This window comes from Methyloterricola oryzae (genome assembly GCF_000934725.1).
Taxonomy (GTDB): domain Bacteria; phylum Pseudomonadota; class Gammaproteobacteria; order Methylococcales; family Methylococcaceae; genus Methyloterricola; species Methyloterricola oryzae.
The window spans coordinates 802,386-886,072 of sequence record NZ_JYNS01000001.1 but is presented as its reverse complement, the minus strand read 5'-3'; the positions used below and the strand labels follow the sequence as shown (position 1 = coordinate 886,072).

General features: G+C 63.3%; 68 protein-coding genes, 1 tRNA gene and 1 riboswitch (1 of these 70 only partly in view). Of the genes, 32 read left to right on the top strand and 37 right to left on the bottom strand.

What is annotated here, in order from left to right; translation table 11 throughout:
* Window positions 1–408, top strand: a 408-nt coding sequence (gene hxlB / locus EK23_RS03875) for a 6-phospho-3-hexuloisomerase (protein WP_045224021.1), incomplete at its 5' end; no start/stop codon positions are given.
* A 91-nt stretch (window positions 409–499) separates the two neighbouring features.
* On the opposite strand, the gene gmk is transcribed toward hxlB, so the two are convergent.
* The 4 genes from gmk to EK23_RS03855 all read right to left on the bottom strand — a co-directional run bounded on the left by gmk (window position 500) and on the right by EK23_RS03855 (window position 9,583).
* Entirely contained in the window at window positions 500–1,117 is a 618-nt protein-coding gene (gene gmk / locus EK23_RS03870; RefSeq protein WP_045223859.1) for a guanylate kinase, read from the bottom strand.
* 415 nt (window positions 1,118–1,532) lie between these two features.
* Window positions 1,533–1,970 carry a cell wall hydrolase gene (locus EK23_RS21475; RefSeq protein WP_052807895.1) on the bottom strand — a complete coding sequence of 146 codons (438 nt, stop codon included), beginning with the start codon at window positions 1,968–1,970 and terminating at the stop codon, window positions 1,533–1,535.
* 695 nt (window positions 1,971–2,665) lie between these two features.
* Window positions 2,666–4,333, bottom strand: a complete 1,668-nt coding sequence (locus EK23_RS03860) for a hypothetical protein (protein WP_045223858.1) — start codon at window positions 4,331–4,333, stop codon at window positions 2,666–2,668.
* Window positions 4,334–4,471: 138 nt separating this feature from the next.
* Window positions 4,472–9,583, bottom strand: a complete 5,112-nt coding sequence (locus EK23_RS03855; RefSeq protein ID WP_082053900.1) for a fibronectin type III domain-containing protein — start codon at window positions 9,581–9,583, stop codon at window positions 4,472–4,474.
* Between the two features lie 1,244 nt (window positions 9,584–10,827).
* Between EK23_RS03855 and EK23_RS03850 the strand changes: the two genes are divergently transcribed.
* Window positions 10,828–11,610 (top strand): hypothetical protein, encoded by a 783-nt coding sequence (locus tag EK23_RS03850; protein ID WP_045223857.1) that lies wholly within the window; start codon window positions 10,828–10,830, stop codon window positions 11,608–11,610.
* A 121-nt stretch (window positions 11,611–11,731) separates the two neighbouring features.
* Here EK23_RS03850 and EK23_RS03845 read toward each other — a convergent pair whose 3' ends face one another.
* Complete coding sequence (locus EK23_RS03845; RefSeq protein WP_045223856.1) at window positions 11,732–12,073, bottom strand: zinc ribbon domain-containing protein YjdM; 342 nt, start codon at window positions 12,071–12,073, stop codon at window positions 11,732–11,734.
* A gap of 354 nt (window positions 12,074–12,427) precedes the next feature.
* Complete coding sequence (locus EK23_RS03840; protein WP_045223855.1) at window positions 12,428–12,769, bottom strand: hypothetical protein; 342 nt, start codon at window positions 12,767–12,769, stop codon at window positions 12,428–12,430.
* A gap of 351 nt (window positions 12,770–13,120) precedes the next feature.
* On the opposite strand from EK23_RS03840, the gene EK23_RS03835 reads away from it, so the two are divergent.
* The 5 genes from EK23_RS03835 (at window position 13,121) to EK23_RS03815 (ending at window position 17,291) form a co-directional block, all read left to right on the top strand.
* The gene (locus EK23_RS03835; RefSeq protein ID WP_045223854.1) at window positions 13,121–14,443 is read left to right on the top strand and encodes a PepSY-associated TM helix domain-containing protein; all 1,323 of its coding nucleotides are present in this window, start codon (window positions 13,121–13,123) and stop codon (window positions 14,441–14,443) included.
* A gap of 126 nt (window positions 14,444–14,569) precedes the next feature.
* The gene (locus tag EK23_RS03830) at window positions 14,570–15,292 is read left to right on the top strand and encodes an energy transducer TonB (RefSeq protein ID WP_045223853.1); all 723 of its coding nucleotides are present in this window, start codon (window positions 14,570–14,572) and stop codon (window positions 15,290–15,292) included.
* A 13-nt stretch (window positions 15,293–15,305) separates the two neighbouring features.
* On the top strand, window positions 15,306–15,968 hold the full coding sequence (locus EK23_RS03825) for a MotA/TolQ/ExbB proton channel family protein (protein WP_045223852.1): 663 nt from the start codon (window positions 15,306–15,308) through the stop codon (window positions 15,966–15,968).
* A 1-nt stretch (window position 15,969) separates the two neighbouring features.
* Window positions 15,970–16,374: an ExbD/TolR family protein gene (locus EK23_RS03820; RefSeq protein WP_045223851.1), complete on the top strand. Its 405-nt coding sequence runs from the start codon at window positions 15,970–15,972 to the stop codon at window positions 16,372–16,374.
* Window positions 16,371–17,291 carry a DMT family transporter gene (locus tag EK23_RS03815; RefSeq protein ID WP_235281895.1) on the top strand — a complete coding sequence of 307 codons (921 nt, stop codon included), beginning with the start codon at window positions 16,371–16,373 and terminating at the stop codon, window positions 17,289–17,291. The genes EK23_RS03820 and EK23_RS03815 overlap by 4 nt, the downstream gene beginning before the upstream one ends.
* Before the next feature lie 244 nt (window positions 17,292–17,535).
* Here EK23_RS03815 and EK23_RS03810 read toward each other — a convergent pair whose 3' ends face one another.
* The 6 genes from EK23_RS03810 to EK23_RS03785 form a co-directional block, all read right to left on the bottom strand.
* On the bottom strand, window positions 17,536–18,801 hold the full coding sequence (locus tag EK23_RS03810) for a hybrid sensor histidine kinase/response regulator (protein WP_082053899.1): 1,266 nt from the start codon (window positions 18,799–18,801) through the stop codon (window positions 17,536–17,538).
* An 845-nt stretch (window positions 18,802–19,646) separates the two neighbouring features.
* Window positions 19,647–21,629, bottom strand: coding sequence for an amylosucrase (locus tag EK23_RS03805; protein ID WP_082053898.1), 1,983 nt, complete (start codon window positions 21,627–21,629; stop codon window positions 19,647–19,649).
* A gap of 774 nt (window positions 21,630–22,403) precedes the next feature.
* Window positions 22,404–22,479, bottom strand: a tRNA-Thr gene (locus EK23_RS03800).
* Window positions 22,480–22,528: 49 nt separating this feature from the next.
* Window positions 22,529–23,638, bottom strand: coding sequence for a glycine oxidase ThiO (gene thiO / locus EK23_RS03795; RefSeq protein ID WP_045223850.1), 1,110 nt, complete (start codon window positions 23,636–23,638; stop codon window positions 22,529–22,531).
* Window positions 23,639–23,756: 118 nt separating this feature from the next.
* Window positions 23,757–26,438, bottom strand: a complete 2,682-nt coding sequence (locus EK23_RS03790; protein WP_097990831.1) for a UPF0182 family protein — start codon at window positions 26,436–26,438, stop codon at window positions 23,757–23,759.
* Between the two features lie 150 nt (window positions 26,439–26,588).
* Window positions 26,589–27,824, bottom strand: coding sequence for a multifunctional CCA addition/repair protein (locus tag EK23_RS03785; RefSeq protein ID WP_045224014.1), 1,236 nt, complete (start codon window positions 27,822–27,824; stop codon window positions 26,589–26,591).
* Between the two features lie 77 nt (window positions 27,825–27,901).
* Between EK23_RS03785 and EK23_RS03780 the strand changes: the two genes are divergently transcribed.
* Entirely contained in the window at window positions 27,902–28,708 is an 807-nt protein-coding gene (locus tag EK23_RS03780) for a sulfite exporter TauE/SafE family protein (protein ID WP_045223849.1), read from the top strand.
* Between the two features lie 30 nt (window positions 28,709–28,738).
* Window positions 28,739–29,020 (top strand): Rdx family protein, encoded by a 282-nt coding sequence (locus EK23_RS03775; protein WP_045223848.1) that lies wholly within the window; start codon window positions 28,739–28,741, stop codon window positions 29,018–29,020.
* Window positions 29,021–29,025: 5 nt separating this feature from the next.
* On the opposite strand, the gene EK23_RS03770 is transcribed toward EK23_RS03775, so the two are convergent.
* Window positions 29,026–29,271, bottom strand: coding sequence for a hypothetical protein (locus tag EK23_RS03770; RefSeq protein WP_045223847.1), 246 nt, complete (start codon window positions 29,269–29,271; stop codon window positions 29,026–29,028).
* A gap of 282 nt (window positions 29,272–29,553) precedes the next feature.
* Here EK23_RS03770 and EK23_RS03765 point away from each other — a divergent pair, with 282 nt between their 5' ends.
* The 4 genes from EK23_RS03765 (at window position 29,554) to minE (ending at window position 32,121) form a co-directional block, all read left to right on the top strand.
* The gene (locus EK23_RS03765) at window positions 29,554–30,174 is read left to right on the top strand and encodes a class I SAM-dependent methyltransferase (protein WP_045223846.1); all 621 of its coding nucleotides are present in this window, start codon (window positions 29,554–29,556) and stop codon (window positions 30,172–30,174) included.
* A gap of 91 nt (window positions 30,175–30,265) precedes the next feature.
* The gene (minC, locus tag EK23_RS03760) at window positions 30,266–31,003 is read left to right on the top strand and encodes a septum site-determining protein MinC (protein WP_045223845.1); all 738 of its coding nucleotides are present in this window, start codon (window positions 30,266–30,268) and stop codon (window positions 31,001–31,003) included.
* A gap of 25 nt (window positions 31,004–31,028) precedes the next feature.
* Window positions 31,029–31,838, top strand: a complete 810-nt coding sequence (gene minD, locus EK23_RS03755; RefSeq protein WP_045224013.1) for a septum site-determining protein MinD — start codon at window positions 31,029–31,031, stop codon at window positions 31,836–31,838.
* A 1-nt stretch (window position 31,839) separates the two neighbouring features.
* Entirely contained in the window at window positions 31,840–32,121 is a 282-nt protein-coding gene (minE, locus tag EK23_RS03750) for a cell division topological specificity factor MinE (protein ID WP_045223844.1), read from the top strand.
* Window positions 32,122–32,267: 146 nt separating this feature from the next.
* Here minE and EK23_RS03745 read toward each other — a convergent pair whose 3' ends face one another.
* Window positions 32,268–32,774, bottom strand: coding sequence for a SixA phosphatase family protein (locus EK23_RS03745; protein ID WP_045223843.1), 507 nt, complete (start codon window positions 32,772–32,774; stop codon window positions 32,268–32,270).
* 383 nt (window positions 32,775–33,157) lie between these two features.
* Between EK23_RS03745 and EK23_RS03740 the strand changes: the two genes are divergently transcribed.
* The 8 genes from EK23_RS03740 to EK23_RS03705 all read left to right on the top strand — a co-directional run bounded on the left by EK23_RS03740 (window position 33,158) and on the right by EK23_RS03705 (window position 45,606).
* A complete protein-coding gene (locus tag EK23_RS03740; protein ID WP_235281894.1) occupies window positions 33,158–34,726 on the top strand; it encodes an OpgD/OpgG family glucan biosynthesis protein in 1,569 nt (522 codons plus the stop codon).
* Window positions 34,711–35,214 (top strand): hypothetical protein, encoded by a 504-nt coding sequence (locus EK23_RS03735; protein ID WP_052807893.1) that lies wholly within the window; start codon window positions 34,711–34,713, stop codon window positions 35,212–35,214. The genes EK23_RS03740 and EK23_RS03735 overlap by 16 nt, the downstream gene beginning before the upstream one ends.
* Window positions 35,215–35,231: 17 nt before the next feature.
* Complete coding sequence (mdoH, locus tag EK23_RS03730) at window positions 35,232–37,301, top strand: glucans biosynthesis glucosyltransferase MdoH (RefSeq protein WP_045223842.1); 2,070 nt, start codon at window positions 35,232–35,234, stop codon at window positions 37,299–37,301.
* A 58-nt stretch (window positions 37,302–37,359) separates the two neighbouring features.
* On the top strand, window positions 37,360–38,748 hold the full coding sequence (gene ppnN, locus EK23_RS03725; protein WP_045223841.1) for a nucleotide 5'-monophosphate nucleosidase PpnN: 1,389 nt from the start codon (window positions 37,360–37,362) through the stop codon (window positions 38,746–38,748).
* A gap of 111 nt (window positions 38,749–38,859) precedes the next feature.
* Window positions 38,860–41,985 (top strand): bifunctional proline dehydrogenase/L-glutamate gamma-semialdehyde dehydrogenase PutA, encoded by a 3,126-nt coding sequence (gene putA / locus EK23_RS03720; protein WP_045223840.1) that lies wholly within the window; start codon window positions 38,860–38,862, stop codon window positions 41,983–41,985.
* 123 nt (window positions 41,986–42,108) lie between these two features.
* A complete protein-coding gene (locus EK23_RS03715) occupies window positions 42,109–42,708 on the top strand; it encodes a hypothetical protein (protein ID WP_045223839.1) in 600 nt (199 codons plus the stop codon).
* A gap of 19 nt (window positions 42,709–42,727) precedes the next feature.
* Window positions 42,728–44,434, top strand: a complete 1,707-nt coding sequence (locus EK23_RS03710) for a DUF389 domain-containing protein (RefSeq protein WP_052807892.1) — start codon at window positions 42,728–42,730, stop codon at window positions 44,432–44,434.
* A gap of 14 nt (window positions 44,435–44,448) precedes the next feature.
* Window positions 44,449–45,606 carry a cation:proton antiporter gene (locus tag EK23_RS03705; protein WP_045223838.1) on the top strand — a complete coding sequence of 386 codons (1,158 nt, stop codon included), beginning with the start codon at window positions 44,449–44,451 and terminating at the stop codon, window positions 45,604–45,606.
* A 1-nt stretch (window position 45,607) separates the two neighbouring features.
* On the opposite strand, the gene EK23_RS03700 is transcribed toward EK23_RS03705, so the two are convergent.
* Window positions 45,608–45,988 carry a DUF2784 domain-containing protein gene (locus tag EK23_RS03700; protein WP_045223837.1) on the bottom strand — a complete coding sequence of 127 codons (381 nt, stop codon included), beginning with the start codon at window positions 45,986–45,988 and terminating at the stop codon, window positions 45,608–45,610.
* A 20-nt stretch (window positions 45,989–46,008) separates the two neighbouring features.
* Between EK23_RS03700 and EK23_RS03695 the strand changes: the two genes are divergently transcribed.
* A complete protein-coding gene (locus tag EK23_RS03695) occupies window positions 46,009–48,903 on the top strand; it encodes an AMP-binding protein (RefSeq protein ID WP_200892060.1) in 2,895 nt (964 codons plus the stop codon).
* A gap of 5 nt (window positions 48,904–48,908) precedes the next feature.
* On the opposite strand, the gene EK23_RS03690 is transcribed toward EK23_RS03695, so the two are convergent.
* From EK23_RS03690 to EK23_RS03665, 6 genes are all read right to left on the bottom strand, one after another.
* The gene (locus EK23_RS03690; RefSeq protein WP_052807891.1) at window positions 48,909–49,307 is read right to left on the bottom strand and encodes a nuclear transport factor 2 family protein; all 399 of its coding nucleotides are present in this window, start codon (window positions 49,305–49,307) and stop codon (window positions 48,909–48,911) included.
* 67 nt (window positions 49,308–49,374) lie between these two features.
* Complete coding sequence (locus tag EK23_RS03685) at window positions 49,375–50,472, bottom strand: alkene reductase (protein ID WP_045223835.1); 1,098 nt, start codon at window positions 50,470–50,472, stop codon at window positions 49,375–49,377.
* A 39-nt stretch (window positions 50,473–50,511) separates the two neighbouring features.
* Window positions 50,512–51,555, bottom strand: coding sequence for an NAD(P)-dependent alcohol dehydrogenase (locus tag EK23_RS03680; protein WP_045223834.1), 1,044 nt, complete (start codon window positions 51,553–51,555; stop codon window positions 50,512–50,514).
* A gap of 37 nt (window positions 51,556–51,592) precedes the next feature.
* On the bottom strand, window positions 51,593–52,183 hold the full coding sequence (locus EK23_RS03675; RefSeq protein ID WP_045223833.1) for a DNA-3-methyladenine glycosylase I: 591 nt from the start codon (window positions 52,181–52,183) through the stop codon (window positions 51,593–51,595).
* Window positions 52,176–53,012, bottom strand: coding sequence for a PHP domain-containing protein (locus EK23_RS03670; protein ID WP_045223832.1), 837 nt, complete (start codon window positions 53,010–53,012; stop codon window positions 52,176–52,178). The genes EK23_RS03675 and EK23_RS03670 overlap by 8 nt, the downstream gene beginning before the upstream one ends.
* A 26-nt stretch (window positions 53,013–53,038) precedes the next feature.
* Window positions 53,039–54,844, bottom strand: coding sequence for an ABC transporter ATP-binding protein (locus EK23_RS03665; protein WP_045223831.1), 1,806 nt, complete (start codon window positions 54,842–54,844; stop codon window positions 53,039–53,041).
* 315 nt (window positions 54,845–55,159) lie between these two features.
* Between EK23_RS03665 and fabA the strand changes: the two genes are divergently transcribed.
* From fabA to EK23_RS03635, 6 genes are all read left to right on the top strand, one after another.
* On the top strand, window positions 55,160–55,678 hold the full coding sequence (gene fabA, locus EK23_RS03660) for a 3-hydroxyacyl-[acyl-carrier-protein] dehydratase FabA (RefSeq protein WP_045223830.1): 519 nt from the start codon (window positions 55,160–55,162) through the stop codon (window positions 55,676–55,678).
* An 11-nt stretch (window positions 55,679–55,689) separates the two neighbouring features.
* Window positions 55,690–56,910, top strand: a complete 1,221-nt coding sequence (gene fabB, locus EK23_RS03655; RefSeq protein WP_045223829.1) for a beta-ketoacyl-ACP synthase I — start codon at window positions 55,690–55,692, stop codon at window positions 56,908–56,910.
* A gap of 12 nt (window positions 56,911–56,922) precedes the next feature.
* Window positions 56,923–57,897 (top strand): tRNA 2-thiocytidine(32) synthetase TtcA, encoded by a 975-nt coding sequence (gene ttcA / locus EK23_RS03650; RefSeq protein ID WP_082053896.1) that lies wholly within the window; start codon window positions 56,923–56,925, stop codon window positions 57,895–57,897.
* Window positions 57,898–58,219: 322 nt separating this feature from the next.
* Window positions 58,220–60,061 (top strand): C39 family peptidase, encoded by a 1,842-nt coding sequence (locus EK23_RS03645; protein ID WP_045223828.1) that lies wholly within the window; start codon window positions 58,220–58,222, stop codon window positions 60,059–60,061.
* A 233-nt stretch (window positions 60,062–60,294) separates the two neighbouring features.
* Window positions 60,295–61,173 carry a hypothetical protein gene (locus tag EK23_RS03640; protein WP_045223827.1) on the top strand — a complete coding sequence of 293 codons (879 nt, stop codon included), beginning with the start codon at window positions 60,295–60,297 and terminating at the stop codon, window positions 61,171–61,173.
* Between the two features lie 16 nt (window positions 61,174–61,189).
* Window positions 61,190–61,861 (top strand): hypothetical protein, encoded by a 672-nt coding sequence (locus tag EK23_RS03635; RefSeq protein WP_145998545.1) that lies wholly within the window; start codon window positions 61,190–61,192, stop codon window positions 61,859–61,861.
* Window positions 61,862–61,905: 44 nt separating this feature from the next.
* Here EK23_RS03635 and EK23_RS03630 read toward each other — a convergent pair whose 3' ends face one another.
* From EK23_RS03630 to EK23_RS03570, 13 genes are all read right to left on the bottom strand, one after another.
* The gene (locus tag EK23_RS03630) at window positions 61,906–62,637 is read right to left on the bottom strand and encodes an adenosylcobinamide-GDP ribazoletransferase (protein WP_045223825.1); all 732 of its coding nucleotides are present in this window, start codon (window positions 62,635–62,637) and stop codon (window positions 61,906–61,908) included.
* A gap of 11 nt (window positions 62,638–62,648) precedes the next feature.
* Window positions 62,649–63,839: a hypothetical protein gene (locus EK23_RS21470; protein WP_052807890.1), complete on the bottom strand. Its 1,191-nt coding sequence runs from the start codon at window positions 63,837–63,839 to the stop codon at window positions 62,649–62,651.
* Window positions 63,839–65,371, bottom strand: coding sequence for an MBOAT family O-acyltransferase (locus EK23_RS03620; protein WP_045223824.1), 1,533 nt, complete (start codon window positions 65,369–65,371; stop codon window positions 63,839–63,841). The genes EK23_RS21470 and EK23_RS03620 overlap by 1 nt, the downstream gene beginning before the upstream one ends.
* A gap of 491 nt (window positions 65,372–65,862) precedes the next feature.
* Window positions 65,863–67,038, bottom strand: a complete 1,176-nt coding sequence (locus tag EK23_RS21465; RefSeq protein WP_052807889.1) for a hypothetical protein — start codon at window positions 67,036–67,038, stop codon at window positions 65,863–65,865.
* 209 nt (window positions 67,039–67,247) lie between these two features.
* A complete protein-coding gene (locus EK23_RS03610) occupies window positions 67,248–67,853 on the bottom strand; it encodes a histidine phosphatase family protein (protein WP_045223823.1) in 606 nt (201 codons plus the stop codon).
* A complete protein-coding gene (cobT, locus tag EK23_RS03605; RefSeq protein WP_045223822.1) occupies window positions 67,850–68,908 on the bottom strand; it encodes a nicotinate-nucleotide--dimethylbenzimidazole phosphoribosyltransferase in 1,059 nt (352 codons plus the stop codon). The genes EK23_RS03610 and cobT overlap by 4 nt, the downstream gene beginning before the upstream one ends.
* Window positions 68,905–69,426, bottom strand: coding sequence for a bifunctional adenosylcobinamide kinase/adenosylcobinamide-phosphate guanylyltransferase (gene cobU, locus EK23_RS03600; protein WP_045223821.1), 522 nt, complete (start codon window positions 69,424–69,426; stop codon window positions 68,905–68,907). The genes cobT and cobU overlap by 4 nt, the downstream gene beginning before the upstream one ends.
* Window positions 69,423–70,937, bottom strand: a complete 1,515-nt coding sequence (locus EK23_RS03595) for a cobyric acid synthase (protein WP_235281893.1) — start codon at window positions 70,935–70,937, stop codon at window positions 69,423–69,425. Before EK23_RS03595 ends, cobU begins: the two co-directional genes overlap by 4 nt.
* Window positions 70,938–70,945: 8 nt before the next feature.
* A complete protein-coding gene (locus EK23_RS03590; protein WP_082053893.1) occupies window positions 70,946–71,668 on the bottom strand; it encodes an acid phosphatase in 723 nt (240 codons plus the stop codon).
* A 33-nt stretch (window positions 71,669–71,701) separates the two neighbouring features.
* Window positions 71,702–72,307: a cob(I)yrinic acid a,c-diamide adenosyltransferase gene (gene cobO, locus EK23_RS03585; RefSeq protein WP_045223818.1), complete on the bottom strand. Its 606-nt coding sequence runs from the start codon at window positions 72,305–72,307 to the stop codon at window positions 71,702–71,704.
* 7 nt (window positions 72,308–72,314) lie between these two features.
* Complete coding sequence (locus tag EK23_RS03580; RefSeq protein ID WP_045223817.1) at window positions 72,315–72,884, bottom strand: hypothetical protein; 570 nt, start codon at window positions 72,882–72,884, stop codon at window positions 72,315–72,317.
* Between the two features lie 46 nt (window positions 72,885–72,930).
* A complete protein-coding gene (gene btuB, locus EK23_RS03575) occupies window positions 72,931–74,808 on the bottom strand; it encodes a TonB-dependent vitamin B12 receptor (protein ID WP_045223816.1) in 1,878 nt (625 codons plus the stop codon).
* Window positions 74,809–74,913: 105 nt separating this feature from the next.
* A riboswitch (cobalamin riboswitch) is annotated at window positions 74,914–75,122 on the bottom strand.
* A 61-nt stretch (window positions 75,123–75,183) separates the two neighbouring features.
* The gene (locus EK23_RS03570; protein ID WP_052807888.1) at window positions 75,184–75,891 is read right to left on the bottom strand and encodes an alpha/beta hydrolase family protein; all 708 of its coding nucleotides are present in this window, start codon (window positions 75,889–75,891) and stop codon (window positions 75,184–75,186) included.
* Window positions 75,892–76,030: 139 nt separating this feature from the next.
* Here EK23_RS03570 and EK23_RS03565 point away from each other — a divergent pair, with 139 nt between their 5' ends.
* The gene (locus tag EK23_RS03565; RefSeq protein ID WP_052807887.1) at window positions 76,031–77,617 is read left to right on the top strand and encodes an OpgD/OpgG family glucan biosynthesis protein; all 1,587 of its coding nucleotides are present in this window, start codon (window positions 76,031–76,033) and stop codon (window positions 77,615–77,617) included.
* A 48-nt stretch (window positions 77,618–77,665) separates the two neighbouring features.
* Here the strand turns inward: EK23_RS03565 and EK23_RS03560 are convergent, their stop codons facing one another.
* From EK23_RS03560 to EK23_RS03555, 3 genes are all read right to left on the bottom strand, one after another.
* On the bottom strand, window positions 77,666–80,536 hold the full coding sequence (locus EK23_RS03560; protein WP_045223815.1) for a discoidin domain-containing protein: 2,871 nt from the start codon (window positions 80,534–80,536) through the stop codon (window positions 77,666–77,668).
* A gap of 190 nt (window positions 80,537–80,726) precedes the next feature.
* The gene (locus tag EK23_RS23600) at window positions 80,727–80,867 is read right to left on the bottom strand and encodes a hypothetical protein (RefSeq protein WP_158002437.1); all 141 of its coding nucleotides are present in this window, start codon (window positions 80,865–80,867) and stop codon (window positions 80,727–80,729) included.
* Window positions 80,868–80,884: 17 nt separating this feature from the next.
* On the bottom strand, window positions 80,885–81,196 hold the full coding sequence (locus EK23_RS03555) for a hypothetical protein (protein ID WP_045223814.1): 312 nt from the start codon (window positions 81,194–81,196) through the stop codon (window positions 80,885–80,887).
* Window positions 81,197–81,365: 169 nt separating this feature from the next.
* Between EK23_RS03555 and EK23_RS03550 the strand changes: the two genes are divergently transcribed.
* The 3 genes from EK23_RS03550 to EK23_RS03540 form a co-directional block, all read left to right on the top strand.
* Window positions 81,366–82,250: a LysR substrate-binding domain-containing protein gene (locus EK23_RS03550; RefSeq protein WP_045223813.1), complete on the top strand. Its 885-nt coding sequence runs from the start codon at window positions 81,366–81,368 to the stop codon at window positions 82,248–82,250.
* Between the two features lie 287 nt (window positions 82,251–82,537).
* A complete protein-coding gene (locus EK23_RS03545; RefSeq protein WP_082053892.1) occupies window positions 82,538–83,626 on the top strand; it encodes a GlxA family transcriptional regulator in 1,089 nt (362 codons plus the stop codon).
* A gap of 55 nt (window positions 83,627–83,681) precedes the next feature.
* Window positions 83,682–83,687: the beginning of a hydrogenase maturation protein gene (locus EK23_RS03540; RefSeq protein WP_045223812.1), read on the top strand. 1,845 nt of this gene lie beyond the right edge of the window; 6 of the gene's 1,851 nt are visible here — the first part of the coding sequence; its start codon is at window positions 83,682–83,684; its stop codon lies beyond the right edge, outside the window.

Below are 83,687 nucleotides of genomic sequence, written 5' to 3'. Positions count from 1 at the left end.
TCGGGTCTGATCTCGCGGTTCTTCGCGATGCGTCTGATGCACGGTGGCTACGAGACGTTCGTGGTGGGCGAGATCGTGACGCCGAGCATCCGCGAGGGTGATCTGTTCATCGTGATTTCGGGCTCTGGGGAGACGGAGACGATGCTGGCCTTCACCAAGAAGGCGAAGCAGCAGGGCGCGAAGATTGCGGTGATCTCGACCAAGAAGAGTTCGACCATGGCGGACATGGCGGACGAGGTGTTCCAGATCGGGACGCCGGAGTTGTACGGCAAGGTGGTCGGCATGCCCATGGGCACGACCTTCGAGCTGTCGACGCTGTTCTTCCTGGAGGCGACCATTTCGCACATCATCCACGAGAAGGGAATTCCCGAGGAAGAGATGCGGACCCGCCACGCCAACCTCGAGTAAGCGTTTTTGAACGGGCGCCTCAGGCGCCCGTTCATTCTATTGCCCCTAAATCCACATCCTCACCTTATCTGGCGGTCGCCGCGATCGCGGCTCAGTCAACCAGTAGGCTCCTTAGAAGCGCTCGATTTCGGCTCGCCTGGCGCTGGGTCTGAAGGCGTGTGGAGACAACGATGCTGAGTATTTCTTGCAGCGCCGTTTCGAAGTCATCGTTCACAACCAGATAGTCGTATTCAGCGTAGTGGGACATTTCCGCCACGGCTTCGCGCATGCGCCTGGCGATGGTTGCGGCGTCATCCTGCCCCCGCCCCTGCAGTCGCTGCTGCAAGGCCTCTCTGGATGGCGGCAATACAAAGATGGACTGGCACCGAGGGATCAGTTGCTTGACCTGGCGCGCGCCCTGCCAATCGATTTCCAGCAGGACGTCGGATCCTGACGCCAGTTGGGCATCCACCGTGGCTCGCGCCGTCCCATAACAGTTGTCGAACACGCGGGCATGTTCGAGGAACTCCTGGCGTCCAACCATGGCTTCGAAGGTCTCGCGGGAGACGAAGAAGTAATCGACCCCGTGCTGCTCGCCCGGCCGCTGTGCGCGGGTGGTGTGGGATACCGAAACGCTGAAGCCCTTGGTGCGGCTTCTGAGTTCTCTCACCAAACTGGTCTTGCCTGCGCCGGAGGGGGCGGACAGCACAAAGAGCGTTCCTTCATTCATCAATTCTTTCTCGATCGGTTCCGCCGCGAATTTGGACTGACTAGGTCTGGGCCGGCTTCAGTGCAGAGCCGTGTCCCAGCCTGAATATCAGACCATCATTTTACCGTCTTTTTATGGCCTCAGGGCGGCGGGATAGACGCGTTCCGGTTCCGCAAAAAGCTTGCGGTTGGCGGAGGGGAGCTTTCGGGCAGGACGAATACGCAGGCCACGGTCAAGATTCCGTGGGCTTAGAAAAAGGGACGCAGTGGAAGCCGGGGACGCGGCCAAGCCGACTTAGCAGCCCGCCGGCACCGGCCAGCTGTGCTGGCCGGGACGAAAACCACTTCAATGAACACCAAGCAAAGCGAAATCGTCCAGATGACTAGGCGCTTGGCTTTGAGTGATGAGCTTCTATAGGCAAGACGGATGGATCAAATCAAGCCGCCTCGCGGTCTTGATAGAACCTGAACACCGGGGTCTTCAAAGTCATTTTGAACTTTTTCGACCAACGGGGATGGACGTGGTGCTGATGAAAGTACTCGGCTCCGCTGGTGGGATCAGGAACTTCGTGCATCCTGACTTCCCTTGCGATGTCCAGCGAACGTTGCCAAGCGGCACGCTCCGCGCCGGGAAGGGAATCTGGGCGAAAGCCCATTTGGTACTGGCCGTCGGAGCTACGGTGCACCCGGAATCGATGCGTCAGGTGGTCGAACTGGCCTTTGGCCGATACGACTTTGCAGGGATCCTGGTTGCGGTGCTCGCTTCTATTGTCGACCGCGTAAGCGACCGAATGTTTATCAAGGTCAGAAACATAGTTCGATCCGGCTTCATAGTACACCGCCAGAGCGATACAGGTTATAGCATCAAGAATCATACAGCGATTCTCCTTTTTGGACGTTTTGGCGCACATCAGCAGCAAAGGGGACAAAGCCGATGTGTCCTAGGTTGGCTCAGACCATGGGTCTCTTTTAAGCCGGGCTAAATGGTTACCTCCCTAACGCGTGAGAACCCCAAAAACTGGGGACCGTTCGTGATGAAACTAATCACCACGAATGTAGTTTGTACTGAAAGTATGCAGGTGTCAAATTTCGGCGACAGTTCAAGCGGTGGATCCGGCTCCTGCTAGAGTCCTTATTTAAAAAATTAACTTTATTTCAATAATTTGAAGTTTACATGCCGTATTGACTGGCTCCCGCAGGGCAGGTCGCGGTTCAGCAAGGTAAGAGGATAGCTTATGAGTGGCTGATGTATTGTCCAGTCGCGTGACGCATCAGCATTTTTATATCTTCCAGCTCAAAGGTACTTATGGTGTGAGCAGGCTGACAGCCGCGCGATTCGAGGCGAGACGCGTGCTACGCGGCGGCCAATGCAGGTTCGGCCTCAGCCTGCTGATGCGGGTTCCGGCGGGAATGGGATTGGTCCCATCAAGGCGCTAGCAGGCCCGAGCGCACAGGCTCACCGCCATCGGTTGAGCCTGATCTAATCGGTTTTCGATGGTTCTACCCTCTCTTTAGGCCATTACCAACGGGTTCAGTCAGCGGGTGGTCAAAAATTGCTTCGTGGGAGTCATTAGGGGACTACCCACTCCGGGACGGCCGCAGGTTTGCTCTCAAAGGCGCGCCAGATGTAGGCACCTTTCGAGGCAAAGCGCTGGTGCTGGCCCAGGCTCAGGCGCGGATAAGCCGTGACGTTGGCGCTCTGGCCCAGCATGTCCTCGATCCTTTCCACCAGATAATCTCGGTAATAGTTTTCCAGCATGTGCATCGTGATGTCGCTGAGAAAAACCAGGTTGAAAAACACTTCGGACTGGAACACCTCATCCACCAAGGGATAGCGGAAGGACCGCAGCCACTGGTGCAGGAGGCGGGTGTTGCGCTGCCGCTGAATGCCCGTTTCGTAGGGAGAGACCAAGCGGGCCGGCGGCCGTTGCCATTCCCCGGGAATGCGTTGCGGGTCCCCGCCGGTTAGGCTTGCCGAAAAGTAGTGCGCGGATGACGGAAGTTTGGGCGTGGCTTTTGCCACGCTTTTCAGATCTGCCGCAGACAGCCAGAACACCACGGTATACTGACTGTCGATGCCCTCCAGGGGACTTTGCCTGGGGGCCGTCTGGCCGCCTTCCCACAGACGCTCCTCCACCGGAATCCCAGCTTCCGACATGGCCTGATGCAAGATCCGGGCTGCGCCTTGACTGGCTTCATCGCGGCCATGCAACTGCACCAGGCGCTGCGGCCGCTGGTCTTTCGATTCGATCAGATACCGGGCGAGCGCGGCGGCCTCCAGGGCGACGCCCCCGGAGAAATACAGCGAATAGAAGGCGTCGTCATCGACGGGCAGATCAACGCTGGGAAACAGGCAGGGAATCTTCTCGCGCTGGCAAAATGCGTGGACCGGCGCCCAGGTTCCGGCCGCCAGTCCCGAGATCATCGCGAAGGGCGGCTCCTTTCGGTAACGTTCCTCCAGTTGTTGGCTCCAGGTCTCGGCGGGCCCCTCAAGTTCCCAGACCACCAGTTCCCATTTACGCATGCTGCGCCGATCCTCCTGAACCTGGGCGCGCGTTGTTTTGCCTTTCAGGGAGTGACTGGCATTGCGCTGGCGAAAAGCGGTTTGCATCATCTTCAGCATGACGTCGCGCTTCTGCGGGTCGATGCCTGGCGTGATGACTGTGGCGAAGCGGACCGAGCTATCCGTCACGCCGGGCGAATAGGCGATGGACAACTGGCGTAGATAGGCGGTGAGCGCCTTCATGGACGGCGCATCCAGCGCGTAGCGGGGCATCAGGGCATTCAAAGTCTTTCCCTGGTTATCGATGCCTAGGTTGAGGGTTTTGGCGAGGGCGGCGTCTGTGTACGGCGTGTGCGACTGGATGACGTTCTTCGGCGAGCGTGGGTCGCTAAGCACCACCGATTGACGCGCCTGGCCAAAGAGGAAATTGCCGGTGACGGGCGGTGCGGGGGTATCGCCCTCCTTGCTGCCCATGCCGCTACGCCGGTGGCACTGCACGCAGGCCGCTTCGATTCCCGTCACTTGGGAGCCGTCGAAGCGTTGGCCCTGCAGCGCCGCACCGGAGGGCAGGATGCCTTCCTCGTAAATTCGGCGTCCCAGTTCCACCAGATTGGACGCCGCCCGGTCCCCGGCGGAAACGGCTGCGGGTATGAGGGCGGCAGCGCAGATGAGCCACGCGGCGCCGGCCCGAATTGCCAGGCGGTTCTGAACGCGGCTGATCGTTGATTCAAACATGTCTACTCCAAGTTCAATGGGCTCCCGAGGCGAGCGCCTGTTAAAAAAACCGCCCCAGCAGGAACTGGGACGGTTCTTCAGTCTTCCCTGAGGGCGGTCGGTCGAATCGGGCAGGAAGGTCCGATCCGGCCGTTGCACCTACTTGGCTTGCACCGGGAACGGTGTCGCGTTCACGAAGTTCGTGAAAATGATCGTCCCGTTGTTGGCGCGAATGCGGAAGTAATAGCTCCCGCCTGGCGTCAGGCCCGTGATGTTGCGGGTGCGAACGCCGGTGCCGGCAGTCGCCGCAACATTCACGCTCACCAGGTTGGTCGCGAACGCCGCGTCGTCTGCCCTCTGGATCGTAAACCCGGTCTCGTTGGCCGAATTGTCGCTCCAGGATAGAGCCACGCTACCTGCGGTTGCCCCGGCCGCCGCCGCGAAGGTGCTCGGCGCCGCTGGCAGTGCGGGCACTACCACGCCGACCGGCCCCGCCGCCGCGGAATTGCCGCCCGCATTGTAGGCTGCTACCCGGTAAAGGTAGGTCATATCGGTAGCGCCCCCTTGAATCGCGGTGTCGAAGTACGTCACCGCGCCGGTGAGGTTGCGCGCTGGCGCCGTGCCGATCGGGGTGAAGCTTACGCCGCCGTCGCTCGAGCGCTCGATGATGAACCCGGCCTCGCCCAAGGCATTATCGGTGAACGACACCCTGACCCGAGGCCCGGCCTGCAAGGCAAGCGCGAGGCCACTCGGAGCCGCGGGGGCTGCCGGCACCGGGATGACGATCGGACCGGTTTGCGCATAGTCGGACTTGATCCCTCCGCCGTTGACCGAGGCGACCCGATAAACATAGGTTTTGCCGGGCTCCACGGTCGCGTCCACATAAGGCACCCGCGTCGCGTTGTTCCACGCCGGGAGCGTGCCGATTTGCGCGAAGTTGGCGCCACCGTCTTCGGAACGCTCGACGACGAAGCCGGCCTCATTCGCGGCGTTGTCCTTGAAGGTCACACGTGCGTTGCTGGTGTTGTTGGCGGTGGTCACCAGAGCCACGGTGGCGTTGGAAGGCGCCGCGGGCGGCACTGCAGGCACGGTGGTGGCTGTGGTGTCCGTCGACGAACTGGCGGTCACGCTCGGGAATTCCTTCCCGTATCCCACCTTGTTCTGCGCAACCACCTTATACAGGTAGGTCGCGCCCTGCTGAACCGTGGAGTCGGTGTAGGTCCTGGCGCCCTTGTAGCCGGGGCTCGCCGGGTCGCTCGCCGGCACAGCCGGATCGAACGACATGGGCAGGCTGGTCACGTTGCTCCAGGTGACTCCATTGTCCGCCGATCGCTGCACCACATAGGCCGTATCCGCGATGGAGTTGTCGCTCCAACTCAGGCTGACCGTTCCGCCCGTGTCCGTGGGAGCCGCCTGGGCGGTGAGCCCGGTCGGCTGTTGGGGCGGCACGACCGCCGACACCGGCCGCATCATGTCCATCTCCTCATGACTGAGGATGTGGCAATGAAAGACATACTCCCAGCCGAAGTTGACGTACTCGTTGATGATGTTGGCGGTCGGGTTGCCGGCCGGATCGACGTTGTTGAAGTAGGCCGTGCTGCCCGTGGGCATCATCGGGTTCAGCGGGCGAACCGAGTTGGGCAACTCGAAGGGCAGTTGCGGGATGACCGGACGCAGGGCGACGATGGTGTCTTCCAGCGGGCTCATCCGCACCGTGTCCTTCCAACCGAGTTCATTGGCGTCGGGCGGAATGATGATGTCGTCCCAGGTCACCCGGTTCAACACCTGAACATCGTAGAGGTGGAAATGGATGGGATGCGTGTCCACACCGTTGTGGGTGACGCGCCAGATCTGCGATCCATCGTCCGCGGTCGAGATCGGTTCCACCTTGACTTCGCTGTCGGGCAGGCCGGTCATCGCGTTATAGGCCACCACGGCTTTGGGCAGGTGGGTGCCATCGATGATCTCGGTGGGCGGATTGATGAAGGGGAACAGGGTCACGTTCTGCAAGCCGGGTGTCGGCGGACTCGCCTCCATTCCCAGGGTGGCCTGCATGCGGCCGAACTCGTCGAACATCGTCGAGTTCATCTCATCGTGGATGGCCTTGGGTTGCAGGGGCAAAGTCAATTTGCCCGAGGTCAAGGTGTTGAAGCTGAACTTTGCGGTGTCGCCCACCCGCACCAGGCCATCGCATTGCGGCGACGGATTTTTGGCCACATTGCAGTTTCCGGCGGAAACGAAGTTGGTTCCATACGCCGCGTTGTAAGGCGCCTGGCCCACAATGATCGGGTGCTGACTGGATTCGAACACCCCGCTGCCGTCCGGTTTGTGCGCGAATGCCGCATTCAGCGCCGCCAGGTCATAGGCCGGCGCGCGTGCCACGTCCGCGATTTTTACCTGCATGACCGTGCGGGTATTGGGGCCGAAGCCGGGCACGATGGTCGGCGCGCCGACTGGGCGCAAATCCGGTCCCCCCGTGTAATAGTCGTATGAAGGCACGCGGGCCGGGAACGCGGCGGGCGCATCGTTGTAGAGTATGAGCGTCTTGCCGCGGAACTTCGAGAAGTCGACCAGCACGTCGGCGCGCTCGGCGGGCGCCAGCAGTAGTGAATGCTGATCGACGTTGAGCACGTCAAAACGGGTCGGGTCGGTGATCCAGGTCGTCACCTGCTGACCGTCAACGACGGCCGGTGACGGCAGGAAGCCACCTTCGCTGCCAATTTGAATCCAGTCCGGGCCAGGCGCGCTGATGGCGGTGTCGGGCGTTGGAAAGACGTTTGGATTGCCCTGAGCCGCAGCCAGTTCGCTGGCTTTCAGCGCCACCTCGGTGCCGCCGATCGTCTGGGCGAACTGGTTCAGCTGGGTGCTGGCGGTGTTCGGGTCAGCCACATACCACTGGAAATTGAAGAAGCGATCGTTGGCCGCGTTGAGGACCCGCAGTCGGTAGGTCTTGGGCTGCAGCGTGACCGTCGGGTACGCCACGCCATTGACGATGGGCGTGTCGTTGAACTGCTCCATGCCCACGGAGATGTTCGGCGTGCCCGGAATTTGCGGCGGCTCGCAGAAGGGGTCCACCTTGTACTGCCAGGTGGCCTTGACGTCCAGCTTGCAATTGGGGTCGTAGTAGGGGTTCGCGATGGGGCCATATTTCAGAGCCGAAGCAGGCGGCCAGAACCAGGCGCCATACATCCAGCGGCCGTATGCGCTCATGCCGGAAGGATCGCCGGGATTTTGCGCGGGCATGTAGACATGGTGATACCAGAAGTTCCCCAGGCCGCCCCAGTGAGCCTTGTCCCAGGTGGGATCCTGCCCGTAGCTGGTCACCTTGCCCGCGGCGTTCTTCTGGTTGTACAGGGCGCTGTCCTCGGGCACGAAGGTGCGGTCCTGAACGATGAGCGGAATCGTATCGGCCGCGCCAGGCAGGAGGCCCTGAGCAATCAGGTTCTTCTCGGCATCGTCGCTGATCAGATAGCCTGCGGCCACACCGGCATACACATTCAGACGCGTCGTGCCCCAGGCATGATCGTGATAAAACATCAGTCGGGCCGACTGCTGGTTGGTGTAATAGAAGGTCTGGCAACCGTCGTCGGCGGCACCGCATACATCCATGTCGGGCACGTTCTTCACGCTCACGCCCTGCGGCCACGGCGTGTTCTCGCCGGCCGGGGTGATCCATTGATGTGGCGTGCCGTCGCTGATCCAGGGGCTGATGCCGCCATGCAGGTGCACGGCTGTCCGGTTGTTGGCAAAGCACTTGGTGCGATCCTTATCCGGCTCGTTACACATGGGGTTGCGGACCTCATCCATGACCGATTCGCTGTTGGTGGGCTCGTTCAGCGCGACGGCGCCCGCGCCTGATCCCATGAGGCTGCTGTCGGTCGGCAGGAACAGATCGCCGCCGGCGCCGGTGGGCAACAGGTTATGGAATACCAGGCGTACCGGCTTATTCTTGGTCGCGCTGATGGTGGGGCCCATCCATTGCGGCCGGGTCACGCCGTAGGCCTGCACGCCATTGATCTTCACGGGCTGCAGCGATCCGTCGAGCATTTCATTGACCAGCGGGAAATGCTGGCTGATGGCCGCGTTTGCCGGCGTTTCGATCTGCACATAACCGCGCACCAATGTGTTCGGCAGGCTGGAGGAGAAATTGGTCCGGTACTGGATCAGGCCCACGACGTATTCGTCCGCGGCGACGCCGTTGTAGGTCTTCTCTTCGGGAACCGCCAGCGGGATGTACTTGCCGGAGCTCGGGCAGGCCGCTATGCCCGATAGGGGGTCGCCGCCAGGGTAACAGAGTGCTGGCAGCGCATCGGTGAATTTCCGGATGCCGGGGGTCATGTAGTTGGACCCGCCGTTGGTGAGCCGAATGGACGTGACCGAACCCGCCGTGCTTACCGATGCAGTCGCCGTGGCGCCCCGGCCGATCCCGCCGTTGCTGTCGCTGATGGTGACGGTCGGTGCCGAGGTATAGCCGCTGCCAAAATCGGTGAGGCTGACGTCACTGACCTTCAGGGTGGCGGTAGCGGTCGCGGCGCTCTCGCCGGAATGCTGGATGGGGTCGGCGACCGTGCCGTCGTGGATGGTCACGGTCGGCGCCTTGGTGTAACCGGATCCGGGATAATCCACGACGATGGCCGTAATCACGCCGTTCGATGTCTCGGTATGGCCTCTGGCCTGGTCCTTGGTGCCGCCCGGCAGGGTCTGATCGGGCAAGCCGAATTCCACGGTGGGTGCCGTGTAACCGGTGCCGCTGCGTCCGAGCTGCACGGCGTCTACGCCGCCCGACACCACGCCGGTCGCGGGCGTCGTTGCGCCGCCGCCCGTGAAACTCACCACCGGCGCGCTGTACTTGCTACCGGGTTTTGCAACGACCACGTCGTTCACCGTCCCAGAGGTATCCACCAGCGCCGTCGCCAAGGCGCCTGCGCCGTGATCCGAAAGGATCTTCACGGTGGGAGCCGAGGTATAGCCGCTGCCAGGCTTCTTGACCGTGATCGAAGTGATGGCGCCGCTCTGGGGATCAACCTCTGCTGTCGCGGTGGCACCGGTGCCGCCGCCGCCGTTCAATCTCACAATGACATCCGGCAGACGGAAAGGGCTGTTGGCCCAGTTCGGATTCGGCCCGAAATAGTGCGGCACTTTGCTCTCGTCCGTCGGCCCGACAGGCGTGGACTCGGTTATGGCGACCCCACCCGCCGCTAGCAGCGTGACGGTCGCGATGAGCGCCGTTAGCCGGTACGTTTTCAGTTTTTCATTCTTACGGCCGGTCATTGTCCGTCCTCTTGTGTGGTAGATGCATGGCCGGATACCTGCGATATCGCCTTGCAATCATTCCTGGTGTGCTCCGCCCAATGAGTGAGGCACAAGCCGTCAGTGCTTGTCTTATTCATATCTGTCCAATCCCCAATGAAATATGAAAGGCTTGAAGAAGCTCGCTGCGCATTGGTGACTACCGTCTGATCTGCCGGGGCTCCGTAGTTGCCTTGGCGCGGCTTATTTTGGGTTTATTTACAGCGGGCTTCGTGCCGTGCTGTCGCACTGGGGCGACAGCACGGGACCAGTAAGCAGAGGGCGTGCCAAGTGGCTTTGTGGGGCCGCCGCTGCAGGGGTGGTGATAAGTGATGTACTTATTTTTGAAGGGGTATTAGGCATGGTGGCGCCCCTTGCGTCGGACGCAGAATATAAGTCTAAGGCTTATAAGTGGGTTCGAACTTGTCTCGTGGTTGTTACAGAGATGGCTAAAGAAGCAACGCGGCCTTTATAGGTTGTTGTAATGCATGGTGATTTTTGATTCGGGCATGTAAAAAATACTGACACTCAGAGCGTGGTGAAAGCACATGTCATTAATGGGGGCGCATGGACGATATATTTGGTAGAAAATCATGATTCTCTGATATTTGGGGTGTAAAAATGGCTGCCAGCCGTTTGTCGCCCTTCCTGCACGCCCGTGGTGATGCGCATTGCCAATCCAAGGAACTCGGGGCGGCCTAGTGGGCCCCGGATCACAAAGCAGGGAGGGCGCGCGCTACGGCGGATATCGAGGTTGGAGAAGAAGTTGGGAAGGATGAGGCGACGAACCCGATGGAGGCCTTTCCTGGTCAATCCCCCGGAACCAGCAGCCTGCTCATGAATCGCCAACGCGTTTCTTTGGTATGTGGCGATGTTTCCTGGGGCTGCATAAGTGATGGGCTTAAAATGCGCGGTGAGAGGCCTTGCAGCCACTTAAGACGGTTCCCGCCATGCCTCAAGGGATTTGAAGGGTGGACTTCCTGCTGATATGGATTCAAGTAACTGATACAAAATCAGTTATTGCCTTTCTGTTTGGCGGGAGCCATGGCTGTCAAAAGCTTGCAGGACCGCGCGCCCGTTTTTAGGGAGTCAGGATTTTTTACAGGCGCAGTATGGGTGTTTCATTAACAACTTGATTCTGAATGCCTTAATCTGTCTGGCATTTATTTTGTTTCTGCTTATCTCCGTGTGTGCTTAACGTCCGGTAGACAAGGAGATCAAGGCTTATGCGTAAAACCCTTCTCGCAGCGACCGCACTTTTCGCGGCCTGCACGGCCGCGAGCGCCGCAACGATCAATAATCAGATTGCCAACGGTGGCTTCCAGGCAATCCCGGATGCGACGCCGAGTTTGGCCAATTGGACGGTTGGTCCGGCCAATACCACGGCGGTAAACCTGCGGGCCGCGGATGACAGGATCGATCGCAGGGGCGATGCGGCTCTCGACGAAGCGGACGCGTTTGACAATTTCTTCACGAGTGGCCCTTTCGTCGTGCTGGGTGATGAAGCCGGCGCGATCGGCGGAGGGCCAGACCAGGGTATCTTTTCCCTCTCGCAGCAGTTCAGATTGCCGCGAAGATCGGGAGGCAGCGAAATTCAATCTTTGGACCTTAGCGTGAGCTTCCGTTACGCCTTCGATGGCGTGGTGGCCGAAAATGCTCCGGTGAACGCTGCGGACGATGATTTCAGTGTCGTTCTGAGCCGGATCAATCCGAACTCGCAGGCGGTGCTGAAGACGTATAACCTCTTCGCCGCATCCCTGGGGACGGCGCGAACCGGCCAGTTGAGCGGTGACTTCAGCGCCCAGTTGCTGGATTTGGTGCCCGGAGCCACCTATGTGCTGAGCTTCGTTTTGAATGAGAAAGGCGCGGGCTTCAATTCCGCCGTGGGCATCGACAATGTCAAAGTCGCGGGCACCGCGGTTGTGCCCGTGCCAGGTTCGCTCGTGCTGCTGGGATCCGCGCTGGTGGGGCTGATGCGCTTCGCTCGACGCCGCGCCGTGGCGGCCTGACTCGCGCAAATTGAGCCAGGCAAGATCCGCTATTCGGTATCGAGTTCCAGACTTTCGGGGTCTTGCCCCGAAAATCCGAAGGCTGCGGTCTTGAAAACCCTCGCCGCGTGGGGGCGGGGGCTCAGGCCTTCTTCAGAAAGCAGGCCTTGAGCATGAAACTGCCGGCGTCCATCTTGCAATCCACCTCATGATCGCCCCCCACCAGGCGGATGCTCTTCACCTTGGTGCCCATTTTGAGGGTAATGGATGAGCCTTTGACTTTCAGGTCCTTGATCAATACGACCGAGTCGCCATCCTGCAGAGCATTGCCGTAAGCGTCCCTGACGACCGCTCCGCCTTCCTCGGCGGTTTCGTCCTTCGCCTGGATGGACCATTCATGGCCGCAATCGGCGCAAACATAGTTGTCGCCGTCGGGGTAGGTATTGTCCTGGCCGCACTGTGGGCAAGAGGGGATATCAGTCATGCCGTACTCGCTGAGTTAAACGCGCATTATACGGCAAACTGACCACAGGCTGGCTTCAGCACCAGTAGCGGGTTGGCGGAACGGAACACGATACTGCCAGTCGGTGATGGCGCGTGTCGCCGAATGCGATGTCTTGAAATGATTTGAGTGAAATTGTAGAACCCTTGCTTAAGGCGATCATGTCCAGGGGGAAGAGGCAAGCCTCTCGTCCCCGCCATGCCCCACCACGTCAGTTCTTGAAGCGAGGCATCCGTCCCTCAAGCGTTTTGGTCTTGGCGGTGGAAATGACAACGGGGCCATGTCGGCCCCGTCGCACCGTGCGTGACATAAACCCCTCAGGGCGGCGCTCGGGCGTCAGTGCGGCATCACTGCGAAATACCCCAGCAGTCCGTAGCACGCAACAGCCAGCCCCATGTGCATGACAAGAACGGACTTGGGTACCCGTTTGCCCCTCTTGCTGGCGAGGCCCATGACGACGCCAAGCAGAATGATGACCACGGCCATGCCGATGTTGGCGTAGAGCCGGGTGTCGCCATCCAGGGCGAGGAAAATGACCATGGCCGAGCCGACCAGGGCCGCCACGGCGTGCAGAACCGGGTAGAACGGTTCGATGGCATTGCCCTTCCAAGCATCGCGCAGCATAAAAAGACCCATGACGGCGACCAGAGTGAATGTCGAAAATGAACCCATCAGCATGGCTGTCAATCTCCTGTTGAAAGTAAATGTGCAAGATCCTTCCCCCGCTTGAAGTTGACGGGTAAAGAAGCAAATTTCACGATGAAAAAAGCATGCCGGAGGTTTAAGAGGATCGCCGGTGCACCGGGCATCGTAGCGGGAAGCCTTGCGTGACGCGGCATACAGCCGGGTCGGGGGGCGCCCGGTCTGACCACTTTTGAAGGGTAGTCCGATTTGAGGCTGGGGCAACTCCCCCAATAATCGTGTAATTTGTGCGGCTTTTGCTTGGCAGCAGGCATGTCTGTCTCGCAACAGGCGGGGCATGCGCCAAGTCTGCGATAATGGCCTTTTTGCTCCGCCTTCAACGCGACCATGCGCATTCGCTCGCTACGCCTGCCCTCCCGCAACTTCTGGCTTCAAGCTCACACCGTTCTCGCGCTAGCCGCCGGATTGCTGTATGTCGTGCTGGGGTTGAGCGGCAGCCTGTCTGTGTACCGTGAGGAGTTGGATGGCCTACTCGGTCCAAGCTTCAGTCTGGAGGACGAGCCCAGCCGCCACATGCTGTCCTTGGAGCAGATCATGCGGGCGGTCGAGCAGGCCCATCCCAAGCGCTATGCGCCCTGGACTCTGGAATTGCCGGACCGGCCAGATTGGCCGGTCACCGCGTGGTATGCGAGGCCCGAGGAAACTGCGGATCGCTATTACGCTCCGCTGATGGTCTCGGTGAATCCCTATACGGGCGAGGTGCTGGCCAGCCGCATCTGGGGCGAGACGGTGAGTTCCTGGCTTGCGGACCTGCACACGCAGCTGCTCGCAGGCCGCGGCGGGCGGAGCCTGGTGGGGATGCTGGGGCTGCTGCTGATGCTGTCGGCGGCGAGTGGCCTGTACCTGTGGTGGCCGGGGCTGCGTAGTTTGAAGCAGGCCTTCCGCCTGCGCCGCACGCATGGGCTGATGCGGTTGGCGCTGGACCTGCATCGGGGCATTGGTCTGCTTGCCGCCGCATGGCTGCTGCTCATGGCTGCCACCGGATTCAACCTGGCTTTTCCCGAGTTGGCAGAAGGCGTCATCGGCGACACCGCCATGGCGCATGGCAACGAGGGGCGGGAGGTCCGCAGCACTGCCGTTCCCAACGATCATCCGGTCAGTCTCAGTGAGGCCGTGGTGATCGCCCGCGGGCTGTTTCCTCATGCACAGGTGCGCCGCATCACCCAGCCCGCCGGCGAGACCGGCAGCTATCGCGTGAACCTGCGGCAGCGGGATGAGATCAACCAGCGTCACCCGTTCACGACCGTGTGGGTGGACCGCTGGAGCGGCCAGATTCTGGATGTGCGCAACCCAAACCAGTTCTCGGCCGGGCAGACTTTCCTCGCATGGTTGTGGCCTTTGCACACGGGCGAAGCTTATGGCGGTGGTGGACGGCTTGCCTGGTTCTTCGCCGGCGGCATTCCCCTGCTGCTTTATGTGACCGGGCTGCTGCGCTGGCTGCATAGGTGCGGCTGGATTGCTGACCGTCCGACGAACTGGCCGGAAGCATCCTGGCGAGGGCCAGGGGTTCTCCGGGATATGGCCATCCGGTTGGGGCCAATCGCACAGGCTGCGGCGCTGCGCCTGCGCGCCGGTCTGATTGCCCTGCTGCTGGCTTTGCAGCATCGCCTGGAACGTCTGGCGGCCGGATTGCAGCGCAAAGGGCGGTGAAGGAGGGAGCGTTGTCGCTTCAAATGGTTATAATATAACCCCGCTTGGCAGGGCCCTGTCCGGCGGCGGGCAACCGGGTCCGCGCGAGCGACGACGCCGGTCTGGAACGGATCCTGTTAATTCCCCATGAAGCTTTCGTCGTTCAACGAGCCTCCGCTTACGCAATCACTGCGCGCTCCTGCCATCGGCATTGCCGTTTCAGTGGTGCTGCACGCGTTGTTCTGGACGCTCTGGTCCGCGGAACGGCCGCAGCCTCAGCCGCCCATAACGCCTGCGCAAGTGATCGAGGTGGCCCTGGTGGCCGCGCCTCCGGCCGTTGCGCCAACACCGCCGCAGCCGGTGGTGAAGCCGCCGCCCCCACCTCCGCCAAAACCGGAAAAACCACCGGAGAAGCCGGCCCCCAAGAAGCCGGACAAGCCTAAACCGAAGCCGGTGGAGAAGAAGCAACCTCGGCCGGAGCCTGTCCGCGAGGAAGTCAAAGCGCCTGCGCCGCCAGTTCCCCCGGCTGCGGAGACGGCTCCGGCCTCGGTTGCCGCAAAACCGCAAGCGCCTGCGCCACAGCCCTTTGTCGCGGCCAGCTATAAGGATGCCTCGCTGAAGAATCCGCCGACCCGTTACCCGCCGGTGGCCTTGGAGCGGCGCTGGGAAGGGCGGGTGGTGCTGCGGGTGCAGGTGCTCCCCAGCGGTTCGGCGGGTGAAATCCGCATCGAGAGCAGCAGTGGCCACGAGATCCTCGACAATGCCACCGTCGACCAGGTCAAGGAATGGCATTTCCTGCCTGCGCGCCGCGGTGACCAGGCTGTCGCCAGTTGGGTCATTGTGCCCATCGAATACAAACTCAAGCACTGACAAGGAATCGAACATGATCGAAGTTTCCGCCGGAAATATCGTGCAGATCACCCTTTGGGTCCTCATCGCCTTTTCCGTCATCACCTGGGGCATCATTTTCTTCAAGACCTGGTCCCTTTGGCGTATAGGCCAGGGCAACCGCGGTTACGGGGAAGCTTTCTGGGGCGCGACCGATCTGGAGGCTGCGGCGCACCTGGAGCACCAAGACAGTGCCTGGGGCCGAATCGCCGGGGCGGGCTTTTCCGTGCTCGGCGAGATGCGCAGCAACACCTCGCGCCTGCTGGAACTGAGCGGTGATATTCAGTCCATCCTGGAGCGTTCCCTCCGCCAGCAGATCAGCAAGGAACGCAAGGTGCTGGAGCAGGGCCTTTCCATGCTCGCCAGCATCGGCAGCACCTCGCCATTTGTCGGCTTGTTCGGCACGGTCTGGGGCATCATGCACGCGCTCAAGGACATCAGCCAGGCCAAGTCCGCCAGCCTTGACGTCGTGGCAGGCCCCATCGGCGAAGCGCTGATCGCCACCGCCATCGGCATTGCCGCCGCCATTCCGGCCGTGCTGGCTTACAACTTCTTCCTGCGCCGGATCAAACTGTGCGAGTCCGAGCTGGAGGATTTCGCCACCGATTTCCTCAACCTGGCGGTCAAGACTGGCATTAAGAACACCGGGAGCGACTGAGATGGCCTTCAAGACCGATTCTTCCGACCGCGAGGCCATGAGCGAAATCAATGTGACGCCTTTGGTTGACGTGATGCTGGTGCTGCTGGTGGTCTTCATCGTCACCGCGCCGTTGCTCACCCAGGCTGTGCGGGTGGATCTGCCCAAGACGGAGAAGACCGATCCGACGCCCGACGAACATGTGGCCACCGTCGCCATCGACGCCCAGGGCGCCATTACCCTGAACGACCAGCCGCAGCAGCCACAGACCTTGGAGGCCCAACTCAGAAGCCTGTTGCAGGCAGACCCTGAACTGATCGTGCAGTTCCAGGCGGATGAGGCCGTGTCTTATGGCCGCGTCGCCGAGGCCATGGCCATGACCCACCGCGCTGGCATCACCAAGTTGGCTTTCATCACCCGCGAGTGAGGAAAGCCCGGACGAGGCAGGTCGACGCATCCCCGGCGCGTGGCTCCGACAAGCGGCGCGGCCTGGCCTGCATGCTGGCCGCCTGCCTGCTGTTCTCCATCATGACGGTCTGCGTCTACGCGGCGGCCCTGTGCCAGCCGTCGCTGCCCTCCACCGTGGTCAGCTTCGTGCGGGTCATGGTGAATCTGGCCGTGCTGATGGCGCCAGCGCTGTTGTCCGGGCGGATTCGCGACCTGTTCGGCGACGGCCGGGCGTCGCTCTGGCTACGTGGGCTGTTTGGTGCCTCCGCGCTGATGCTGTCATTTTTCTCCATTCAGCGCATCGGCCCCGGCGAGAGCACGTTTATCGGCGCCAGCAGCGGCGTGTTCGTGGTCCTGCTTAGCCCCTGGACCCTCGGCCAGCGCAATAGCGGCGTGGTGTGGTTCGCCATAGTCGGGGCATTCGCCGGCTTGTTTTTGTTGTTGAAGCCGGAGGAGCGCGACCAGGCCGATCTGGTCGGCAGAGCCCTGGCCCTGGGATCCGGCTTTCTCGCCGCTTTGGCCTACCTGATGGTCGCCCGCGCGGGGCGCAGCAATCCGCCGCAAAGTGTCATCTTCTATTTCTGCATCGTGGCGGTTGCGCTGCACCTGGCCTATTTCGCCTATGCGGGGTTTGTGCTGCCCGACAGTGCGGACGTGTGGCTGATCATGTTGCTGGGAGGCATCTCCGCCAGCGGCGCGCAGCATTACATGACCCGCGCCTACCAATTGGCGCCTGCTGCCTTGGTCAGCGCGGTCGGCTATCTCTCTCCCGTCTTGAGCCTTTTATGGAGCATTCTGCTGTTCTCGCGCACACCAGGGTCGAACGCGTTGGTGGGGTGCGGGCTGGTTTTGCTTTGCGGGGTGGTCCTGCCCTTCCTGACGGCAAGGCGGGTGTGAATTATTGATCAGGCCCAAAAATACCCGCCTGGTATTTCGGGCCGGCGCCAAGATCGGTACTCGCCCAACCCTGGCTGACTTGGCCAGTGGCAGCGCCTGGGCATCTTTGCCCCGCATTAACCCGGCCACTAAGGGGCGGGTTAATGGCACGAAGTGATTAACTTACAGCGCTGGTCTCTTCCCTTGAATCTGGGTTTTGCGCGGTGCGGGGAACAGTCTCAAGCGGCATTGGTTCGGCGCGTCATCACGCCAGACTTTCCAGCAACCCTTTGATTTCCTCCGGATCAACCGGCTTGACCAGATGACGGTCAAAGCCTGCCGCCTTGGATTTCATCTTGTCCGTTGACCGTGCCAACCCGGTAATTGCCACAATCATCGCCTGTTCACCCGAAATCTGTGCGCGCATTCGCCGGCAGGTTTCGTAGCCGTTGAGATCTGGCATGCCAATATTGAGCAAGATGAGATCGGGGTGAAACGATGTGCAATTCTCCAGGGCGTCTAATCCACCGTGAGTGCGGCAAACTTCTTGTCCTAAAAGTTCGAGAATGAGGCCGAGGCTTTCGACGAAATCCTCGTTGTCGTCGGCGATCAGCACACGGTGAGTGCGATGCCTAGCGTCACTGTCATCTGACTCCGAACATGTTTCTGATGGGACGACATGGCCATCGAAGATCGGTAGGCTGACGATAAATTCCATGCCCGCTTTGGTCTTATGGTTATTGGCTTCAATGTGTCCTCCATGCAGTTCCACCAGGCGTCTGGTCAAATTCAGGCCAATTCCCAGACCGCGCCTGCCTAGCGCGTTGGGTGCGTCTCCTTGGAAATACAGGTCAAAGACCTTGTCGAGAATTTCGCATGGAATGCCTACGCCACTATCACTGACGCGGAACACTGCCAGCTCCTCAGCGGGTGTCAGGCAAACTTCGATGAGGCCTGCACGCGGCGTGAATTTTACTGCGTTACTGATGAGATTGGAGATCACCTGTTCAAGGCGAACCGGATCGCCGAAAACGAACACCGGTTCATCCGGAATTTGGGTACTTACTGTGTGGCCCGCCTCTTCGATCAGACAGTGATTGGCGTCCAAGACCTCCTTCACAAGCTTGGACAGATCGATGGCTGTTTTTTGAAGTTTGAGGCTGCCTCGACGGATATGGCTAAGGTCGAGGATATCGTCCAGCAATCTGACCATCTGCCGGTCCTGACGCTCCATGATCGCCAGCGCCCGCTCTATGATTTTCGTGTCGCCATTGGACAGCCGCAAGACCTTGATGCTGTTGTACTGCGGGGCGATGAAGTTTCGAAGTTCATGCGCCAGAGTCGCGAGGAACTCGTCCCTGAATTGGTCCTCCTTCATTAAGGCTTCAATTCGCGCATCGCATTCGATCAGATTTTGATCGCTCGATTCTGTCTCTAACTCCCTGGAGCCTGGCGCTCCTGCGTCTGCGCTGGAGGCATCGGACTCTCTCAAGGTACGTGAGCCAGGTGTTGGGGGTTTATCAGATCCCATGGCGAAAGCGCGTCAAAGTAAGCAATATTGTTATAGTGCGGCCTGTTGCATAAGTTTACTGCGATGGCAGTGATGTGGAAGCCGCAAAAACGGGTACTTTTTCACAGGGAAAATGTGAATATTTACATAAAGCGGAGCCGCTAATGCGAGCGCGTGACATCAAGCCCGCTTTGCCGCCCTGACCGCTGTGGCGAGCGGAGCGCTGGCCGCGATAAAAGTGGCAAATTCGACTTGGCGGAGCGAGGAAGCCCAGACGTAACAGGAAGCGGTCTTGCACTTCCTGAGGGCAATAGAGGTGGGATGATGCAGGTCGAACGCGGCATGCAACCTGCGGTCGGAGCAGGGGGCAAGGTCTCGCGCTTTATAGTCCTTGCTTCAGATCTGGCTGCGACAATGGCGACCAGTCTAAAGGTTTTAGGCGGGGCGCCGAAAGGGTGTGACTGGCTTGGATATTTGCTGGCGCCTTGGGCGGGCAGGCCGGCACAAGCCAATAGCCTGAAAAGACGCCCCGACGCGGGTAGCGGATGCGGGGCGCTCGGTCAACTCTGATGCTGCAATCAGAGTACACAATTATCTCACTAAAGGATCGCGCAGAGCGCCGGCGGGCAGTGGGTGCTGTCCCCGGGGCCTGCGGTTCGCGCCAGGGTTAGGAGCGCGAACCCGTGAAACATTACCACGATCAGGGAATATCTCAATATCGAAGATTGCGTACTCGCTTTCTCCTGTTTTCAGCTACCGCCAGGCCCGCTTTCCCGATTTGCGTCCGCGCTGATGTCACCCGCCGGTAATTTGCTGCTGCATTGGGGCATCCTTGGTTGCGTGACATGGTCTAGCTCTTGTAAAAGTCACGATTGCCGGGTGGAGCGGGCCAGCACCATGAAATCATAGGGCTCCACTTCCAACGCATGGGCGGCGACGATCGTTCGGCCTGCCACCAGATCCACCACGCTTTTCCGCAGGCCCAGCAGGCGCAGGCGCTTTCCCTCGATGCGCTGCAGGGTCTCGCTGAAGTTGGCCAGCACCAGCACACTGTGGTCGCCGCTGGTGCGAAAGTAGGCGAATACATGGTCGTTACCTGAGTCGACGATCTCCGTCTCGGCGCGATCGAAGGCCGGGTATTGCTGGCGAATCTGGATCAGGTGCAAGAGTCCCTGATAGATTCGGCCGGGTATGGACTGCGCATCCCGCCGCTGCTCGGCGCGTTCCCAGTCGAAAGCGGCGCGATGCAGCCAGCGGGTGTCGCCGATCTTGTCAGGATCGCGCTCGTACCCGTAGTCGTTTAGCATGCCGATCTCATCGCCCAGATAGATCAGGGGAATCCCGCCGATGGTGAGGATGACCCCATGAATCAACAGAATGCGCTGAATCGCCAGATCGATTTCGGAGTCATCCTGTTTCTCCAGGCCGCTTTCCAACCCGGCCAGCGAGGTGCAGGTGCCCGAAATGCGGGCATCTCCAGATTCCGGGTTTTCCTGGAATGGCATGCCCTTGGCAAAACTGCCCTTGAATCGCCCGGTATAGAACTCCGTCAGAAAGCGCCGGTGGGCAGCGGCATCCAGGTTCACGGCCTCGACGTCCTCATTGGAAAACGCAAAGCCGATATCATCATGGCAGCGGACATAGTTCACCCAGGCGCAGCCTTGGGGTATCGCAAAGCGGCGCAGCATGGCCTGCTTCAGAATCTTCACCTGGCGCGTCGCCAACGAATCCCACAGTAGCGCCATGAGTTGGGGGTTGTAGGAAAGCTGGCACTCCTCACCGCTTATATACTTGCGCACCTCGTCGGGGTGCACGATAGCCTCCGACTTGAACACCATGGCGGGGGCGGCGATACGCGCCAGCGCGTTATAGGCCTGGATAACGACGTGCGCCTCCGGCAGGTTCTGGCAACTGGTGCCGATCCGTTTCCAGATGAAGGCGACCGCATCCAGGCGCAATATCTCGATGCCCCGATTGGCCAAAAACAGCATTTCCGCCAACATGGCATCGAAAACTAGTGGATTCTCATAGTTGAGATCCCACTGGTAATTGTGAAAGCTGGTCCAGACCCATTTGCGCATCCGGTTGCGGTAGGTAAAGCTGCCCGGATGCTCGTCGGGGAAGATGGGGCTCATGTGCCGTTCATATTCATCGGGCAGGCTGCGATCCGGGAACATCCGATAAAACTGCTGGTAGTCCTCTTCTCCGGCGGACGCGCGCCTGGCCCATTCATGCTCATCGGACGTGTGGTTGAAGACGAAGTCCAGGCAGAGCGAGATGCCATGACGGCGCAGCTCCGATGCCAGTTCGGCCAATTCCTCCATGGTGCCGAGGCGTGGGTCGAGCTGGCGATAATCAGACACCGCGTATCCGCCGTCATTGTCGCCCTCGGGTACCCTGAAGACCGGCATCAGATGGATGTAGTTGACCCCCAACTCCAATAGGTAAGGAATCCGTTCCCGCAATCCCGCCAGATTGCCGGCAAACAGATCGACATAGCACATGGCGCCGAGCAGGCGCTGCGACTGATACCAGTAGGGATCGTTCTCCCTCAGGGCGTCCAGTGTCTTCAATTCCCCGGGGCGGGCCAGCCACAGGGTGGTGGCGGTGCCGAGGATACTTTCCAGGTGATAAAAGAAGTCGTACTGGTCCCCATACAGTTCGTGGAGACACCGGAACAGTCGTGGAAAATGGGACTGGAGCCGGTGTACGTAGCCCTGCCATTCATCTTGATCCACCTCGGCGGCGAATCGGGATTCCAGGCGCGGCAGCAGGCGCTTCAACGATGAGGCAGCGTGCCGGTTCAGCCACGCGATATCCCGGATCGGGAACTGGGGGGCGTTGGACATGGTTTTTCAGCGGGCGAATTAGGAAGTAGAGTGTGACTCTACAGCCCTATCATACTCCCACGAAGCGCACTCCGCGCCGGATGCTGGGATGGGGCTACTTAAGCGTCACTGCATATCTCCCGGCATACCGGGTGAACTATAGGTTTTCCAGTCGGGCGGACCTTTGGGCATAGCTCGTAAAGCCACCGGCACGTATTCCCGCAAGCTGCCCATGCCACCGCAAACCCGCATCCTTTCCCGCCTATCGGTGGTTTCGGTGTTCGCGGACAGCACTTCGACAATGAGATTGTCTTTCGGTGCGTTGGAGGCGGCGGTGTGGTTGGACGAGCAGGTTACGACCACATCGGCTTAGTTATTGGCGAATGCCCGATCCACCTTCACCGTCATGTCGGCGATATAGCTGCGACAAGGCGTGGCTCGGAAGCGGTTGCGAAGGCGAGAAAACAGGTTCTCGGCGATGAAACTGCCGGATTGATCAGCTTGCTGCGCTCGCCCGTGGGAATTTCCTCAAGTTGGTGCCCTCCGGCATCGTCGAAAATCACATTCACTCGGTGCGCCATATTTGTCCCCCAATCCGGAAGCAATGACTACACAGATCCGCCGCGCCAGCATCAACCTAAAGCCGAAGGGCGACCTAGGCATTGAATGGGTCGAAGAACCGACGGACTGCGTTGTCGATCTCTCGTGGCGGCTACCGTAAAGGCTCCGTAGCACGCGCATCCTAACCCCGCCCAAAACAAAAAAGCCCTGCATTGCTGCAAGGCTTTGAATTTGTGGAGCCGGTGAGCGGATTCGAACCGCTGACCCACACATTACGAATGTGTTGCTCTACCGACTGAGCTACACCGGCTTTAGGGCCGCCTATTATAGTCAAGCCATCTCGGAGGCTACAAGAAAAATCAGCGCGCGCCCACGCGGTAGGGCTCGGCGGCCACGCAGGGCTCACGCCCGAGCATGAGGTCGGCCAGGAGTCTGGCGGAGGCTGGAGCCAGGGCGAAGCCATTGCGGAATTGTCCGCAGTTGAAGTACAGGTTGGTTTTTTCCGGGTGCCGGCCGATGCTGGGAATACCTTCGGGGGAACCGGGCCGCAGTCCTGCCCAGTGCTTTTCGACCGGATAGGCGGTCAGTGCCGGCAAGAGCCCATGGGCAAATGCGATCAGGGCGTCGCGGGCTTCATCCGTCGTGCTTTTGTCGAAGCCCGTATGCTCGACGGTGCTGCCCACCAGGATGCGGCCATCCCGGCGCGGAATCAGGTAGCGACCATGGTGGAGGACGATGTGCCGTATCAGGCCCGGTTTGGCGGCGAAAACCAGCATCTGGCCTTTCACGGGTTCGATCGGTGGCAACTGCCCCAATCCCGGCTCCACCAGGGGCGACCAGGCACCCGAGGCAATCAGGTAGTTTTGTGCCGTGAACCGCTGGGTGCGGGTGCGGACAGCCCCGATCCGGTCCGGCAGTTGTACCAGCCCCACCACTTCCTGGTGCTCAATCAGCCGGACGCCGCGCCTGACCAGGTCCTCGCGCAGCGCCGCCAGCAGTCTGGGGTTGCGCACTTGGGCAATGTCAGGCAGGTGTATGCCGCCAAAGTCGCTTGTCGGGCCCAGGCGCGGTTCCAGGCTTTGCAATTCACCCCGGGCGATCCGCTCATGGCGGACAGCCTGTCGTTCGCACCAGGCGACAGCCTCTTCGGCGTCCTCCGGATTGCTGATGACCAGCCCGGATGGAATCCATTCGGGATCGATGCGCGTGGATTCGCTGAGTTCTGCGGTTAGCCCCGGATACGCCCGTTGGCTCCAGCGGCTCAGGGTGGTTATGGCTTCGGGTGCGCGCCAGGGATAGAGGGGGGACAGGATGCCGCCGCCGGCCCAGGACGATTCCTGGCCGATGGCCTGGCGTTCTAGCACCGTGACGCTGGCACCGGTGCCGGCCAGCTCGCGCGCGCACAGGAGCCCAATGACCCCGCCGCCGACGACGAGTACGTCCGAACTCAGAGAGGCGCGTTGATCCATGACGATGATCGATGCATGTGCTTTCGTCGAATGTCGGGCAAAATGCCAACAGGCTGCTTCGCAGCAGAGGCGCTGCGGTGTGTTGCTTGCTGCCGGCTGGCTCTGTGCAGGCGGTGCCCTAGGGCATGGGGCTCAGGGACGGCTGTTTTTCCGGGGCGGGCTGTGGTGCAGGCTTGGCACCTGCGGGTATCGCCGGGATGGGCCCCTGTATGGCCTTGATACGTGCTTCAAGTTTGTTCACGGCTTCTTCCAGCGAGGTTTCCATCACCACGATGTTACCCATGGAGAGGATCACCCGGGTCAATTCGGGAATCTTTATGTTGCCCGTCGACACGAGGTAGATGGGCTGCACGTAGAGCAGGGAGCGCCCGATGGGCAGCAGGATGATGCGGCCGCGCAGCACGTGCGAGCCACGCTGGTCCCATAGGGAGAACAGGCGGGCAATTTCGGGGTCTTGATCGATCAGTGCGCTGACCTGTGAGGGGCCGTCCACCTGAACTTCGCGGCTGAACTTGTAGACGACGATCTCCTCCTTGAAGCCGCTGCCGTCGGCGCCAAACTTCTGATTGCCGGCAACCGCCAGCGCGCTGAGGTTGCTGCGCCCGACAGGGGTCATGGGATTGAGCAGGACGAAATCCTGCAGTTCATCCGCGCCAACCAGCAGGGTGGTCAGATAGTAGGGCTCCACCGGCTTGTCGTTCACCTTGGCGAAGTCCCAGGTTTCCGCCTGCTGGTAGAACAGCGCCGGGTCGGTTTGATGGTATTTGGCGTACACGCCCATCTTGATGCTCAGGATATCGCGCGGGTAGCGCAGTTGCTCCCGCAGCAAGGGCGGCATTTCGCGGATGTCCTTGAACAGGCCCGGATAGGCGTTGCGGTAGCCCTGGATGATGGGATCTTCGGGGTCGGCGATGTAGTAGTCGGTGGAGCCGCCGAAGGCGTCGACCACGATTTTGACCGAGTTGCGGATGTAGTTGAACTCCGTCGGTTTCTCATCGCCGCGGAACTTGAACTTGGTTGACTTGGAGACCGGATACCAGTTGGATGTGGTATAGGCGTCCTGGATCCAGTACATGCGCTTGGGGGTGACCACGATGTACGGGTCGCCGTCCAGGGACAGATACGGCGTCAGCGTCTTGATGCGTTCGGTGATGTTGCGGCGGAACAGCACCTTGCTGTTGCCGTCGATGTTCACCGAGAAGAACAGCTTCTCGTCGCGGAAATAGATCGCCGTGATCAGCTTGCGGAACAGGGATGAAATCTGGACGCCGTCCTTGCCGGTGTAATTCTGGCTGGATTCCATGTCGAAGCTGGAAATATCGACGATCTTCAGCTTGTTGGGCACCACCGCATACTGGAGGTTCTCCGTGCCGAAATAGATGTCCGGCTTCTCGACGGAAAAGCCCACGTCCGACTGCAGGTTGAGGTCCCGCAGGAACCACTGCATGGGCTGGTCGCCGCTTTGCGAAGCGGGCGTGATCACCGCGCCGTAACCGTGGGTATAGCGCAAATGGGTGTTCTCCCAGTTCTGGGCTTCCCGCGGGAGCTTGTCGATGTTGATTTCGCGGGCCGCCAGGTTCACCTGTTCGGTGACGCCCTTGATCTCGTAGCGCGCCACGTCAACGTCCGTGAAGTTGTAGTAAGGCCGGATGCCCTGCAGCTGCTGGTACACATCGTCCAGGAACCCGGGGTCCCAGATGGGAATGTTGTGCAGGTGCTCGCGCACGTGGGGATCGATGGTTTCAGGAGACCACTCCGCCGTGACATTGAGCGTCCGGATCCGATTCAGGTCATAGGCCGACTGGGTTGCCTCGATATTGTTGGCCATGAATTCCCTTTCGACCTTGACCGGGTTGGGCTTGACCACGAAACGGTCGAGAATTTCGGGAATGTGCTCGAAATGGCGCAGGCCCAGCGCGAGGAAGAACAACACCACGCAGGCGATCAGTCCACGCAGGCCGCGCCCGATCTCCACATAGGTGATGCCGCAGACGGCGCCGCCGATCACGGTGAGGGCGGACACCCAGATCAGGGGCAGGAAATAGCGCATCTCCACGAAGCCCGGGCCGAAGAAGATCGGCTCGTGCTTGGACAGATAAAGCAGGTCGTCGCGCTCGAGGATGTAGCCCCAGGCCATGATCAGTGCCGTGATCATGATGAGGCCGCCCAGATGCAGCTTGGCGCCCACCGGCCATTCGCGCCGCTCGGCCGGCACCAGATGGTGTTCGATCCAGTAGAGGATGGTGATGGCGATGATCAGGATGATCGAAGTGACCAGCAACACGGACTGGACGATTTCGAATATGGGCAACCGCATCAGGTAGAAGCTGATGTCGTGTCCGAAATAGGGGTCCAGCACGTTGGAGTCTGGACCGAAGGCGAACAGCAAGGCGTCTTCCCAGTGCTGGTAAAACGGCGCTGCGACCATGATCGCCAAAATCAGCGAGAGCGGCGTGTAGACTTGCAGGGAGCCGGTCTGGAACATGCGCAGCAGGTTCAGGGAGCGGGTCCCCGTGGCGCTGCGGGACATGGCGGCGAAGTCGTCCTGATCAACCCCCAGGTAGCGCGAGGCCGCCCAGAAGTTCAGGAAGAAGATCAGGAAGAAGAAGATGGTGACGCTGCCGGACAGGATGTAGCGGTATAACACCCGCAGCCAGAAATAGCCGCCGTAGTCCAGTGAGCTGAACCACCAGAAGTCCATCAGGAAGTGGGTCAACGAGATGCCCGCGACGACACCGAGTAAGAGCAGGCCGATCAGGACCGCGGCGGTGATCGTCAGCAGGCGTTTCCAGTTTCCCATGGCTTCCTCTTCGGTTTTTCTCGATTATTGGATGATGGGGCGCAGCGCGTACTGGATCGAGTCAACCCAGGCGGGCTGCTGCTTCCGCGCGGGAATGATACCGCGTCTGGGCGCAATCCCATAGCGGGCCCCGGCCAGCCGGATGCGTGTTCAAGGGCCGCTTCCGGCCCTGCAAACCTGGCTGCGCACCGCGTGGATGCGCGCTTCCCGCATCGCCTGACCCAGTGCCGTTCCGCTCAGGCCCTGGCGCAGGAAGGGTTCCGCGTCGACGCTCAGGGCCGCCTCGCGCGCCCGTCGCAGGTGGTCCGCCTGCGGATATTCACGCGCCTCCAGGCCGGTCCGACCGCGAGCGTCGGCCTCGCAGGCACAGAGGAAGGCCTCCAAATCGTGCTGGGGGCGGAGGGCATTGAGGCGCTGCAGCAGGTCCACCAGGGTGGAAGGCCGAAGCTCCAGGGCGCGGTGGCACAGGCCGTGATACTGCATGACCTGGCTGGCCAGTCGCCGGTAGTCCTTGGGTGCCTTGAGGCGCTCGCAGAGGGCATCGAGGGGCGCCAGGCCGCGCTTCTCGTGGCCGTGGTGGCGGGGCCAGGACTCGGGCGGCGTCAGCGCCTTGCCCAGGTCGTGCACCAGGGCGGCGAAACGGACGCGGGGGGAGGGGCTGAGCCGGGTTGCCTGCTCCAGCACCAGCAGGGTGTGGACGCCGGTGTCGATCTCAGGGTGCGGCCCCGGCGGCTGCGGCACGCCGAACAAGGCCTCCAGTTCCGGAAACAAATGCGGCATCGCGCCGGCCTCCCGCAGTACCTCAAAAAAAGCGGTCGGCGTGCGTTCGCCCAGCGCCTTGACCAGTTCAGCCCAAACCCGTTCCGCCACCAGGGCATCGACTTCGCCCGATTCGGCCATGGCGCGCATCAGTTCAAGGGTTTCATGCGCGACGCTGAAACCCAGGTGGGCATAGCGCGCCGCGAAACGCGCCACGCGCAGGACCCGCACCGGGTCTTCGGCGAAGGCGGGCGAGACGTGCCGCAACAGCCGTTGCTCCAGGTCGCGCTGGCCGCCGTAGGGGTCGATGATCGCGTCCTCCGAATCCAGCGCCATGGCGTTGATGGTCAGGTCGCGGCGCATCAGGTCCTGCTCCAGGGTCACCGCCGGCAGGGCATCCACGTCGAAGCCGCGGTAACCCGGGGCGGTCTTGCGCTCGGTGCGCGCCAAGGCATACTCCTCGCGGGTTTCGGGATGGAGGAAAACCGGGAAATCGCGACCCACCGAGCGATACCCCAGTTGCTGCATCTGCTCGGGCGTGGACCCGACCACCACCCAATCGCGCTCCTTGACCGGCAAGCCGAGCAATCGGTCGCGTACCGCCCCGCCCACAAGAAATATCTGCATGGCTTCGTTGAAACGCCCGCTGCTTTCAATTACCGTGAAGGCGCCGTGACGCGCCGCGGTGCCCAAAGTCTTTCGTCATGCTGCAAACCCTCGTGCTCTATCTCGGCTTCGGCTGCCTGGCAGGCCTCTTGTCGGGCCTTTTCGGGATCGGCGGCGGCATCGTGATCGTGCCGTTCCTGATGTGGCAACTGGCGCGCGAAGGGTTTCCGGGCGATCTGATCCCGATCACCGCGATCGCCACGTCGCTGGCCACCATCGTGGTGACCTCGATCTCGTCGGTATACGCTCACCACCGCCGCGGCGCCGTGCGCTGGCCTCTGGCGATGCGCATTGCGCCCGGCATCCTGGCCGGCACGGTGCTCGGTTCGGTGCTGGCCGACCATCTGCCGGTGATCGTGCTCAAACTCAGTTTCGCCCTGTTCCTGCTGGCCGTGGCCACACGCATGCTGGTAACGAACGATGGCGGCGCGGTGCCCCCCTGGCGTCTCGGGGTTTTGCGGATGACGGTCGCGGGGGCGGCGATCGGCATGCTTTCGGCCATTGTAGGCATCGGCGGCGGCACCTTGAGCGTGCCCCTGTTCGCCCGTCTGGGCTTCAACATGCGCGAGGCAGTGGCCACCTCCAGTGCCTGTGGTTTTCCCATCGCCGTGGCGGGCTCGGCGAGCTACATCCTGCTCGGCTGGCAGCAGCCGGCCCTGCCCGCGGGCAGCCTGGGTTACGTGTATCTGCCGGCCCTGGCCGGAATCGTCGTCAGTTCGGTGCTGCTGGCACCGCTGGGTGCGCGCCTGGCCCACCGGCTGCCCACCGGACACCTCAAAAAACTGTTTGCCTTGGCAATCCTCGTCATCGGCGGCAGAATGCTGTGGCTGGCCCTGAGCGCCTAGCAGACCATCTCACCTGCGCCGCGACCCCGCATGACTGACATGCCCCGCATCGAAATCGAATACTGCACCCAATGCCGCTGGCTGCTGCGGGCGGCCTGGCTGGCCCAGGAGCTGCTAACCACTTTTGAGCAGGAATTGGGAGGTGTGGCCCTGGTTCCGGGCACCGGAGGGGTATTTGAAATTCGTTGTGGCAGCCTGTCCCTGTGGTCGCGCAAGCAGGAGGGACGCTTCCCGGAAGCCAAGGAACTCAAGCAGCGCGTCCGGGACGCCATCGCTCCCGACAAGCCCCTCGGCCACAGCGACCGGCCTTGAGCCGCTCAGGCGAAGAAGCTGCGCACCGCCGCTTCGATCATCGTCCACGGCATGATCAAGGGCTTCTTCCGGATGTGGATGGCCAGGGTGTCGCCATCGATGCGGTAGGCTCCCTCGATCCCGCGTCCATTGAAGTGTCCGGTCTCGTGGTCGCCGGTCAAGTGCACGCCGTTGGCTCTGGCCGTTTCCTTGGCTCGGGGAAGGAACACGTCGGGGGTCTGTGACAGCCGGACTTCGAGGAACTTGCTCATACCGCACTCAAATCGTTGTTGCTGAAGGGGCCAGCCGAGCCGGCAACAGCATTTTAATCCAGATTGAAGCATGCGGAACAGAGCTATCCGAGCAGCGCTATCGGGCGACTGTCTTTGACGCGGACCAGCACGGTATAATCCCCTAAGTGTACCAAGGGAGCGACCCGTTCCCGCGCAGGTCGCGAAGCGAACTCCTGCGGCTTGTCTGCCCTCCGGGGCGGTTGCGAAGCCGACAGACGCGGGTCCGCGGCGGCAAGTCTTCCCCAAGAGAGACAGGAATCAATGCAGATCGAAGCTATTTTGAAGTCGTATGCACGTTATGCGCCGGTCTATGACCATACCTTTGGCTGGTTGCTCAGTTTCCGGGGACGCTCCCTGGCCGCCGGGTTGACCAACAAGCAGCCCGGCAAGATCCTCGAGGTGGGGGTCGGCACGGGCATCAGTCTCTCCTTCTACCGCCGTGAACATCAGGTGCACGGCATCGATATTTCGCCGCACATGCTGGAGCGTGCCCACCGGCGCGTGCGCACCAAACGGCTCGGGCACGTGACGCAACTCGAGATCATGGATGCCCGCAAGTTGCACTACCCGGACGAGCATTTCGATGCCGTGGTGGCGGCCTACGTCATGTCCGTGGTGCCGGAGCCCGAGAAGGTCATCAAGGAGATCGAGCGGGTGTGCAAGCCCGGTGGCGACGTCATCATCGTTAACCACTTCGTGGCCGAGCGCGGATTTCGCCGGCGCTTCGAATCCATGCTGGCGCCCCTCTCCAGCAAGCTGGGCTGGCGGCCCGACATGGCGCTGCAGGAGATTCTCGCACACACCTCCCTGCACGAGGTCGAACGCCGCAGCTTGCCGCCGCTGGGACTGTTCACCATGCTGCACCTGCGCAAGGGGCAATGAGCCCGGCGCGTGGCGCCGGCCGGCCGGAGAGGGCTACGCCGCCCCGGCGCGATACGGAAAATCACTGCACCACTGGAAGGAGAATCCCTGAATGAGCGCAGCCCCTCCCGGCCCTGAAGCGTCTGGACCGCTTTTCGAGATCAAGGGCGGTTCCATCAGTCTGCCCGTGCTCAAGCTGTTGAGCTGCGACGTGGCGGCGGTCGCCGTGCAACTCGGCGCCAAGGTGCGCCAGGCACCCGAGTTCTTCCGGCATGCGCCGGTGGCCATCGATCTCCACGAGCTTCCTCCGGAAGGCGAGATCCCGGATTTTCTGCAGCTGGTGCAGGCGCTCAGGACCTGCGGACTGGTTCCGGTGGGCGTGCGCGGGGGCGGTCCGGCGCTTCAGGGGGCGGCCCAGGAGGCGGAGCTGGCGGTGCTGGCGGATACGAAGACCGACCACGCCCATCCCGCGCCCAAGCCAGCGCCAGCGCCCAAGGCGCCTCCCGCGCCGGCACCCGGCAGCCTGCCAGGCAAGCTGATCGAACAGCCGGTGCGCTCGGGGCAGCGAATCTACGCGCCGGGCGGCGACCTGGTGGTGCTGGCGCCGGTCAGCGCCGGTGCCGAAATCATGGCCGACGGCAATATCCACGTCTACAACGCGCTGCGGGGACGGGCCCTGGCCGGTGTCCAGGGCAACCTGGAGGCGCGCATCTTCTGCATGGACCTGGATGCCGAGCTGATCGCCATCGGCGGCCACTACAAGATCAGCGAGCATCTGGACGACTCGGTCCGCAACAAGCCCGTGCAGATCTATTTCCGCGACAATTCCCTGATCATCGAAGATCTCTGATTCATCAACCTTGGAGGGCAAGAATTTGGCACGCATCATCGTAGTAACGTCTGGCAAGGGAGGCGTGGGCAAAACCACCACCAGCGCCGCCATCGCCATGGGGCTGGCACAGTCGGGGCATCGCACGGCGGTGATCGACTTCGACGTGGGCCTGCGCAACCTGGACCTGATCATGGGCTGCGAGCGACGGGTGGTTTACGACTTCGTCAATGTCATCAACGGCGAGGCCACCCTGAACCAGGCGCTGATCAAGGACAAGCGTTCCGAGAATCTGTTCATCCTGCCCGCCTCACAGACCCGCGACAAGGACTCCCTCACCGTGGAGGGCGTGGGCAAGGTACTGGACGAGCTTTCCCAGACCTACGATTACATCGTCTGCGACTCGCCCGCCGGCATCGAGCGCGGCGCCACCCTGGCCATGTATTTCGCCGATGACGCCATCGTCGTGACCAACCCGGAAGTGTCTTCGGTGCGCGACTCCGACCGCATGCTGGGTATTCTGGCCAGCAAGTCGCGGCGGGCCGAGACCGGTGCCGAGCCGATCAAGGAATATCTTTTGCTGACCCGCTACTCGCCGCAACGTGTGAAGCTCGGGGAAATGCTCAGCGTGGACGATGTACAGGAGATCCTGTCGCTGCATCTGCTGGGGGTGATCCCCGAGTCCAAGGCCGTGCTGACAGCCTCCAACTCCGGCGCGCCGGTGATCCTGGACGACAAGAGCGATGCCGGCCAGGCATATCGCGACGTGGTGAAGCGCTACCTGGGCGACGAAGTGCCGCACCGCTTCGTCAATGGAGAGAAGAAGGGTTTCCTCGCCCGCCTGTTCGGAGGTTGACATGGGACTACTCGACTATTTCCGCGGCACCCGCCAGCCGACCGCCGCCATCGCGAAGGAGCGCCTGCAGATTCTGGTGGCGCACGAACGGGCCGAGCGCAGCAAGCCGGATTACCTGCCCATGCTGCAGAAGGAATTGCTGGAGGTCATTCGCAAGTATGTCAACGTGGAGTCCGACGCCATTTCCGTGACCATGGAGCAGGACGAAAACCGCGAGATTCTGGAACTGAATATCGTGCTGCCCGAGGAGGGCGGCGAACCCAAGCGCGCCCGGCGCGTCTGAGCGCAGAGGCTGTGAAAAATCGTAACGAGCGGCCCAAGGGCAAGGGGCCCGGAGCACAGGAACCGCTTTGTACATGGGGTGCATGAGGAAACCGAGCGCCGCGCGACGCAGCAATCGGGACGCGCCCTAGATTTTTTCACAAGCTCTCAGGCCGGCGGGCGGCTCTCGCGTTCCGGCCTGAGCAACAGAGCCAGGCGTCCCTGCGTTGCGGTGCATTCGCGCCAGCTTGCGCAGGGAAACTCCAGCACGGCGATGCCGCAGGTGGGGATGTCGGCCAGGCCTGCGTCGGTCAACCTTATAGCCAGATCGGTGAGATCCGGGTTATGTCCCACCAGGTAGACCCGCGTGGCCTGCTCGTCCAGGCCTTGAATCAGGGCGAGCAGGCTGTCGACGCCGCCCATGTAGACTTCTTCCCGTATCGTGATCCGGTTTCGATCGTGGCCTACGGCCTTCGCGATCTTGCGTGCGGTTTTAATGGCGCGTACGGCGGGACTCGACACGATCAAATCCGGGAGCAGCGCCGCGTCGCTTAACTGTCTCCCCATGACCGGGGCGTCTCGCTTGCCGCGTTTGTTCAGTGGTCGCTCGCGGTCGCGCAGGCTGGTGTCTTTCCAGCTGGATTTGGCGTGGCGTATCAGTATTAGCGTCTTCATGGCGGGCGTTCCCGAACAGGTTCTGCAGCCCGCCCTCCGGCAGGTTGTCGGCTTTGGCCGACAATACAGGAAGTCGGGCGTCCATTGTATACTAAGGTCCAAATCACATTATTTTTACAAGGCAATTGGGCGGGAACGGGTCTGTGTGCCCGGTCGGCGGAAACCGGAACTGAACCTGGCCGGGCGCGGGATGGCCGGTTTCCTGGCAGGGCAGACCTTCGGTGTGTCAAGCATACCGTGACTACCCGATGCGAACCCGGCCCGCCTGGCGTTCCCTGCGGCTGCCACGCCGAAGCGCGCCATCGCCGGCCTTCCCTGAGGGGCTTGTTCTATCGGCTCCCCCAGCAACGTATAATCCAATCCTTTCCAAGGACCGCGTGATTGTGAGCAAACGAATTCGCTTAATCTGGCTGCTGTTACCCCTGCTACTCGGACTGACCGGCGCCGAAGCCCTGGGGGCCAAGGCCACCGAAGTGCCCGCGGCGACGCCGGCCCCTGCCGCCAAGCCCTTCGAGTTCGCCGATGTGGAGCAGCGGGCCAGGGATCTGGCCGCCAAGCCCTACGCGCGCGATGACAGCGGCATGCCGGAGTTTCTTGGCCTGCTCGATTACGATCAATACCGCGACATTCGCTACAAGCCGGACAAGGCTCTGTGGAAGGATGAGGGCTTGCCCTTCCGTCTGCAGTTGTTTCACCGTGGTTTCATGTTCAAGGACCGGGTCCAGATCAACGTGGTCGACCAGGGCGTCGCCACCCGGCTGGCCTATTCGCCGGAACTGTTCGACTTCGGCAAGAACACCTTGCCCAGCACGCCGCCCTCGGACCTCGGTTTCGCCGGTCTGCGCTTTCACTACCCGCTACGCCGGGACGACGTGTTCGACGAGATCACCGTCTTCCTGGGCGCCAGCTATTTCCGCGCCGTCGGCCTGGGCCAGGCCTACGGATTATCGGCCCGCGGCCTGGCGGTGGACACCGGCCTGCCCAAGGCCGAGGAGTTCCCCATCTTCCGCGAGTTCTGGATCGAGAAGCCGGCCAAGGACGCCACGACCCTGGTGGTCCATGCCCTGCTTGACAGCAGCAGCGTCACCGGAGCCTACCGTTTCGTCATCCACCCCGGGCTGGACCTGACCATGGAGGTCAGCAGCCATATCTTCTTCCGCAAGGCGGTGGAGCGCCTCGGCATGGCGCCGCTGACCAGCATGTTCTACCACGGCGAGAATACGGACCGCTTCATGGACGATTTCCGCCCCGAGGTGCACGACTCCGACGGCCTGCTCATGGGACGCAGCAATGGCGAATGGGTCTGGCGTCCGCTGAACAATCCCAAGCACCTGCGCATCAGCGTGTTCAAGGACAACAATCCGGCAGGCTTCGGCCTGATGACCCGCGACCGCCAATACGACCATTACCAGGATTTGGAGGCCCGCTACCACGAGCGGCCCAGCGCCTGGGTGGAAGCCTTGGGCGACTGGGGCCCCGGTTCCATCTATCTGATCGAGATTCCCAGCGACGCCGAGAAATACGACAACATCGTGGCCTTCTGGATGCCCGATATCGCTACCGGCGAGGGCAAGGACTACCAGTTCCAGTACCGCTTGCACTTCTCCCGCGAAGACCCGCGCGCTTCGGGGCTCGGCAAGCCGGTCGCCACCCGGGTGGGCGCCAGCATCGGCGACGCGCTGAACCCGCAGAGCCGCAAGTTCGTGGTGGACTTCGGGAGCCCGGCGCTGAAATTGTACGGTGACCAGGCCAAGATCGAGGCGGACGTCAGCGCATCCTCGGGTCGCATCAGCAACACCGTGGTGCACAAGAACGATATCGATGGCACGTGGCGGCTGAGTTTCGACCTAGCTCCTGAGAAGGACAAGGATCCGGTGGAACTGCGTGCGGTGCTCAAACTGAACGGCGAAATTCTGACCGAAACCTGGGTGTACCAATGGAGCGCGAAGTGACCGAGGCGGTGCTGGCGCCGGAGCACGCGGAGTCGGATTCGGCCGCGCCAACGCCGGGTTTCCCGCCGGTGGTGGAGGCACGGGTGGTTGCTTATCTTGACCGCCTGGGTATCAGGGACCAGGACCTGGTGCGACGCCTCAGCGCCGCCTGTCTACAGCGTGCCAGCCGCCGCGCGGCACCGGGGCAACACGAGGAATTGCTGCGCCGCTCCTTGGAGGAAGCCCAGCGCCGGTTCGACGCCGCCCTGGCGCAATCCCTGAACCTACAGGGCGTCAAACACCTGCACGACCTGGCGGCGGCGCGCGCGGCGCTGCTGCTGGGGGAAGGCGCCATGGCTAGCGACAGTGTCTTGCAGGGGCAAGATGGCGAAGACGCCAAGCTGGCGTCCCTTGCGGCGATCATCCCACAGGCGACGCCCCCGGAAGTGCCCCAGGAAATGCACGAGCAGCCGATTTCCTTCCTTTTCCGCCAGCCGCCGCGCCAGTAAACGGACCCGAGCCGAACATGCCCCCCAGCGCCCCGCCCCTGTCGACGATTCCCCGCACAATTCGGCGGACCCTGTTCTTCACCCTGGTGGTGCTGACCACCCTGGCCGCCATGGTGATGATCACCAGCGCCTTCTTCCAGAACGGACTGTCGCCGCAGGAGGTGGTCCTGCTGGCGCTCTATACCCTGCTGATCCTGTGGGTGAGCACCTCGTTCTGGACTGCCCTCATGGGCTTCTGGGTGATGCTGCGCGGCGGCGACCGCCGCTCCATCAGCCACATGCCGTCGCGGGCGGGTGAAGGCGGCATTGACACGACGCCCCGGCGTACCGCCCTGATCATGCCCATCTACAACGAGGACCCGGTTCGGGTGTTCTCGGGCCTGCGGGCTATCTACCAATCCCTGCTGGACACGGGGCGCGGTGATGAGTTCGAGTTGTTCATCCTCAGCGATACCCGCGACCCGGACACCTGGGTGCAGGAAGAGGTGAACTGGTACCGCATGTGCTGCGACTTCGACGCGCACGGGCGCATCTTCTACCGCAACCGGGAGAAGAACGTCAGTCGCAAGAGCGGCAACATCGAGGACTTCTGCACCCGCTGGGGCGGCCGTTACCGCTACATGATCGTGCTGGACGCCGACAGCCTGATGGGCGGCAACGCCCTGACGCGCATGGTGGACCTGATGGAGTCCCACCCGCGGGTGGCGCTGATCCAGTCACCGCCCCTCCCGGTCAACCACAAGTCGCTGTTCGCGCGGGTGCTGCAGTTCGGCAGCAGCCTCTACAGCGATGTATTCACCGCGGGCAGCGCCTGGTGGCAGATGTCCGACAGCAATTACTGGGGCCACAACGCCATCATCCGCATCCAGCCCTTCATCAAGCACTGCGGCCTGCCCAAGCTGCCGGGCCGCGAGCCTTTCGGGGGCGAGATCCTCAGCCACGACTTCGTGGAAGCCGCACTGCTGCGCAAAGCCGGCTGGGAAGTCTGGCTGGGCTATGACATCAAGGAGAGCTACGAGGAACTGCCGCCCACCCTCATCGACTACGCCAAGCGTGACCGCCGCTGGTGCCAGGGCAATCTGCAGCACCTTGGGCTGATTACGGCGCGCGGCTTTTCCGGCATCAGCCGGCTGCACATGCTGATGGGCATCATGTCCTACGTGTCATCGCCCCTGTGGCTGCTGTTCCTGGTATTCACCGGTTCGGAAGCCTATGTGCAAAGCCAGACAGTGCCGGTCTACTTCTTCGGCGACAACATTTTCCCCGTCTGGCCGGAATCCTACGCGGTGGAGATGACCACCGTTCTTCTGGTCACCCTGGCCATGCTGTTCCTGCCCAAGCTGCTGGGTTTGCTCCTGCTGTTCCTGCGCTGGCGGGATGTGAAGCGCTACGGCGGCTTCTTCCGCGTGATCCTCAGCGTCTTTCTGGAGACCGTGTTCTCCATGTTAACCGCGCCGGTGCTGATGCTCTACCAGAGCAAGTTCGTGGTGTCGATCCTGATGCGCAAGAGCGTCGGCTGGCCGCCGCAGAATCGCGGCGATCACCGCTTGAGCCTCAGGGAAGCGACACTGGCTCATGGCGGCCAGACCCTGGTGGGCATTGCCGCGGGCGTCGCCAGCTACACCTATGTGCCCAGCTTTTTCTGGTGGTTCACCCCCGTGCTGGCCGGCTTGGTTCTGGCTATCCCGGTGTCCATCATGTCCAGCAGCACCAAGCTGGGCGTGCTGACCCGCCGCATGGGCCTGTTCCTCACCCCGGAGGAGTCCAATCCGCCCGAGGTCATCCGCTTGCTGCACGCGAACCTGAAACAACTGGAAGTCGAAAACGAGGCCCGCTTCGGCAGCGACCGGCAGGCCATCGCCGACCCTGGCGTATGCGCCCTGCATTTCGCCCTGTTGCCCAACCGGCCGGTGAAGCGGCGCCATCGCTATGAGCTGAAGGCGCTGATCTACCGCCTGATCGAGGACGGTTACGACAAGCTGTCGCCGGTGGAGATACGCTCCATGGTGGCGGACCCGGAAACCGTCATGCGCCTGCACACCCTGGCCTGGAGCAACGAGCAGGACGCCGGCGGCACGCGCCCGTAAGCGGTCTGCCTGCTTCGCTCGACGCTACAGCCCACTTCAAGTCACCCGCCCAGGATCGATGTCGCACAGGATCAACGCCCATATTCACCCGGAAGGCAGCCTCGAAATCCTTTCCAAGATCGAGATCGCCAAGCTGCTGGACACCAGCGCCAGCGGACTGCACGAGATCTACCGGCTGTGTTCCCTGGCGGTACTCAACTGCGGCAGCGACGTGGACGACGGCCGTGTGGTTCTGGAGCAATACCGCAGCTTCGATGCCCGGGTTCTGCAGCAGGAGCGCGGCATCAAGCTGGAACTGCTGAACGCGCCCAGTTCCGCCTTCGTCGATGGCGAGATGATCCGCGGCATCCGCGAGCACCTGTTCGCCGTGCTGCGGGACATCGTCTATACCAATTCGGAGATCGTCACCAATCCCGCCTTCGATCTGAACCGCTCGGAGGACATCAGCAATGCGGTGTTCCATATCCTGCGCAACGCCGGCTGTCTGATCCCCCAGCGTCCGCCCCGCCTCGTCGTATGCTGGGGCGGACACTCCATCGGCCGCGAGGAATACGAGTACACCAAGGAGGTCGGCCACGAGCTGGGCCTGCGCGGGCTCGACATCTGCACCGGCTGCGGTCCCGGCGCCATGAAGGGGCCGATGAAAGGCGCCACCATCGCCCATGCCAAGCAGCGCATCGGCGACGCCCGCTACATCGGCCTGACCGAGCCCAGCATCATCGCGGCGGAGCCGCCCAATCCCATCGTCAACGAACTGGTGATCCTGCCGGACATCGAAAAGCGGCTGGAAGCCTTCGTGCGGCTGGGGCATGGCATCGTCGTATTCCCGGGGGGCGTGGGCACGGCGGAAGAAATCTTCTACCTGATGGGCTTGCTGCTGCATCCCGAGAACAAATACCTGCCGTTTCCGGTGATCCTCACGGGGCCCGCCAGCTCGGCAGCGTATTTCGGGCTGATCGATACCTTCCTGTGCGAGACCATCGGTCATCAGGTGCGCCAGCACTACCGCATCATCATCGACGATCCCCAAAAAGTGGCCCAGGAGATGGCGGAGGGCATCGAGTCGGTGTGCCAATTCCGCAAGCTCCACCACGACGCCTTTTATTTCAACTGGCTGCTCAAGGTGGAGCGCGCCTTCCAGATGCCCTTCGAGCCTAGTCACGAGAACATGGCCAATCTGGAACTACGCCGTGATCAGCCGCCTCATAGCCTGGCAGCGAACCTGCGGCGCGCCTTCTCCGGCATCGTGGCAGGCAATGTGAAGGCCGAGGGCATACGCGCCATCGAGCAGCACGGTCCCTTCGAGTTGAGGGGCGACAGCGCTATCCTCAAGCGGCTGGACGAATTGCTCGCCGCCTTTGTGGAGCAGGGCCGCATGAAGCTGCCGGGGCACGAATACACGCCGTGCTACCGGTTGAACGGCCAGGCCGCGACAGTCAGCTCCTGAATTCGGGCTCGGCAACCGCCGACGACAAGCGGTCGGGTGGCGCGCGCCGTGTGAATCTCGAACTTCTTCCGCTAGTCCGCGTCTTTATGGTATCGCAGGGCAGGAGGGCGAATGTCGTCACTGGAACAGTTGCGCGCGGAAATCCGTGTCGCCGGTTTGCGCGACGAGGAAAGTGCTTGCGCTGATCTGATTCAGCGAGCGCGGCTGAGCGGCGCGCAGCGCGAAAGGATCGCCACTGTTGCGACCCGCTGGGTCGAGCATATGCGCCGCCAGCACCGCCGCGCCGGGACCCTGGACGCCTTTCTGCACGAATATGCCTTGAGTTCGCCCGAGGGCGTGGCCCTCATGTGCCTGGCCGAGGCGCTTGTGCGCATCCCCGACGACGCAACCGCGGATCGCTTGATCCAGGACCGGCTGGGGACGCCCGATTGGGAAAAGCATCTGGGGCATTCCGACAGCCTGCTGGTCAACGCCTCCACCTGGGCGCTGATGTTCACCGGGCGCTTGCTGGCGCCGGAACAGCAACTGGGGCTGGCGGGAACTCTCACGTCTTTCGCCGCCCGATCCGGCGAGCCGCTGATCCGCGCCGCCCTCAAGCAGGCCATGTACCTGCTGGGGGACGCCTTCATCCTGGGCCGCACGATCGGCGAGGCCCTAAGCCGCGCGGAGCCGGCGGAGGAGCGGGGCTACCGCCATTCCTTCGACATGCTCGGCGAATCCGCCCGCACCGCGGCCGATGCCAGGCGTTACTTCGAAGCCTATCTGTCCGCCGTGCAGGCCATCGGCGCAGTCAGTCGGGGTCGGGACCTGTTCGCGGCGCCAAGCCTGTCCGTCAAGCTCTCGGCCCTGCATCCGCGTTACGAGTTCAGCCAGCGCGAGCGGGTACTGCGCGAACTGCCGCCACGGCTGCTGGATCTGGCGACTTCCGCGCGGGCGTCGGGCATCGGCTTGACCCTGGATGCCGAGGAATCCGACCGGCTGGAATTGTCCTTGGACGTGTTTCAGCGCCTGGCGGCGGCTCTGGAGCTTTCGGGTTGGAACGGCCTGGGGCTGGCGGTACAGGCCTATCAGAAGCGTGCCCTCGCGGTGATCGGCTGGCTGGCCCAACTGGCCCGTGAAACCGGCCGGCGCATTCCCCTGCGCCTGGTGAAAGGCGCCTATTGGGACAGCGAGATCAAGCTGGCCCAGGAACGCGGCCTGGCCGGCTACCCCGTCTTCACCCGCAAGCAGGCGACGGACGCCTCCTATATCGCCTGCGCCAAGCGTCTGCTGGCGGAACCGATGGCCTTCTATCCGGCCTTTGCCACTCACAACGCGCTGACCGCCGCCACCGTGCTGGAGCTGGCGGGCGGCAGCCGGGACTTCGAATTCCAGCGCCTGCACGGCATGGGCGAGGACCTGTACGAGCAGATTGCGCCCCCCGGAACCCTGGGTTTGCCCTGCCGGGTGTACGCCCCGGTGGGCGGGCATGCCGACTTGCTGGCCTACCTCGTGCGGCGGTTGCTGGAAAACGGCGCCAATTCCTCCTTCGTCAATCGGCTCTCCGATGCCCATGTGCCGCTGACGCAACTCCTGGCCGATCCGGTGGAGTCCCTCGCCGCTGCCGAGCCCAAACGGCACCCCCGAATTCCCTTGCCGCGCGATCTATACTCGCCGGACCGCCGCAACAGCGCCGGCCTCGACCTGAACGACGGCCCGACCCTGGCCGCGGTGTCCAAGGCTGCGCGTGGCGGCGTCGTGGTGAACGCCTGTCCCCTGGTGGATGGGTCGGAAAACGCAGGGCAGGGGGCCATCGAGCTCAGGGTGCCGGCGGACCGTGGGCGGGTGCTGGGGAGCGTTGCCGATGCCGGCGTCACCGATATCGAACAGGCCATGTCACGGGCGGCGGCGGCCTTTGCCGGCTGGAGCGCCACGCCGCCTGCGCAGCGCGCCCAAGTGCTGGAGCGGGCCGCCGATGGGCTTGAAGCAAGAACTCCGGAATTCGCCGGGTTGATTGCGCGTGAGGGCGGCAGGACCCTGGCCGATGCGGTGTCCGAGGTTCGCGAGGCGGTGGACTTCCTGCGCTATTACGCCGCCCGTGGCCGGGAACTGTTCGGCGCGCCCTTGACCCTCCCCGGCCCCGCCGGCGAGATCAACACGCTTGCGTGGCACGGGCGCGGCGTCTTCGTCTGCATCAGTCCCTGGAACTTTCCCTTGGCCATCTTCGTTGGCCAGGTCGCCGCGGCCCTCGCGGCGGGCAACACGGTAGCCGCCAAGCCGGCGGAGCAGACGCCGCTGGTGGCCTTCGAAGCCGTCAGGCTGCTGCACGCGGCCGGGGTGCCGGGCGCCGCATTGAACCTGTTGCCGGGCGATGGGACGGTCGGGGCCCAGCTGGTTGCCGATCCGCGCTGCGCTGGCGTGGCTTTCACCGGCTCGGTGGAGGCGGCCCGCCACATTGCCCGCAGCCTGGCGGCCAAGGAGGGGCCCATCGTGCCCCTGATCGCCGAGACCGGGGGAATGAACGCCATGATCGTGGATTCCTCCGCGCTCATCGAACAGGTGGTGCGCGATGTGCTGCGCTCCGCCTTCAACAGCGCCGGCCAGCGCTGTTCGGCCCTGCGCGTGCTGTTCGTGCAGGAGGAGATAGCCGAGGCGCTGATCGCCATGCTGGCGGGTGCCATGCGGGAACTGGCCATCGGTGATCCGGCGGACCCTGCCACGGATATAGGGCCTGTGATCGAGGCGGAGGCATGCCGCGCGCTCGGTGCGCATACGGACTATCTGGATCGCGTGGGCCGCCTGATCCACCGCTGCGCGCTGCCGCCGGCTTGCGCGGCGGGTAGCTACTTCGCGCCTTGTGCTTATGAGATCGACAGGTTGGACCGACTCGACGGGGAGGTGTTCGGCCCGGTGCTGCACCTGATCCGCTGGCGCGGCGAAGACCTGGACGCGGTCATCGACGCGGTGAACGCGACCGGCTACGGACTCACTCTGGGGATACACAGCCGCGTGGGAAGCACCGTGCAGCGCATCCTGAGCCGGGCGCGGGTGGGCAATGCCTACGTTAACCGCAGCATGATCGGCGCCGTGGTCGGGACGCAGCCCTTTGGCGGCGAGGGCCTGTCCGGCACGGGGCCCAAGGCGGGCGGGCCTCATTACTTGCACCGCTTCGCCTTGGAGCGCTGCATCAGCACCGATACCACCGCCGCCGGGGGCAACGCATCCCTGCTTTGCCTGGATGATGGGGCGGCTGCGTGACGTGCTTCCAGGCGGTTTGTCCTGGCCCCTTGACACGTTTCCGGTGCACGTTCATTCTTCCTGTAAGCGCCTGAAAAGGCGGCGAAACATCGATCTCCCCGCTCACCACAAGGACCTTTCCGGATGGCGCTCCCGCGACTGCTTTTCTGTGTGCTGTTGATTCTCGTGGTGGGCGGCTGCAGCAGCGTTCGCCAAACCATGAAATCCTGGCTCCACGAGAGCCCGCCCACGGATTCCGAAGCACCGCAGACATCCGGTGGACAGATCTACTATGCCTCCAGCGCCGGCTTGGCCGTGCATAGCGAAGCCTCCGCGTCGTCCAAGACCATTGGACGCCTGGACCAATACGAGAGAGTGATCCGCACTCGCCTGGAACGCGGTTTTGCCTTTATCAGTTCCCAGAGCGGCGCGGTGCAGGGCTGGGTGGACAATGCCCAGCTCATCTGGCGAGTACCGACGCGCAAGCCGGCGCCGCAACCCGATTCCAAGGCGGCTGCGCCCAGTCCAGGCCCGGAGCCCGTCAAGGCAGAGGAACCCGCCGCGTCCCCACCTCCCGCCCCGGTGGTGACTGAAACCGCACCCCCGCCGGCCGCGACGCCAGCACCAGTCGAGCCAGCCGCCACACCGGAGCCGGCGGCCGTGGTGCCGGTCAGCGAGCCTCCGCCCACTGCGTCCCCAGCCAAGCCGGCCAAGGCGCGGCCGGAAATGTTCAACCCCTTCTGAACGGCCCGGATCGGGGCCGATGGACAAGGACGAAGCCACCTCCAAGACGCCTGACCGGCAGACGCCGCGACTGCGCGAGCGCGACTGGTGGCCGGCCTCCTGGGCGCGCGCCATCGCCGACATCGGCTCGGTGACGCCGGCGCGCCGAGAGGCGGTGCTGCGCGACATCGACGAAGGCTCCAGCCCGACCACCGTCTACTATGTGCTCCTGGGCATCTCCGAGCTGATCGCGGGCTTTGCTCTCATCGTCGACAGCGATGCGACCCTCATCGGAGCCAACGTGGTGGCCCCCTTGATGACGCCCATTTTCGGCGTGTCCCTGGGGCTGATGCGCGGCGATCTGAAACTGCTGCGCAAGGCCCTCATGGCCGAATTCGGCGGCGCGATCCTGGGCGGTGCCCTGTGTTATCTGCTCGGCCTGCTTCCCTTCATCGGCGATCCCTCGCCGGTGCTGCTGGCGCAGACCCGCCCCACCCTCATCGACCTGCTGGTCGCCGCGCTTGCCGGGTTCGCGGGGGTGCTGGCCATGATCGACGAACGGGTCAGTCCCGCCTTGCCGGGCGTCGCCATCGCCACGGCCCTCAATCCGCCCATCGCCGCGATTGGCTTGTGCCTCGCCAGCGGCGCCTATGCCGGGGCCTTCGGCGCCCTGCTGTTGTTCTTTGCCAACGTCCTGGCCATCCTGGCGGTGGCGGCGGTGCTCTTCATCGTTGCCGGCTTTGTGACGCGGGCGGAAATCGGTTCCATTACCGGCCTGGCGCGGCGCTTTGCCGCGGCCGGCATCGGCCTGCTGCTGGTGACGGTGCTGCTCAGCAATCATCTGGCGAACCTGGTGCACAAGCTGCGCACCGAGCGCGCCATCCACACGGTTCTGGATCAGGGCCTCTCGGAGCAGCCCAACACCGCCCTGGTCAGCGTCGATTTCAGCCGCGGCCCCAATGGCGTCGACGTCCTCTCCACCATACGCGCGCCGCGGGTGATGTCGCCGGAAACGGTCAAAGTTATTCAGGACGCCCTGAGCGAACGCCTGGGCGAGCCGGTGCAGTTGTTCATGCGCTGCGTGCTCACCGCCGATGTGTCCGCCACCGGGTCCACCAACGTGCGCCCCTATCTCAGCCTGAACGGGCGGGTCGCCGAGGCGCCCTTGTCGCCCACCATGCGGCTGCTGCAGCAGGCCGAGCAGGTAGCGCGGGAAACGGCCGGCAAGCGCCCGGAACTGGTGCTGAAGGACGTGGACCTGGTGAAACTGCCAGCCGGGCCCGTTATCGTGATCGCCATCGAGAGCCCGCGTACGCCCACCGCCGAAGAGGTGAGGCGCTTCGAGGCGCGCCTTCGGGAACGCCTGCAGGAGCCCAGTCTGCGGCTGGTCCTGCGAAGGACCGCATCCGTGGACATGACCTCCAAGGGCCGCATCCTGTTCGGCGAAGCCCATCTGGTGGACGCCGACGCCGTCGAGGCGCAGGCCCGTGACGCCGCGGAGAAGGCGGTGCGCGATCGAATCGAGGCGCTGCCGCATCTGTTTGCCCCGGCGGTGGACGCGGTGAAACGCGATAACGGCTGGGACGTGCGCGCCGAAGTGGTGGGGCCACGGGTGCTCACGCCTATGGAGGTACGCGACATCGAGCAGCGCAGCGCGAAGGAACTGGGCCAGCCGGTGCGCCTCTCGGTGTGGGCGCGCACCGAGCTGAAGGTGACGGACGAGCGCTACGAACCCCTGGGAGACTGAAGGTCGGGACGGCGATGAGCGAACATCCCTTGCTGGTGATCCTGCTGTGCGCTGCCATCGCGCCGGTATTCAACGAACTGCGGCTGCGCCTGCCCCTGGTGGTGCTGGAACTGCTGCTCGGCATGCTGGTGGGGCCGCACGGCCTGGGCTGGGTGCACATGACCGACGGCATCCGCACCCTGTCCGCCCTGGGGCTCTCCTTCCTGTTCCTGATGGCCGGCATGGAGATCGACTTCGCCCTGTTGCGCGGCCGCGCCCTGAACCTGGCGGGCGTCGGCTGGCTGATTTCAATCCTCCTGGGCGTGGCTTTGACGTTCGCCCTGCAAACTTTGGGTGTGGTGTCCGATCCCCTGCTGGTGGCTGTCGCCCTCAGTACCACCGCCATTGGCACCCTGATTCCCATCATGCGCGATGCGGGCGAGCTGGACAGCGATTTCGGACGCCTGGTGCTGGGCGCGGGGGCGGTCGGTGAGTTCGGCCCCATCGTGCTGTTCACCCTGATTTCCGCCGGCCATGAGGAACTGGCCACGCAATCGGGGCTATTGGCCCTGTTCGTGCTGATCGCCCTGGCCTGCGCCGCCCTGGCCATGAAGCTGCGCCCGCCCCACGTCATCGAAGTGCTGGCCCGCTCGCTGCACGCCACCAGCCAGTTGCCGGTGCGCATCGCCATGTTTCTCCTGGGAAGCATGGTGACCCTGGCCGAGTGGCTGGGCGTCGATCTGCTGCTGGGCGCTTTCGCCGCCGGCAGCCTGGTGGGCTTGGTGGCCCGGGGTCCCGAGGGCGAGCCCTTCCGGCACAAGCTGGACGCGCTCGGCTTCGGCTTCCTGATCCCCATCTTCTTCGTCTGCAGCGGTACCCAGGTGGATATCGACGCCATGACGGCCAGCCCCTCCACGCTGGTGCGCGTGCCTCTGTTCCTGGCGCTTCTGCTGCTGGTGCGAGGGGCTCCGGCCCTGCTTTACCGGAGCGATCTGGATCGCCGGGGACGCCTCAGGCTGGCCTTGTTGTCGTCCACTTCCTTGCCGCTGATCGTCGTCATCACCAGCCTGGGCGTGGCCACCGGGCGCATGCTGCCGGAAAACGCCGCGGCCCTGGTCAGCGCCGGCATCGCCTCGGTGCTGCTGTTTCCCCTCATCGCCCTGGCCTTGCGCGACCGCACGGGCGCGGCCTGATTCAAGGGGGGTGTTCCGAAGGCCGGGACCGCCGGAACAGCACGCGCGCATAGATGGCGAGATTGAGCACGATCACCAGAGCTCCCATCGCCACTTGAATGTGCGTCGTCAGCCAGCCGGGATAGATCAGGTCCAGCAGGTAGTGCTCGATGAAGCCCCCGCTGTAACCCGCATCGCCCGCCAGCCGGCGCAGTGCCTGTTCCCAGGGCGTGAGCGGGCAGGTCCAGCCGCAAAGCTCCACCGCCGCCCCCCAGGCCACGGCGGGCAGATGAGCCAGCGCAAACCAGCGATGGCGGAGGACAAGAAAGCCTCCGAGCAAGACCATCAGGATGAAGGCGAAATGCAGCAGGACCAGCAGGTCCGCGGCGATGCGGTAGGCCATCGAGACTTCCGGAGAGGGCAATGTTCTGCCCGGTGGCCCTATGGCATCATGTGCAGGCCCCCTCTGCAATCACCCCGACCATGGAATCCGCCAACCCTACGAACCAACAGGAAGCTGCTGCCGTCCTCCTCGAAACGCTGGGCGGGCTGCTGGCCGAAGTCCGGCCCGGTGCTTCCGCCGTGCCTATCGATTCCCTGGACGTGTCCCTGGAGAAAGACCTGGGGCTGGACAGCCTTTCTCGGGTCGAACTGCTGAGCCGCCTGGAGCGGCGCTTCCAGCTCGCCTTGCCGGAGCATCTGTATGCCGAGGCGGAAACCCCGCGCGATCTGCTGCGGGCCATTCAGCAGGCCAGCCCCGCCGCTGACGCCCTCGATTTGGCCGGATCGGCGGCCTTGCCGCTGGCGGACGCCGCCGTCGGGGTCGCGCCGGCCCGTAGTGCGAGCAATCTGGTGGAAGCCCTGCGCTGGCATGCCGAGCGCTGGCCGGATCGGGTCCATGTGCGCTTTTATGCCGATGAAGGCGAGGGCGAGAGCCTCACCTACGGCGAGTTGGAAATGCAGGCCCGTTCCACGGCCACGGCGCTGCAGGGCCGCGGGCTGGCAAGCGGCGAGCCGGTGGTCATCATGCTGCCCACGGGCAAGGAGTACTTCTTCAGCTTCTTCGGCGTGCTCATGGCCGGCGGCATTCCGCTGCCCATCTATCCGCCGGGACGCCCGTCGCAGCTGCGCGCCTATCTGGAACGCTATGCGCCGGTCTTCGTGAGCAGCCGCGCGCCCTGGATGATTGCGGTCCCGGAGGCCAAGGACGCCGTGCCAGGTCTGCCAGGACTGTCCGGCCAGCGCTTCTGCCTCCTGTCCATGGAGGAACTCGCGGGTGCGGGCGGCGGCCTGCTGGAGCCGGCCCTGTCCACGCGCGACCTGGCGCTATTGCAATACACCTCGGGCAGCACGGGCCAGCCCAAGGGCGTGATGCTCAGCCATGCCAACCTGCTGGCCAATATCCGCGCCATGGGAGAGGCGGTGGGCGCCACGGCCGAGGACGTGTTCGTCTCCTGGCTGCCCCTCTACCACGACATGGGCCTGATCGGCGCCTGGCTGGGCAGTCTGTACCACGGCTTTCCCCTGGTCCTGATGCCTTCCACCAGCTTTCTGTCCCGCCCCCGGCGCTGGCTGTGGGCCATCCACCGCTACCGGGGCACCCTGTCGTCCTCGCCCAATTTCGGCTATGAGATCTGCAGCCGTCTGGACGATGCGGACATCGCGGGCCTGGACCTCTCGTCCTGGCGCTGGGCCTTCAATGGCGCGGAAGCCGTCAGCCCCGATACCCTGGACAAGTTCGCCCGCCGTTTTGCCGCCCATGGATTCGCTGCCCAGGCTTTCGCGCCGGTCTATGGACTCGCCGAGTCGTCGGTGGGTCTGGCCTTTCCGCCGCCCGCGCGCGGCGGGCTGGTGGACCGCATCGCCCGCGAACCCTTCAGCACCCGCGGCGAGGCGCTGCCGGCCGCAGAGGACGAGCCCAAGCCCCTGCGCTTCGTGGCCTGCGGCCTGCCCTTGCCCGGCCATCAGATCCGCGTGGTGGACGAGGCGGGCCGCGAACTGCCGGAGCGTCGTCAGGGGCGCATCCAGTTCCAGGGGCCCTCGGCCACCGCCGGGTACTATCGGGACAGCGCGCACACCCGCGAGCTGTTCCGCGGCGACTGGCTGGAATCGGGCGACCTGGGCTACATGGCGGCCGGGGAGGTCTACGTCACCGGGCGCAGCAAGGACATCGTCATCCGGGGCGGGCGCAACCTTTATCCCCCGGAGATCGAGCAGGCCGTGTCCGGTGTCGACGGCATTCGCAAGGAGGGTGTCGCGGCCTTCGGCGTCGCCAGCGAAACCACGGGCAGCGAGCGCCTCATCGTGCTGGCGGAGACCCGGCTGCGCCCGGGGCCCGAGCAGGAGCACGCCCGCGCCGCCATCAATGCCGTGGTGGCGGACCTGATCGGAGCGCCTCCGGATGAAGTGCTCCTGGCGCCACCGGGCGCGGTGCTCAAGACCTCCAGCGGCAAGGTGCGCCGGGCGGTGATTCGCGGATTATACGAAAAGGGCCATTTGGGGCGGCCGGCGCGGCGCCTGCTGCCCGCCATCGCGCGGGCCTCGGCGGGGCGCTTCGCGGAAAGGCTGCGCCGGCTCCGGCTGCGTCTGGGCGAATGGGGCTTTGCCGCCTGGGGCTGGAGCAGTTTCGCCGTGCTGGCGCCGCTGCTGCTGGCGTCGGTGTTGGCCTTGCCCGGTCTGGAGCAGCGCTGGCGCGCCATGCGCAGAGCTGTTCAGGCGTTGCGGCGGGCGACCGGCACCCGTCTGACGGTGCATGGCCTTGAGCACCTACCGGCGGCGGGCGAGCCCTTCATCCTGGTGTGCAATCATGCCAGCTACCTGGACGTCTATGCCCTGGTCGCCGCCATGCCGCAGCCGGTAGGCTTCGTCGCCAAGGCGGAACTTGCCCGCGGCCGGCTGTTGGGCCAGGCGCTGCGGCGGATCGGGACGGAATTCGTGGAGCGCTACGAGGCGGAGAAGAGCCTGAGCGACGCCAGGCGTCTGATGGAGATCCTCAAGGCGGGCAAGCCCCTGGTTTATTTCGCCGAGGGCACTTTCACCCGCATTCCGGGGCTACGGCCGTTCCGCATGGGGGCTTTCACCGCGGCGGTGGAGGCCGGCGCCTGGGTGGTGCCGGTGGCCCTGCGCGGAACGCGGTCCATGTTGCGCGGCGACGACCGTTTTCCTCACCGCGGTGCCATCGCCGTCACCATCGGCCTGCCCCTGGACAGCCGTGCCATCCGCGCCGAAAGCGCCGATGACTGGCAGGCGGCCCTGCGTCTGCGCGACCTTTCCCGCGCCCACATCCTGCGCTACTGCGGGGAACCGGAGCTGGGCTGAGCGGGCTACTGCATGGAAGGTTCCGGCTCTTCGTCTTCCAGGGGCAGCTGGCCGCAGGGCGAGGCCTGGTGGAACACCATGCGCAACTGGCCGTCCTCGAACAGGAAGCTGTTGCTGGCGGCGAGGATGTCGCCCTGGATTTCCTCGTAGCAGACCACCGTGGCGAAGCTGCCCCAAACGAAGGCGCGTGCCTGGCGCGGCGTCACCTGAGGGGTGGCGGGATTTTGCAGGATCGATTTCCAGCTGTTGATGACGGACGCCCGGTCGGCCAGCGCCGGCCAGCCCGGGTGGATACAGGCCACTGGGGCCTCCCGCGCCCAGAGCTGCTCCATGGCTTCGAAATCGCGGGTGGAAAAAGCCAGATAAAAGGCTTCGTTGGCGAACAGGGCGATAGCCGGGTCCATTGGCATTCCTTAGGGGTGGGCGTTGTCGCAGATCATGGCACAGGTGACCGGGATTTCCCAGGCGGCGTCACGCCCCGGCCAGGCTTGGGTAATCGGTGTAGCCGTGCTCGTCGCCGCCGTAGAAGCTCGCCGGGTCGGCCGAATTGAGCGGCGCGTCCAGCCGAAAGCGTTCCACCAGATCCGGGTTGGCGATGTAGGGAATGCCGAAGGCGACGCAGTCGGCCAACCCGGAGGCGATGGCCTGGTTGGCGCGGGCCTTGTCGTAGCCCGAGTTGGCCATGTACACGCCTTTGTATTTCCGGCGCAGGGCGGCGTAGTCGAAGGGCGGCGGCGCCTCGCCGATGCCGCCTTCCATCACATGCAGGTAGGCTAGGCCAAAGGGATTGAGCGCCTCCGCCACCTGCTCGAACAAGGCCTGCGGGTCGCTGTCGCGCATGTCGTTGAAGGGGTTCACCGGCGAGATGCGCAGCCCGACCCGGCCCGCGCCTGCCGCGTCGCACACCGCCTCGGTCACCTCCAACAGCAGGCGGCAGCGGTTTTGCAACGAGCCGCCATAGCCGTCGCTGCGCTGGTTGGAACCGTCGCGCAGGAACTGGTCCAGCAGATAGCCGTTGGCGCCGTGGATCTCCACCCCGTCGAACCCCGCTTCAAGCGCATTGAGCGCGGCCCGGCGATAGTCCGCGACGATGCCGGGCAGTTCCTCCCCTTCCAGGGCCCTGGGCGTGACGAAATCCTGCAGCCCCTCGTAGGTGAAGGCCTGGCCGGCGGGCCGAAGGGCCGAAGGTGCCACCGGCAGGGCGCCGTCCGGCAGCAGGCTGGGATGGGAAATGCGGCCCACATGCCAGAGTTGCAGGAAAATCCGTCCGCCCCTGTCATGCACCGTCTGGGTCACGCGCTTCCAGCCGGCGATCTGCTCCGCGCTGTGGATGCCGGGCGTGGCGGGGTAGCCGTGGCCCATGGCGGAGATGGGCGTGGCCTCGCTGATGATGAGGCCGGCGCTGGCCCGTTGCCCGTAGTACAAGGCATTCAGGTCGTTGGGCACATTGCCCGGCATGCTGGCGCGGTTGCGCGTCAAGGGCGCCATGACGATGCGATTGGGCAGGGTCAGGCGGCCCAGGGCCAGGGGCGTGAACAGGTCGGTATCGGTGGAAGGGGCGGATGACATGATTTCGTCCTTTCTGCGGTCGAGGATTGCGGGCAGGGCTCAGGCCAGGCTGGCTATATCGATCACGAAGCGGTAGCGCACATCGCTTTTCAGCATGCGCTCGAAGGCTTCGTTGATCTGCTGGATGGGGATGAGCTCCACGTCCGCGGCGACCCCATGCTCGGCGCAGAAATCCAGCATCTCCTGGGTCTCGCGGATGCCGCCGATGAGCGAGCCGGTCAGTTTCCGGCGTCGGAAGACCAGCGGGGCCGCCGCCAGGGGCGTCGGGTCGGGCAGGCCCACCAGTACCATGGTGCCGTCTCGCTTAAGCAGGTTGAGGTAGGCGTTGTAATCGTGCTGGGCGGAAACCGTATCAAGCAGGAAGTCGAAGCGGTTGGCGTTGTCACTGAAGGCTGCCGCGTCATGGGTGGCGATGAAGTCGTCGGCGCCCAGGGCCAGGGCATCGCCGCGCTTGCCCGGCGAGTGGCTGAGCACCGTGACCCGTGCGCCCATGGCCTTGGCCAACTTCACCCCCATGTGGCCGAGCCCGCCCAGGCCCACCACGCCCACCGCATCGCCCGCCTTCACCCCGAAATAGCGCAGGGGCGAATAGGTGGTGATGCCGGCGCAGAGCAAGGGCGCGGCGCGGTCCAGTGGGATGCCTGCTGGGATGCGCAGCACGAAATCCTGATCCACCGTGATGCGGGTGGCGTAGCCGCCGTAGGTCGGCGTCACGCCGTCCTGCTCGCGGCTGTTGTAGGTGAAGCTGGCGCCGCCCTCGCAGAATTGCTCCTCGCCCGCCTCGCAGGCCTCGCAACGGCGGCAGGAATCGACCATGCAGCCCACGCCCACCGTGTCGCCCGGACGCCAGCGAGTGACCTCCGAGCCCACTTGCGCCACCGTGCCGATGATCTCGTGGCCCGGCACCATGGGGAAGATGGAACCGCCCCATTCGTCGCGAGCCTGGTGGATGTCCGAATGGCAGACGCCGCAGTAGCGGATGTCGATGAGGACATCGCGCGGCCCGGGGTCCCGCCGCTCGATGGAATAGGGCGCGAGGGCGGATGTGGGGGTGGCGGCGGCGTAGGCGGGTGTGCTCAGCATGCGGGTTTCCTCCTGGATCGTTGAATCTTGGCAATCATCACACGGCGGGGCCGGGCGGCGACAACTCCTGCCATCGGAAACAGTCCGTGGAGTGGTCGTTGACCATGCCCACCGCTTGCATCAGGGCGTAGCAGATGGTGCTGCCGACGAATTTGAAGCCGCGCCGCTGCAGGTCCTTGCTGAGGGCGTCGGACTCGGCGCTGCGGGTGGGCGCTTCCCGGTAATCGGCCCAGGCGTTCTGGATGGGCTGGCCGTCCACGAAGCGCCAGAGATAGGCGTCCAGGCTGCCGAATTCATCGCGCAGCGTGAGGCAGGCGCGGGCATTGATCACCGCCGCCTGGACCTTAAGTCGGTTGCGCACGATGCCGGGGTCTTGCAGCAGGGATTCCACCTTGGCTTCGTCGTAGCCGGCTATGCGCTCGGCGTCGAAACCGTCGAACACCGCGCGGTAATGCGCGCGCTTGCGCAGGATGGTCAGCCAGGAAAGGCCCGCCTGGGCTCCTTCCAGGATGAGGAATTCGAACAGGCGGGTGTCGTCATGCTCGGGGCAGCCCCATTCCGCATCGTGATAGGCCCGCTCCTCGGCGGTTCGCACCGCCCAGGCGCAGCGCCGCAGGCCGTCACTCATGCCAAGGGCTCCACACCGGCGTCAGGTCGGAGGGCAGGGGCGGCAGGCGGCCCAGGCGCAGCCAGGGCTGTTCCGGACCGTGATAATCAGAGCCGGCGGAAGCCAGCAGGCCGAAGCGGCGCGCATGGCTGGCCGCGGCCTGAATGTCCTGCGGGTAACCTGCTCCGGCCACCACTTCCAGGGCGCCGCCGCCCATCTCCTTGAACTCGCCCAGGAGTCTTCGCATCCAGCTGGCGGTGAGTTTGTAGCGCTGAGGGTGGGCAACCACCGCCGTGCCGCCGGCTGAGTGGATCCAGGCGACCACCTGCTCCAGTTCGGCCCAGCGGGTCGACACATAGCCCGGTTTGCCCTGGGCCAGATAGCGATTGAACACATCGCTCACGGAGGCCGCCAGGCCCTGGGCGGCAATGACGCGGGCGAAATGGGTGCGGGTGACCATGCCCGAGGGAGTCAACGCCGCAGCGGCCTCGAAGGCGCCGGGTATGCCGTGCTTGTCCAACCTGCGCCCCATTTCCTCGGCGCGCTCATGGCGTAACGTGCGCAAGCCGGCGAGGCCCTGTTGCAGTAACGCGCCGGCCGGGTCGATGGCCAGTCCCACCACATGCACGGACTTTTCCATCCAGGTCGCGGAGATCTCCACCGCTGGGATCAGGCGGATGCCTGCCGCGTCCGCTGCGGCTTTGGCGTCCTCCAGACCCTCCGTGGTGTCGTGGTCGCTCAGGGCAATGTGGGTAACGCCGGCCGCAGCCGCCTCATGGACCAACTCGGAGGGGGTGAGCGAACCGTCTGATGCGGTGGAATGGGTGTGCAGGTCGTAGCTGGGTTCCATGGGGCTTGGCCGAATTGAACGGCGTCTCAGATTTGACCGCCGTAAAGGCGGGCATAGAGTCCGCCGCGTGCCATCAGCATATCATGATGGCCCTGCTCGCAGATGCGGCCGTCCTCGAACACGAAGGTGCGGTCCGCCTGGCGGATGGCGCTGAGCCGGTGGGCGACGATGAGGGTGGTGCGTTCGGCGAGGAACGAGGCCAGGGCTCGGTGCAGGCGCGCCTCGGTTTCGCTGTCCAGGGCCGAGGTGGACTCGTCCAGTATGACCACGCTGGGATTGGCCAGCACCATGCGCGCTATGGCCAGGCGCTGGCGCTGCCCCCCGGAGAGCCGCATGCCGGAGCGCCCCACCAGGGTGTCCAGGCCATCGGGAAATTTTTCCACGATATCCTTGAGTTGGGCGATGGCCAGGGCCTGCCACAGGGCGCTGTCGGGGAATTCGCGGCCCATTGCCAGGTTGGCGCGAATGCTGTCGTTGAACAGGGCCGGGTGCTGCAGCACCGTCACCACATGTTCGCGCACCACGTCCATGCCTGTTTCCGACAAGGGAACACCGTCGAAATAGATCATGCCGGCCGTGGGTGGATAGAGGCCGATGAGCGCTTGCACCAGGGTGGATTTGCCGCCGCCGCTGGCGCCGATCAGGGCCACCTTCTCCCCGGGACGGATGTCCATGGTGATGCCCTTCAGCACTTCATTGCCGTTGGGGTAGCTGAAATACAGATTGTCGATGAAGATGCCGACGGTGCGCTTGTGGGCGAAAGGATTGAAGGTGTGGGGAAAGCGCGGCTCCAGCTTGAGGTCGAGCAATTGGTTGATACGCTCCAGAGCGGCCCGCGCGCCGAAGTAGGCATACTGGATGCCCAGCACCTCCTGCACCGGCGCCATCATGAACCAGAGGTAGCCGAACACCGCCATCATCTGGCCAATGCTGAGGTTCGAATAAATGACCATGAACATGGCCAGAGCTCGGAACACATCGAAGCCGAAGAGGAACACCAGGCCGCTCAGGCGGCCGGCTGCATCGCTTTTCCAGGCATAGTCGATGGCGCTGCCGCGCACCGACTGGGCCGCCTCCATCAGGCGCCCCAGATAGTGTTTCTCGCGGTTGCTGGCACGGATCTGGTGTATGGCGTCCAGGGTTTCCGTAAGCGCCGCCTGGAACGCGCCAATGGCGTTGTTTTCCCTCTTTTTCAGGTGCTTGACCTGCTTGCCCAGCACCCCGGTGAAATAGATCACCACCGGATTGAGCAGCAGGATGAACAGGCCCAGTTGCCAGTGCATCCACAGCAGGATGGCCGCCGTACCGACGATGGAGAGGACGGCCACCAATAGGCGCGAGACGGTGCTGCCGATGAACGCATCCAGGGTGTCCAGGTCCGTCACCAGGTGGGACACCACCTTGCCGCTGCCCAGGGTTTCGTATTCCGCCATGGAAATGGACTGCAGGCGGTTCACCAGGGTGGCGCGGATGCGATAGATCAGGTCCTTGGAAATGACGGTGAACTGGCGCGTCTGCCAGACGTTGAGCACAAGAGCAGCGGTGCGCAGCAGCAGGGTGAGCAGCAGCACCACACCAATGTACACGGCCGGATCATGGGAGTGGGGGCCGGGGGGGATGACGCGGTCCACGCTGCGCACCACGACGCCGGGTTTGGCCAGCAGCACCTCGTCCACCAGCAGGGGCATCAACAGCGGTACCGGCACGCTGGCCAGGGCCGCGGCGATGGCGATGCAGTGGGAGCGGATCAGGCGGCGACGGTGCTCGAGCGCCACCCGGACGACAAACGCCCAGCCAAAGCGCACGCAAGGCCCTTCTCGTGCGGATAACATCCGGCCTGCTAGCGCATCGTGCAACGGGCTCGACAAGGCTCGCCTATGAGGGGGTTGAAAATCCGACAGCAGTCTGGATGCACACTCGGAAAAGCATGGCTTCCTTTTTGGGGTGAATGCAGGGCGCACAATTTAGCAAGCGATCGGCGCCCTGAAAACCGTTCTCGTCTGTCTTGGTGGCGTTTTGCCGGGAATTTCCGAATAGGGCCCGTAGGCTGGCATTCGGAGGGGTAACAAAATTCACTACTGAATTTATTTTTTTCCTGAGCGATAATACCGGCCTTTGTAAAATCGGTTCGGGATCAAAAAATAATAATGAAGCAGAAGCAGCACAGCTTTACCCGGGAGGAACTGCTCCAGTGCGGTCGCGGAGAAATGTTCGGGCCGGGCAACGCCGAATTGCCGCTCCCCCCCATGCTGATGTTTGACCGGATCACGCATATTGATTCCGAGGGCGGCGCTCACGACAAGGGCCAGATCACGGCGGAACTCGATATCCATCCAGGGCTGTGGTTCTTTGACTGCCACTTCCAGAACGATCCGGTGATGCCCGGCTGCCTCGGCCTCGATGCCATGTGGCAGATGGTCGGATTTTACCTGGGCTGGATGGGCGGGCCGGGGCGCGGCCGGGCGCTGGGCGTGGGCGAGGTCAAGTTTCGCGGGCAGGTGCTGCCCCACCACAAACTGGTAACTTACCGCATCCATCTCAAGCGCGTGATCCTGCGCAAGCTGGTCATGGGCATCGCCGATGCCGAGATGGAATGCGATGGTAAGGTGATATACGAGGCTACCGACCTGCGGGTTGGCCTTTTCACTTCCACAGACGATTTCTGAGGGAGTTCGAGATGACAAAACGTGTTGTTGTAACTGGCATCGGGGTCGTTTCCAGCATCGGTAACAACCGGGCCGAGGTGACTGCCGCGCTGCGCGATGGCAAGTCGGGACTCGCCTTGAGCGAGGAATACCGCGACCTCAACTTCCGCAGCCATGTGTACGGACCTCTGCGCCTGGACCCGGATGAACTGATCGACCGCAAGGTGCGCCGCTTCATGGGCGATGGTGCGGCCTATAACTACCTGGCCATGCAGGAAGCCATCGCTGACGCGGGGCTGGAGGCGGGCGAGGTGTCCAACCCGCGCAGCGGCCTGATAATGGGCTCGGGAGGTCCCTCGACCTCCAACATGCTGCTGGCCTGGGACAGCTTCCGCGAGAAAGGCGTGAAGAAGGTGGGGCCCTATATGGTGCCGCGTTCCATGTCCAATACCAATTCGGCCTGCCTGGCGACGCCCTTCAAGATCCAGGGGGTGAACTACTCCATCAGTTCCGCCTGCGCCACCAGCGCGCACTGCGTGGGCAACGCCGCGGAGCTGATCCAGTTGGGCAAGCAGGACATCATTTTCGCCGGCGGCGGCGAGGAACTGCACTGGACCCTGAGCGTGCTGTTCGACGCCATGGGTGCCTTGTCGTCCAAGTACAACGATACCCCCGAGACGGCCTCCAGGCCCTACGACGTTACCCGTGACGGTTTCGTCATCTCCGGTGGCGGCGGCGTGCTGGTGATGGAAGAGTTGGAGCATGCGAAAGCGCGCGGCGCCAAGATCTACGGCGAGCTGGTGGGCTACGGCGCCACCTCCGACGGCTACGACATGGTGCAGCCCTCCGGCGAGGGCGCGGTGCGCTGCATGCAGCAGGCCATGGCGGGGTTGAATGCTCCCATCGACTACATCAATGCCCATGGCACCAGCACCCCGGTGGGCGACATCCGGGAGTTGGAGGCGGTGAAGGCCGTTTTCGGCGACAAGGTGCCGCCCATCGCGTCCACCAAGTCTCTGTCCGGCCACGCCCTGGGCGCGGCGGGCGTGCACGAGGCAATCTACTCGTTGATCATGATGGAGGATGACTTCATCAGTGCCTCCGCCAACATCACCGAACTCGATCCCGGCGCCGAAGGGGTGCCCGTGGTGCGCCAGCGCATCGACAACGCCGGTCTGCAGACGGTGATGTCCAACAGCTTCGGCTTCGGCGGCACCAACGCGACCCTGATCTTCAGCCGCTACCGCGCTTGAATCTGGGCGTTCATGAGTTCGACTCCGCGCGCCGCGCCTGAGGCGGTTCAGGAACCAGCGCCGGAGTTTCCCGTCACGATTGCCCGGCGCGCCCCGCGGTCCGGCGGCGAACCGGGACGGCCGCAAGGCGCGGGCGCGCAGCTGTCGGAAAAGCAGCGCTACGAATTCAACAAATGCCACAAGCGCCTGCGGCGTCTGGTTGGAGAGGCTATCGCCGACTACCGGATGATCGAGGACGGCGACAAGGTGATGGTCTGCCTGTCCGGGGGGAAGGATTCCTACACTTTGCTGGACATCCTGCTCAGCCTTCGGCTCAACGCACCCATCCACTTCGATATCGTCGCCGTCAACCTGGACCAGAAGCAACCCGGATTCCCGGCCCAGGTCCTGCCAGAATATCTTGAAGGCCTGGGCATTCCCTACCACGTCATCGAGCAGGACACCTACAGTATCGTCAAGCGGGTGGTCCCGGAAGGCAAGACCACCTGCGGGCTTTGCTCGCGCCTGCGCCGGGGGCTCCTGTACCGCTACGCGGGGGAGAACGGGGTCACCAAGATCGCCCTGGGCCATCACCGGGACGACATCCTGGAGACGTTCTTTCTCAACCTGTTCTACGGCGGAACCCTCAAGGCCATGCCTCCCAAGCTGCTGAGCGACGACCGCCGCCACATCGTCATCCGGCCTCTCGCTTATTGCAAGGAGAAGGACATCGAAGCCTACGCGCGGGTGCGCGACTTTCCCATCATTCCCTGCAATCTGTGCGGCTCTCAGGCGAACCTGCAGCGCCAGGCCATGAAGGAGATGATGAAGGGCTGGCAAAAGCAGCATCCGGGGCGGCTGGAAACCATCTTCACCGCTCTGCAGAACGTGGCGCCGTCTCAACTGGCGGACACTAAACTATTCGACTTCTCCGACCTGGAGGCTCTGCGGGACGCTTCCGAACGAGCTGCCTCGTCCCCGGACGGTCTGGATATTCTGACGCTCTGAGCCGGGAGCCAGCTTAACTTGCAAGCACCTGATCCGACGCATGTCGGGGTTGTTTCTGCCCGACACTTCTTCAAACTCCGACTATACTTCGTGCGTTGATATGGCGAGGCGGACTCAGCTCCGCTTCCCGAACCAATCGCTCAGCCAGGCGCGGCCCTGCAGGGCGGCTCCACGGCTGCACAACAGTGTGTCCGGCTCCTCGACAAACCTCCATCTACAGGCCTTAGCTGGATCTGCCCAAGCGTTTTCCAGGCTTCGCGCAGCGGCATCGGCCCCAGGCGGCGCGACAGGCGCGGACCTTAAACATTATGAGAGGTGGGTTATGTACTGGCATTCATTCTTCGGGCGCGCCCGGCTTATGGGTCTGGCTGCGCTGCTACTGGTTTCGGCTTCCAGCCATGCCACGGTCTTGACCGTCCCCTATCATGCCCAGGAAAACGATCAATGGTGTTGGGCCGGCGTCAGCCAGATGTCGCTGGAATATTTCGGCAAGAGCGCGACGCAGCCGGACCTGGCGAACTTCGGCACCGGCGGCGTCAACACCTGGAACTACCTGACCGGGTCGTATGCGGCTTCGGGTGGCGAACCGGCCAAGAAAGGCATCGACCTCATCCTCAAGAATTTCGGGGATGTCGGTTCCACACTGTTCAACCGTGCCTTGACCACCGCTGAACTCAAGACTGAAATCGAGGGTTCACGCCCGGCGATCGCCCGACTGGGCTGGTACAGCGCGGCGGGTGCGGCTCTGGGAGGGCATTTCATCGTGCTCAGGGGCTACGACGAGGCAACCAGCAGCGTTTCCATCAACGATCCCTGGCCCGATACCGGGCAGATCCTGAAAGACTATACCAGCCTGGCGGGAGGGGCGGCGGGAACCTATTCGGATGGCGCGGCCCATAAGTGGACCCACACCCTCACCCTGTCGGCCTCTTTGGACGTGGTATTTCTCATCGATTCCACCGGCAGCATGGGCGGCGAGATCGATGACGTGAAAGTCAATGCCACGGCCCTGATGGATAATCTGACCACGAAGTTCAAGGATTACCGAATCGCCGTGGGCGATTACCGGGACAACCCGGACGACGACCATGGCGAACTGTCGGACTGGATTTTGACGGTGCGGTCCGGTTTCACCACCGATGTGGCGGCCGCCAAGTCGGCATTGAGCGAGATATTCGCCGGTGGTGGCATGGATACGGAGGAAGCGGTCTACTCCGCCCTTTACCGTACCGTGGCCGGCACCGAATATGGGGGCTGGCGTGACTCGCCGACGCAACGCCTGATCATCATCATGGGTGATGCGCCCGGCCACTACCCGGCGGAGCCCTGGTCCGGCGGCCACTCCCAGGGGGAGGTCATCGCCCAGGCCGTTGCCTCGAAGGTGACGATTCAGGCCCTGCTCTCCGGGTTCGATTCCAGCGCCGAGACGGATTTCACCAGCCTTGCGGCTGGCTCCGGGGGCGCCTTGTGGAAAATCGAGGACGCGTCCCAGACCGCCGATGTGATGAGGCAGGTGATCGATACGGTTGCGGCGGATACCCGATTCCCGCGTGACAGCGTCGCCGATTTCAAGCCGACCTTCGTCTTCAAGCCGCTGGGCGAGGGCATGGCCAACTCCCCCAAGAAGATCTACCTGGAACTGCAACTGCAGAAAAAGGGCAAATTCAAGACCGTCAAGCGTGTCACGTTGCCGCCGACGGCGGAGCAATGGACCCCACCGGCGGAACTCGCAAAGGGTGTGTACCAATGGCGGCTGGGCTTCCTGAGCAGTGCGTCGAAAGTGCTCGCGCCGGATGGATCGGTACTCAAGACGGTGAAAGGAGGTACGCGCTTTGAGGACACCTTCCAGCAGTTCGAAAGGACCGATGTGGAACCGGGATTTGCTGAACAGATCGATCCGTCCAGCAGCTTCACGCCGTCGGCTTCCCAGGTGACCTACCAATGGAGCAAGGCTTCCAATGCCAGCAAATATGCCCTGGCCATCTACCAGACCAAGAATGGAAAGAGCAAGCTCTGGCGCAAGCTGATCGTCAAGGCGCCTAAGGGCGATCCCGCGATCATCACCAAAACCATCAAGGGACACAGTACCGCGGCCAGTTACTTCTGGAGCGTGGAGGCTCTTAATTTCGACCATCCGAAGCCGTCCACACTGACATTCCCTTGATCACTTGAGGTAGGCATCGGCGCCCGGGCTGGCCCGTTGTGGCGGTCGCGGGCGCCTGACGGGAAGCGCTGAATTCATCCATACTGGATTGCTCAGCAGCACGCTGCCGGAAGACGCGGCCTCCCCGGCCGTTTGCAAAAGGATCAGCTAAAGGCTCTGGTTATATTGCTACATCCTTGTATCACGGAAAGCGCCTACGCTATCGGCGCTTCCTCAAGCACAGGAGAAGTTTGATGCACCCAGATAACGAGAATCCGAGAGCGGGCATCGTGCTCGGACTTGTCATGATCGCCGGTCTCGTTTTGATGGCGACACAGTTGTGGGATGCCAGGGATTTCGGCTTGCCACCGCGTCTACAAGGCGGCAATGCGTCGGATCAAACCTTCGGAGCCGGCGTGCCCAATCCATTGCAGTCGAGCGCCGCGCTGCGGACGAGTCTGCCTGAAACCGCCGCCAGGCCCGGCGATGGCAAATACTCCGAGACCACCGCCACGGAGGCTGAAGGCTGGGCGGAAGCTGCGGAAGAGGGTGGCGCTCGGGTGCCGGATCGGGCTTCCGAGGCAAGCGCCAGCTACAAAGGCGCACGGACGGGGGCAATGGAGCCATTTTTGGAAGAGGAGCCTGCTTACAATCGGAACGCCGGCCAGCAGGGTGCGGTCAAGATTCCCCTGCGCGCCGATCCGGGTATCCAATTCCTGAGACGAGGCGAAGGCGAGCCTGACATGAACCTTACTGCGATGCCCGGCGACGCCTTGGAAGAGGCTTACCGGAAGCTGGGCTCCGCGGAGGAAAGGGAGGCCTTCCTGGCCGAACTGACCGCGACCGAAAGGCAGCAACTGCCAAAGATCCTGGAGTCCTTGTTCCGAGCCGAGCGCGACCCCGTGCTCAAGGAATCCATTCTGTCTGCAGCGACGGCGGCCAGCGCGACAGATCAGGTGCGAGGACTGCTGGTGGCGGCCCTGGATACGCAGCAGGCGGTCGACGTGCGTCTCGCCGCGCTTTACTATGCCAGCGACCTGGCGCCTGATCTGGTAAGGCGCTATGTGAACGATGCGAATCTGGATGTTCGCGAGGAGGCGAGAAACCTCGCGGAAACTGAAGGCAAACCGTGAGGGTCCGGGGATGAATATGTCGCGATGCTTGGCGCTGGCGATAGGCTTGGGTTGCTTCGGCGTGCTGCAGGAGGCTGTGTCCGCGCCCGCCCCGGAAGTCCGGTTGGTTGCGGAGAAGCAGTCAGTGGTCAAGGCAGCACAGGATCTCCTTCACAAATTTTGGCCCAGTCTGCAGAAGGACCGGGCCAGCTACGGTCTGACGGCGGCTGACGGGCTGGACACCCTGAGCTTTGGCGATCCGGTGGAATTGCGGGGCGTCCGTGATGACAGCCTGCGCGCCTATATTCCGGGCGGTGCGGCGTCCGTGGCCAAGCTCAGCGAACCAACCCATCAGTGGTATGTGCCTCTGGTGGCCCAAGGCGCCTACCGCGCCTTTATCGAAGTTCAGGATCTCGGGCAGGGCCAGTGGCAGGGCTCGGGAATCGGCTGGGTACCTCTAGCGCAGAAGTGGCAGGCCATAGCCCGTCGTTGGCCCGCGGTTGAAGGGTCGGGGCCGGTGCTGCTGATCTTTTTCTCCCAGCCCGGCTATTACGTGGCCGTTCCTTCTGTGCGGCCGGAAAACTTGACTCCCTTGTCATCCCTCAAGTTGAATCCGGACGGAACCTTGCCGCCCAGCTTCAAACTGGAGCCTGCGGCGGGAATCATCGAGCGACTGAAGGCGGCCGCAGCAGCGCAGCCGCCAATGTGAGGTTTCGCCGCTGGCGCGTCAGCCGCCTTTGGCAGGCTGCGGCACTAAACCAGCAGCATCCCGGACAGGGCGGCGCACTCCGTCAGTTCCACCAAGGCCCCCGCGGTGTCGCCAGTGGTGCCGCCGATACGCCGTATCAGCATCCACCGCAGCCCGGCGAAAGTCACCGTTGCCACGAGCAAGCCAGCTAGCGCAGGCCAGCCCGCCAACAGAGCCGCGGCGGTGGCCACCGCCCCCAGCACCCACAAGGCTAGACGCCGCGGAAGTTCGCGCGCCAAGGCCTCGCCCAAACCGCCCGGACGGACGTAGGGCGTGCTCAGCAATAGCAGGACCACCGCGCTTCGGCCCAGTACTGGCGCGAGGATGACCGGCGCGAGAGATCCGCGTCCGACGGCCAGGTCCAGTGCCGCGAACTTGAGCAGCAGCACCAACATCAGCGCCACAGCGCCTACGGGACCGCAGCGCGGATCTTTCATGATGGCCAGGCTGCGTTCCGGATCGCCCGCCCCGCCGGCCCAGGCATCGGCGCTGTCCGCCAGGCCATCCAGGTGGAATGCGCCAGTGAGCGAGATCCAGGCGACGAGCAGCAGCGCCGCCGGCAAGGCGCCGGTGTTCGACGGCAAGGCCAGCGCCAGACCGGCCAGGAGCAGGCCGAGCAGGAGACCGACCAACGGATAGTACAGCAGCGAGCGCCCCCACTCCTGTGCCGAGGGCGGCTGGCGCAACGGCACGGGCAGGCGGGTCAGGAACTGCAGCGCGATCAGAAAAGGACGCAATTCCCATCCACTTAATGAGCTTCCCGAGCCAATTTTTCGAGTTCTTCCGCCTCTTCCTTGTGATCGCGCAGCCAAAGCCTGCGCTGTTCACGGATGGTGGTCAGGTGTGACTCAAGATTAGTAACGTCCAATGACACGCCAAAATCAGCAGGAACTGGAGTCGATGAAAACCTGGTTCCAAAAATTCGGTCAAGGACCATATCACCCACCGCCTTAGTGTAGTGGCTGGTTTCCCAATATCCGAACACCGGTGTAGTACTGTCACCGGCTGGAGGAAACTTTTCTGTGGTTATCGAGTTATAACCTGAAAAATCCCAGATGGGGAATGGGGGGCTCCCGGAAGCCTCAGCGGTGTCCCGATTCAGTTCAACGATCCGGCGTTTCCATTCCTCCCATTGATCCCATAATTTTGAGTAATAGATGGCCTCCCACTGCCAGGCGTGCGAGGGCGAAATCAACAGGCGTAGATCCACACCGCGCTCGTGTGCGCGTTCGAGCAAGGCCCGAATGGCCTTCATGGGATCTCTGGTCGGGTTCGCGAAACTGAATTCACGTGACGGCTTTGGCCTATAGAGGCTATTCAGGTGCAACAGGAACGAATTCCGAGCATCTGCCCGAAGGTTTTCCTTGATTGATGACGCGCAGCGAAATCCATCCTCGCGCCATGCTTTGTCGGAATTGCATGGATCGCTAACGGGATGGCGGCGGTTCTCGATGATGGTTTCGAAGGAAGCGCGTAAAACGTTCATACTGATCAATCGGCTCCAACTGGCTGGTCTGGGGACGTTCATCGAATCGGGGGGAGTTCTCAGGACCACATTCGCGGCAACGAAATCGAGCCCAATCACTGCTTTGCGTGCACCTCGCCGCGTAGTTACGTCGAATAGGTTGAAGCTCTCTTCCGGTGGTTGCCCATCGATCGCCAGATTGGCAGTCCTAAGTCCGCGGAATGCGGGATGCTGCGGATCCAAACCGCGGTCACTACGCGACGTACCAAGTATGATTGCATCCCATGCTTTTATTACCGCCAGGTTGTGCTCGAACTCTCGCTCGTGATTGCCAATACTGGGCTTCAAGACCGACAGGCCGGGGTACCGGTGCGTTCCCCAAAGCGCCCATGGATCGATTAGGCTGTTGATCGCCGCGACACACATAAGAATGGCCGCTGCCACGCAAGCAACTGTCAGTAGATACCGTTTCATCAGAATTGGAAGTACAAAAACTCGGAGACTCTGGATAGATTCGTCAACGACAATGCGAAGAGAACGCCCATAGCAACAGCCACCGTGCGTGTCGGGTTTGGCAAGAGGACCATCACGCTAGAAGCCTGCAAACCGACGAGTTGCTGGCTATTGGGCATAAACCAGACGATACACGCTGAAAGTCCAATCATGCCGAATGTCCAAGCTGAATCAAAATGCGCTTCCGGCAATTCAGAAAACAACCCCGAGAAGTGTATTTGCGGCCCAAGGTTGGAAGCAAAACCGGCATAAGCCGATAGCCACTTTGGCAGGGATAGGCCGTTGAATCCAAACATTCCGGCAATCATGCGATGAGCTGTCGAGAAATCCGCCGAGCGAAAATAGACCCAGCCGATGACCACGAGTATAAACGTTAAGGCCAGCGTCCATATCTGGTGAAGTCGATTTCTAGGCGATTTCGCTTCTCCCGTTCCTTGCCACCGCCACCATGCGTGATTGATCACCAGGAGTGCTCCGTGAAACCCACCCCATGCGACAAATGTCCAATTTGCACCATGCCATAAGCCACCCAGAAGCATAGTCACAAGGAGGTTTACATTTCTCCGAAGCTCACCCAAGCGGTTTCCACCCAGAGGTATATATACGTAGTCCCGGAGAAAACGCGACAACGTCATGTGCCAACGCCGCCAGAAGTCCACGATGTTTACTGCTTTATAAGGGGAGTCAAAGTTCAGCGGCAGGCGTACTCCGAACATCAACGATAGCCCGACAGCCATGTCGGAATAGCCAGAAAAATCGAAATAGAGCTGGAATGTATAGCTCAAAGCGCCGACCCACGCGGCAATCACTCCTGGGTCGACCCCTGTCGCGGCCGCATTGAATACAGCATTGGCATCCCCAGCCAAGGTATCAGCGAGTAGAACCTTTTTTGCCAACCCGATGATGAAAAGCGTGGCGCCGGTACCAAGATTGTTCCAATCGAGTCGGTAAGTTTGTGCTTGCTCGAATTGCGGCATCATTTCTTTATGGTGCAGCACCGGACCAGCAATCAAATGTGGAAACCAGGTAACAAATAGCAAATAGTGGCTGGGATTGAATTCGCGGCTCATACCGCGGTAGGTATCCACCAGAAAAGCAATCTGGGTGAAAGTGAAAAATGAAATTCCCAAGGGTAAGGCGATGGTCTCAAGACGGATATCGGTATCGGCTAATGTGTTGATCGAGTCAACAAAAAAATTCATGTACTTGAAATAAACAAGTGCTGCCAGATTAATGGCAATCGCCCACACTAGTAGCCGCTGACGCCGACTCTGCCTCGATTCCTTGGCAATATGGCTTGCCATCAGGAAGTTGCATGTTATTGATGCTAGAAGCAATACAACGAATTCCGGCTTCCAGTAGGCGTAGAATGCCACAGAAGCAAGCCCCAACCAGACCGAAGCCAGAGAGCGACTTATCCTGGCCAAGCCGAAGAACCCCAAAAATACGATCGGAAGGAAAGCAAAAATGAAAGGGAAGGAGTTGAAAAGCATTTTTACAAATCTCCGCTGCCGGGCAGTATTTCATGGTATTTGCATCAAACAATAGCTTGAATTCCGAGTAACCTTTCCCTTTTGGGAGCGTTGCCGCGGGCCAAGAGGCCTGGATTCTTCATGGCACGATTGGATTCAGGCATCCGCGGATTTCTCCGCCGTCTTCACCTGTCCCAAGTTCACTCCGAGCCAGTTTGCTCGGGATGCCGTTGCCGGAAAGGCGCGGACGTTTGCTCTCCATCTTGGCCATGGCGGGTTATGCTGTCAACGCATCCGACTTGCCTCGAATGGCGCGGGGCAGGTCGGCCATGCGCGACCTAACCTAGGTCTGGCTGCAGCCTGGTATTGGATTATCTCGCGTACCTCAGCGCAAAAAACCGGCGAGCCTTCCGGGTTTGATCTTGAAGCTGAATTTAAGGCCGGCCCGGGTCGCGCTGAACTTTAGTGAAGCGCCGCCCCCGCCAAGAAGCGCGAACGGCGCTGTGGCGGGATCAGCGTTTGCGGCTCAGGGTCGAGGGCACGCAGACTTCGGTTTCCTTGATGGTTTCTACGGAGCCAGAGCCCAACTGATTGACGGTGGATAGGGTCACCGTGCTGTGCTTGGGCTGCTTCTTCAAAGGCACGGCGGCGAAGCATAGCAGGTGAGCGTCGGGCACCTTGGTCGCCTGGCCGTCACGCGCAGCCGGCGTGCACAGACGCTTGGGCTGCTTGATCCGGAAGTGCTTGCTGATGCCTTCGCTGGCAATCGTCTTTTTCAGTGCCTTGAATTTGGCCGGCTTGATCAATTGCGCCGAGTAGCAGGCCAGCGGATCCTGAATGCCTTGGGATTCCAGAACCGGTGTCTCGGCTGGACCGGTCGCGCTGGTGCCCGTCGGCATCAACACGCTGTCCGCCCGTTTCGTCTTGATGTTCCAGACGCCGAATTCGTTTTTTACCTCCCAACGGCGCCGTGCGGCCTTCGGCTTGCGCACCAGCTGGTAACGTTCCAGCGCGAGATTGGGGCTATGAATTTCCGTGCCATCGATGCTTGCGGGAAATGCCAGGGATAACGGCTTGCCGATGACGAAGCGGCCGGGTTTGCCGACGGCGTCGCTCAGCTCCAGGTGCGTAATCGTGTTCGGCGCACTACCGGACGCCGGACGAGCCTTGAAGCTCAGATAATGGTCGGGTTCCTGGTTGGATGGTGCAAGATTGGAGAAGGTAAAGCTGAGGTCGTTGAAACCCTCGCCAGGACATTCCGGCAACCCGGCCAGATCTTCGAATTCAACCAGGGCAGCGCCTTCTGCCGTGCCGGTGACGCGGGCGTGAGGCAGGCCATCGGGGTTAGAATTCGCCGAACCGGTATAGAAATCCTGGTCGGTGTTGGTCACATGTAGCCTGAACACCAATTCGGTTCCCGCCTTGAAGAAACCCAGATTGACCGAGGAACCCGGCGTCGAAGTGAAGTTATTGAAAATGACGCCTGAGAAGGCGCCGTCAGGGGATTGCAGGAAGAGATCGTTGTTGAAGTCGGTGCCCTTGCTCTTGCCATTGAAGGTGGCGATGACATTCCCGTCCTCCTTGACGATCAGGGGAGTTCCGGTGGTCGGGCATTCCGCGAGCGCCTGCCGTTCCAGTCCAGAGAGAAGAAAAGCGACGGCAAGGGCGGCCAGTCTGGGTGTGTTCATGGTGTGCTCCGGTGGGTTGTCAGTTGTGCCAGTTGACGGTTTTTCTGTACCGGAGCAAACGCAGTGCCAAGGAAAAAAACTTATATTTATCGTATCGTTATGGATTGAATGGGCTTGAATTCCGCCAGTTCTGTAAAAAGTTCCGACAACGCATGAGGCGCACGGCAGGCCTGGGTGAATTGCCCTGATTTCTTCCGTGCTGACTCAGTTCACCCAAAGGCCCCGTGCCTTTCCCTCGCCTCGGCATCTTCACGCCACTGCCCGTCGGCGCCAGGGCGCAGCTCATGCAGTGACGCGTGCGGTACTTCGATCTCCAGCAAGCGTTGCGGCGGCCAGTCACGCAGGTGCCAGAGCAGCACGCGGATGACACCGCCGTGGGTGACCACCAGCGGCCTTTGACCGAACTCGCCGCCACATAGATCCGCGAAGGCGGCCAGCACCCGGTCGCAAAATACCTGGAGTGACTCGCCTCCCGGCGGAGGGTATTGAAACGGGTCTGCGAAGAAACGGGAGACCGCTATAGGGTCTTCCGCCGTGAGTTCCGCGTAGCGGCGCCCTTCCCACTCACCGAAATGCAACTCCTGCAGCCGCGCATCTTGGCGTAGTGGAACACCACTCCCTTCCGCTAATTCCCGGGCGAATTCGGCACAGCGGCGCAGGGGCGAGGCAACCACCCGGTCGCATTGAATGCCGGCTACAGCCGCGCGCATCTGCCGCCAGCCCAGGTCGGTGAGCGGATCATCCTGGCTGCCACGCAACTTGGGCCCACCCGTCACGTCGCCGTGGCGCAGCAGTTGGATGCGGGTCGCGCTCACGGGGATTGGTTTGCCACGCCCGCTTCTTCGAAGGTGGCCATGTAGCGGTGCAGGCTGCAGGCCAGGCGCAACAGTGGCAAGGCGACGGCGGCGCCGCTGCCCTCGCCCAGGCGCATGCCCAGATCGAGCAGGGGCTCGCCTTCCAGCGCGCTCAGCAGGCGGGCATGGCCGGGCTCGCCGGAACGGTGCGCGAACAGCAGCCAGTCCCGGGTACCCGGGCAGAGCCGCTCCGCGGCCAGGGCCGAGGCGGTGCAGATGAAACCGTCCACCAGCACGGGCAAACCCATCTGGGCGCAGGCGATAAAGGCGCCGGCAAGCGCCGCGATTTCGAAGCCGCCCAGACGGCGCAGCGCTTCCCGGGGCTGCTGCACATGCGCCTGATGCAAGCTGAGCGCGCGGCGGATGACCTCCCGCTTGTGCGCCACGCCCTGCGCGTTCAAGCCGGTGCCGGCCCCTGCGAGCGCGTCCGGCGCCTCGTCCAGCAGGGCCGCGGCCAGGGCCGTGGCGGCGGTGGTGTTGCCGATGCCCATCTCTCCACCGATGAACAATTGCATGCCGCCTCCATGCGCGCGTTGCGCCGCCTCTCTTCCTGCTTCCAGGGCACGCTCCAACTGCTCTTCGGTCATCGCGGCGGCGCAGGTGAAGTTGGCGGTGCCGCGACCCAGGTCGAGATTAAGGACGCCGGGCGTGTCCACCGGCGTGGCCGTGCCCAGGTTGATGAGCTCAAGGCTTACGCCCTGTTCCCGCGCCAGCACCGACACCGCCGACTGGCCGCCCGCGAAGCTTCCCAGCATGGCCACCGTGACCGATTGCGGAAAGGCGGATATCCCTTCGGCGACTACGCCATGGTCGCCCGCGAACAGGCAGATGCCGACGCGGTCCACGGCGGGCAGCGCCGTACGTTGAAGGCCCGCCAACTGGATGGCCAGGTCTTCCAGACGGCCCAAGGCCCCGGGCGGCTTGATGAGCTGGGCTTGGCGCGCCCGGGCAAGGCCTTCGCAGGCGCGGTCGATGCCAGCCGGCGGCGCGGACAGCCAATCAGGGGCTGGAGTCACGTGTTACCTCCTTTAACCAGCAAGGGAAGGCCCGCCACCATCAGGGTCACGCGGTCGCACTGAGCCGCCAGCGCCTGGTGCAGCGCACCGGCCTCGTCGCAATAGCGCCGGCTGAATTCGCCCATGGGCATGACGCCCATATTGGTCTCGTTGCCGATGAGCAGGATGCGGCCCGGGAGCTTGGGCAATGTGTCCAGCAGCGCCGTCTTCTCCCGCGCCAGCCGGGCCTGGCCGTCCTCGCACAGCAGTTGGGTCAGCCACAGGGTCAGGCAATCGACGATCAGGCAGCGGGTGGTTGCGGCGTGGGCCGACAAAGCGCTCGCCAGCGCCAGCGGTTCTTCCACCAGCCGCCAATGGGCGGGGCGGCGTGCGCGGTGCGCGGCGATACGGGCCCGCATTTCTGCATCGCCTGGCCGGGCGGTGGCCAGGTAGATGACCTCCAGCCCGCTGTCCCTCGCCAAGGATTCGGCATGCCGGCTCTTGCCGGAGCGCACGCCGCCCAGGATCAGTGCCTTCACCAGTGCCGTCCCAGGCAGGCGCCAAGCCTGGCGATATCCAGGTTCGCGGCCACGGCATCCGCCAGGCGGTCGATCTGCGCCTCCCGCAGGGCGCGGTAGTCGGGCGAGCGTCCCTCGGTCAGTCCCGCCCAGCGCAGGATGGCGTCGGTGGCGCCGGAAGACTCGAACAGACCGTGCACATAGGTGCCCATGATCTGGCCGTCGGCGGAAACCGCCCCGTCGTGCGCGCCGCTTGCCAACTTGGCGAACGGCTGGTCCAGCGCCGGACCGGCGCTGATGCCGGCGTGAATCTCGTAGCCCGCCAAATCGGCATCGGTCCAGGCCAGATGGCCTGCCACATTGCGCAGCTGCTTTTGGGGCGCCAGGCTTGTCGCGAAGTCCAGCCAGCCCAATCCGGGATACGTGCCGGGCATCCCTTCGAGGCCAAGGCGGTCGGCGATCTCGCGGCCCAACATCTGAAAGCCGCCGCAGATGCCGAGCAGCTTGCCGCCGTAACGCAGATGGCGCTGCAGGTACTCGACGAAACCCTGCTCGCGCAGAAATGCCAGGTCGGCGGCAACCGCCTTGGAGCCCGGCAGGATCACCAGATCCGCGGGTGGAAGGTTTTTCCCGGGCGCGATGAAGCGCAGATCCACCTGGGGATGCAGGCGCAGCGGGTCGAAGTCGGTATGGTTGCTGATGCGCGGCATGACTGGCACCGCCACCCGCAGACAGCCGGCGTGTTTGTCGGACTGGGTGACTTCGATGGAATCTTCCGCTTCCAGGTGCAGGCCGTGCAAATAAGGCAGCACTCCGAGCACCGGCCGGCCCGTTTTCTGCTCCAGCCAGTCCAGCCCCGGTTGCAGCAGGGCCTGATCGCCGCGGAAGCGGTTGATGACAAAGCCTTGGACGCGGGCGCGTTCGCTCTCTGACAGCAGCGCTAGGGTTCCCACCAGATGCGCGAACACGCCGCCGCGGTCGATGTCGGCGATGAGGATGACCGGGCAGTCCACGGCTTCGGCAAAGCCCATGTTGGCAATGTCGCCTTCACGCAGGTTGATCTCGGCGGGAGAACCCGCGCCCTCGGCGATGATGAGGCCGTACTGCTGGCAGAGGCGCGCGTGGGACTGCAATACCGCGTCGCGGGCCACCGGCTTGTAGGCGTGGTAGTTGGCGGCGTCCAGGTTGCCGATGGCCTGCCCGTGCACGATGACCTGGGCGCCGGTGTCGGTATTGGGCTTGAGCAGAACGGGGTTCATGTCGGTATGCGGCTCCAGGCCCGCCGCCAGCGCCTGAACCGCCTGGGCCCGGCCAATCTCGCCGCCGTCGGCGGTGACTGCGCTGTTCAGCGCCATATTCTGCGGCTTGAAGGGAGCCACCCGTTCGCCGCGCCGCGCCAAGGCACGGCACAGGCCGGTGACCAGGGTGCTCTTGCCTGCGTCGGACGTGGTGCCCTGCACCATCAGCGTCCGACAGGCGACGGCCGCGGATGGGCGTGAAACCGGGTCTGGAGCGATAGAGTGGGAGGGCACGGGTCTCGTCAGGGCGACGTCGCTTGTGTCCGGGCGGCGGCAATCTCGGCGCGCAATTCTGCAAGCTTCTGCTGGACGGCGGGCGAGGCCAACAGCTCCTGCGCTACCCGTTGTCCCAGCACCCGGCCTGCCAGAACGTCGCTGGGATGATGCACGCCAGCCACCACGCGGTGCCAGCCGATGCCGCGGCCCGTGCGCAGGATCTCCGCCTTGCGCTCGGGTATCAGTTCCGCCAGCAGGATCGCGTATTCCGTGCCGCCAGCTGAATGGCCACTGGGGTAGGCATAGCTTTGCTCGGGCTTGAAGGGCTTGATGCTGGGGTCGCTGACGTAGGGCCGGGGGCGCTTCCAGAAATCCTTGGGCCGGGCCGTAATGTCCTTGCTTTCCCGCATGACCTGGCGGAAGAAGGCCCAGGTCTTGGGCAGGCGCGATTCCACGAACCAGGGGCCGATGGCGGGCTGGAAGTCATCGATGAACAGCTCGACCTCGGCGCGTGCCGCCGTTTCCTCTTCGGGTGTCCGGGTGAGCTGGGCCTGCTTCACCGCCGCCACGTCGATGGCATCCTCATGGGTTCCCGGCGCGGGCGGCGGCGGCAGCAAGGCGATGCCATCAATGGCGTTCGGGGCCAGAAGGCTCGGTTCTTTCGCGGCCGGCTGCTGCGCGCAGGCCTGCAGGCCGAGCATGCAAAGAAGCAACAGGAGTTCATGGGTTCGTTTGACAGCCGGGTGCATGCCGTTTCCCTCGTCAGTGAATGGCGGTCGATATTACAAGTCCACGCCAGCCTGGGCCCGGATGCCGGCCCGGTAGGCGTGCTTGAGGTCGCGCATTTCCGTCACCGTGTCGGCGGCTTCCAGCAAGGTCTCGGGCGCGGCGCGGCCCGTGACCACCACATGCTGCATGGGCGGGCGGGCGGCGATGTCCGCCAGCACCTCATCCGTGTCCAGGTAACCATAGGAGAGGCAATAGGTGAGTTCATCGAGGATGACCAGGCCCACAGCCGGGTCGGTCAGGAACCCCTTCGCCACGGCCCAGCCCTCCCGGGCCTTGGCGGTGTCCCGTTCGCGGTCCTGGGTATCCCAGGTGAAGCCCTCGCCCAGCACATGCCAGCTCATGTTCGGCTGGTGGCGGAAAAAGGCTTCCTCGCCGGTATCCGTGCGGCCCTTGATGAACTGGGCCACGCCCACGCGGATGCCGTGGCCCAGGGCGCGCGCGGCCATGCCGAAGGCGGAGGAGGATTTGCCCTTGCCATTGCCAGTGAGCACCAGCAAGAGCCCCTTGTCCTGATCGGCCTGGGCGATGGCCGCATCGATCACCGCCTTCTTGCGCTCCATGCGGCGGCGGTGGTTTTCCTCGCGGGACGGTTCGGTCATGGGTTTCTCACGCGCGCGCCGAGAGGGCCGGGCGGGCGGCGTACAAAGCCGAGTGCGCGATCACAGCCACGCCCAGGTACAAAGCAAGCCCCTCCAGATTTTGCGGGAAGTAGAGCGCCAGGCGCTCGCCGAAGGTGGCAAGGCTGAGGTCGGCGAAGCGGCCCGAGAACACATAGAACCCGCCACTGGACAGCAGTTCCGCGGCCACGGCTCCGGCTGTTGCGCTGGCCGCGAATGGCAGCAGGCTGGCCCATTGCATGCGGTGGCGGCTGGCATACCAGCGGCCTGCGAACCACAGGGCCGCATAAGCCGGGACCAGGAAGCCATAGGCGGCGCTGATGCAGAAGTCGTTGACGCCGAAAGCGGCGACGGCGAGGTAGTCACTCACGCCTGCGAGCAGCATCAGGCCGGCCAACATCCACAGTCTGCGGACATAGAATCCGGCCAGGAAAAACACCGCCCAGGAGGCATCGGGCAAATGGGTGGCGCTGGCGAAATGGTGGCTGCGCGTTGCCGCCATGAGCAGGCACAGCCCCAGGGCGATCAATTGTTCCTGTTTCGAGAGAGTCGTGGTCATGGCTGAGCTCCTTGAATGTCCGGGCAAGCGAATGGAGGGCGCGCCGTCACAGCACGTCCGGTTGGTAACGCAAGGTCAGAATGAAATTGCGGTCGTACTGGTAATAGAACCGGGAGGTTTCATACTGCTGATCCAGCAGGTTAGCAACGCGACCTTCCAGAGACAAGCCCCGATAGAGGTCCACGCCGGCGCGCAGGTCGACGGTCACGAAACCGGGTATGCGGTTGTTGTTGGCCGCGTCGTCGAAGCGGCGCCCCTCGCCGATCACAGTGGCGCCCAGGCGCATGGGGCCGAGGCTGCGGTCGATGTCGAAGCGGAACACCGTCTGGGAGCGGCGGGGCAGCACATTGCCGTGGTCGCTGCCCGGGGTCAGGTTCTCGGGATCGGTCAGGGTGAGGGTGGCGGCGAGGTCGAAGTCCCAGATGCGCGTCGTGGCCTGCGCCTCCAGGCCCAGGATGCGCGCCTTGTCGAAGTTCTGGGCGCAGAAGTAGAAGGGCGGGCCGCAGCGCACCGGGTCGAACACCGGCGTGATCATCTGGTCGATCTCTGTGTGGTAGCCGTTCACCGCCCAGTCCACGTCGAAATGCCGACCGCTTACGCCCAACTCCCAACTGTTAGAGTCTTCCGGCTGCAGACCGGGATTGCCGAAGCCGGGGAAGTAGAGTTCATTGAAGGTTGGCGCCTTGAAGGCGCTGCCCCAGGAGGCGGAGACCCGCATGCCGTTGTCGAAGGCATAGCCGAAGGCGACATTGCCGGTGGGATGGCTGCCGAACTGCTCGTTGTCGTCGTAGCGCGCGCCCAGGATGGTGTCGAAGCCGCCGGTCTTCCACTGATACTGCAGGAAGCCCGCTTTGTCGTCGCGGGAGGTGATGCTGTACTGCTCGGTGCTGTCCACCTGGTCGTTGTAGTAGTCCAGGCCCGCCGTCAGCACATGGCCTTCCGCCAGGGTGAAGTCGTTCTGCCAGGTGGTGCTGACCCGCTGGGTGTTGAAGCGGGTGGAGAAGGTCTTGTTCTTGTAATTGTCCGAATCGTCCAGTGTACGGCCCGCCCGCAGGGTGGTGCTCCAGAAATCGGTGAGGGCATACTTCAGACTGCCGCCCAGCATCTGCTGGACGTAGGTGGAACGGTTCTGAAAATCGCCGTCATACTTGTTGTGGCCTTCCGCCTGCAGGAAATTGCCTTCGATTTCCAGCCCGTTTTCGAAGCGGTAGTTGGCGCGGGCGCTGCCGGAGGTGTTGCGGTAACCGTCATCGTCCGGCTCGTTGGTGAAGCAGCCGCCGGACTGGTTGACCGACCTCAGCCCGTCGCAGGCATTGAAGCCGCGTGTCTCCAACTGCGCGCCGGTGAGGCTGAAACTGCCGTGCTCGTTGCCGCCGGAGACGCCGCCGCTGGCTTTGTACAAGGAATGGCTACCCGCGCCGAAGCTGAGGTTGGGCCGCAGACCCTGGCTGCCCTTGCGGGTGAAGATCTGGATGACGCCGCCGATGGCCTCCGAGCCGTAAAGGCTGGACCTTGGACCCCGTACCACTTCGATGCGCTCGATCTGGTCGATGGGAATATCCTGGAAGGCCATGGTGCCGGTGGTGGCCGAACCGGCGCGGATTCCGTCGATGAGCACCAGCACATGGTCGGACTCGGTGCCGCGCATGAAGATGGAGGCATTCTTGCCCAGGCCGCCGTCAGTGGAGATGGAAAGTCCGGGCACGCCGCGTAGCAGATCCGGCACGGTCACCGACTGGCGACGCTCGATTTCCGCCCGGTCGATGACGGTGACCGAGGCCAGGGTGTCCTTGGCGCTCTGCTCGGTGCGGGTGGCGGTGATGACCACCGGATCCAGGCGAGTCGCCTCGGTTTCGCCGGCGTGGGCCAGCGGCAGGCAAAGCCAGGGTAGTGCCGCCGTCAGGCAGCGCTTGGAAAAAGTCATGGTATTTGGCTCCCTCGCGCACACCCGCGCGAGACTGGATTGGTGCGGGGCAAGGGAGGAAAGACGGGAGGCCTCAGGCAGGGACCGCCGCGCTTCGCCCTCCGCGATGCCGGTTGGCGACAGGCCGGTCTCCGGGCTTGCGAGCGGGGTGAACCCGGGAACAACGCCTTCCCATGCATACGCACAGTGGCATCCAGTTGTTCCGCGACTCGCTTACCGTTGCGGGGGCAGCGCCGGCCTAGCTCCCATGCTGGAGCGCACCGGCTTCCCGTTTAATCCCTGGTCACAGGGACACCTGAAGCGGAGGGCACGATAGACGATGGCGGGCGGCAGCGTCAAGCCTGCGGGAAAAACCTTAGCCCTGAAAGACTGCCTTCACCCGAAGCTCTTCAACCAATGGCTGACGGCCGAGGCCGCCTCGTTCCAGACTTTTGCCTGGTCCTTGCCCAGCGACGCGGGCACCTTGAAGGAGTGATCGCCGCCTTCGACGATGTGCAGGCTTACCGAGCCTGGAATGCCCGGCAGATGGGTTTTAAGGGTGTCCAGGTCGCACAGGGTGTCGCGGGTGCCCTCCACGAACAACACCGGGCAGTGCAGCCCGGGCCAATGATCCACCCGGAGCTTTTCCGGCTGCTTCGCGGGATGTAGCGGGTAGCCAAGAAAAATCAGCCCAGCGCAGGCCTCGCCCTGGGCCGCTAGATGGGAGGCGACGCGTCCGCCCATGCTCTTGCCGGCCAGGAATAGCCGCTTGGGAGCCAGGTCGGCGTCATCGCGCACGGCCTGCAGCACGGCGCGCCAGGTGGCTTCCAGCATAGGCATGCGGTCCGGCGCCTTGCGCCCGAGTTCCTTGTACGGAAAGTTGAACTTGACGCAAAGGTGCCCGGCGGCGGCAATGGCGCGGTGAAAATGCTCCATGAAGGGGTGGTTCATGTCGTTCCCGGCACCATGGGCCAGGATGACGGCCGCATCGGGACGGCTTCGATATTCGGGGGGTACCGCCCACACTGAGGAGACCTGAATCGCCGGGGTGATCGGTATGATCCGCGCTTCCAGCGCCATGTCCTGGGGGGTGGAACTCATCATGGGGGGGCGGACAATTGAATTAGTGCGAATTCACAGCATACGCGGCTCGTCGCCGGCCGGCGACTGCTTGGCGCGATGCGGATTAGGCAATAGACTGTCAATCCGTCTACGCACTACTAACTAGAACGAAAAGACACCCATGTTCCTGAAGACGAGCCGACGCAAGTTCCTCCAATCTGTCTCCACCTTGACCCTGGGCGCCGCCATCAGCAACCTGGCCCGTGCCGTTCCGGCCTCTGCGGGCGGATTGCGCTATGGCCCGGGCGAGGCCTTCAGCTTCGACAAGCTGGTGGAGCGGGCATCCGCCCTGTCCAAGTCCGCCTACGAGTCGCCGCCCAAGCCGCGACCGGACATCGTTCAGCAGATCGATTACGACGCCTGGGGCAGCATCAAGTACCGGCCGGAAGCGGCCCTGTATGCGGAAGGACCCGGGCTCTACCCGGTGACCTTCTTCCATGTGGGCCAGTTCTTCCAGAAATCCGTGAAGATGCATGTGATCGAGGGTGGCAAGGCGAAGGAGATCCTCTACAGCCCGGACTACTTCTCCATGCCCAAGAACAGCATCGCCCGCAAGCTGCCGGAAGACACGGGCTTTGCCGGCTTCCGCCTGCAGGAGTCGCGCAAGCGCAAGGACTGGCGCACCCAGGATTGGGTGGCCTTTCTGGGCGCTGCCTATTTCCGCGCCATCGGCGAGTTGGGCCAGTACGGATTGTCGGCGCGCGGCGCCATCGTGGACTCGGCCGAGCCTATACCCGAGGAATTCCCGGACTTCACCGAGTTCTTCATTGAGGAATCCGGCAAGGAAGACCAGCCGGTGCTGGTCTATGCCCTGCTCAACAGCCCCAGCCTCACCGGCGCCTACCGCTTCGCCATTAAGCGCACGGCGGGGGTGGTGCAGGACATCGAAGCGGCGCTGTTCCTGCGCAAGGACATCAAGCGCCTAGGGCTGGCACCCCTGACCTCCATGTACTGGTTCAGCGAGACGGAAAAGCGCCGCCGCGAGGACTGGCGTCCCGAAGTGCACGATTCCGACGGACTGGCCATCTGGACCGGCGCCGGCGAGCGCTTGTGGCGCCCGCTCATCAACCAGCCCTTCGCGGTGACCTCCAGCTTCAGCGACCACGCGCCCAAGGGTTTCGGCCTGATGCAGCGCGACCGCCAGTTCGAGGATTATCTGGACGGCGTCAATTACGAAAAGCGTCCGACCCTGTGGGTGGAGCCTCTCAGCGACTGGGGCGCGGGTGCTATTGAACTGATCGAACTGCCCACCGACGATGAGATCCACGACAACGTGGTGGCCTACTGGCGGCCCAAGGAACCGGCCAAGGCCGGCAATACCTACCGCCTGAAGTACCGATTGCACTGGCTGGCGGACGAGCCCTATCCGGCGGCCGGCGCGCGCTGCGTGGCGACGCGCATCGGGCGCGGCGGTCAGCCCGGCAAGCCCCGGCCGAAGGGCGTCTACAAGTTTGCCGTGGAATTCGCCGGCAAAGCCCTGGACGTGCTGTGGGGCGACACGGTGAAGGCGGAGCCGGTGATCACGGCGTCAGCGGGCACCGTTTCCGGCGCCTTCATGGAGCCCATCCCAGGCACCAAGCGCTGGCGGGCCATCTTCGACCTGACACCCACCGGCACCGACCCGGTCGAGTTGCGGCTTTATATACGCGGCAACGGCGATGCCATGACCGAGACCTGGCTGTATCAGTTCCGGCCGGGGACGGACTGATAGCTTCGAGGAGTCCATGCGGGCGCTGAGGCGCCCGCCTGCCGCTCGCTATTCGATGACCAGGCGCTTGAAGCAGGGTGCGCGTATCAGCCCATCCTCGATGACGCATGCCGCGCCGTCGGCTTCGGCGCGTTGCGCGCCCGCATAGCGCAGGGTGACGGCGGCGGGCGGCTTGCCGCTCAGGGACAGTTCCACGGTCACTCTCGCGCCGTCGCGGCGCGCCGTCAGGTTCAGCATCCCGAAACAGGTGGGCAATTCGCGCAGCGCGATGCCATCCCCCGCCCACCAGTCTTCTGGCACCGCCCGCAGCAATTCCAGGGTGTCGCCGTTTTCCCGCACCAGCATGCGGCGGATGACCGTCGCAAACTCGGCACCGATCCAGGTGTGGGGCATGTCGCCGATGTATTCCGCGACGCGCGGATCGCCCCAGGTCACCTCCGCCCAATGCCGCCAGCCGGGCGGGCGACGCCAGCTCAGGGAATCCGTTAATAGTCCGTAGGCATCCTCCAACCGGCCCAGGGCCACGAAGGCATTCAGGTTGCGGATCTCGTAAGGGGTGAAGCCACCCTTGAAATCGGGCTTGCGGATCACTTCCAGGTGTTCGCGGTACATGTCGTAGGTAGGCCCTATGCACTCGGCGGGCAGCACGTCGTCCACCCGCAGGAGTTCGAACACGATGGAGGTGGAGGTGGGGTCGACGTCATCGCGGTCCGCGGAGGCGGGCACCAGGCCCAGCCCCCGTCGCTCGGCGGTCAGGCGCATGGAGCGCGCCAGGTTGGCGGCGAAGTCCTTGCCCTTGGCTTCCATCTCGGCGGCGGTGGCCTCATCGCCCAGTTCCCTCGCCAGCCAGGCCGCATTGCGGTAGGCGCTCAAGGCAAAGAAATCGTCCCAGTAGCTGTAGGTGGGCTTGTTGTAGCCCTCATGGCTGATGGAAGGCGCCAGCAGGCCATAGAAGCGGCTTTCCGGTTCATGGATGGCGTTGGTGCGGGCGACCAGTTCCTCGATGAAGCGGGTGGCGCGCAGCACGGGTTCGTAGACCGCGCGCAGGAAATCCTGGTCGCCGCTGATGCGGTAGATGTCGGCGACCATGTCCACCAACTGCCCCTGGGCGTCGAATTCGATATCGCTGCCATAGCCGCGGTTGACCGTGCCGTCCGGGTTGAGGATAGGCGGCACCATGCCGTTGGGATAGACCCGCTCCGCATACCAGGCCGCATAGGTCTTGGCTTCCTCGATCAGGCCGGCGTAGAGGAGGGCCAGCGCCTGGGATGAACCGTCGCGGATCCAGACCCGGTCGTAATTGCGCGGCCCTGGCTTGAAGGCGTGCCGCGTGGCGTTCACCAGGATCAGGCCTGTCTGGGCCTCCACCGTGTCGCTGACTTCGAGGTCGCCGACGCTGATCCGGCGCGGGCCGATCTTCTCGCGCCAGGCGGAGAGGGTCGCCGCCTTGAGGGACGGGAAGTCGACCGCGGCATCGAGCGTAACGCCCTCGCGCAGGGCCGCCGCCACGACGACCGACGTGCTATCGCCGGGCGCTAGTTCGAATGCGAACTCGAAGGCGGCGCTCACCAGACCGGACATCGATTGCAGGCTGGCCCCTGTCGGCAGCGGGCCTTGCGCGATCTGGCTGACCACATCGCCCTGGTCGAAATCGCAGACCGTCAGGCTGTCCGGGGCGCGGGACAGGGCCGCGAAAGGGCGCCCATTGACCCGGATCTGCCGCCCCTCCACCTCGATGGCATTGACCGGGGCGTGGCCGCCGTGCTGCCAGTAGGGATTGATCTGCACCGGGCGCAGGGCCAGGACCAGGGAGCCCGAAAGATGCCGCGACGTGGGATTGCTCAGCCGGTGTTCCACGAATGCGGCGCCGCCGCGCGCCAGGGCCGTCGAAGTGAGCGCAAGCCCGGACTGCGACCAGGCGACCGAGGGGATCGGCAGGGAACCTTCGGCCAGGCTCTGGGCCAGGTCCTCTGCCCCCGCCGCGCCGTGCAAGGCGCCGTCCAGCCGCAGCAGGGGCATGATCTGGGCCGAGCCCATCTGCGGCTCCAGGTTGCCGTATTCGTCGAACAGGGCCTCTTCCGGGTGGTCCCATTCACCCAGAACGGTCCAGTAAAGTTGGCGGGCCAGCAAGGACTGGGGATAGAGGTCGGCGCGCGCGGCCTGTGCCGCCCGCTCCAGTTGGCCGATGGGCATGCGGTCCTTGTTGAGGATGCGCAGCTTGAGTTCCTCGATCACGACGCCCTCCGGGCTGCTGGCCTGGTGCACGCTGAAGCGCAGGTAACGGCTGGTGGTGATGCGCCAGTAGAAGTTGTCGTAATCCCCGTTGCCCGTGTCGATGCGGCCGACCTCCCGGAAGGTCTCGCCGTCGTCGGACAGGTGCACGGAAAAGTGCTTGCCGTAGTCCGCCCCCCATTTCACCAGAACGCCCAAGGGCGAGCGCACATAGCCGAAATCCACGGTCAGGCTCTCGCCCGTGGGGATACGCACCGCGCCATGGCCCAAGGCGGCGATGCGTCCCGGCTCCAACACCTTGGCGGCGTTCTCGGGACCGTAAACATTGATCTCCACGATCTCCACGCCCTTGTCCTGGGACTTGTTGGCCCCGCGCCAGCGCAGGTAGCGGGCTTCAGCGGGCGGAAAGGCGAACACATTCTGACCGCCCTCCCCATAGGCGGTGGCGCACAGCGGCGACCAGGCCTGGCCGTCCAGCGAGGATTCGATGGTGTAGACGTCCGCGAACAACCGGCCCCAGTAGATCTCGATACCGCCCAGGGTCGCGGCTTGGCCCAGGTCGATAACCAGCCAGGAGTCCGCGCCTGGCGCACAGGCCCAGTGGGTGGAATAGGCGTCGTCGATGGCGGCGCGGGCATCGCCGCTGCTGGCGCTGACGGTCCATTGGCTCTTGGCGGGAACGTTCATGGTGAGCCTGCGATTGCTTGATTGGAAGTCCGAGGTTGCCGGCGGGCATGTGCCGCGGCGCCGAGCCCGGCAGTCGACCGGGGTCCGGGCGAATTATGGCACCAAGCGGCGCGGCGCACATCCGCGGTGTCGGGTAAAGCCTGGACGGGCGGACAGCCGGGCGATTCCTTGCCCGGCTGGTGTTATCTCGCTACGTATTGGCATCCATCCTCCCTGGACTGACCGGTTCAGACGCGTTGCCCGACTCGGCCTGCAATCGCTCCATGCGGTGGTCGAAGCGCAGGCAATACCCGAGGGAGAAGGCCAGTGTGGCGGTCATCTCGGCCAGCATGCCAATCTCCACGCCGGTCATTGGACCACCCAGCGCGGCGCGGCGCAGCTTTCAATGGCCTGCACTTCCGCGCGGCCTGGGTAGCTGTATATGGCCGGGCCGTGGGCCTGGTCCACATAGAGCACGAGGACGGTGGCGGCTTCGCCGGCGCTTGCCGTTTGGGGCGGGCTGGATTGGGTCTGGGCATAGGCCGTGTTGTTGTAGACGATGGCCGCATCTGCGATGGGGTGCATGCCGGCGTCCTGCGCCCCGTGGGCCCAGGCATTGCCCGTGGCGGAAGCGCTAACGATAGCGGCGGCGGTGATGATGTGACGGATCGAAGTGTTCATGGTCGTGCTCCTGTTGGTATCGGGTTGATGGATCAGCCAGTCCGGTCGGCCGTCTGGCTTGGGAGATAGTCTGGGGTGCTTGCATAAATAAATAAAATCGTTTGTTCTTATTTTTATAATCGACCATATCTATAATTAATGGCCTCGCCAACGCCCAGCCTGAGCCGTCATGAATCTTCGGGATATTCGATATCTAGTGACCGTCGCCGACCTGAAGAACTTCAGTCAGGCGGCCGAAGCCTGCTTCGTCAGCCAGCCCACCCTCAGCATGCAGATCAAGAAACTGGAGGAAGAACTGGGCGTCACGCTGTTCGAACGCAGCAACCGCTCGGTGCGCCTGACCGAGCCGGGCGAGCGTATCCTGGAGGCGAGCCGGCGCATCCTGGGCGAGGTGGACCTGATCAAGACCATCGCCGAGAGCTCCCGCGACCCGCTGGCCGGAAGCTTCCGCCTGGGTGCGTTTCCCACCCTGGCCAGCTATGTCTTTCCCTGCCTGGTGCCGGAGATAAGCCGGGCTCTGCCCAAGCTGAAGCTGCTCCTGGTGGAAGAGAAGACCGACGTCCTGGTGGAGCGTCTCAAGGCGGGCCAGTGCGATGCGGCCCTGCTGGCGCTGCCGGTGAACGACCCGGCGCTGGTGGCGATGAAGATCTTCGAGGATCCTTTCCTGCTGGCGCTTCCAGCCACCCATCCGTGGGCAGGCCGCGCGCAGATTGACCCGGCCGAATTGCGCCAGGTGAAGCTGCTGCTATTGGATGAAGGCCATTGCCTGCGGGATCAGGCTCTGGATGTGTGTTACCAGCACGGCGGTCATGAAGAAGCGGATTTTCGTGCCACCAGCCTGGAAACCCTGCGCATGATGGTCAAGGCGGGCAGCGGCCTCACCCTGATGCCCCGAATCGCCGCCCGCTCCGACGATCCGGAGATCCGCTACCTGCCCTTCACCGAACCCGCCCCGCGGCGCATTGTCGGGCTGGTCTGGCGCAAGACCAGCGCCAGGCAGATCCTGACAGACCGGATCCTTGAGTTGGCGCGAGGGGCTTTGCGTCAGCTTTAGACGTTCAGTGCCCTTTGCCGCGATTTCCGAGGCTTTGTCCTGACAGTCCGGAAACGACCCAAAGGTAATGTCCTCATGTGTGTCCGATCGGTTTGGCAGAAAAAGAGGGCAGATTGTCATTGTGCCCGCGCCAACTTGGCGCGAGCATGTCACTCATCCCCATTTTGCACCGATCTGGCGCAGGCAATGCGAGGGGCTTGCCCCCCCGCAGGCTTGGCCAGGCTGGGCGCAGGGCGGAGCCATCAGAAGGTGGCGTGGAGCAACCGATCAGGAGAGGTGGTATTGCCATGGTCCGAAAGCCAGAATCGCACGCGGAGTTGTTTCCCCACCGGGTGAGGAATGTCGCCATCGTCGCCTTCGATGGTGTCGAGATCATCGACCTCACCGGTCCCATGGAGGTGTTCTCCTTCACCAATCTGGGCAGGCAGATGGCGGGGCTGTCTACCGAACCGGTCTACAACATCCGGGTGCTGGCCAAACAGGCGGGCCCTGTCACCGCCTCCTGTGGCCTCAGGATTCACGCCGATGGGGCCTACGGTGAAGTCAACGGCGACATCGACACCCTCATCATGCCGGGCTCTCCCGACGTCAACGCAATCCTGGCCGACCCGGACCTGATGGCCTGGGTGCTCTACATGTCCTCGCGGGTGCGGCGTCTGGTCTCGGTCTGCACCGGCGCCTTCCTCCTGGCCAAGACCGGCTTGCTGGACGGCCGCTGCGCCACCACACATTGGGCTTACTGCGATCGGCTGACCGCCGACTACCCCTTGATCAAGGTCGAGCCCGATCGGATCTTCGTCCGCGACGCGCCCATCTCGACATCGGGCGGCATCACCTCCGGCATCGATCTCGCGTTGTCCCTGGTGGAAGAGGACTGGGGCCAGGAGCAGGCACTGAACGTTGCCCGCTACCTGGTGATGTTCCTCAAACGCCCCGGCGGACAATCCCAGTTCAGCGGCTATCTGGTGAGCGAAGCCACCAAGAACCAGGACCTGCGCAAATTGCAGATTTGGATCATGGAAAACCCCGCCGAGGATCTGCGCATCGAGATCCTGGCCGAGCACATGGCCATGAGCACCCGCAATTTTGCCCGGGTGTTCCAGGAAGAAACCGGGATGACACCGGCCAAGTTCGTGGAGAAGGCGCGGGTCGACGCGGCCCGGCATCTCCTCGGTTCCACCGACCATCGCATCGACAGCATTGCCGTGATGGCTGGTTTCGGAGATCAGGAGCGCATGCGCAGGGCCTTTTTGCGCAATATCGGCATCAATCCACAGGATTACCGCGCGCGCTTTCGCCCCCAAGGCCCAAAGCCTGCTCCATCGCTGACCGAACGCCACTTGGAGGCCCACAAAACCGCACTGAACGCATTTTGAGTACCGATTGCCTCGGCTCGCCGAGCCTTGATCTGATCAACAGGAGGGTTCCACCATGCGC

Coding starts and splice junctions, on each gene's coding strand:
- EK23_RS03545 (WP_082053892.1), top strand. CDS start 82,538: ATGGTCCGAAAGCCAGAATCGCACGCGGAGTTGTTTCCCCACCGGGTG.
- EK23_RS03685 (WP_045223835.1), bottom strand. CDS start 50,472: ATGTCATCCGCCCCTTCCACCGATACCGACCTGTTCACGCCCCTGGCC.
- gmk (WP_045223859.1), bottom strand. CDS start 1,117: ATGAATGAAGGAACGCTCTTTGTGCTGTCCGCCCCCTCCGGCGCAGGC.
- EK23_RS21465 (WP_052807889.1), bottom strand. CDS start 67,038: ATGAACACACCCAGACTGGCCGCCCTTGCCGTCGCTTTTCTTCTCTCT.
- mdoH (WP_045223842.1), top strand. CDS start 35,232: ATGCCCCCCAGCGCCCCGCCCCTGTCGACGATTCCCCGCACAATTCGG.
- ppnN (WP_045223841.1), top strand. CDS start 37,360: ATGTCGCACAGGATCAACGCCCATATTCACCCGGAAGGCAGCCTCGAA.
- EK23_RS03670 (WP_045223832.1), bottom strand. CDS start 53,012: ATGGAACCCAGCTACGACCTGCACACCCATTCCACCGCATCAGACGGT.
- EK23_RS03570 (WP_052807888.1), bottom strand. CDS start 75,891: ATGATGAGTTCCACCCCCCAGGACATGGCGCTGGAAGCGCGGATCATA.
- EK23_RS03775 (WP_045223848.1), top strand. CDS start 28,739: ATGACTGACATGCCCCGCATCGAAATCGAATACTGCACCCAATGCCGC.
- fabB (WP_045223829.1), top strand. CDS start 55,690: ATGACAAAACGTGTTGTTGTAACTGGCATCGGGGTCGTTTCCAGCATC.
- ttcA (WP_082053896.1), top strand. CDS start 56,923: ATGAGTTCGACTCCGCGCGCCGCGCCTGAGGCGGTTCAGGAACCAGCG.
- minE (WP_045223844.1), top strand. CDS start 31,840: ATGGGACTACTCGACTATTTCCGCGGCACCCGCCAGCCGACCGCCGCC.
- btuB (WP_045223816.1), bottom strand. CDS start 74,808: ATGACTTTTTCCAAGCGCTGCCTGACGGCGGCACTACCCTGGCTTTGC.
- EK23_RS03770 (WP_045223847.1), bottom strand. CDS start 29,271: ATGAGCAAGTTCCTCGAAGTCCGGCTGTCACAGACCCCCGACGTGTTC.
- cobO (WP_045223818.1), bottom strand. CDS start 72,307: ATGACCGAACCGTCCCGCGAGGAAAACCACCGCCGCCGCATGGAGCGC.
- EK23_RS03825 (WP_045223852.1), top strand. CDS start 15,306: ATGATCGAAGTTTCCGCCGGAAATATCGTGCAGATCACCCTTTGGGTC.
- EK23_RS03645 (WP_045223828.1), top strand. CDS start 58,220: ATGTACTGGCATTCATTCTTCGGGCGCGCCCGGCTTATGGGTCTGGCT.
- minC (WP_045223845.1), top strand. CDS start 30,266: ATGAGCGCAGCCCCTCCCGGCCCTGAAGCGTCTGGACCGCTTTTCGAG.
- EK23_RS03860 (WP_045223858.1), bottom strand. CDS start 4,333: ATGTTTGAATCAACGATCAGCCGCGTTCAGAACCGCCTGGCAATTCGG.
- thiO (WP_045223850.1), bottom strand. CDS start 23,638: ATGGATCAACGCGCCTCTCTGAGTTCGGACGTACTCGTCGTCGGCGGC.
- EK23_RS03715 (WP_045223839.1), top strand. CDS start 42,109: ATGGCGCTCCCGCGACTGCTTTTCTGTGTGCTGTTGATTCTCGTGGTG.
- EK23_RS03700 (WP_045223837.1), bottom strand. CDS start 45,988: ATGGCCTACCGCATCGCCGCGGACCTGCTGGTCCTGCTGCATTTCGCC.
- EK23_RS03705 (WP_045223838.1), top strand. CDS start 44,449: ATGAGCGAACATCCCTTGCTGGTGATCCTGCTGTGCGCTGCCATCGCG.
- EK23_RS03710 (WP_052807892.1), top strand. CDS start 42,728: ATGGACAAGGACGAAGCCACCTCCAAGACGCCTGACCGGCAGACGCCG.
- EK23_RS03780 (WP_045223849.1), top strand. CDS start 27,902: ATGCTGCAAACCCTCGTGCTCTATCTCGGCTTCGGCTGCCTGGCAGGC.
- EK23_RS03850 (WP_045223857.1), top strand. CDS start 10,828: ATGCGTAAAACCCTTCTCGCAGCGACCGCACTTTTCGCGGCCTGCACG.
- EK23_RS03805 (WP_082053898.1), bottom strand. CDS start 21,629: ATGTCCAACGCCCCCCAGTTCCCGATCCGGGATATCGCGTGGCTGAAC.
- EK23_RS03785 (WP_045224014.1), bottom strand. CDS start 27,824: ATGCAGATATTTCTTGTGGGCGGGGCGGTACGCGACCGATTGCTCGGC.
- EK23_RS21470 (WP_052807890.1), bottom strand. CDS start 63,839: ATGAAACGGTATCTACTGACAGTTGCTTGCGTGGCAGCGGCCATTCTT.
- EK23_RS03665 (WP_045223831.1), bottom strand. CDS start 54,844: ATGTTATCCGCACGAGAAGGGCCTTGCGTGCGCTTTGGCTGGGCGTTT.
- EK23_RS03790 (WP_097990831.1), bottom strand. CDS start 26,438: ATGGGAAACTGGAAACGCCTGCTGACGATCACCGCCGCGGTCCTGATC.
- fabA (WP_045223830.1), top strand. CDS start 55,160: ATGAAGCAGAAGCAGCACAGCTTTACCCGGGAGGAACTGCTCCAGTGC.
- EK23_RS03695 (WP_200892060.1), top strand. CDS start 46,009: ATGTTCTGCCCGGTGGCCCTATGGCATCATGTGCAGGCCCCCTCTGCA.
- EK23_RS03745 (WP_045223843.1), bottom strand. CDS start 32,774: ATGAAGACGCTAATACTGATACGCCACGCCAAATCCAGCTGGAAAGAC.
- EK23_RS03620 (WP_045223824.1), bottom strand. CDS start 65,371: ATGCTTTTCAACTCCTTCCCTTTCATTTTTGCTTTCCTTCCGATCGTA.
- EK23_RS03690 (WP_052807891.1), bottom strand. CDS start 49,307: ATGGACCCGGCTATCGCCCTGTTCGCCAACGAAGCCTTTTATCTGGCT.
- EK23_RS03845 (WP_045223856.1), bottom strand. CDS start 12,073: ATGACTGATATCCCCTCTTGCCCACAGTGCGGCCAGGACAATACCTAC.
- EK23_RS23600 (WP_158002437.1), bottom strand. CDS start 80,867: ATGCTGGCCGAGATGACCGCCACACTGGCCTTCTCCCTCGGGTATTGC.
- EK23_RS21475 (WP_052807895.1), bottom strand. CDS start 1,970: ATGATTCTTGATGCTATAACCTGTATCGCTCTGGCGGTGTACTATGAA.
- EK23_RS03765 (WP_045223846.1), top strand. CDS start 29,554: ATGCAGATCGAAGCTATTTTGAAGTCGTATGCACGTTATGCGCCGGTC.
- EK23_RS03830 (WP_045223853.1), top strand. CDS start 14,570: ATGAAGCTTTCGTCGTTCAACGAGCCTCCGCTTACGCAATCACTGCGC.
- putA (WP_045223840.1), top strand. CDS start 38,860: ATGTCGTCACTGGAACAGTTGCGCGCGGAAATCCGTGTCGCCGGTTTG.
- EK23_RS03820 (WP_045223851.1), top strand. CDS start 15,970: ATGGCCTTCAAGACCGATTCTTCCGACCGCGAGGCCATGAGCGAAATC.
- EK23_RS03560 (WP_045223815.1), bottom strand. CDS start 80,536: ATGAACGTTCCCGCCAAGAGCCAATGGACCGTCAGCGCCAGCAGCGGC.
- EK23_RS03555 (WP_045223814.1), bottom strand. CDS start 81,196: ATGAACACTTCGATCCGTCACATCATCACCGCCGCCGCTATCGTTAGC.
- EK23_RS03640 (WP_045223827.1), top strand. CDS start 60,295: ATGCACCCAGATAACGAGAATCCGAGAGCGGGCATCGTGCTCGGACTT.
- EK23_RS03550 (WP_045223813.1), top strand. CDS start 81,366: ATGAATCTTCGGGATATTCGATATCTAGTGACCGTCGCCGACCTGAAG.
- EK23_RS03735 (WP_052807893.1), top strand. CDS start 34,711: ATGGAGCGCGAAGTGACCGAGGCGGTGCTGGCGCCGGAGCACGCGGAG.
- EK23_RS03675 (WP_045223833.1), bottom strand. CDS start 52,183: ATGAGTGACGGCCTGCGGCGCTGCGCCTGGGCGGTGCGAACCGCCGAG.
- EK23_RS03635 (WP_145998545.1), top strand. CDS start 61,190: ATGTCGCGATGCTTGGCGCTGGCGATAGGCTTGGGTTGCTTCGGCGTG.
- EK23_RS03810 (WP_082053899.1), bottom strand. CDS start 18,801: ATGGGATCTGATAAACCCCCAACACCTGGCTCACGTACCTTGAGAGAG.
- EK23_RS03590 (WP_082053893.1), bottom strand. CDS start 71,668: ATGCACCCGGCTGTCAAACGAACCCATGAACTCCTGTTGCTTCTTTGC.
- EK23_RS03580 (WP_045223817.1), bottom strand. CDS start 72,884: ATGACCACGACTCTCTCGAAACAGGAACAATTGATCGCCCTGGGGCTG.
- EK23_RS03840 (WP_045223855.1), bottom strand. CDS start 12,769: ATGCTGATGGGTTCATTTTCGACATTCACTCTGGTCGCCGTCATGGGT.
- EK23_RS03680 (WP_045223834.1), bottom strand. CDS start 51,555: ATGCTGAGCACACCCGCCTACGCCGCCGCCACCCCCACATCCGCCCTC.
- EK23_RS03855 (WP_082053900.1), bottom strand. CDS start 9,583: ATGACCGGCCGTAAGAATGAAAAACTGAAAACGTACCGGCTAACGGCG.
- EK23_RS03835 (WP_045223854.1), top strand. CDS start 13,121: ATGCGCATTCGCTCGCTACGCCTGCCCTCCCGCAACTTCTGGCTTCAA.
- EK23_RS03565 (WP_052807887.1), top strand. CDS start 76,031: ATGTTCCTGAAGACGAGCCGACGCAAGTTCCTCCAATCTGTCTCCACC.